The sequence below is a fragment of the Ruegeria sp. AP12 genome (genome assembly GCF_056540025.1).
Window position 1 is genome coordinate 1,008,305 of sequence record NZ_JBQFVZ010000001.1, and the last position, 115,343, is coordinate 1,123,647.

102 protein-coding genes, 1 tRNA gene and 1 pseudogene (1 of these 104 cut by a window edge) are annotated in these 115,343 nt (G+C 59.5%); 56 read left to right on the forward strand and 48 right to left on the reverse strand.

Annotated elements, in window-relative coordinates; all coding sequences use genetic code 11:
* Positions 1-295 precede the first annotated feature (295 nt).
* Both ACR0E6_RS05105 and ACR0E6_RS05110 read right to left on the reverse strand, forming a co-directional pair.
* On the reverse strand, positions 296-1,525 hold the full coding sequence (locus tag ACR0E6_RS05105; RefSeq protein WP_480581381.1) for a sigma-54-dependent transcriptional regulator: 1,230 nt from the start codon (positions 1,523-1,525) through the stop codon (positions 296-298).
* Positions 1,522-3,255 carry a sensor histidine kinase gene (locus ACR0E6_RS05110; RefSeq protein ID WP_480581383.1) on the reverse strand — a complete coding sequence of 578 codons (1,734 nt, stop codon included), beginning with the start codon at positions 3,253-3,255 and terminating at the stop codon, positions 1,522-1,524. Before ACR0E6_RS05110 ends, ACR0E6_RS05105 begins: the two co-directional genes overlap by 4 nt.
* A 47-nt stretch (positions 3,256-3,302) precedes the next feature.
* Between ACR0E6_RS05110 and ACR0E6_RS05115 the strand changes: the two genes are divergently transcribed.
* Positions 3,303-4,484: a cytochrome P450 gene (locus ACR0E6_RS05115; RefSeq protein ID WP_480581385.1), complete on the forward strand. Its 1,182-nt coding sequence runs from the start codon at positions 3,303-3,305 to the stop codon at positions 4,482-4,484.
* Between the two features lie 148 nt (positions 4,485-4,632).
* Here the strand turns inward: ACR0E6_RS05115 and ACR0E6_RS05120 are convergent, their stop codons facing one another.
* Positions 4,633-5,112, reverse strand: coding sequence for an Lrp/AsnC family transcriptional regulator (locus tag ACR0E6_RS05120; protein ID WP_170518306.1), 480 nt, complete (start codon positions 5,110-5,112; stop codon positions 4,633-4,635).
* Between the two features lie 141 nt (positions 5,113-5,253).
* On the opposite strand from ACR0E6_RS05120, the pseudogene cobA reads away from it, so the two are divergent.
* The 8 genes and pseudogenes from cobA to ACR0E6_RS05160 all read left to right on the forward strand — a co-directional run.
* A pseudogene (cobA, locus tag ACR0E6_RS05125) lies at positions 5,254-6,033 on the forward strand (uroporphyrinogen-III C-methyltransferase); the annotation flags it as partial.
* Positions 6,033-6,347, forward strand: coding sequence for a DUF2849 domain-containing protein (locus ACR0E6_RS05130; protein ID WP_170450972.1), 315 nt, complete (start codon positions 6,033-6,035; stop codon positions 6,345-6,347). The pseudogene cobA and the gene ACR0E6_RS05130, both read left to right, overlap by 1 nt.
* A 66-nt stretch (positions 6,348-6,413) precedes the next feature.
* On the forward strand, positions 6,414-8,078 hold the full coding sequence (locus tag ACR0E6_RS05135) for a nitrite/sulfite reductase (protein WP_480581388.1): 1,665 nt from the start codon (positions 6,414-6,416) through the stop codon (positions 8,076-8,078).
* On the forward strand, positions 8,068-8,829 hold the full coding sequence (locus tag ACR0E6_RS05140) for a phosphoadenylyl-sulfate reductase (protein WP_480581390.1): 762 nt from the start codon (positions 8,068-8,070) through the stop codon (positions 8,827-8,829). The genes ACR0E6_RS05135 and ACR0E6_RS05140 overlap by 11 nt, the downstream gene beginning before the upstream one ends.
* On the forward strand, positions 8,826-9,233 hold the full coding sequence (locus ACR0E6_RS05145; RefSeq protein ID WP_170734651.1) for a DUF934 domain-containing protein: 408 nt from the start codon (positions 8,826-8,828) through the stop codon (positions 9,231-9,233). The genes ACR0E6_RS05140 and ACR0E6_RS05145 overlap by 4 nt, the downstream gene beginning before the upstream one ends.
* 106 nt (positions 9,234-9,339) lie before the next feature.
* Positions 9,340-10,191 carry a ferredoxin--NADP reductase gene (locus ACR0E6_RS05150; protein WP_170450982.1) on the forward strand — a complete coding sequence of 284 codons (852 nt, stop codon included), beginning with the start codon at positions 9,340-9,342 and terminating at the stop codon, positions 10,189-10,191.
* A 245-nt stretch (positions 10,192-10,436) separates the two neighbouring features.
* Positions 10,437-10,898, forward strand: a complete 462-nt coding sequence (gene infC, locus ACR0E6_RS05155; protein WP_480582217.1) for a translation initiation factor IF-3 — start codon at positions 10,437-10,439, stop codon at positions 10,896-10,898.
* Between the two features lie 242 nt (positions 10,899-11,140).
* Positions 11,141-12,250 (forward strand): aromatic ring-hydroxylating oxygenase subunit alpha, encoded by a 1,110-nt coding sequence (locus tag ACR0E6_RS05160; RefSeq protein ID WP_480581392.1) that lies wholly within the window; start codon positions 11,141-11,143, stop codon positions 12,248-12,250.
* An 8-nt stretch (positions 12,251-12,258) separates the two neighbouring features.
* Here ACR0E6_RS05160 and ACR0E6_RS05165 read toward each other — a convergent pair whose 3' ends face one another.
* Positions 12,259-13,581 carry an aspartate aminotransferase family protein gene (locus ACR0E6_RS05165; RefSeq protein WP_480581394.1) on the reverse strand — a complete coding sequence of 441 codons (1,323 nt, stop codon included), beginning with the start codon at positions 13,579-13,581 and terminating at the stop codon, positions 12,259-12,261.
* Positions 13,578-14,339, reverse strand: a complete 762-nt coding sequence (locus ACR0E6_RS05170) for a beta-keto acid cleavage family enzyme (protein ID WP_480581397.1) — start codon at positions 14,337-14,339, stop codon at positions 13,578-13,580. Before ACR0E6_RS05170 ends, ACR0E6_RS05165 begins: the two co-directional genes overlap by 4 nt.
* An 89-nt stretch (positions 14,340-14,428) precedes the next feature.
* Between ACR0E6_RS05170 and ACR0E6_RS05175 the strand changes: the two genes are divergently transcribed.
* Entirely contained in the window at positions 14,429-15,328 is a 900-nt protein-coding gene (locus ACR0E6_RS05175; RefSeq protein ID WP_480581399.1) for a MurR/RpiR family transcriptional regulator, read from the forward strand.
* A gap of 47 nt (positions 15,329-15,375) precedes the next feature.
* On the opposite strand, the gene ACR0E6_RS05180 is transcribed toward ACR0E6_RS05175, so the two are convergent.
* From ACR0E6_RS05180 to ACR0E6_RS05200, 5 genes are all read right to left on the reverse strand, one after another.
* Positions 15,376-16,167, reverse strand: coding sequence for an FAD binding domain-containing protein (locus tag ACR0E6_RS05180; protein WP_480581401.1), 792 nt, complete (start codon positions 16,165-16,167; stop codon positions 15,376-15,378).
* Positions 16,168-16,261: 94 nt separating this feature from the next.
* Entirely contained in the window at positions 16,262-18,622 is a 2,361-nt protein-coding gene (locus ACR0E6_RS05185) for a xanthine dehydrogenase family protein molybdopterin-binding subunit (RefSeq protein ID WP_480581403.1), read from the reverse strand.
* A gap of 79 nt (positions 18,623-18,701) precedes the next feature.
* Positions 18,702-19,187: a (2Fe-2S)-binding protein gene (locus ACR0E6_RS05190; RefSeq protein WP_170450996.1), complete on the reverse strand. Its 486-nt coding sequence runs from the start codon at positions 19,185-19,187 to the stop codon at positions 18,702-18,704.
* A gap of 153 nt (positions 19,188-19,340) precedes the next feature.
* Positions 19,341-20,342, reverse strand: coding sequence for a molybdopterin-binding protein (locus ACR0E6_RS05195; RefSeq protein WP_480581405.1), 1,002 nt, complete (start codon positions 20,340-20,342; stop codon positions 19,341-19,343).
* Positions 20,339-21,307 carry an XdhC family protein gene (locus ACR0E6_RS05200; RefSeq protein ID WP_170621726.1) on the reverse strand — a complete coding sequence of 323 codons (969 nt, stop codon included), beginning with the start codon at positions 21,305-21,307 and terminating at the stop codon, positions 20,339-20,341. Before ACR0E6_RS05200 ends, ACR0E6_RS05195 begins: the two co-directional genes overlap by 4 nt.
* Before the next feature lie 218 nt (positions 21,308-21,525).
* Between ACR0E6_RS05200 and ACR0E6_RS05205 the strand changes: the two genes are divergently transcribed.
* Complete coding sequence (locus ACR0E6_RS05205) at positions 21,526-22,026, forward strand: hypothetical protein (protein ID WP_480581407.1); 501 nt, start codon at positions 21,526-21,528, stop codon at positions 22,024-22,026.
* 3 nt (positions 22,027-22,029) lie between these two features.
* Here the strand turns inward: ACR0E6_RS05205 and ACR0E6_RS05210 are convergent, their stop codons facing one another.
* Positions 22,030-23,286, reverse strand: a complete 1,257-nt coding sequence (locus ACR0E6_RS05210; RefSeq protein ID WP_480581409.1) for a vWA domain-containing protein — start codon at positions 23,284-23,286, stop codon at positions 22,030-22,032.
* A gap of 58 nt (positions 23,287-23,344) precedes the next feature.
* Positions 23,345-24,253: an AAA family ATPase gene (locus tag ACR0E6_RS05215; RefSeq protein ID WP_170621723.1), complete on the reverse strand. Its 909-nt coding sequence runs from the start codon at positions 24,251-24,253 to the stop codon at positions 23,345-23,347.
* 133 nt (positions 24,254-24,386) lie between these two features.
* On the opposite strand from ACR0E6_RS05215, the gene pyrC reads away from it, so the two are divergent.
* Positions 24,387-25,424, forward strand: coding sequence for a dihydroorotase (gene pyrC / locus ACR0E6_RS05220; RefSeq protein ID WP_480581411.1), 1,038 nt, complete (start codon positions 24,387-24,389; stop codon positions 25,422-25,424).
* Here the strand turns inward: pyrC and ACR0E6_RS05225 are convergent.
* Both ACR0E6_RS05225 and ACR0E6_RS05230 read right to left on the reverse strand, forming a co-directional pair.
* Entirely contained in the window at positions 25,421-26,716 is a 1,296-nt protein-coding gene (locus ACR0E6_RS05225) for an MmgE/PrpD family protein (RefSeq protein ID WP_480581413.1), read from the reverse strand. The genes pyrC and ACR0E6_RS05225 overlap by 4 nt on opposite strands.
* Positions 26,717-26,754: 38 nt before the next feature.
* Positions 26,755-27,201: a type II toxin-antitoxin system RatA family toxin gene (locus tag ACR0E6_RS05230; protein WP_170451128.1), complete on the reverse strand. Its 447-nt coding sequence runs from the start codon at positions 27,199-27,201 to the stop codon at positions 26,755-26,757.
* A 73-nt stretch (positions 27,202-27,274) separates the two neighbouring features.
* On the opposite strand from ACR0E6_RS05230, the gene hpt reads away from it, so the two are divergent.
* On the forward strand, positions 27,275-27,820 hold the full coding sequence (gene hpt / locus ACR0E6_RS05235; RefSeq protein ID WP_480581414.1) for a hypoxanthine phosphoribosyltransferase: 546 nt from the start codon (positions 27,275-27,277) through the stop codon (positions 27,818-27,820).
* Positions 27,821-27,829: 9 nt separating this feature from the next.
* Here the strand turns inward: hpt and ACR0E6_RS05240 are convergent, their stop codons facing one another.
* Together ACR0E6_RS05240 and lipA are read right to left on the reverse strand one after the other, a co-directional pair.
* Positions 27,830-28,972, reverse strand: coding sequence for an amidohydrolase (locus ACR0E6_RS05240; RefSeq protein WP_480581416.1), 1,143 nt, complete (start codon positions 28,970-28,972; stop codon positions 27,830-27,832).
* Positions 28,969-29,919 (reverse strand): lipoyl synthase, encoded by a 951-nt coding sequence (lipA, locus tag ACR0E6_RS05245; protein ID WP_480581418.1) that lies wholly within the window; start codon positions 29,917-29,919, stop codon positions 28,969-28,971. Before lipA ends, ACR0E6_RS05240 begins: the two co-directional genes overlap by 4 nt.
* Positions 29,920-30,180: 261 nt before the next feature.
* Here lipA and ACR0E6_RS05250 point away from each other — a divergent pair, with 261 nt between their 5' ends.
* Complete coding sequence (locus tag ACR0E6_RS05250; protein WP_480581420.1) at positions 30,181-30,729, forward strand: redoxin family protein; 549 nt, start codon at positions 30,181-30,183, stop codon at positions 30,727-30,729.
* 48 nt (positions 30,730-30,777) lie between these two features.
* Here the strand turns inward: ACR0E6_RS05250 and ACR0E6_RS05255 are convergent, their stop codons facing one another.
* Both ACR0E6_RS05255 and ACR0E6_RS05260 read right to left on the reverse strand, forming a co-directional pair.
* On the reverse strand, positions 30,778-31,701 hold the full coding sequence (locus ACR0E6_RS05255) for a LysR substrate-binding domain-containing protein (RefSeq protein ID WP_170734635.1): 924 nt from the start codon (positions 31,699-31,701) through the stop codon (positions 30,778-30,780).
* A gap of 50 nt (positions 31,702-31,751) precedes the next feature.
* Positions 31,752-32,822 carry a DUF6456 domain-containing protein gene (locus ACR0E6_RS05260; RefSeq protein ID WP_480582219.1) on the reverse strand — a complete coding sequence of 357 codons (1,071 nt, stop codon included), beginning with the start codon at positions 32,820-32,822 and terminating at the stop codon, positions 31,752-31,754.
* Between the two features lie 240 nt (positions 32,823-33,062).
* On the opposite strand from ACR0E6_RS05260, the gene ACR0E6_RS05265 reads away from it, so the two are divergent.
* Positions 33,063-33,362 (forward strand): DUF6477 family protein, encoded by a 300-nt coding sequence (locus tag ACR0E6_RS05265; protein ID WP_170451141.1) that lies wholly within the window; start codon positions 33,063-33,065, stop codon positions 33,360-33,362.
* Here ACR0E6_RS05265 and ACR0E6_RS05270 read toward each other — a convergent pair whose 3' ends face one another.
* Both ACR0E6_RS05270 and ACR0E6_RS05275 read right to left on the reverse strand, forming a co-directional pair.
* Positions 33,363-34,907: a trimethylamine methyltransferase family protein gene (locus tag ACR0E6_RS05270; RefSeq protein ID WP_170518230.1), complete on the reverse strand. Its 1,545-nt coding sequence runs from the start codon at positions 34,905-34,907 to the stop codon at positions 33,363-33,365. It lies immediately after the preceding gene.
* A 133-nt stretch (positions 34,908-35,040) separates the two neighbouring features.
* Entirely contained in the window at positions 35,041-35,736 is a 696-nt protein-coding gene (locus tag ACR0E6_RS05275; protein ID WP_170518227.1) for an MgtC/SapB family protein, read from the reverse strand.
* A 157-nt stretch (positions 35,737-35,893) separates the two neighbouring features.
* Between ACR0E6_RS05275 and guaA the strand changes: the two genes are divergently transcribed.
* From guaA to ACR0E6_RS05320, 9 genes are all read left to right on the forward strand, one after another.
* Positions 35,894-37,453 (forward strand): glutamine-hydrolyzing GMP synthase, encoded by a 1,560-nt coding sequence (guaA, locus tag ACR0E6_RS05280; protein ID WP_480581423.1) that lies wholly within the window; start codon positions 35,894-35,896, stop codon positions 37,451-37,453.
* A gap of 264 nt (positions 37,454-37,717) precedes the next feature.
* Complete coding sequence (locus ACR0E6_RS05285; RefSeq protein WP_480582221.1) at positions 37,718-38,578, forward strand: DMT family transporter; 861 nt, start codon at positions 37,718-37,720, stop codon at positions 38,576-38,578.
* Positions 38,579-38,711: 133 nt separating this feature from the next.
* Positions 38,712-39,842: an OmpP1/FadL family transporter gene (locus ACR0E6_RS05290; RefSeq protein WP_480581426.1), complete on the forward strand. Its 1,131-nt coding sequence runs from the start codon at positions 38,712-38,714 to the stop codon at positions 39,840-39,842.
* A 102-nt stretch (positions 39,843-39,944) separates the two neighbouring features.
* Positions 39,945-40,841: a DMT family transporter gene (locus tag ACR0E6_RS05295; protein ID WP_480581428.1), complete on the forward strand. Its 897-nt coding sequence runs from the start codon at positions 39,945-39,947 to the stop codon at positions 40,839-40,841.
* A gap of 50 nt (positions 40,842-40,891) precedes the next feature.
* A complete protein-coding gene (locus tag ACR0E6_RS05300; RefSeq protein WP_480581430.1) occupies positions 40,892-41,764 on the forward strand; it encodes an ATPase in 873 nt (290 codons plus the stop codon).
* 38 nt (positions 41,765-41,802) lie between these two features.
* Positions 41,803-42,720, forward strand: coding sequence for a homoserine O-acetyltransferase MetA (gene metA, locus ACR0E6_RS05305; protein WP_170451156.1), 918 nt, complete (start codon positions 41,803-41,805; stop codon positions 42,718-42,720).
* On the forward strand, positions 42,710-43,663 hold the full coding sequence (locus ACR0E6_RS05310; protein ID WP_480581432.1) for an alpha/beta fold hydrolase: 954 nt from the start codon (positions 42,710-42,712) through the stop codon (positions 43,661-43,663). Before metA ends, ACR0E6_RS05310 begins: the two co-directional genes overlap by 11 nt.
* Positions 43,664-43,712: 49 nt before the next feature.
* Positions 43,713-44,582, forward strand: a complete 870-nt coding sequence (gene ppk2 / locus ACR0E6_RS05315) for a polyphosphate kinase 2 (protein WP_170451160.1) — start codon at positions 43,713-43,715, stop codon at positions 44,580-44,582.
* A gap of 85 nt (positions 44,583-44,667) precedes the next feature.
* Positions 44,668-45,282, forward strand: a complete 615-nt coding sequence (locus tag ACR0E6_RS05320) for a TetR/AcrR family transcriptional regulator (protein WP_170451162.1) — start codon at positions 44,668-44,670, stop codon at positions 45,280-45,282.
* A gap of 6 nt (positions 45,283-45,288) precedes the next feature.
* Here the strand turns inward: ACR0E6_RS05320 and ACR0E6_RS05325 are convergent, their stop codons facing one another.
* From ACR0E6_RS05325 to pyrH, 13 genes are all read right to left on the reverse strand, one after another.
* Positions 45,289-46,347 (reverse strand): adenylate/guanylate cyclase domain-containing protein, encoded by a 1,059-nt coding sequence (locus tag ACR0E6_RS05325; RefSeq protein ID WP_170451164.1) that lies wholly within the window; start codon positions 46,345-46,347, stop codon positions 45,289-45,291.
* Positions 46,344-46,712 carry a group I truncated hemoglobin gene (locus ACR0E6_RS05330; RefSeq protein WP_170451166.1) on the reverse strand — a complete coding sequence of 123 codons (369 nt, stop codon included), beginning with the start codon at positions 46,710-46,712 and terminating at the stop codon, positions 46,344-46,346. Before ACR0E6_RS05330 ends, ACR0E6_RS05325 begins: the two co-directional genes overlap by 4 nt.
* A 145-nt stretch (positions 46,713-46,857) precedes the next feature.
* Positions 46,858-47,724: an urea carboxylase-associated family protein gene (locus tag ACR0E6_RS05335; RefSeq protein ID WP_480581436.1), complete on the reverse strand. Its 867-nt coding sequence runs from the start codon at positions 47,722-47,724 to the stop codon at positions 46,858-46,860.
* Between the two features lie 114 nt (positions 47,725-47,838).
* Positions 47,839-48,429, reverse strand: coding sequence for a YrbL family protein (locus tag ACR0E6_RS05340; protein WP_480581438.1), 591 nt, complete (start codon positions 48,427-48,429; stop codon positions 47,839-47,841).
* A 139-nt stretch (positions 48,430-48,568) separates the two neighbouring features.
* Positions 48,569-48,658 (reverse strand) — tRNA-Ser (locus tag ACR0E6_RS05345).
* Between the two features lie 113 nt (positions 48,659-48,771).
* A complete protein-coding gene (locus tag ACR0E6_RS05350; protein ID WP_170621711.1) occupies positions 48,772-51,207 on the reverse strand; it encodes a DUF3772 domain-containing protein in 2,436 nt (811 codons plus the stop codon).
* A complete protein-coding gene (locus ACR0E6_RS05355) occupies positions 51,207-52,241 on the reverse strand; it encodes a cysteine synthase A (RefSeq protein ID WP_480581440.1) in 1,035 nt (344 codons plus the stop codon). The genes ACR0E6_RS05350 and ACR0E6_RS05355 overlap by 1 nt, the downstream gene beginning before the upstream one ends.
* Before the next feature lie 68 nt (positions 52,242-52,309).
* Complete coding sequence (locus ACR0E6_RS05360; RefSeq protein WP_480581442.1) at positions 52,310-53,425, reverse strand: NUDIX domain-containing protein; 1,116 nt, start codon at positions 53,423-53,425, stop codon at positions 52,310-52,312.
* Between the two features lie 32 nt (positions 53,426-53,457).
* The gene (locus tag ACR0E6_RS05365; RefSeq protein ID WP_170518201.1) at positions 53,458-53,898 is read right to left on the reverse strand and encodes a TrgA family protein; all 441 of its coding nucleotides are present in this window, start codon (positions 53,896-53,898) and stop codon (positions 53,458-53,460) included.
* Between the two features lie 16 nt (positions 53,899-53,914).
* On the reverse strand, positions 53,915-55,123 hold the full coding sequence (locus ACR0E6_RS05370; protein WP_170734621.1) for an SAM-dependent methyltransferase: 1,209 nt from the start codon (positions 55,121-55,123) through the stop codon (positions 53,915-53,917).
* Positions 55,124-55,192: 69 nt separating this feature from the next.
* The gene (locus ACR0E6_RS05375) at positions 55,193-56,572 is read right to left on the reverse strand and encodes a cryptochrome/photolyase family protein (RefSeq protein WP_480581445.1); all 1,380 of its coding nucleotides are present in this window, start codon (positions 56,570-56,572) and stop codon (positions 55,193-55,195) included.
* Positions 56,573-56,665: 93 nt separating this feature from the next.
* Entirely contained in the window at positions 56,666-57,892 is a 1,227-nt protein-coding gene (locus ACR0E6_RS05380; protein ID WP_480581447.1) for an aminotransferase class V-fold PLP-dependent enzyme, read from the reverse strand.
* Positions 57,893-57,931: 39 nt separating this feature from the next.
* A complete protein-coding gene (gene pyrH / locus ACR0E6_RS05385) occupies positions 57,932-58,669 on the reverse strand; it encodes a UMP kinase (protein ID WP_480582223.1) in 738 nt (245 codons plus the stop codon).
* Between the two features lie 101 nt (positions 58,670-58,770).
* Between pyrH and miaA the strand changes: the two genes are divergently transcribed.
* From miaA to ACR0E6_RS05410, 5 genes are all read left to right on the forward strand, one after another.
* The gene (gene miaA, locus ACR0E6_RS05390) at positions 58,771-59,664 is read left to right on the forward strand and encodes a tRNA (adenosine(37)-N6)-dimethylallyltransferase MiaA (protein ID WP_480581449.1); all 894 of its coding nucleotides are present in this window, start codon (positions 58,771-58,773) and stop codon (positions 59,662-59,664) included.
* Positions 59,665-60,022: 358 nt separating this feature from the next.
* Positions 60,023-61,693: an ABC transporter substrate-binding protein gene (locus ACR0E6_RS05395; protein ID WP_480581451.1), complete on the forward strand. Its 1,671-nt coding sequence runs from the start codon at positions 60,023-60,025 to the stop codon at positions 61,691-61,693.
* 121 nt (positions 61,694-61,814) lie between these two features.
* Complete coding sequence (locus ACR0E6_RS05400; RefSeq protein WP_170451191.1) at positions 61,815-62,861, forward strand: ABC transporter permease; 1,047 nt, start codon at positions 61,815-61,817, stop codon at positions 62,859-62,861.
* 13 nt (positions 62,862-62,874) lie between these two features.
* Entirely contained in the window at positions 62,875-64,338 is a 1,464-nt protein-coding gene (locus ACR0E6_RS05405; RefSeq protein WP_170518182.1) for an ABC transporter permease, read from the forward strand.
* Between the two features lie 91 nt (positions 64,339-64,429).
* Entirely contained in the window at positions 64,430-66,517 is a 2,088-nt protein-coding gene (locus ACR0E6_RS05410; RefSeq protein WP_480581454.1) for a dipeptide ABC transporter ATP-binding protein, read from the forward strand.
* Positions 66,518-66,642: 125 nt separating this feature from the next.
* Here the strand turns inward: ACR0E6_RS05410 and ACR0E6_RS05415 are convergent, their stop codons facing one another.
* The 3 genes from ACR0E6_RS05415 to ACR0E6_RS05425 all read right to left on the reverse strand — a co-directional run bounded on the left by ACR0E6_RS05415 (position 66,643) and on the right by ACR0E6_RS05425 (position 69,388).
* Positions 66,643-67,623 (reverse strand): MBL fold metallo-hydrolase, encoded by a 981-nt coding sequence (locus ACR0E6_RS05415; protein WP_170451197.1) that lies wholly within the window; start codon positions 67,621-67,623, stop codon positions 66,643-66,645.
* A 126-nt stretch (positions 67,624-67,749) separates the two neighbouring features.
* Positions 67,750-68,712, reverse strand: a complete 963-nt coding sequence (locus tag ACR0E6_RS05420; RefSeq protein ID WP_170621702.1) for a LuxR C-terminal-related transcriptional regulator — start codon at positions 68,710-68,712, stop codon at positions 67,750-67,752.
* A gap of 97 nt (positions 68,713-68,809) precedes the next feature.
* Entirely contained in the window at positions 68,810-69,388 is a 579-nt protein-coding gene (locus ACR0E6_RS05425; protein ID WP_480581456.1) for a lytic transglycosylase domain-containing protein, read from the reverse strand.
* A 206-nt stretch (positions 69,389-69,594) separates the two neighbouring features.
* Here ACR0E6_RS05425 and ssb point away from each other — a divergent pair, with 206 nt between their 5' ends.
* Positions 69,595-70,104 carry a single-stranded DNA-binding protein gene (gene ssb, locus ACR0E6_RS05430; RefSeq protein WP_170451203.1) on the forward strand — a complete coding sequence of 170 codons (510 nt, stop codon included), beginning with the start codon at positions 69,595-69,597 and terminating at the stop codon, positions 70,102-70,104.
* Between the two features lie 18 nt (positions 70,105-70,122).
* Positions 70,123-71,193 carry a site-2 protease family protein gene (locus tag ACR0E6_RS05435; RefSeq protein ID WP_170518168.1) on the forward strand — a complete coding sequence of 357 codons (1,071 nt, stop codon included), beginning with the start codon at positions 70,123-70,125 and terminating at the stop codon, positions 71,191-71,193.
* A gap of 106 nt (positions 71,194-71,299) precedes the next feature.
* Here the strand turns inward: ACR0E6_RS05435 and aroB are convergent, their stop codons facing one another.
* Together aroB and ACR0E6_RS05445 are read right to left on the reverse strand one after the other, a co-directional pair.
* On the reverse strand, positions 71,300-72,412 hold the full coding sequence (aroB, locus tag ACR0E6_RS05440; RefSeq protein ID WP_480581459.1) for a 3-dehydroquinate synthase: 1,113 nt from the start codon (positions 72,410-72,412) through the stop codon (positions 71,300-71,302).
* On the reverse strand, positions 72,413-73,000 hold the full coding sequence (locus ACR0E6_RS05445; protein ID WP_170734611.1) for a shikimate kinase: 588 nt from the start codon (positions 72,998-73,000) through the stop codon (positions 72,413-72,415).
* Between the two features lie 79 nt (positions 73,001-73,079).
* Here ACR0E6_RS05445 and ACR0E6_RS05450 point away from each other — a divergent pair, with 79 nt between their 5' ends.
* The 4 genes from ACR0E6_RS05450 to ACR0E6_RS05465 all read left to right on the forward strand — a co-directional run bounded on the left by ACR0E6_RS05450 (position 73,080) and on the right by ACR0E6_RS05465 (position 77,066).
* A complete protein-coding gene (locus tag ACR0E6_RS05450; RefSeq protein WP_170451211.1) occupies positions 73,080-73,229 on the forward strand; it encodes a hypothetical protein in 150 nt (49 codons plus the stop codon).
* A complete protein-coding gene (locus tag ACR0E6_RS05455; RefSeq protein ID WP_480581461.1) occupies positions 73,219-74,736 on the forward strand; it encodes a hypothetical protein in 1,518 nt (505 codons plus the stop codon). The genes ACR0E6_RS05450 and ACR0E6_RS05455 overlap by 11 nt, the downstream gene beginning before the upstream one ends.
* Before the next feature lie 5 nt (positions 74,737-74,741).
* Positions 74,742-75,695, forward strand: a complete 954-nt coding sequence (locus tag ACR0E6_RS05460) for a site-specific tyrosine recombinase XerD (protein WP_170451215.1) — start codon at positions 74,742-74,744, stop codon at positions 75,693-75,695.
* A gap of 63 nt (positions 75,696-75,758) precedes the next feature.
* Entirely contained in the window at positions 75,759-77,066 is a 1,308-nt protein-coding gene (locus tag ACR0E6_RS05465) for an HlyC/CorC family transporter (RefSeq protein ID WP_480581463.1), read from the forward strand.
* A gap of 55 nt (positions 77,067-77,121) precedes the next feature.
* Here ACR0E6_RS05465 and ACR0E6_RS05470 read toward each other — a convergent pair whose 3' ends face one another.
* Complete coding sequence (locus ACR0E6_RS05470) at positions 77,122-78,690, reverse strand: ABC transporter substrate-binding protein (protein WP_480581465.1); 1,569 nt, start codon at positions 78,688-78,690, stop codon at positions 77,122-77,124.
* Positions 78,691-78,888: 198 nt separating this feature from the next.
* Here ACR0E6_RS05470 and ACR0E6_RS05475 point away from each other — a divergent pair, with 198 nt between their 5' ends.
* The 5 genes from ACR0E6_RS05475 (at position 78,889) to ACR0E6_RS05495 (ending at position 86,354) form a co-directional block, all read left to right on the forward strand.
* Positions 78,889-81,306: a GcvT family protein gene (locus ACR0E6_RS05475; RefSeq protein ID WP_170621695.1), complete on the forward strand. Its 2,418-nt coding sequence runs from the start codon at positions 78,889-78,891 to the stop codon at positions 81,304-81,306.
* A gap of 31 nt (positions 81,307-81,337) precedes the next feature.
* Positions 81,338-81,940, forward strand: coding sequence for a nucleotidyltransferase family protein (locus tag ACR0E6_RS05480; RefSeq protein ID WP_480581467.1), 603 nt, complete (start codon positions 81,338-81,340; stop codon positions 81,938-81,940).
* Between the two features lie 738 nt (positions 81,941-82,678).
* On the forward strand, positions 82,679-84,115 hold the full coding sequence (locus tag ACR0E6_RS05485; protein WP_480581469.1) for a Do family serine endopeptidase: 1,437 nt from the start codon (positions 82,679-82,681) through the stop codon (positions 84,113-84,115).
* A gap of 195 nt (positions 84,116-84,310) precedes the next feature.
* A complete protein-coding gene (locus ACR0E6_RS05490; protein WP_170451226.1) occupies positions 84,311-84,991 on the forward strand; it encodes a response regulator transcription factor in 681 nt (226 codons plus the stop codon).
* Complete coding sequence (locus tag ACR0E6_RS05495) at positions 84,984-86,354, forward strand: ATP-binding protein (protein ID WP_480581471.1); 1,371 nt, start codon at positions 84,984-84,986, stop codon at positions 86,352-86,354. Before ACR0E6_RS05490 ends, ACR0E6_RS05495 begins: the two co-directional genes overlap by 8 nt.
* On the opposite strand, the gene ACR0E6_RS05500 is transcribed toward ACR0E6_RS05495, so the two are convergent.
* Genes ACR0E6_RS05500 through ACR0E6_RS05510 form a run of 3 tightly spaced genes read right to left on the reverse strand, consistent with a single transcriptional unit; the run spans position 86,351 to position 89,094 of the window.
* Entirely contained in the window at positions 86,351-86,818 is a 468-nt protein-coding gene (locus tag ACR0E6_RS05500; RefSeq protein ID WP_480581473.1) for a CYTH domain-containing protein, read from the reverse strand. The two genes, ACR0E6_RS05495 and ACR0E6_RS05500, sit on opposite strands and share 4 nt — an antisense overlap.
* On the reverse strand, positions 86,815-87,570 hold the full coding sequence (locus tag ACR0E6_RS05505; protein WP_480581475.1) for a ParA family protein: 756 nt from the start codon (positions 87,568-87,570) through the stop codon (positions 86,815-86,817). Before ACR0E6_RS05505 ends, ACR0E6_RS05500 begins: the two co-directional genes overlap by 4 nt.
* Before the next feature lie 3 nt (positions 87,571-87,573).
* Positions 87,574-89,094 carry a CHAD domain-containing protein gene (locus ACR0E6_RS05510; RefSeq protein ID WP_480581477.1) on the reverse strand — a complete coding sequence of 507 codons (1,521 nt, stop codon included), beginning with the start codon at positions 89,092-89,094 and terminating at the stop codon, positions 87,574-87,576.
* A gap of 302 nt (positions 89,095-89,396) precedes the next feature.
* Between ACR0E6_RS05510 and ACR0E6_RS05515 the strand changes: the two genes are divergently transcribed.
* Positions 89,397-89,744, forward strand: a complete 348-nt coding sequence (locus tag ACR0E6_RS05515) for a TfoX/Sxy family protein (protein ID WP_480581479.1) — start codon at positions 89,397-89,399, stop codon at positions 89,742-89,744.
* 55 nt (positions 89,745-89,799) lie between these two features.
* Here the strand turns inward: ACR0E6_RS05515 and ndk are convergent, their stop codons facing one another.
* Complete coding sequence (gene ndk, locus ACR0E6_RS05520) at positions 89,800-90,222, reverse strand: nucleoside-diphosphate kinase (protein ID WP_170352964.1); 423 nt, start codon at positions 90,220-90,222, stop codon at positions 89,800-89,802.
* 103 nt (positions 90,223-90,325) lie between these two features.
* Positions 90,326-91,528, reverse strand: coding sequence for a multidrug effflux MFS transporter (locus ACR0E6_RS05525; RefSeq protein ID WP_480581481.1), 1,203 nt, complete (start codon positions 91,526-91,528; stop codon positions 90,326-90,328).
* A 101-nt stretch (positions 91,529-91,629) separates the two neighbouring features.
* On the opposite strand from ACR0E6_RS05525, the gene ACR0E6_RS05530 reads away from it, so the two are divergent.
* The 11 genes from ACR0E6_RS05530 (at position 91,630) to ACR0E6_RS05580 (ending at position 105,924) form a co-directional block, all read left to right on the forward strand.
* On the forward strand, positions 91,630-93,483 hold the full coding sequence (locus ACR0E6_RS05530) for an ABC-F family ATP-binding cassette domain-containing protein (protein ID WP_480581483.1): 1,854 nt from the start codon (positions 91,630-91,632) through the stop codon (positions 93,481-93,483).
* Positions 93,480-94,100, forward strand: coding sequence for a MarC family protein (locus ACR0E6_RS05535; RefSeq protein ID WP_480581485.1), 621 nt, complete (start codon positions 93,480-93,482; stop codon positions 94,098-94,100). The genes ACR0E6_RS05530 and ACR0E6_RS05535 overlap by 4 nt, the downstream gene beginning before the upstream one ends.
* Positions 94,101-94,142: 42 nt before the next feature.
* Entirely contained in the window at positions 94,143-94,724 is a 582-nt protein-coding gene (locus ACR0E6_RS05540) for a retropepsin-like aspartic protease family protein (RefSeq protein ID WP_480581487.1), read from the forward strand.
* Positions 94,725-94,771: 47 nt separating this feature from the next.
* The gene (locus tag ACR0E6_RS05545) at positions 94,772-95,392 is read left to right on the forward strand and encodes an ImuA family protein (RefSeq protein WP_480581489.1); all 621 of its coding nucleotides are present in this window, start codon (positions 94,772-94,774) and stop codon (positions 95,390-95,392) included.
* Between the two features lie 62 nt (positions 95,393-95,454).
* Positions 95,455-96,669 (forward strand): MFS transporter, encoded by a 1,215-nt coding sequence (locus ACR0E6_RS05550; protein WP_480581491.1) that lies wholly within the window; start codon positions 95,455-95,457, stop codon positions 96,667-96,669.
* Positions 96,666-97,259 carry a YceI family protein gene (locus ACR0E6_RS05555; protein ID WP_480581493.1) on the forward strand — a complete coding sequence of 198 codons (594 nt, stop codon included), beginning with the start codon at positions 96,666-96,668 and terminating at the stop codon, positions 97,257-97,259. Before ACR0E6_RS05550 ends, ACR0E6_RS05555 begins: the two co-directional genes overlap by 4 nt.
* Before the next feature lie 83 nt (positions 97,260-97,342).
* Entirely contained in the window at positions 97,343-98,563 is a 1,221-nt protein-coding gene (locus ACR0E6_RS05560) for an MFS transporter (RefSeq protein ID WP_480581495.1), read from the forward strand.
* A gap of 226 nt (positions 98,564-98,789) precedes the next feature.
* A complete protein-coding gene (locus ACR0E6_RS05565) occupies positions 98,790-99,479 on the forward strand; it encodes a sterol desaturase family protein (RefSeq protein ID WP_480581497.1) in 690 nt (229 codons plus the stop codon).
* A 124-nt stretch (positions 99,480-99,603) separates the two neighbouring features.
* Positions 99,604-101,322, forward strand: coding sequence for a methionine--tRNA ligase (gene metG / locus ACR0E6_RS05570; protein WP_480581499.1), 1,719 nt, complete (start codon positions 99,604-99,606; stop codon positions 101,320-101,322).
* Between the two features lie 282 nt (positions 101,323-101,604).
* Positions 101,605-102,783, forward strand: a complete 1,179-nt coding sequence (locus ACR0E6_RS05575; RefSeq protein ID WP_170451259.1) for an efflux RND transporter periplasmic adaptor subunit — start codon at positions 101,605-101,607, stop codon at positions 102,781-102,783.
* 3 nt (positions 102,784-102,786) lie between these two features.
* On the forward strand, positions 102,787-105,924 hold the full coding sequence (locus ACR0E6_RS05580; RefSeq protein WP_480581501.1) for an efflux RND transporter permease subunit: 3,138 nt from the start codon (positions 102,787-102,789) through the stop codon (positions 105,922-105,924).
* A 60-nt stretch (positions 105,925-105,984) separates the two neighbouring features.
* On the opposite strand, the gene ACR0E6_RS05585 is transcribed toward ACR0E6_RS05580, so the two are convergent.
* Both ACR0E6_RS05585 and glpD read right to left on the reverse strand, forming a co-directional pair.
* Positions 105,985-106,536, reverse strand: coding sequence for a DUF2087 domain-containing protein (locus ACR0E6_RS05585; protein WP_480581503.1), 552 nt, complete (start codon positions 106,534-106,536; stop codon positions 105,985-105,987).
* Positions 106,537-106,722: 186 nt separating this feature from the next.
* Positions 106,723-108,309 (reverse strand): glycerol-3-phosphate dehydrogenase, encoded by a 1,587-nt coding sequence (gene glpD, locus ACR0E6_RS05590; protein ID WP_480581505.1) that lies wholly within the window; start codon positions 108,307-108,309, stop codon positions 106,723-106,725.
* Positions 108,310-108,487: 178 nt separating this feature from the next.
* Here glpD and ACR0E6_RS05595 point away from each other — a divergent pair, with 178 nt between their 5' ends.
* The 4 genes from ACR0E6_RS05595 to ACR0E6_RS05610 all read left to right on the forward strand — a co-directional run bounded on the left by ACR0E6_RS05595 (position 108,488) and on the right by ACR0E6_RS05610 (position 112,441).
* A complete protein-coding gene (locus ACR0E6_RS05595; RefSeq protein WP_480581507.1) occupies positions 108,488-109,249 on the forward strand; it encodes a DeoR/GlpR family DNA-binding transcription regulator in 762 nt (253 codons plus the stop codon).
* A 94-nt stretch (positions 109,250-109,343) separates the two neighbouring features.
* Complete coding sequence (locus ACR0E6_RS05600) at positions 109,344-109,700, forward strand: DUF3302 domain-containing protein (protein WP_170518099.1); 357 nt, start codon at positions 109,344-109,346, stop codon at positions 109,698-109,700.
* A 21-nt stretch (positions 109,701-109,721) separates the two neighbouring features.
* Positions 109,722-110,867 (forward strand): HlyD family secretion protein, encoded by a 1,146-nt coding sequence (locus ACR0E6_RS05605; protein WP_170621679.1) that lies wholly within the window; start codon positions 109,722-109,724, stop codon positions 110,865-110,867.
* A gap of 11 nt (positions 110,868-110,878) precedes the next feature.
* Positions 110,879-112,441, forward strand: coding sequence for an efflux transporter outer membrane subunit (locus ACR0E6_RS05610; RefSeq protein WP_170451273.1), 1,563 nt, complete (start codon positions 110,879-110,881; stop codon positions 112,439-112,441).
* Positions 112,442-112,444: 3 nt separating this feature from the next.
* On the opposite strand, the gene mprF is transcribed toward ACR0E6_RS05610, so the two are convergent.
* Positions 112,445-115,054 (reverse strand): bifunctional lysylphosphatidylglycerol flippase/synthetase MprF, encoded by a 2,610-nt coding sequence (mprF, locus tag ACR0E6_RS05615; protein ID WP_480581509.1) that lies wholly within the window; start codon positions 115,052-115,054, stop codon positions 112,445-112,447.
* Between the two features lie 127 nt (positions 115,055-115,181).
* Positions 115,182-115,343 carry the 3' portion of an Lrp/AsnC family transcriptional regulator gene (locus ACR0E6_RS05620; RefSeq protein WP_480581511.1) on the reverse strand. 267 nt of this gene lie beyond the right edge of the window, so the window shows 162 of its 429 coding nt (coding positions 268-429); its start codon lies off the right edge, out of view — the gene reads right to left on this strand; its stop codon occupies positions 115,182-115,184.

The following is a 115,343-nucleotide window of genomic DNA, read 5'->3' on the forward strand; positions in this document are numbered from 1 at the left end:
TCAAATCTTACCGCACAACGTTTTGATTCCGGGGATGAAGGGTCGTTATTTATATAATAATAACCGATACTTAAATTATACCTTTCAGGCACGTATTTTATCACCCAGCCAAGGGTGTGCGGAAATCCGCACAGCGGAAAACCAAGATGTGCGGAAATCCGCACGGTTTTCGAATCACCGGTCCAGAATCAATCCCATTGCCCCATCACACCCACCGCAGCCCGCGCCAGCGGGCTGCCCGGCCCAACAGCTTTGACCGGATGAAAATGCGGGCAAAGCTGGCGGGAGTGTCTGCTTATCTGCGATAATCCTCGGGGCGGATCTGATACCGCGCCAGCTTGTCATAGAACGTCTTGCGCGGCAGTTTCAGTGCCTTTGCCGCGTCCGAGGCTTTGCCATTGTGCCGCCCCAAAGCCGCAATCAACAACGACCGTTCGACCCGCGCCATCTGATCGCTCAACCCAAGTTCCGCGGCCTGAGCGACATCCTCGGGCATGCCCAACACAAATCGCATCGCTGCAGACATCAACGACCGTGCATTCCCCGGCCAATCGCGCGCCATCAACGACGCCAGATGGTCCGAGGTGATCTCGGGCTCGGGGATACCGGCCTGTTCGGCGGCTTGCGCCACATAGTGACGAAAGATGACCGGGATATCCTCGGGCCGCTCGGCCAGAGACGGAATGCGCACCTGCATCACGTCCAGACGATAGAACAGATCGGCGTTGAAACGCCCCTCGTCCGACAGCGCGGCCAGATCCGCCGTTGTCCCTGCAAGGATCCGGGCATCCGTGCCCTGTTCAATCCGTTCCAGAGCCGCATATTGCGTGGCCTGCGGCATTGCCGAGATCTCATCCAGAAACAAGGATCCGCCCGCAGCATCCTCGCACCCTTGCAGTAGCTCCTCAGTAGTCAACGCGGATCCCGCGCGCTTCACAAAGGGGCCCTGCGCGACAGGAGACATCAGATGCACAACTTCGGCCACCTTGGACACCCCGCTGCCCGGCGGTCCGGTCACCAAAACCTCGGCCCCGGTCGGGGCGACGCTTCGCACCCGCTCGCGCAACGCCTCGGCCTGTGATGACAGGCCGAACAACAGACGCGCTGCGGGATCGCCGCGCTCAAGCTCGGACTTCAGCGCACGCTTTTCCATGACCTGCGACCGCTGCGCAAAAGCGCGTTCCAGCACCGCCAGCAGATCCGAGGCCGCGCAGGGCTTTTCCAGAAAATCAAACGCCCCTTGCCCCATGGCCTGCACCGCCATCGGGATATCCCCCTCACCGGTCAACAAAATCACCGGCAGTTCGGGGTCCACATCGCGCGCATAGGTCAGAAGATGAAAACCGTCACGCCCCGGCATCCGAATGTCCGAGACGATGACACCGGGAAAATCCGCCCGGATATGATCCTTTGCCGCAACAAAGGATCCTGCCGGAACCGGCGTGAATTCGGCCAATTCCAGAGTTTGCGCCAGCGCTTCGCGAACGGCGGCGTCGTCATCGACCAGAAGGACCCTGCGCGTCATGCAACCTCTTCCTCCCTGAAATACTCAAGCTCGACAGTGAATACCGCACCGTTTTCGGCGTTCGCACCGCGAATATTGCCGCCAAAACTCTGCACCAGCCCGTAAGAAATCGACAGGCCCAGCCCCATGCCTTCGGACGAGCCGACGGATTTGGTGGTATAAAATGGCTCAAACAGCTTGTCGGGGTCTTCGATACCTGGCCCGCTGTCGCGTATCGCCACAACAACGCGATCTCCGGTTTCAATCTCGATCACGATACGCTTGTCTTCCTGCCCGCTCATCGCGTCGATGGCGTTGTTGATCAGGTTCACAAAGACCTGCGCCAAACGAACTTCACCGCCCCACGCATTCACCGGATGGGTCGGTGGGGTCCAGTCCAACGTCACCCCTTCTTCACGCAATCTTGCCTCTGTCAGTTCAATCGCCGATTGGATCACCTGAACTAGATCGACCTTGCCCATAGGCTCGCTTTCATTTCGCGCAAAGGCCCTCAGGTTCTTGATGATCCGCGCCATGCGCGCGGCCATTTCCGAGATACGGCCCAAGTTTTTACCGGCCTTTTCACCCTGCCCCCGCTCCATGAAGGCTGCACCATTGTCGGCGAACTGTTGAATGGCCATCAAGGGCTGGTTCAATTCGTGACTGATGCCCGCCGACATCTGACCCAATGCGCTTAGCTTACCGGCCTGCACCAAATCCGCCTGAGCTTGCTTCAAGGCGGCTTCCGCCTCCTGCCGCTCGGCCACTTCGCGCCGCAGGGCCGTGTTGGCTGTCGTCAGGTCTCGCGTTCGCTTTGCCACGCGGCCTTCAAGCACGGCATTGGCTTCGGCCAAGGTCCGCCGCCGCTCGGTGGCCAGAAACAGCAAGGCGCCAAAGGCCAGACAGATCGCGGCCACCGCCGCCGCCTGCAACCCGGCCAACCGCCGCGCCGGGGCCACATCCACCAGCACCTCGGCGGTCATGTCGATCACCGGCAGATCAAGCGTCAGATGCAGCGCGTGCTGCGGCAGGTAACGGCCCCAGTTCAACCGCCATAACTCGTGCCCGCCAACCCAGGACGAAGCAAAATCGACCGGCGCGCCCTCGGGCGGCGTCAACCCCCGCTGCCCGTCGGCGCGGTACCAGAACAACAGATCGGACCGGTTCGAGATAAAGACGACGCCGTTGTGATCAACAAAGAAAACCGCTTCGGTACTTCCACGCCAGGTCTGTTCGACATCCTGAACATCGGCGAACACCATCAAGGCCCCTACGACTTGCCCGGCCGGGCCAAAAGCCGGGGCCGCGTAGGAATAGATCCTGTTTCCGCTTTCGGTTTCGACACCATGCGCACTGCCCATCGCGCCTTGCAATGCACGCTCAAACGCCGGATGCCCCGCCATGCTGCGCTGCGCAACCGGCTGGGCCGAAGCCAGAACGCGGCCATCTCGATCCAGATACATCATGTTGACCGCAGCCGTCTTGTCGGCCACATCCAAAAGCACTTTGCGCGCCTCCTGCTGCTGCTGGGACGTTTCCAGCGCGGCCAGCGTTGGATGCCCCGCCATCAGAACCGCAAGCTCCTGATAGACCTGCATCTGAGTGCTCAACCTGTCGGCGGCCAGCTCCAAATCGGCTTCGGCCTTTTCGCTCAGCTGCGACAGCGCCTGCCGATACCCGTAGGACCAGACGCTCGCCGACAATAAACCGACCGCGATCAGGAAACCGCAAATGACCCAAAACCTTTGCATGACATAGGGTCTTGCATTCACGCCGCCCGATGGCAAGTCTGCGCCGCATGAAGACCGTCTCTCAATCTCCGACCGATCCGGGTTTCGTTCAGAACCCCTATCCGTTCTATGATACAGCCCGCGCGCATGGAGATTTGGTTTATTGGAGCGACTACAACATGGTCGCCGCCGTTTCGCACAAGGCGGTCCACGCGCTGTTGCGCGACCGCCGGTTTGGTCGCGAAATCCCGGCTGAGCTTGCAAAACCCGGCCCGGATCACCTGGCCCCGTGGCTTGCGGTCGAGGCTCATTCGCTGCTTGAGGCTGAACCACCCCGCCACACGCGGCTGAGGGCTTTGGTCACACGGGCCTTCACCTCGCGCGCCATTGCCGCCTTGGCCCCGTCGATCGAAACCCTGTGCCATGACCTTGTTGATCAGTTTCCGGACCGGCCATTCGACTTGCTGGATGCCTATTGCACGCAAGTCCCTGTCATAACGATCTGCCGCCTGCTGGGGGTGCCCGAAAGCATGTCCCCCGACCTGCTCAGATGGTCCCACGACATGGTCGCGATGTATCAGGCAAGCCGCACGTCAGAGACTGAACAGAACGCAGCGCAATCCGCACAGGATTTCACCGCCTTTCTGAACGGTTACATCCAACAACGACGATCCAACCCGCGTGACGATCTGATCACGCGTCTGATTGCGGCAGAAGAAGAAGGCGACAGGCTGTCAACCGATGAACTGATCGCCACCTGCATCCTGCTGCTCAATGCAGGGCATGAGGCGACGGTCCACTCACTTGGGAATGGTGTAAAAACCCTTCTTCAATGCGGTCTGGGTAGCAGTGTCCTTGGGCCGGATGCAATCGATGGCACTGTGGAGGAGATCCTGCGCTTCGATCCTCCCCTGCATATGTTCACCCGCTATGCCTATGAAGAGGTTGAGGTTTTTGGCCATTCCTTCAAACGCGGCGATCAGGTTGCGCTGTTGCTGGGTGCCGCCAACCGGGACCCCGAGGCATGGCCGGACCCGCATATCTTCAATCCAAAGCGTCCGGTCAAAACAAACTCAAGCTTTGGCGGCGGCCTGCACTTTTGCGTTGGCGCGCCCCTGGCCCGGCTCGAGATGCGCATCGCTCTGCCCATCCTGTTCGACAGATGCCCCAATCTGCACCTGACCGAGCCGCCAACATACTCGGACAGCTACCATTTTCACGGCCTTGAACACCTAATGGTTCTGGCCTGAAGCCTAAAATCAAATCGCGCGTTCCGTGCGATGCCTCCGGCGGGGATATTTTTAGCCAGATGAAGTCTGGATCCCCTGTTCATCTGGCTGGAAATATCCCGGGGGAGTCGCCCCGACAGGGGCGGCGGGGGCAGCGCCCCCAACCCCCTTAGGTGCTGGCCAAGGCGTTCAAGGGAAGCATGGTCGTGGACTTGATCTCTTCCATTGACAGCAATGCGGTGACGTTGTGGACACGAACCTCTGATATCAGAGACTGGTAAAACTGATCATAGGCGCGGGCATTTTTAACCCGTACTTTCAGAATATAGTCGATGTCCCCTGCCAGCCGGTGTGCCTCTTGCACTTCGGGTTGATCCCGAAGGGCTTTCAGGAACTTACGCTGCCAGTCGGCTTCGTGCTCGGATGTGCGGATCAGAACAAAAAAAGTGGCCTCGAACCCCAGCGCTTCGGCGTCCAGCAATACCGTTTGCTGACCAATGATTCCGGCGCTTTTGAGCTTGCGGATTCGATTCCAAACCGGGGTCTTGGAACTGCCGACCCGGGCTGCTATTTCGTCCAGCGACTGGCTGGCATCGCGCTGCAGCTCAGCCAGAATTTTCCGATCCGTATCGTCTATCCGCACCGACATTCCATTTTTCCTTCAGTTTCGAAACGCTCGTCCCAAACAGGTCATTAGAAAAGACGCACGTTCTTATTTATTCCGCGATATGGCGGTTTGGTGGGAATATTTCCTATATTGCAGGGCAAGTCAAACCAAGCTCTGGACGATCTGATGCAGCTTACGAACGAAACAGGACGCACAGGACATGTCGACTTTGTCGGCGCTGGTCCTGGTGATCCGGAATTGCTGACGCTCAAGGCCCTGAAAGCCTTTAAGCGCGCGGATGTCGTTCTGCATGACCGTCTCATCGGCGAAGACGTCCTGACCCTTGCCGGGCAAAGCGCGCATTTGGTCGACGTTGGTAAGGCCGGGTTCGGCCCGTCGTGGAAACAGGCCGATATTGATGCGCTGCTGGTCGACTATGCTCTGAAAGGCAACCGCGTCGTGCGTCTGAAATCCGGCGACCCGACTGTCTTTGGGCGGCTGGACGAGGAAATCGAAGCTGTTGAAACCGCAGGTATCTCGTGGCGCATCGTTCCCGGCATCACGGCGGCGTCTGCAGCCGTTGCGGGCATCGGTCAAAGCCTGACCCGGCGCGGGCGCAATTCATCGGTTCGGTTCCTGACCGGACACGACATGAAGGGTTTTGCCGATCACGACTGGACCGCTCTGGCGCGCGAGGGATCGGTTGCCGCGATTTACATGGGCAAAAAATCCGCCCGTTTCATCCAGGGTCGCCTGATCATGCACGGCGCGGACCGCGCCACACCTGTAACACTGATCGAAAATGCCTCGCGCCCGGATCAGCGCGTTGTGGCAAGCACGCTCGATCAACTGCCCACCGACCTGAGTGCCGCCGAAATGGACGGCCCGGTTCTGACATTCTATGGCCTTGCCCCGCGCCAAGCGGCCGAGGCCCTGACCGAATTCAATAAGGAGCTTGCCTGATGGCCCGCGCTTTTACCCCTAAAGTTGTCACTGCAAATGACCTGCTGGAAGGCGACGTGATCTACCAGACCGAGGATGACCGCTGGTCGCGCGATCTGTCCGAGGCCGAGCTGATCACTGATGAAGCCCACGCGCAGGTCCGTCTGCTGGACGCCGCCCGCCAAGCCAACAAGATCGTTGGTGCCTATCTTGCCGATGCAGCCGCTGGCGCAAACGGCCCCGAACCCACCCATTTCCGCGAGGAGTTCCGCCGCACCGGGCCCTCGAACTATGCCCATGGCAAGCAGGAAACTGAAACGCAGCCCCGGGCCTGACTTCCGGCCCCTCTTCCTCTCCCCAAAGGCCCCAAAGTTCGGGGCTGCAACTAAGGACAGCTAGATATGTATCGCTACTCCGAGTTCGACACAGCATTCCTGGCAGAGCGCAACAAACAGTTCCGCGCGCAGGTCGAGCGTCGTATTGACGGCTCGCTGACCGAAGATGAATTCAAACCCCTGCGCCTGATGAACGGCCTGTATCTGCAACTGCACGCCTATATGCTGCGGGTCGCCATTCCCTATGGAACGCTGAACAGCGCGCAGATGCGCCAACTGGCCCTGCTGGCCGAGAAGTGGGACAAGGGCTATGGCCATTTCACCACCCGTCAGAACATCCAGTATAACTGGCCGAAACTGAACGACGTGCCGGATATGCTGGACGCGCTGGCCGAGGTTGGGATGCACGCCATCCAGACCTCGGGCAACACCATCCGAAACGTGACCGCCGACCATTTCGCCGGTGCTGCCGCGGACGAGATCGCCGACCCGCGCCCCTATGCCGAACTGCTGCGCCAGTGGTCCACCGACCACCCCGAGTTCCAGTTCATGCCGCGCAAGTTCAAGATCGCCATCACCGGCAGCGAAAATGACCGCGCCGTGATCAAGGCGCATGACATCGGCCTGCAACTGGTCGAGCGTGACGGCATTCTGGGTGCCCGCGTTATCGTGGGCGGCGGCTTGGGCCGGACCCCGATGATCGGCAAGGAACTGTCCGAATTTGTCGCCTTTGACGACCTGCTGGCTTACCTTGAGGCCACCGTATCCGTCTGGAACCAGATCGGCCGCCGCGACAACAAGTACAAGGCGCGTATCAAGATCACCGTGCATGAACACGGCATCGACGCCATCCGCGCCAAGGTCAATGAACGCTTCCTGCAAGTCCGCCCGCAGTTCAAAGGCGCCGACATGAACCTGCTGGACGAGATCAAGGGCCACTTTGCGGCACCTGCCTTCCGCGAAGGTTCGGTTGCGTCGTTTGAAAGCGCCTATACCAACGATCCGGTTTTCCGCTCGTGGGTCGATACCAACATCGCACCGCACAAGAATGCCGACCACGCGATTGTCACGATCTCGATCAAAAAACACGGCCAGACGCCGGGTGATGCGACGGCTGAGCAGATGCGTGTGATGGCCGATCTGGCCGAAGAGTTCGCCTATGACGAGCTGCGTATCAGCCATGAGCAGAACGTGATCCTGCCGCATGTCCACAAATCGGACCTGCCCGCGATCCATGCCAAGCTTAAAGAATACGAACTGGCCACAGCCAATATCGGCCTGATCAGCGACATCATCGCCTGCCCCGGCATGGATTACTGCGCGCTGGCGACGGCCCGCTCGATCCCGGTTGCGCAGGAAATCGCGACCCGGTTTGACGAGCTGAAGCTGGAGCATGATATCGGTCACCTGAAGATCAAGATCTCGGGCTGCATCAACGCATGTGGCCACCACCATGTGGGCCATATCGGCATCCTGGGTCTGGATCGCGCAGGCGTCGAAAACTACCAGATCACGCTGGGCGGCGACGCGACCGAAACAGCCGCCGTTGGCGACCGCACCGGTCCGGGCTTTGCCTATGACGAGATCGTGCCAGCCGTCGAACGCATCGTGGACACCTACCTGAACCAGCGTGAGAGCGCCGAAGAAACCTTCCTGGAAACATATCGCCGCGTCGGTATGGCTCCGTTCAAGGCGGCCCTCTACCCCGAGGCTCAGGCGAATGCCGCTTGACCTTATCCAGACGGAACTGGGTGCAGACAGGCGCGAACTGACCGACAAGGTTGACGCGCTGAACAACCGGTTCCGCCACCACAGCGCCCATGACGTCATGCATGGCGCAATCGAAGAGATCGACGAGCTTGCTCTGGTCTCAAGCTTTGGGGCGGAATCGGTGGTGTTGCTGCATATGGCGGCGGTGGTCGACAAGATGACCCCGGTGCTGTTTGTGGACACGCAGATGCTGTTCACCGAAACGCTGGAATACCAGCAGGAGGTCAGCGAGCGTCTGGGCCTGAAAAACGTTCATATCATCCGCGCGGATGATCAGGACATTCAGCGGGAAGACCCCTATGTCGCGCTGCGCCTGCGGGATACGGATGCGTGCTGCAACCTGCGCAAGACCTTCCCGCTGCAACAGGCATTGACCGGGTATTGCGGCTGGATTACCGGGCGCAAGAGATTCCAGTCCGGCACCCGCGCCGCGCTTGACTTCTTCGAGGTCGAGGACGGAACGGGCCGGATCAAGGTGAACCCGCTGGCCCATTGGGCGCCCGAAGATGTGCGCGCCTATATGGAAGAAAACAATCTGCCCCGGCATCCGCTGGTGGCCAAAGGATACCCATCGATCGGCTGTGCGCCCTGCACCTCGCCGGTCAAAGAGGGCGAAGACCCCCGCGCCGGGCGCTGGCGCGACCAGAACAAGGAAGAATGCGGCATCCATTTTGTCGATGGCAAGATGGTGCGCGCCGGAGAGAAAACATGAACGTAATCGTAACGGATGAGGGGTTCGCCCCCGATGACTGGACCGACGGCTTTGTGACCCTGGAAGACGCCGCGAATGATGTTGTGGCGCTGGATGTGGCCTCGGACACCGACCCGGATGAGCTGATTGACCGTCTGGGCAGCGCAAAAATGGTACGCGTGGACTTTCCGTCCTCGGCGGATGGGCGCGGGTTCACCATCGCGCGCGTGCTGCGCCTGAAAGGCTTTACCGGCCGTCTGCGCGCCAAGGGGCACGTTCTGGCCGACCAATACGCCATGGCCCGCCGCAGCGGGTTTGACGAGGTTGAAATCGACAACACCCTGGCGACCCGTCAACCCGAAGATCAGTGGCTGGCCCGCGCCGACTGGAAAGAGAACAACTACCAGGCCCGCCTGCGCGGCTAAGGCCGCCATCGCCAGCTTGTGAAGGAAGGGGGCAAACTGTCCCCTTTTCCTGACTTGGATCAAAGATTAAACGGAGATGTCGGTTTACCTCACCGGCAGTGAAACGATGACAGAGATGAAACCCGTGAGTGAAGCAACCGCCGTAAAGGCCCCCGTACTGCCCGACGCGCAGACTGTGACCGATGTGAAGCATTGGACCGACAGCCTGTTCTCGTTCAAAGTGTCGCGCCCTGCGACGCTGCGGTTCCGCTCGGGCGAGTTTGTGATGATCGGCCTGATGGGCGACCCCGACCCCAAAACCGGGCGTCAGAAACCTCTGCTGCGGGCCTATTCGATTGCTTCGCCCTCGTGGGATGAAGAGTTGGAATTCTACTCGATCAAGGTGCAGGACGGCCCGCTGACCTCGAAGCTGCAGCATATCAAACCCGGCGATCAGATCATCCTGCGGCCCAAGCCCGTCGGCACTCTGGTCCATGATGCCCTGCTGCCCGGCAAACGTCTGTGGTTCTTTGCCACCGGCACCGGCTTTGCGCCATTTGCCTCGCTGCTGCGTGAGCCGCAGACCTATGAAGACTATGATGAGGTCATCATCACCCACACCTGCCGCGAAGTGGCCGAGTTGGAATATGGCCGCCAGCTGATTGAAAGCATCCGTCAGGATGAATTGCTGGCCGAACTGATGGGCGAAGGCTTTGCCGACAAGATCCGCTACTACCCGACGACAACGCGGGAAGAGAGCCCCAAGATGGGCCGCATTACGGAACTGCTGAAAGACGGCACAGTATTTGCCGATCTGGGCATCGAAGGTGGCATCAAGCCCGAAACCGACCGCGCGATGGTCTGCGGCTCGCTGGCCTTCAACCTGGACATCAAGGAAATCCTGGAAGAGTTCGGCCTGCGCGAGGGCGCAAACTCGGAACCCAAGGAATTCGTGATCGAAAAGGCATTTGTCGGCTGATCGACACGGCTGGCCGGGCCTTTCTTGACCCGGCCAGCCGATTCCCGCGACAATTCACGGGAATTTCCGACTTACAGGCGTTTATGCTGCTTGAAACGCTGCCCGGCCCGGTCTAAATTCCGGGCTCGAAATTCTGCAATCATCAAAGGAATGAACCCATAGCTCGCAGACCCCACAACGCGCCGCCGCAGAGAGATACCGGACCGCGCGTCAACGACAAAATCCGTGCCCCCGAAATCCGCCTGATTGGTGCTGAAGGTGAAAATGTCGGGGTGGTTCATCCCGCCAAAGCCATGCAACTTGCCGCCGATGCCGGCCTCGATCTGGTCGAGATCTCGCCCAACGCGAATCCGCCGGTCTGCAAGATCATGGACTTTGGCAAGTACAAGTACGAAACGCAGAAGCGCGAAGCCGAGGCCCGCAAGAAACAAAAGATCATCGAGGTGAAAGAGGTCAAGTTCCGGCCCAACACCGACACGCATGATTATGACGTCAAGATGAAGAACGTCTTCAAATTTCTGGAAAAGGGCGACAAGGTCAAAGTCACCCTGCGTTTCCGCGGTCGTGAGATGGCGCACCAGAACCTGGGGCGCGAACTGCTGGAACGCGTAGCCGAAGACATCAAGGATATCGGCAAGGTCGAGAACATGCCGAAGATGGAAGGCCGTCAGATGATCATGATGATCGGCCCGCTGCCGCAGAAATAGTCCCTGCAAGCAATCCCAATTCGAACCCTGTCAGAGACGATCTGGCAGGGTTTTTTTGTTCACCTGAACGTCATTGAACGCGATTTGCATCCCATCGAGATAATCCGCACATCCTGAAAGCCGGAAAGCGACAACAGGTCGATTTCAGACGCTCTGATTTCGACGCCGCCTTGGCGCAATCCGGAAAGATGTGGATCGGGGTTTGGATCAATCCGAATGCCACGGATCCTTGGGAGGCTACGATGGGTGAAATGTCTTTTGCCGGCGGCGTTTATCAGTCGCTTCCGTCGCAGGCCTATTGCGACGAGGCCGTGTTTGCCACCGAACGCAGCCGCATATTCAGACGCGCGTGGCAACTGGTTGGCCATGTAACCGACCTGCCCAACCTCGGAGACTATGTTGTCGAGGATATCAGCGGCATCTCGGTGATTGTGATCCGGGGTCAGAATGGTGAAATCCGCGCTTTCTACAATGTCTGCGTGCATCGCGGGCATGAGCTGCTGAATGGCAAGGGCTGCGCCAAAAAGATGACCTGCCCCTATCACGCCTGGACCTATGACACGACCGGTCAGCTGCGCGCCGCCCCAAATGCCACTGCCTTTCCCGGGTTCGACAAAAGCCAGTACAAACTGCGCCCGGTGCGGATTGAGGTCTTTTTTGGGTTGATCCTGGTCAATCTGGATGCGGATGCTCGCCCGATGGCCGAACTGGCACAGGAAGCGCTTGGCGAGATTTCGGACTATGCCCCCAACCTGCCCACCTACCAGCGCGCCGATCGCACGGAACGCTTGGCCAGTGCAAACTGGAAGGTCGTGGCCGAGAATTTCAACGAATGCTACCACTGCGCCGTGGTGCACAAGACCCTGACCACAGGCGTTGTCGACCCGGATCAATACCAGACGCGCGGTCACGATTACGGAATTCGCCACGCAAGCCCGGCTCGGCCGGATTCCCAGAAATCCTATGAATACGTGGCAGACCCCGCCGCGCGCACGGACAAATTCCTGACCTGGTGGTTCTTTCCCCTGTTCGCGCTGCAGGTCTATCCCGGTGGCATCGTGAACACCTATCGCTGGAAACCGCTGAGCGTGAACTCCACCAAGATTGAGGTCGACTGGTGGCTGCCCGACGCCACCCCCAACACAGTCGAGCGCGAGATCATCCTGCAACACCGCACCACCACCTTTGCCGAGGACGGCCCGATTGTGGATTCGGTGCAGCGCGGATTGGAAAGCGGTGCCATTGGTCATGGTGCGCTGGTGGTGGACAATGCCTGCTCGTCCCAGTCAGAGCATCCGATCATGGCATTCAACGCGCATTATCAGAAGGCCATGCAGAACACGGCCCTCTGACCCCTTTTTCAGACCGGAAGCGTCGCATCGATGGCTTTCGCCAGTTTTGAAACCAACTCGTCAATCTGCGGCTCTTCGATGATGAAGGGCGGTGCCAGCAGGATGTGATCGCCGTTCTTGCCGTCGCGGGTTCCCGACATCGGGTAGCAGATCAGCCCCTCGGCCATTGCCGCCTTCTTGATCTTTCCGGCCACACCATGCGCCGGATCGAACGGGGTCTTGCTGTCCCGATCCGCAACCAGTTCGATCCCCCGGAACAGGCCACGCCCGCGAATATCGCCCACATTCGGGTGCTGGCCAAAGGCAGCTTCCAGCGCCGATTGCAGTTTTTCACCCATCACACCGGCGCGCGCGGGAAGATCTCGCCCGGTCAGTTCGCTAACAACCGCCAAAGCCGCCGCCGTGGCCACCGGATGGCCGATATAGGTATGCCCGTGCTGAAAGAAGCCAGAGCCGTTCTGAATGGCCTCATAGATCCTGCCCGTGCACAACATTGCGCCAATCGGTTGATAGCCAGCCCCTAACCCTTTGGCGATGCACAGAATATCCGGAGCGATCCCGTCACGGTCGCAGGCAAACAGATGCCCGGTCCGCCCCATGCCGCACATGACTTCATCCAGGATCAACAGCACGCCGTACTGATCGCAGATTTCGCGAATCCGCTTGAAATACCCGTCCACCGCCGGAACAGCGCCCAGCGTCGCCCCGACAACCGGCTCGGCCATGAACGCCATGACCGTCTCGGGACCAAGCCGCAGAATTTCGGCCTCCAACTCATTGGCGACACGTTGGCCGTAGTCAAAACTGCTCTCACCCTCGGGCTTCTCGGCATATTCATAGCAGGGCGCGATATGGGTCATTTCGATCAGCATCGGCGCAAATTGCGCGCGCCGCCAGGCATTGCCGCCCGCCGACAAGGCCCCCAGCGTGTTGCCGTGATAGCTTTGCCGCCGTGCGATTACATGGCGGCGCTCGGGCTGGCCGATCTCAAGGTAATACTGCCGCGCCAGCTTGATCGCGGCCTCGGTCGCCTCGGACCCGCCCGAGACAAAATACACCCGATCCAGATCACCCGGAGCATGCTCGATCAGCAAATCCGCCAGCGCCTCGGCAGGTTCCGAGGTCATGAACCCGCTATGAGCAAAAGCGATCTGTTCGACCTGCTTTTGAACCGCTTCGATAACGGCAGGATTGGAATGCCCCAGACAGGACACCGCCGCATCGCCACAATCCAGATATCGTTTACCGTCGGCATCGATCAGGTAACACCCCTCGCCCCCGGCGGCGACGGGCAAAGCAGCCTTGGTGTGGCGCGGAAAAACATGGCTCATTTCGAAACTCCCTTGATCAAAGACACCAGCGCCGCAACCGACGCCGCATTGTCAGCCCATGGCTGTCCGTCAGAATTCGTCAGACTGTTTTCGAACCCGACCCGCAGATCACCGCCGCGCTGCGCGGCCTTGTACAAGCACGCATGTTCACGCGGCCCAAAGGCGCACACCATCCAAGGTGAGCGATCCTGCGGGAACTGATCCAGATCCTCGGGCGACGAAACCTGACCGGTCGAATAGCGTCCCAGAACCAACAGGCGATCCTCCTGCCCCTCTCGGACAGTGCCTGCGCGCTGCCATTCGGTCAGCAATGCGGCATCCTCGGCATCATACAGAATATGCTGAACGCGCGTCCCCTGATCTTGACACAGCCCATAGACACGATCCGCCATCTCTGGCGCCCGCGCGATCTCGCGCACCGAGACCGATGCCCAACCGGGCCGCACCTGTCGCAAACACCCATACTGGGCATCAACGCCATAAATGCCCGCGGCCTCGGTCGTGATTTGAATGTCCAGATCGGGCACCTGCTTTTTCAGTTCCACGACGGCTTCGAGATACCGCCCTGCATCCAGCGAATGCTGCCCGTGCGCATCCCGAATATGAAGATGCAAGCCATCTGCCCCAGCCTCACGACATGCCCGCGCGGTTTGGACCGTCTCTTCCATGGTAACTGGCAAGTGCGGGTGATCCACATGTCCGCGCCGTGCGCCATTGGGTGCGACAAGGATGTAAGGTTGCTTTAGCAGGTCGGTCATCGGTTGCTCCGTCAAACACATAGCCGATCTATCCATGCCCCGGACGTTTTCAATTGGATAATTTAAAAACATATGTTTTCTTTCACACCATGACCGACACCCTCAACCAGTTGACCAACGCTCTCAGACACGAGATCGACCACATGCCGGCGCAATTGCAGGCGGCGGCCAAATACGTGATCGACCATCCCGGCGACTTTGGCCTCGACCCGATCCGCATCACAGCCGAGAAGATCGGCGTCAGTTCAAACGTCCTTGTGCGCCTTGCCCAGCGTATGGGGTTTGACGGTTACGACGCCTTCCGCCACCCGTTCCGGCAAGCTCTGGTCACGGACGGAGAGGATCGCCTGCATCAGGACTGGCTGTCACGCCAAGGGACAGACGGGCCGTTCAGCGCAGCCCAGGCCGATTTCGCCCGCAACGAGTTGAATGTGGTTACAAGATCACTGCGGTTGATGGACCCCGGCGACGTCAGGGACGCGACCAACCTTATTCTGAACGCGCAGCGCTGTTTCATCACCGCGACGCGGGCCAGCTATGCCCTGGCTTACTATTTCCACTACGCAGGCCGCATGGCGTATCCCGGCCTGCAACTGGTGCCACGGCACATGGGCTCTGCCACCGACGACCTGTTGGACGCGGACAGCAACGATTGCCTGCTGGCCATAACGGTGCGGCCCTATTCGGCAGAAACCATCCGCACCATGCGCTTTGCCGCGGACAAAGGGGTCCGGATCATCCTGATCTCGGACAGCGACGTGATCGCGCCGGGATTGCGACCCGATGTCAGCTTACAGATCAGCACGCGGTCCATGCACCATTTCTCCAGCTTTTCCGGGGCCATGGCCGTGCTGGAATGCCTTCTAAGCCATCTCTTCACTGCAGGTGGCGAGGACGCCCAGCGCCGGGTCGAAGCCTATGAAAAGGCTCGCGAGGATACAGGCGCCTATTGGCAGGCCCCGAAACTGCCCAGAATACGCAGCACATAAAAAGCCCCGGCGCACAGGCCGGGGCTTTCCAGAAAAATCTGCCCGCTTCACACACAGGCTTCAACGGCCCGCTTGGTCATCACCCCAACCAGATGCGCCCGGTATTCCTTGCTGCCATGCAGATCGGCAATCATGTTCATCGGGTTGACCTTCAGATCCATCAACGCATCCGGACGGAACGCAGTTTTCAGCGCCGCCTCGGCCTCGGACCACCGGAACACGCCATCCTCGCTGGCCCCCGTCACGGCAACACGTGCACCATCCGAGAACCGCGCCACAAACACACCGACCAGAGCAAAGCGCGAGGCAGGTTGCAGGAACTTCTGATAACTCGCCGCCTGCGGCACCGGGAACCGGACCGATGTGATGATCTCGCCCACATCCAGCGCCGTGCTGAACATGCCGTCAAAGAAATCATCCGCCGCGATCTGGCGCGTATTGGTCACAACCGTCGCGCCCGATCCCAACACACCAGCCGGATAACACGCCGCCGGATCGTTATTGGCGATGGACCCGCCAAGGGTGCCGCGATTGCGCACCGCCGGATCACCGATCTGACCCGCCAGCGCCGCCAACGCCGGATAGTTGCCCGCAGCCTCGCGCGCTACCATCGCATGCGTCGTCGCCCCGCCAATCGCGACCGAGCCGTCATCCTCGATGCAAACCCCCTGCATCTCGGCAATCCCGCTCATCGACACCAGTTTCGACGGCGCAGCCAACCGCTGTTTGAGGGTTGGAATCAGCGTCTGTCCACCCCCCAGCGCCTGCGCATCCTCGGACCCTAACGCAGCCACCGCATCAGCGATGGTCGAGGGCTTCTCAAACTCGAAATTGTACATTTCGTCTTCCTTTCCGAAAGGCGCGGATCCGCCCTTCATCTGGCTATAAATATCCCGGGGAGCGCGAGGGGCTGGCCCCTCGCACCCCAACCTCTCAGCTGTTCATCGCCGCCCAAACGCGCGACGGGCTCACGGGCATGTCGATGTGATCGACCGCCTTGCCGCCCGAATTCAGCGCGTCCAACACAGCATTGACCACCGCAGGCGGAGAGCCAATCGCCCCGGCCTCACCACAGCCTTTCACCCCCAGTGGGTTATGCGTGCACGGCGTCTGGCTGGAATGATCCACGCCATAGAACGGCACGTCATCGGCGCGGGGCATGGCGTAATCCATGAAAGACGCGCTCAGCAGTTGCCCGTTTTCGTCATAGGCGCAGTTCTCTAGCAGGGCCTGACCGATCCCCTGCCCGATCCCGCCATGAACCTGACCATCAACGATCATAGGGTTGATGATGTTGCCGAAGTCATCCGCAGCAGTGAACTTTTCGATGCTGACCTGACCGGTTTCAGGATCGACCTCAACCTCACACGCATAGGCCCCCGCCGGGAAGGTGAAGTTGGCCGGATCGTAGAACGCAGTCTCTTCCAGCCCGGGCTCCACCTCCAGTGGGTAGTTATGCGGCACGTAGGCGGTCAGGGTCACATCGCCCCAGGCCACCGACTTGTCGGTGCCTACCACGCTGAATTGACCATCCTTCAGCTCGATATCAGCCTCGGACGCTTCCAGCAGATGGGCGGCGATCTTCTTGGCCTTCTCGATCACCTTCTCTGTCGCCTTGACCATGGCCGAGCCACAGACCGCCAGAGACCGAGACCCATAGGTCCCCATCCCAAACGGGATCTTCGAGGTGTCACCATGCACAATCTCAACCATCGACTCGTCGATGCCGATCATGTCGGCCACAACCTGCGGGAAAGCGGTTTCGTGCCCCTGCCCGTGGCTATGTGCGCCGACCATGACGCTGATCGAACCGGTGGCATTCACCCGCACCGTCGCCGCGTCATAAAGACCCGCGCGGGCCCCCAGCATGCCAACGATGTTCGAGGGAGCAATCCCGCACGCCTCGATATAGCAGTTGATGCCAAGACCCCGAAGCTTGCCATTGGCTTCACTGGCCGAACGGCGGGCGGCAAAGCCTGCCAGATCGGCGGCGGCCTCCAACTTGTCCATCGTCCCGTTGTAGTTGCCGGTGTCATAAGTCAGCGCCACCGGCGTGTCATAGGGGAACTCGGTGACGAAGTTCTGACGGCGCAGGGCAATCGGATCGACGCCCAATTCGCGCGCGGCCTTGTCCACCACGCGTTCCAACTGGAACGTCGCCTCGGGCCGACCCGCACCGCGATAAGCATCCACCGGAACAGTGTTCGTAAACATCGCCTTAACGTTCACCTGAATGACCGGCGTCTTGTAGTTGCCCGCCATCAACGTGCCGTGCAGCCATGTAGGCACTGAACTCGAGAAGGTCGACAGATACGCCCCAAGATTCGCGAAGGTATTCGTGCGCAGACCGATGAAGTTATTATCGGCATCCAGCGCCAGTTCGATGGTACTGACATGATCGCGACCATGAGCATCCGACATGAACGCCTCGGACCGGCTGGACGACCATTTGACCGGACGGCCGCAAGCTTTGGCGGCAAAGGTCACGAACGCCTCTTCCGCATAGTGGAAGATCTTGGTGCCGAAACCACCGCCCACATCCGGCGCGACCACACGGACCTTGTGTTCGGGCAGGCCCAGAACAAAGGCGCACATCAGCAGGCGGATCACATGTGGGTTTTGCGAGGTGGTATAAAGTGTATATTCCTCGGTCGCACGAGCGAACTCGGCCACGGCCACACGCGGCTCCATCGGGTTTGCGACCAGACGGTTGTTCACCAGATCCAGAGTGGTCACATGCGCCGCGTTGGCAAACACCTCATTGACCTTGGCATCGTCGGCCTCGCCCAGCTGCCAGTCATAGCAGATGTTGTTTTTCAGATCGTCATGGACCAGTGTCGCGCCATCCTGTGCGGCGGCCTTCATGTCGATCACGGCAGGCAGTTCTTCGATATCGACCTCAATCGCCTCGGCGGCGTCGCGGGCCTGTTCCAGATTGTCGGCCACAACGGCGGCAATCGGATCGCCCACATGGCGCACCTTGCCCTGGGCCAGAATCGGATGCGGAGGTTCCTGCATGGGCACGCCGTGCTTGTCGGTCACTTCCCAGCCGCAGGGCATCCCGCCCACGCCTTCGAAATCCTTGCCGGTGAAAACCTTGACCACGCCCGGCATCCCCTCGGCCGCCGAAGTATCGACAGATTTGATCCGCCCATGCGCGATGTCGGACCGCAGGAAATGCACATAGGCCTGGTTATGTACGTTGATGTCGTCGGTGTAATTGCCTGCTCCGGTCAGAAAGCGCACGTCCTCGCGGCGCTTGGAACTGGCTCCGATGCCACTGTCTTTGGGCATTGCTTGTTCTCCTCCCATAAACGGATGCTGATGCATCCTCTGTCATCCCACGGGCGTCTCCCTTACGCCCGCAGTGGCATCATTCGGCAGCGATGCTGCTGGCGTCCTGACCCGAAGCGGCCATGATCGCCTTGACGATGTTGTGGTATCCGGTGCAGCGGCACAGGTTGCCTTCCAGATACTTGCGTATTTCGGCCTCGGTCGGGCGCGGATTGTCTTTCAGCAGCGCCGCGGCACTCATCACCATACCCGGCGTGCAGAACCCGCATTGCAGCCCGTGGTGATCCTGAAATGCCTGCTGAATGACGTTCAGCGACCCGTCCGGATTGGCCTGACCTTCGATGGTACCCACGTCGGCCCCATCAGCCTCAAGCGCCAGCATGTTGCAGGATTTGACCGCCTCACCATTCACATGCACCACACAGGCGCCGCATTGGGCCGTGTCGCAGCCTACATGTGTGCCCGTCAGCGACAGGTGGTCGCGCAGAAAGCTGGACAGCAGGGTCCGGCCTTCGACGTCACCGCTAACGGATTTACCGTTCACGGTCATTGAGACCTGTGTCATGAGTTCCTCCCAGTTTTGATTTTCTCCCTTGCGACCGAGTTAAACACGGGAATTTTCGTTTGAGAACAAAAATCTTGTCGCGTTCAACGCCCCGAGCGTCGCTTAACACTCATAACCTAAAGTGGCGGGGATAGAGGTCAAAATGCCGTAGCGTCACGGCCTGCGCTGGGCGCGCGGCTGAGGTCGTGTCGGGATTTCCTTGAGCAATCCGCCCACACCCATGGCCGCAATATCCGCGCCTGTGGTCTCAACACCGCAGGCAACGCGGGACAGAACCCAATCCGCGCCGTTCAAAGCAGGCGAGCGTGCGCAACCCGGCAGGCCAATCACGGGCCGATCCCCCATCGCACCCAGAAACAGCAGATTACCGGGATCGACCGGCATGCCGAACCGATCGACCGCCCCACCTGCCGCGCGCACAGCCGAAGGTGCCACATCATCCACATCCGAGGTGGCCGAAGCGGTCAGAATCATCAGAACGTCGCCCTGCGTTCCGGCAATGGCCTTCGCAAGGGGATCGGTGTCATGCGCGACGATCTGCACATCGCACAACTCCATCCCCAACAGTTCGACCCGCCCCCGCATGGCCGCGATGCCTTTTTCGTTCGGTGGTCCACCGGGAATATCCGTCACGATCAGACCAGCGGTTTTGTGAACCGGCGCAATCAGTTGAACTGAGCTTTGCGCAAGGCTTGCTGCGCGCTGAACGTCCACCTCGGGCACGGCGTAGGAAATCACCTTGATCGTCGCGACCATTCCGCCGTCACTCATCTGCTGATGCTGCGGAACTGTGGCGACGGTGATCATTGGGTTGACCTGATTGAACTGCTCCAGCGCGGCCACGTCCAGCGCCACGACGCCCGGCCCGTTGGCCAGCAAGTTGACGCGCCCCGTAAATGCTTCGGTCACGCGCAGGTTCGCCGCCGACGGGTCAGGTACCAAAGCCTTGGCCAACAGCGTAGCCGCCTCGTCCTCATGACAGTCGCCGGGTTCCAGACGGGCCACGACAATTTCGGTCAAACCGGCCTGTGTCAGTTGTGTGATGTGATCTTCGGTCAGTCTCAGACCCTTGCGCAGTTTGCGACGCGCCGCCATGACCGAATGCGCCAGAATCGCCCCGCTTGCATCAGCTACGGGCACCGGGCCAAACTTCATGCCTTGCCTCGCAGAACAGCCGTCATCTGAGCCAGGATCGCAACGGCAATTTCCGACGGGTCAGTGGCCCCGATGTCCAGACCAATTGGCCCGTGTATTCTGCCGATCTGCGCGTCGGTAAACCCGGCAGCTATCATACGCTCGACCCGTTTGGCATGGGTTCGCTTTGACCCCAGCGCGCCGATGTAGAACACGTCCGCCTCCAACGCAGCTTGCAGCGCAGGGTCGTCCAACTTGGGGTCATGGGTCAGCAGAACAACCGCTGTGCGCGTGTCCAGTCCCAGTTTCAAAACGGCTTCGTCCGGCCAATCGGTGAGAATCTTTTCACCGGGAAAACGCGCATCTGACGCAAAGGCATCGCGCGGGTCCACAATGGCCGGGTCATATCCCGCAATCCGCGCCATAGGCACCAAAGCCTGCGCGATGTGAACCGCACCGACGACGATCAGGCGCAAGGGCGGGTTATGGACGGCGACAAAGGTCTCTCCATCCTCTTCAAACCCTGACCGGTCCATGCGCAGTCGGTCGGGGTATTTGTTGCGCCTCAGGGCGCGGTGGCCGCTGTTGATATTGACCTCATAAGCCAGCGGCTCGCGCGCCGCCCGCGCGGCGACCAGTTCGGCCAGCATCGATTCAGGCAGGACGCGGCCAACCGGTTCAACCAAAACCCGAATTGTTCCACCACAGGCCAGACCCACGGCAAAGGCGTCTTCGTCGCTGACACCAAACTCCAGCAATCGCGCCTCGCCCTCATCAATGGCTTCCAGCGCCTCGACGATCACCGCGCCTTCGACGCACCCGCCGGACACGGACCCTTCGATCCGCCCCTCACCGCCAATCACCAACTGAGCGCCCACCCGGCGCGGTGCACTGCCCCAGGTCTCGACCACCGTCGCCAGGGCCGCACCGCGTCCTTTGCGGTGCCAGTCCAAAGCGGTTTCCGGGCTGTTGTCGAATCGCTCCATCGAAGCCTCCTGAGGTCATCGGACTCAACATAGTCAGGAAAAGCGGGAAGAAAAGCATGTGGGGCGGTCCCCGCTCAGGGACGAGCTTGCTTGGGGGCAAAGGTTCCTTCGTATTCACATAAGCAAAGCATTGATTGTCTGCGCCCGTGCTTTTAGCCTGCAGCTACCTTCGGGGCCAATCCCGGACGTGCCCCCATTTTCAAAACGGAGACAGAGAGTTGAAACGCATTCTTACACTCGGCGCAGCCTTTGGGCTGTTGGCGTCAACCGCAGCCTGGGCTGATACATTTGAACGCTATGGCGAGGTCGAAGGCTGGAAGGTCTTCATCGACAATGAAAAGAAATCCTGCCTGATCGAAGCGATCGATGACTCGGAAAACGTGGTTCAAATGGGCCTGACCGAGGATCGCGCCGTGGGCTATGTCGGCGTCTTTACCAAAGCCGAAACGGACATCAGGCGCGGTGAGAAAGAAGCCGTGGCGATCATTCTGGGCGACAACCTGTATCTGGGTGAGGCCACGGGCATGAAGGGAAACATCACCAAGGGGTATTCAGGCGGCTACGTGCTGTCGGACGATCCGCAATTTGCGGAAGATCTGGCCAAACAGAAGGTCATGATCGTGTTCCCGGAAAAATCCTTTGGATTCACCGTCGATCTGACCGGCACTTACAAAGCCATCGAAATGGCGCGCGAGTGCAATGAAAAACAGCTGGGCTGACGCTTAGCCGGAAAGCGCGGAGATCAGCCGCGCTTTCTCGCCCACATCCTGTGGTTCCGAAATGACGGTCGCCAGATCTTCGAGCGATGCAATCGAGTGACCGGCGCGGAAGCTGTCCACATGCGGCAGCATGGCAGCCACGCCCTGCGCCTTGGGCGCGAACCCATCCCATCGCAGCAACGGATTGAGCCAGATCAGACGGCGCGCCGACAGGTGCAGACGTTCGGTTTCCTTCGCCAAGGCGTCCGGGTCGCCACGATCCAGCCCGTCCGAGATCAGCAGAACAACGGCACCCTGCCCCATCACGCGCCGCGACCAGTCACGATTGAACGCGTGCAGACAGTCCCCGATCCGTGTGCCGCCCTCCCAATCCTGCGCCTCGGCCCCAGCAGCGGCCAAAGCGGCATCCACATCGCGTTGATGCAGATGGCGAGTAATGTTGGTCAGTCGTGTGCCGAAGGTGAAAGCGTGGACCTTGGCCCATCCGGCGCCCTTGGCGTTCGAGACGGTGTGCAGGAAATGCAGGATCAGGCGGCTGTATTGGCTCATTGAACCCGAGATGTCGCAAAGAACCACAAGATTGGGCCAGCGTGGCCTAGGTTTTTGCAGCGCAATGTCCCGTATCTCACCACCCTGACGCATGGCTGCGCGCAGGGTTTTGGCGCGGTCGATGCGGTGGCCCAGAGGATTGGCCTGCGCCCGCCTGCTGGCAATCGAATGAACCGGCAAGGTAAGACGCGCCAGAAGGCGTTTGGCCTGTGCGATTTCATCCGTGCTCATCTGCTCAAAATCCAGACTGCGCAGGCGTTCTTCGGAAGACGCGGTTTGCGAGGCGTCAATGTCGAGCTCGGTCTCGCCTTCATCTTCCGCAGGCTCGGGCAGATCACGTTCAACCCCGTCCAGCAGCGCCTCGGCTGCGCGCTTTTCGGCAGCGTCTGCTTTACGTTCTTCCTGCACGCCCCGAATGGCGGGCAGCATCATGGACATCATGTGTTCCAGATAACGCGGGTCGCGCCAGTAGAGGCGGAAAACCTGTGCAAAGACGGTGCGATGTTCAGGTCGGTTCACGAAACAGGCGTGCAGGGTCCAGTAGAAATCCTGCCTTTGCGTGAAACCCGCCGCCTGCACGGCGCGTATGGCATCCACCACCCGACCTGTCCCGATGGGCAGTCCCGCCTTGCGCAGCGCGCGGGCGAAATGGGTGATGTTTTGCGCCAGTTTCGGATCTGCGGGGGTGTCGAGCGTAAGGTGTTCGGCCATTACCTTTCATGGGGGCTCTGCCCCCATACCCCCGAGGTATTTTTGAACAGAAGAAGCATCAGGCGGGTTCGAGGTCGGCTTTTGCCTCATCCAGAATGCGTTTGGCTTCAGAGCCTTGCAGTTTCTGGATGTCGTCCTGGTATTTCAGGATCGCGCCGAGCGTGTCGCCGATGACCTCGGGGCTGAGGTTGATAACGTCCAGCGCCAGCAGGCATTTGGCCCAGTCGATGGTTTCGGCCACGCCGGGCTTTTTGAACAGGTCTTCTGTGCGCAGGCGTTGAACAAAGGCGACAACCTCGCGGCTGAGTGTCTCGGCGGCTTCGGGGGCGCGGGCGTGCAGGATTTCGATCTCGCGGTTGAAATCGGGGTAGTCGACCCAGTGGTAGAGGCAGCGGCGTTTGAGGGCGTCATGCACCTCGCGCGTGCGGTTCGAGGTGACGATGACGATGGGTGGCTCGGGCGCATGGACGGTGCCGAGTTCCGGGATTGTGACCTGAAAATCGCTGAGCGCTTCCAGCAGGAACGCCTCAAAAGGTTCATCGGTGCGGTCGAGTTCGTCAATGAGCAGCACCGGCGCGCCGTGCTCATCAGGTCGCATGGCTTGCAGCAAAGGGCGTTCGATCAGGTAATCGTCCGAGAACAGCTCGGTTTGCAGGGCTGTTCGGTCCGCACCGCCAGCGGCCTCAGCCGTGCGGATGGCAACCATTTGCGCCGGGAAGTTCCATTCATAGACGGCTGAGGAGGCATCCAGCCCTTCATAACACTGCAGGCGGATCAGGCGGCGCCCCAAACCCGCGGCCAGTGCCTTTGCGATTTCGGTCTTTCCAACGCCTGCCTCACCTTCCAGAAACAGCGGGCGGCCCAGCTTGAGCGCCAGAAAAACCACCGTCGCCAATGCCCGGCCGCACACGTAACCTTGCGCGCCCAGTGTTTGCTGAACGGCATCAATGGAACTTGGTTGGGTCATGCATGTTCTCCTTGCGGCCTAACAGGTCATGGGCCGGGGTCTTCGTCAAGCCTGCGGTGGGGGAAGAGGTACGGCGATCCTGCGCGCTGACAAGGTCTTTTCCGGCGGCGGGGTCTGTGCTAGCGGGTGCGTCATGACCGATAGCATCACGATCCGCCGCCCCGACGACTGGCACCTGCATCTGCGCGATGGCGCGATGCTGCAGGCCGTTCTGCCCGAAACCGCACGCCATTTTGGCCGTGCGATCATCATGCCCAATCTGGTGCCCCCGGTGGTGACCGGTGCCCATGCCGCCGCCTATCGCGAGCGCATCATGGCCGCGCTGCCCGAGGGGATATCCTTTGAACCACTGATGACCCTGTACCTGACCGAGGATACGGACCCGGACGATCTGGCCGCCGCCCATGCAAGCGGGCTGGTCAAGGCGGTCAAGTTGTATCCGGCGGGTGCCACGACGAATTCGCATTCCGGCGTGCGGAATTTCGACAATGTGCGTCCTGTGCTGGAACGCATGGCCGAGATTGGCCTGCCCCTGTGTGTTCATGGCGAAGTGACAGATGCCGAGATCGACATTTTCGACCGCGAGGCGGTGTTCATCGACCGCGTTCTGGACCCGATCCGCAAGGCCACGCCGGGCCTGCGGGTAGTGATGGAGCACATTACGACCCGTGACGGTGTTCAGTATGTCAAAGCCAATGACACCGATCTGGGCGCGACCATCACGGCACATCACCTGATCATCAACCGCAACCATATTCTGGTCGGTGGGATCAAGCCGCATTACTATTGCCTACCCGTCGCCAAGCGCGAAGAACATCGGTTGGAGTTGCTGAAGGCCGCGACCTCGGGTGATCCGCGCTATTTCCTGGGCACCGACAGCGCGCCGCACACGGATGACAACAAGGAAATGGCCTGTGGTTGCGCAGGTTGTTTCACCGCGACCAACACCATATCCTTGGTGGCCGAGATGTTCGACCGCGAAGGGGCGTTGGACAAGCTGGAAGGGTTCGTTTCCCTGAACGGGCCTGCCTTCTATGGCCTGCCTGTGAACGAAGGTTCGATCACGCTGACCAAAGGCGAACCGGTCGAATACCCCGACAAGATCGAAACCGGAGATGGCCCGGTAACCGTGTTCGACCCCGGTTTTCCCCTGCACTGGCGCGTGGACTAACCCGCCAGTTTTGCAGCCAGATCGCGGGCGCGACCACCGGTGCGCAGCATCGACCAGATCGCGTCCGCCTCAACCCCTCCGATCAGTTTCGAGGCTTTGGCACGTACCCGGTCTTCCCGGTCGGACAGAGACATTGGGGTCATGAGGTCATAGGTTGCCTCGCGCCGCGCCCCGTCGCGCCGCAGCAAGGTCAGGCGAGCCTCAGTTTCGGAAAGGGAGTCATCCGCTTCGACAGTGATACGATCTTGCAGCGACCGGATGCGCAGGTCGGCGCAGACCTTCTCAGAGTAGCTGCCCGGCAAGGCGGTGTCATATCCCAACGCCTGCATCGCAATCACCGTGCGATACGAGAATTTCGCCCCCAGTCCGGTGGTCGGAGACATCTGGTTACACACGCTCATCCAGCGCGGGTGGGTTATTACCTTGATCTCGGCTACTTCGGGTTCGGCGATATCCAAAGAAAGCGCCGCCTCTAGCGCCGCGTGGAGCCCATGACAGCAGGCGTGGAACTTGTGGCTGACGGATTCGAACAGCCATTCGTCGCCCAACCCATCCAGAGCGGCCGCAGCATCCGCAGCCCCCTGATGCGTCGCGCCAAAGCCATAGGGCCCTTCCAACGCTTCGGCATTGGGTTCAAATCCACGCTTGACCAGCAGCGCCGCCTCAACCCCATTCGAGGCTGCCAAACCCGCGTTGTAAGGCTTGCCCATCGTGCCGAACTGCGCCTTCAGACCCGCCGAGCGGGTCGCTGTTAGACCCAGCACCTGACGCATCTGATCGGCGTCGAACTGCAACAGACGCCCCACCGCCACCGCCGCCCCAAAGGCCCCGGCCGTTGCCGTTTGGTGAAACCCGGCCTGATAGTGGCCGCGCCCCAGCCACAGGCCGATGCGGATCGAGACCTCCATCCCGATCAGGGCCGCTTCGAGGAAGTCCACAAGAATACGATCATCCCATTCCGACGCCGCCAGCGCAGCGGGCAAAACGGCGACCGAAGGGTGGCCGATATGGGCGAAATGGGTGTCGTCATAATCCAATGCATGGGACACGGTGCCATTGACCAAAGCCGCCGCACGGAGGGGCGCGCGCGCCCCACCGAACATATGCGCCTGATCGGCGCCGCCCTCCTCCAACACCATATTCCGAACGGTATTGGACACGGGTTCATCCGCCCCGACGCGGCCAACGGCGACCCAATCCAAAACAGATAGCGACGTGACAATCCGTGCCTGCGCGGTGGTCGAGATCGGGCCCGCGGCAAAAGCCGCCAATGCTGATGTGAAATCTGACATGAGGCGCAGTCTAACGTGCGCCGTTCGTTGGTAAAGCCTTAGCTGTAAAGCTCGGCGGCACGAGCCTCGAACGCGCGAACGATGCGCTGCATGGCCTCGTTGAAGACCACGCCAATGATGCCCTGCAGGATGGCGTTCTTGAATTCGAAATCCACATGGAACGACACGTTGCAGCCCCCGTCCGGCGCGTCTTCGAACTGCCAGTCGGATTTCATGTATTTGAACGGACCGTCCAGATATTCGGTGTCGATCTTCTTCTGATCCGCAAACAGCGTCACCCGACTGCCGAACCGCTCGCGAAACACTTTGAACGAGATGACCAGATCGGCCTCCATCACCTCGGCCTCGCCTGCCGCATAGGTCTTGCGGATACGGGCCGCTGCGCACCAGGGCAGAAACTGCGGGTATTTCGCCACATCCGCGACCAGATCATACATCTGCTGGGCGGTGTATGGCAGGTGGCGGGTTTCCGAGTGGATGGGCATGGCATTCAGGCATTTAAAGGTGACAATGGCGCGTCATGTCGTATGTTGCGCGCCAAAGATCAAGGGGGCTGCGATGACTGACCGCGCTTATGTGATAGATGAGATAATCTCGGCCAAGGCCATCGCGGCGCGGATTGAGGAGCTTTGCCGCAAGATTTCCGAGGAGTTCGGCAATACCGACAAGCTGGTTGTGGTGGGCCTGTTGCGAGGCAGTTTCGTCTTCATCGCCGATCTGGTGCGCGAGCTGGACCTGCCCATCGAGGTCGATTTTCTTGAGGCGTCGTCTTACGGCGATTCGATGGAAAGTAGCCGGGAAGTGCGCATTCTCAAAGACTTGCGCGGCGCAATTGAAGGGCGCGACGTGCTGGTGGTCGAGGATATTGTCGACACCGGTCACACGCTGAACCACGTAACCAACCTGCTGCACAGCCGCAATCCGAAGCGTTTGAAATCCATCGCCCTGCTGGACAAACCCAGCCGACGCGAGGTTGATTTCCGCTCGGACTGGATCGGGTTTGAGATCCCGGATGAGTTTGTTGTCGGTTACGGAATTGATTACGCACAGCGCAATCGCAATTTGCCCTTTATTGGCAAGGTGCGCTTTACCGAAGACACGTAAGCGGCTGGCTTAACCCAAAACCTGACGGACCGCATTCAGAAAGATTCCGGTTCCGATCGGGATCAACACATCGGGAAAATCGTAATCCGGGTTGTGCAACTGCGGATGATCGCGCCCGGCCCCAAGCCAGAACATCGCGGTCTTCGCGCCTTTGCTGAATTGGCCGAAATCCTCGGAAAACCGTTGCGGTGTGTTGGTCCGTTTGCACGCAACGTTTTGGGCGGCGCAGGCTTGGGCCAAAATCTCTACCGCATCCGAATGATTGGTGCAGGCGTCGAAAACGTCTTCGTAAGTTATCGTGGCACCCAGCCCATCGGACTGCGAGACCTGCTGCACCAGGGTCTCGGCATCCGCAATCAGTTTAGACATCCAGTCGTCGGATACCGTTCGCAGCGTTACCCAAAGCTCGGCCTGTCCGGGGGCGACGCCGAATGTTTGCTCTCCCAAGCTGGCATGGGTGATCGTGGTCAGCGCGTAATCCGCGTTCAGCACGCCACCGCCACCAAGCGCTGTCAAAGCCGGGATCAAAGCCGCCAATGCGCCGGCCGGAGATACGCCGTCCTGAGGCGCCGCTGCGTGCGAAGTTTTGCCGGTCAGCGCAATACGCATCCCGCGTGACGCGCAATTGGCGGGGCCTTTACACAGCTCGACCGCGCCAAGCTGCAAACCCGGAAGATTATGCAGCGAAAACACGAAATCAGGCGCGATTTCAGCAAATTGCGGATCAACCCGGAAGGCTTCGGCCCCCTGCCCGGTTTCTTCGGCAGGCTGGAAGATCAGAACAACGCGACCGCGTTCGGGGCGCTGTTCCTGCAACGCCAGCGCCACGCCCAACACCATCGACATATGGCCGTCATGCCCGCACAGATGCCCCCGGCCCGGTCTCTGCGAGACGTAAGGCACAACCGAGAGTTCCTGAATCGGCAACCCATCCAGCTCACACCGAATACCAACGCATGGCCCGTCCCGACCGCCGTCGAACACAGCGGCGACGCCGTGCCCACCAAGCCCGGTCAATACGCTATCCGCGCCGATGCCGCGCAACTCATCCGCAATCCGGGCGGCGGTCTCGTGCTCGGCTCCGGACAGTTCGGGCTGTTTGTGCAAGTCGTGGCGCAGCCGGATCAGCCGCGCCAGCGTGTCAGGTGTCACGCCTGCCCCAGCTTCTCTTGCCGGGCGGCGCGCAGGCGGGCGAAATCATCGCCTGCGTGATAGGACGACCGGGTCAGCGGCGTGGCCGAGACCATCAGGAACCCTTTGCCATAGGCCGCTTTTTCGTACGACTCGAACTCTTCAGGCGTGACAAACCGATCTACCGCGTGGTGCTTGGGCGTCGGTTGCAGATACTGCCCGATGGTCAGGAAATCGATATCGGCTGCGCGCATGTCGTCCATCACCTGACCGACCGATTGTTTATCTTCACCCAGACCTACCATGATGCCGGATTTGGTGAAGATCGACGGGTCCAGTTCTTTCACGCGCTGCAACAGGCGCAGCGAGTGGAAATACCGTGCGCCGGGGCGGACCGCGGGATAAAGGCCCGGTACGGTCTCAAGATTGTGGTTGAACACGTCCGGTTTCGCTTCGACCACGGTTTCGAGCACTTCGGGCGCGCATTTCAGGAAATCCGGCGTCAGAATCTCAATCGTCGTTTTGGGCGAGCGATGACGGACCGCGCGGATGGTCTGCGCAAAATGCTCGGCCCCGCCATCGGTCAGGTCATCGCGATCCACCGAGGTAATCACCACGTGGTTCAGACCCAGTTTTTCAACCGCATGTGCCACGCGGCCGGGCTCGAACACGTCCAGCGCATCGGGGCGCCCGGTGGCGATGTTGCAGAAGGTGCAGCCGCGCGTACAGATCTCGCCCATGATCATCATGGTGGCGTGGCCCTGGCTCCAGCATTCGCCTACATTCGGGCACCCGGCCTCTTCGCAGACGGTGACCAGATTGTTTTCACGCATTATCTTATGGGTGTCGGCATAGCCTTTCCCACCGGGGGCCTTGACCCGGATCCATTTCGGTTTCTTGGGCTGTGCATTGTCCGGGCGATGCGCCTTTTCGGGGTGACGTTGCTCGGGGATTTTCAGATCTCGCACGGGCTGTTTTCCTGACTTTGGGTCAACTTTCTGTTCTCATAACATAAAGCAGTCATAGGTGTTACGCCAGCGACGCATAGCCGCCATGCAAGCCATCCCAATAGTGCAATTTAGTTTAACCTTAAACTACATCTTTGCCATACATTTCAATAGACAAACCCAAACGCGACGCTTTGCGCCCGCAGCATTTCTTGGATTGAAGGCAGTTTAGACCTGTTTTAAATCACGCCCGGATCACATGTGAATCACAGGAGCTTGAACGTGAAAACCGGAACCAAACTGCCGCAGGTTACCTTCCACACCCGCGTCCGCGACGAGGCTGTCGAAGGCCCCAACCCCTATCGCTGGCAGGACATGACAACCGCAGATTACTTTGCGGGCAAGCGGGTCATCCTGTTCTCGCTTCCTGGCGCGTTCACGCCGACCTGCTCGACCTATCAACTGCCCGGTTTCGAAAAAGGTCACGCAGATTTCGTCGCCAAGGGCGTGGACGAGATTTACTGCATGTCGGTCAATGACAGCTTTGTCATGAACAAATGGGCGCAGGATCAGGGCCTGAAAAACGTCAAGGTCATCCCGGACGGATCCGGCGAGTTCACCCGCAAGATGGGCATGCTGGTCGACAAGGACAATCTGGGCTTTGGAATGCGCTCGTGGCGCTATGCTGCAATCATCAATGACGGCGTGGTCGAGGCATGGTTCGAAGAGCCCGGCCTGATGGATAACTGCCCTGAAGATCCCTATGGCGTGTCCTCGCCGGAAAACCTGATGCAGCACCTGCAACAGGTGGCTGAGCCTGAACTGGCCTGAGGCACGATCCGTCTTTATCGGATTGGCCCGCCCCTTCGGCGGGCCTTTTCAGTTTCGGGTGGCGGACACGATGGATTCTCCGACCTCGCGGATAACCTCGGCCAGCCGGTCAGACCAGTCTTCATCCCCGCTGGACGCACGGCGGACCAGACCCACAGTGCGGGCCGGTTGTGGCGCGCCAAAGCGGAGCAGTTTCAGGCCGGGAACCGCCTCACCCTCGGCCCGTGCGGCAAGTTCCGGGATCAGGGTCAGGCCAAACCCTTCGGCCACCAAGCGCGACAGGGTCGCCAGCGAGGATGCGCCCATGTTGATCTGGCCGCTGCCCCGATCCTGACCACATACCTCAAGCGCCTGATCCGTCAGGCAATGACCGTCTTCCAACAGCATCAATTGCGCAGATTGCAGGTCCAGCGGGCGCAGCATGTCCGGGGTTGCGGATACTTTTTCCAACCGCGCGGCGCTGCCTGCCAACAGGAACTGATCCTGAAACAGGGGCGTCTCCCTGAACTCCGACCCCGCGACAGGCAGGGCCAGAACAGCGGCGTCAATCTCTCCGGTACGCAGCAGGGTCAGCAGGTGTTCGGTTCTGGCCTCGCGGATCTGCACCCGCAGCGAGACATCGCCGGCCCTTAACCCGGCCAGAACGCCGGGCAGCAGATACGGCGCAATGGTCGGGATGATCCCGATCGACAGCGACCGATGCCCGCCTGAATGATCGCGCGCAAATTGATCCAAACGGTCTGCGGCACCAAGGATCAGCCGCGCGCGGTCCAGAACATCCCGGCCAAGCGGTGTCAGAAGTATATCGCGCGCCTGCCGTTCGAACAGCACACCGCCCATGGTTTCCTCAAGCGCTTTGATCTGAACGGACAAAGCAGGCTGCGATACGTTACAGACCTGCGCCGCGCGCCCAAAGTTGCGCTGCTCGGCCACGGCCTGAAAATATTGCAGCTGTCTGAGTGTGAAATTCATAACCCCTGCTTATCACCACCCAAGTGATCTGCAAGGGTTATGTATGACTTCTAACCGATCATCCGATCCCGTTCAGCCTGATCTTCATAGTGTCGTTTCAGGCGCTGCAAAGCGATGCGCAGGACGATTTTACCGGACCGCGCCGACCATCCCATACGCTTTTCCGCCAATTCCAGCCCTTCCAGATAGCAGCAACACCGCAAGGCAACATCGCTGAGACCCGGACCCAGATCAGACAAGGCCCGCGCCACCCGGTCGCGCGCATCAGAGGACCCGCGTCCGCCATGCGACTCGCTGCCGAAACTGCCCCGGCCACCGCTTGTAAGAAACCGGTCCCAATTCTGCGCCAACTGAGGGCCGATCTGCGCCAGTTCAAAATCTTCGCGCAGGCGCTCCCCTGCACTGACAAGGGTCTCGTCCAGAAAGGGTTTACCGTCCCGATCCCGACGCCGCGCCAGCGCGATCAGCGGGCTTTCTGCAGCGCTATAGCGGATGCGCCGCGCCCGGTCGCCTTGGTCCGAGGCGGCTTTGGCCTGAAACGGTGTTTGCGCTTCGGCCATACCAAATTCATTGCGCGCGCGGGCTTTGTTCTCAGCCTCGGCTACAAGACGGCTCAGCGCGGTGCGACCTGATGCCGATATCCGGTAACGCGAAATCCGCCCGGGATTGTCGCAGGTGATCCAGTCCTGCAAGGCCAGCGCCTGTGCAATCCTGCACTCGACCACGGCGGTTCGGGTCGCACCGGCCTCGCCCGTATCCCGAACCACAACTGCCTTGTCCATATCTTCGGCCACGGCAAGCACCGACCCGGTTTCGCACAAACGGCGCAGAACGCGCATGGCTTCCTGATCGAAAACGTCCTCTTCCCCGTCGTCCGGCATGACACGGTGGTTTTCGGAAATCGAAAAATGGGTTTCGGCCAGCGATTGCAGGGCTGCATCCACAAGCGGATCGTCACGGCGCATTTCAATGCGTCTGATCTGCCGAAGAATGGTCGACGCATGGCACCCTGCCGATCGCGCGATATCCCGTATCGATCGGCCGGTCTCGGTATGAGCAAGGTATCTTTGCGCCCCTTCGGGCACCCATGCCGGGATGGTGAAAGCCACGTTGTTTTCCATATTCATTTGCCCTCGTCGACAAAACAGACTGCCACTTTTCGCCCTCGGAATTTGAGTTAACCAAATCTAACTAGAGGTGCTTTCGTTACTCGTTCGTTAACCCCAACGGCCTGGAACCAGATTTGATTCAAAAAGATAAACAGTCGTGAAACCATCGTTCGGGGGGAGCCGAACTAAGGCAACACCCGCTTAGGTTGTGTGACAAACAGGCCGTCAAAGCTCGTACAAGGGAACACGAACATGCAGGACCTGATGACCATGATCACAACGCTTCGCCGCCCCCGACTGCTGGCACGGGCGGCCAAACACGGGGCGCAGGATTACAATCGGGACCGGCACCTGCAACGCATTCTGGGATATGGTTCGCTGCCCGGCACAGGCGCGGCCCTGATGCGGTTGTTAGAGCTTGAGAGAGAGGTAAATGAACAACGAAAAGAAGAAGATGCCGCCTATTCACTTGTCCGGCATCTGGATCTTCTGATTGCCCTGTTGGGCGAGGCGCAGCTGTATCAGGCAAGCCGCGCCTCGTACCCTACTTGATCAGATGAAAGCGTCCGGCATGGAGGCTTTCTTTTCCGCTACATAAGCCTCAAGCGCGGCGGCTTTGTCCGGGTCCATCTGCGGCTGCTGATAGTTTGCCAGCAGATGCTCGACCCGCGCAGTTGCCAGGGCGCGTGTGTCGCGGGCGCCTTCTTCCTGCCAGGTCTCGAACGGCTTGTAGTCCAGCATTTCGGTTTTCCAGAACGCGTCCTTGAAATTGGCCTGCGTATGCGCGCAACCCAGATAGTGACCGCCCGGCCCGACTTCGCGGATCGCGTCCATGGCCAGCGCGTTTTCGTCATAGGTCACGCCTTTGGCCAAGCCGTGCAGAATGCCCAGTTGATCGGCATCCATGACGAATTTCTCGAAATCAGCGACCAGACCGCCTTCAAGCCAGCCGCAGGCATGCAGCATGAAGTTCACACCCGACAGCAGACCCATGTTCAACGAGTTGGCTGTTTCATACGCCGCCTGCGCGTCCGGCAGTTTCGACCCGCAGAACGAGCCGGCCGAACGGTAAGGCAGGTTCAGACGCCGCGCCAATTGGCCCGCGCCATAGGTGATGTGCGAAGCCTCGGGCGTTCCGAATGTCGGCGCGCCCGAGTTCATGTCGATCGAGGTCACCATCGCGCCAAAGATCGCAGGCGCGCCGGGGCGAATGATCTGGCTATAGGCGACACCGGCCAGAACCTCGGCCAGAACCTGCGTCAGCGTCCCGGCAACCGACACCGGAGCCATCGCTCCACCGACGATGAACGGAGAGATGATGCAAGCCTGATTGTTGCGTGCATAGACCTCCAGGGAGCCCATCATCACATCGTCGAATGTCATCGGCGAGTTGATGTTGGTCAACGAGGTCATCACCGTGTTTTCCTGCACGAACTCTTTGCCGAACAGAATCTCGCACATCTCAACCGAATCCTGCGCGCGGCTGGGGTCGGTCACGGATCCCATAAAGGGTTTGTCCGACAGGGTCATATGCGCCAAGAGCATATCCAGGTGACGCTTGTTCACCGGAATATCGGTCGGTTCGCACACTGTCCCGCCCGAGTGGTGCAGCCACTTGGACATATAGGCCAGTTTCACGAATTTGTTGAAGTCATCCATGGTCGCATAGCGGCGACCGCCCTGCGCGTCACGCACGAATGGCGGGCCATAGACCGGAGCAAGCACCAGATTGCGGCCGCCAATTTCGACCGATTTCTCGGGGTCGCGGGCGTGTTGCGTGAATTGGCTGGGGGCGGTCTTGATCAACTCACGCGCCAGACCGCGCGGGATGCGCACACGCTCACCATCGATATCCGCGCCCGCATCGCGCCAGCGTTCCAGCGCCGCCGGGTTGTCGACAAAGTTGACGCCGATCTCTTCCAGCACGGTTTCCGCGTTGTATTCGATGATCTCCAACGCTTCTTCGTTGAGAACTTCGAAATTCGGAATGTTGCGTTCGATATACTTTGCAGTTTCGATGCGAACCGCGGTGCGCTCGGCCCGGCGGGCAGCGCCACCGCCGCCTCTCGCCCTGCGCCGGGTGTTTGCCTCTGCCATGAGAAAATCCCGTCTGAATGGTTAGATTGACCGTTTAGTTACAGGATTGAGCGTCATTGAGCATATGGTTTACGGCGCTCTGGGGGGAAAAGCGACATTGGACCTCACGTTGGCGTAGATCTTCACCGTCGCGTTACGCTTCGGACACCGTATCCCATTCAATGCTGTCGATGCTCGGCTCAAGCATCAGAGGAGCGACAACCTTGTGCTGCAGTTCCTCGGGGTGATCTTCCATCGAGACCAGAACAGCGATTGTTCGTTTGCCTTCCACCGCATCGCCCTTTTCAAAGCCAACGATTCGAACATCGTTTTGCGCCAACGCCTTGAGAACAGCGACACGCGCATCTGCCTGCGCTTCTTCCGAGCATTGAAGAAGGATCTTGAACTCTTGCGTCAGCGGCACCCCGGCACGTGTGGTGCGCTTGAGCCATTTCACCAACGGCCTGAGCCCGAGATTCACAAAAATCACGAAACCCGTCATCATGACGGCAAACACCCAGGCCCCTGCCCCCGCCATCATTCCGACAGCAGCCGAGCACCACAGGGTAGCAGCCGTATTCAGGCCATGAATGGTGAATCCGTGCCGGAAAATGATACCGGCCCCCAGAAAGCCGATTCCCGAAACGACCTGCGCCGCAACGCGCGTCGGGCTCACCTCATCCGGAAACAGCGCCGAGAATACAACAAACGCAGCGGCACTCAGCGCGACCAGCGCATTTGTCCGCAGCCCGGCCATTCTTTGGCGGACCTGACGCTCGGACCCGATTAGCGCGCCGCAAAACAGCGCCAAAGCCAGATTCAGTGCGGCAATCTCGATGGAAATCGGCAATTTCGGTCCCTTGTTCTATTTGTATATACATCGATCCAGCCGAGTTGTCATATTTTCGTTACAAAACTTTTACAATTCCTTTTTTTGAATCGCTGAACCCCTTTCAGAATCAGAGGTTGCTCTTGCGAAACAGGTGCGCTTGGCCTAAGGCGCGGATATGACCCAAGACACCCATGACCGCCTTCTGATCATCGACTTCGGCAGCCAGGTGACGCAGCTGATTGCCCGTCGCCTGCGTGAACTGAACGTCTATTGCGAAATCCACCCCTACCAAAATGTCACGATGGATGTGGTGCGCCAGATGGCGCCGCGCGCCGTGATCTTTTCAGGCGGCCCGGACAGCGTCACGCGCGAGGGATCGCCCCGCGCCCCGCAAGAGATTTTCGACTACGGCGTGCCGATCCTTGGCATTTGCTACGGTCAGCAGGTGATGATGCACCAGCTTGGCGGCAAGGTCGAAAGCGGCCATGGCACTGCCGAGTTCGGTCGTGCCTTTGTTACACCAGAAAGCAAGCTAGACATTCTGGACGGCTGGTTCGCTGACGGCGACGAACAGGTCTGGATGAGCCACGGCGACCATGTCAGCGAAATCGCCCCGGGTTTTGAGGTCTACGGCACCTCGCCCAACGCGCCCTACGCAATCACGGCAGACCCCGCGCGCCACTTCTATGCGGTCCAGTTCCACCCCGAGGTGCACCACACGCCCAAAGGCGCGAAGCTATACGAGAACTTTGTCAAGCTGGCCGGGTTCAAGGGCGATTGGACCATGGGTGCCTATCGCGAAGAGATGATCCGCAAGATCCGCGAACAGGTTGGCGACAAAAAGGTCATCTGCGGTCTGTCCGGCGGCGTCGACAGCTCGGTCGCGGCGATCCTGATCCACGAGGCCATCGGCGACCAACTGACCTGCGTCTTTGTCGATCACGGCCTGCTGCGTAAGAACGAAGCCGCCGAGGTCGTGGGCATGTTCCGCGACAACTATAATATTCAACTGATCCACGCAGATGAAAGCGAGCTGTTCCTTGGCGAGTTGGACGGTCAGAGCGACCCGGAAACCAAACGCAAGATCATCGGCAAGCTATTCATCGACGTGTTCCAGAAACACGCCGACACCATCAATGGGGCCGAGTTCCTGGCGCAAGGAACGCTGTATCCCGACGTGATCGAATCCGTCTCGTTCTCGGGCGGGCCTTCGGTGACGATCAAGTCGCACCACAATGTTGGCGGCCTGCCGGAAAAGATGGGACTGAAACTGGTCGAACCTCTGCGCGAATTGTTCAAGGACGAAGTCCGGGCATTGGGCCGCGAACTGGGCCTGCCAGACAGCTTCATCGGCCGCCACCCCTTCCCCGGACCGGGGCTGGCCATTCGCTGCCCGGGCGAGATCACCCTCGAAAAGCTGGAGATCCTGCGCGAGGCCGATGCCATCTACATCGACCAGATCCGCAAACACGGCCTTTACGACGATATCTGGCAGGCCTTCGTTGCCATTCTGCCCGTGCGCACGGTTGGCGTTATGGGTGACGGCCGCACCTATGACTATGCCTGTGCCTTGCGCGCTGTGACCTCGGTCGATGGTATGACCGCCGATTACTATCCGTTCAGCCACGAATTCCTGGGCGAAACCGCCACGCGAATCATCAACGAGGTCAAGGGCATCAACCGCTGCACCTATGACATCACATCCAAGCCCCCCGGAACGATCGAGTGGGAATGATAAAGCATCGCAAAAGCCGGGATTGGTGATCACCATCCCGGCTTTTTTTGTTTACTGGCGCGGCTTCTGCGCCGACCTAGGGTTTTGAGGACCCTGCTGAACTCAGGCGTGAGCCATTGCGCGATGCCGCGCTGACCCGACAAAACCGGATTCAGGGTGCCCGATCCGCCCGAATCCGTTTAAGCCCTGTAAGACACAGGAACAAAGCGCGGAGGGTGCGGGGTGGAGAAAGGATCGGTCCAGGTCTTCAAGGCCGGTTTCTGGATGATCGGCGCGATCCTGTCGTTTTCCTCGATGGCTGTCGCCGGGCGCGAACTGAGCCTGCATCACGACACGTTCGAAATCATGATGTATCGCAGCATCGTGGGCATCATTGTCGTCGCGACTGTGCTAAGCGCAATTCGCGGGTGGCATCAGGTCACCACCGAACGCCTGAGCCTTCATGCGATCCGAAACGCGCTGCATTTCACCGGACAGAATCTGTGGTTCTACGCAGTCGGGGTGATTCCTTTGGCACAGGTCTTCGCCCTGGAATTCACACAGCCGCTGTGGGTCATCCTTTTATCGCCGTTGTTTTTGAATGAGCGTCTGACAACACTCAAGGTCACTGCGGCCCTGATCGGTTTTGCAGGGATCCTCATCGTAACGCGCCCCGGCACCGCCCCACTAAGCCCCGGTCTGATGATGGCTGCCGCCTCGGCGATTTTCTTCGCGTTTACAACGATAACCACCAAAAAGCTGACGCGGTTTGCAAGCATCGGATGCATCATGTTCTGGCTGGCCGTTATGCAGGCCGTTTTGGGGGCCGCAGCAGCGGGTCTGGACGGTCAGATCGCCCTTCCCACCCTGCAAACAGCGCCCTACTTGCTGTTGGTCGGGCTGGCCGGATTGCTGGCACATTTCTGTATTACCAACGCGTTAGCCATCGCTCCGGCCACTGTGGTCATCCCCTTTGACTTCGCGCGTCTCCCCACAATCGCCGTGGTCGGAATGCTTCTTTACAACGAGCCCATCGATCAATGGACAATGCTGGGGGCCGCCGTGATCTTCTCGGGGATTTTCCTGAACGTGTGGTCCGAGAATCGTAACAGTTTGGCAACAGTCCGCGACTCTAGTCGTAACTAGTAACGCACGGTCACGACTTGACCTTAAACTAACCGGAAAGAAAGTATCGGGCACATTTTTGCAGGTTGGTACGCAACTCACACTCAACGCGTAGCCGAAAGCACCTGCGAGGGACTGTAAAGGGAGGTTCAAAATGAAAAAAGCGCTACTGACGACATGTGCGCTTTGCTTTGGGGCGACAGCTGGTCATGCAGGTGGCCTGGATCGAAGCGGGCAAGGCATCAACCTGATCTTTGAGGAGGGATCGGTAGTTCAGTTTCGCCTTGGGTACACCAACCCAAGTGTATCGGGAACAATGCCTGCGTTAATCGGGCCAAATGCTGGTCAACCTGTCGATTCGGGCAACGTTGCAAATGACTTTTTTACACCGCACCTGGGGTACAAGACTGCTCTGACTGAACAGTTGGACTTTGCGATCATGTATGATCAACCTTTCGGCGCGGACATTGAATATGCCGATGATTACCCGCTGTCGATCAACCCAAACCCTGCTGGACGCCAGGATACTCTGAATGCAACCGCAGACACAGATGCTGTGACCGCGCTTTTGCGTTACAAATTTGACAACGGGTTCAGCGCACTGGGTGGCGTACGCGCGCAGCGCGTAAAGGCATCGGTTAGCGTACCACTTGTAGCCGGGTATGAAGTCAATACGGACGCGGACATTTCGTTCGGATATGTTGTCGGAGTCGCTTGGGAAAAACCGGAAATTGCTGCTCGTGTCGCACTGACTTATAACTCAAAGATCAGCCATAACCTCTCGCAAACCGAGGCACTTGATTCCACCGGTACACTCAACTCAGGAACCGAGATCGAAACACCGCAATCGGTCAATCTGGATTTTCAGACTGGCGTCGCCCCGAAGACCCTGCTTTTCGGATCTATTCGTTGGGTTGACTGGCCTCAGCTCAACTTTTCGCCGCCGAATTATCCATTTAACCCACTTGTCGACTACGACAACGCCACCTATACCTATTCGCTCGGTCTTGGTTATCAGTTTTCCGACGAATTCTCTGGTGCGGTAACACTTGGCTATGAAACCGACGAGGGTGAACCAGTATCGAACCTTGGTCCGACCGACGGTTTCTGGAGCATCGGTGTCGGTGGAACATATTCGTTGGAAAAAGCCAAAATCTCGGGAGGCATCCGCTATACCGACATCGGCGATGCGACCGTGGACGGCGCAGGCCCCAACGCGCGCGCCGACTTCTCAGGCAACAGCGCCTGGAGTGTTGGTTTCCAGATCACCTACGCTTTGGACTGATCTGACCGATCACGCAAACACAAGGCCCCGCCCATTCGGCGGGGTCTTTTTTGTCGCATGTTTCGGGTCGCTTCGGCGTTCGCGTGGTGACAGGTTGGCCCTATGGAACCTCAGAAACATCTCTCATCCCGCGCCTGGGCCGAACTGTTGCTTCTTGGCCTGATCTGGGGCGCGTCCTTTGTGTCGATTCGCATTGCGCTGGATACGATCCCGGTGATGACTTCGGTCCTGCACCGCACGTTCTGGGCCATGGCCGCGCTGTGGCTGGTCGTTTGGATCAAGCGCCTTGAGCTGCCCACGGACCCACGAACCTGGCTGGCCTTCTTGATCATGGGTCTTTTGAACAATGCCGTTCCCTTCTCGCTGATGGCGTGGGGACAGTTGCACATCGACACCGGGCTTGTGGCTATTTTGAATGCGGCAACGGCGATCTTTGGCGTGCTGGTTGCGGCCTTATTCTTCGTGGATGAACGGCTGACAAAATCGCGCCTGACTGGAGTCGTTCTTGGGTTTGCGGGCGTCTCGGTCGCCATTGGCCTTGGCAACTTTGCAGGTTTCAACCTGCAAAGCCTGGCTCAGCTCGCCGTTTTGGCGGGCACGGTGTCTTATGCCTTCGCCAGCGTGTGGGGCCGAAAACACCTGTCCGGCATGTCCCCTGTCGTCGCAGCGGCGGGTATGCTGACCGGCGCGATGCTCTTGATCCTGCCGATCACGCTGATGGTTGATGGCGTGCCAACCCTGCGCCTTCCGGCGGCAACATGGGCGGCCATTGGATACTATGCCATCATTGCAACGGCGGGGGCCTATCTTCTGTATTACCGGGTGCTGGCAATGGCTGGCAGCGGCAACCTGATGCTGGTCACTTTGGTCATCCCGCCCGTCGCCATTGTCCTTGGCGCGGGGCTAAGGGACGAAGCGCTGCCGCCCAATGCCTATGTCGGTTTTGCAATCCTTGCCTTTGGGCTGGTAATCCTGAACCGCTCGGGCAAGCGCGATTGACGCGGTCCCCTGCCCGTTCTAGCAAAGGCAAAACTAAGGGACAGCGGAACATGATCTACGGCTCGGCAAAGGATTGGCGCAGCGCTGCGCGGAAGAAAGTGCTGTTTTTCGGCATGTCGGGCCTGGGCAAAACCTATGTGTCGAACATCCTGCGGGATTCGGGCGATTGGTTCCATTACTCGATCGATTACAGGATCGGCACGCGCTACATGGGCGAATACATCACCGACAATGCCAAGGCCGAGGCGATGAAGGTGCCGTTTCTGCGCGACCTGCTTTTGTCGGATTCGATCTATATCGGCTCAAACATCTCATTCGAGAACCTGACACCTGTCGCCGCCTATCTGGGCAAGCCCGGCGATCCAGCCAAAGGCGGGCTTGAGATGCCCGAATACCACCGCCGTCAGGAACAGTTCCGACTGGCCGAGATTCATGCCTTGCTGGATACCGAGTATTTCATCGACAGGGCGCAGCGTCTGTATCATTACCCGCATTTCATCTGCGACACCGGCGGGTCGATCTGCGAATGGGTCGATCCGCATGATCCGTCTGATCAGGTGATGACCGAACTGTCCAAGCACACGCTGATGATCTGGCTGAAAGGGGACGAGGATCACACGGCAGAACTTGTCCGCCGCTTCGACAAAGCTCCGAAACCGATGTCCTATCAGGCCGAATTCCTGACCCGCGTGTGGACCGACTATCTGGACCAGCACGGCTGCGCCGAGGCCGAGGTCGATCCGAATGCCTTCATCCGCTGGACCTATGCGCAGGCGCTGGCCCATCGTCAGCCCAGATATGCGGCCATGGCCAAAAACTGGGGCATCACCATCACCGCCGATGAGATAGGCAAGGTGCGCGACGCGGCCGATTTCGATGAGTTGATCGAACGCGCCCTTGAGACCCAACCCAAGAACGCCTAACTACAAGCTTCTGTAAAAACCCAAAAAAGCCTGAACCGATGCCGATCAAGATCCCCTCAGACCTGCCCGCCTTTGACGTCCTGACCAAGGAAGGCGTCATGGTCATGGCCGAGGATCAGGCAATGCGTCAGGATATCCGCCCCCTGAAGATCGGGTTGCTGAATCTGATGCCCAAGAAGATTCAGACGGAAAATCAGTTCGCACGTCTGATCGGTGCAACGCCGCTGCAAATCGATCTGTCCCTGATCCGCATGACCGAGCATCGGACTAAGAACACCGCAGCCGAACATATGGCCGAGTTCTATCGCCCCTTTCAGGAGGTCAAGGACCAGAAGTTCGATGGCCTGATCATCACCGGCGCTCCGATTGAACATCTGGAATTTCCGGACGTTACCTATTGGGACGAGATCAGCGAAGTTTTCGAGTGGACCCAGACCAACGTGCATTCCACCTTCGGCGTCTGTTGGGGCGGGATGGCGATGATCAACCATTTCCACGGCGTCAAAAAGCACATGCTGGATGCCAAAGCGTTTGGCTGTTTCCGACACCGGAACCTGAACGCGGCGTCTCCGTTCCTGCGCGGCTTCTCGGATGATTGCGTCATTCCGGTCAGCCGCTGGACCGAAATGAAACAGGCCGAGATTGACGGCGCACCGGGGCTGAACACCCTGCTGGGCAGCGACGATGTGGGCCCCTGTCTGGTCGAGGATCCGGGGCATCGTGCGCTCTATATCTTCAACCATTTTGAGTATGACAGCGATACGTTGAAGCAGGAATATGATCGGGACGTGGCCAATGGCACGCCGATAAACGTGCCGATGAACTACTACCCCGATGACGACCCGACCCGGACGCCGCAAAACCGCTGGCGCAGCCACGCGCATCTTTTGTACGGCAACTGGATCAACGAGATTTACCAGACCACACCTTTCGACATGGACGAAATTGGCCGTTAAGCTTCTGATATCATTCGCCGTACTCGTTCTTGGCTTTGCCGCATTCACCGCGTGGCGCAGCGCCCAGATCGAAACACGGGCCGAGGCTGCCTTTCCACCGGAAGGTCAGATTTTAGATGTCGATGGGATCGCAGTCCACGCTGTCGTGATGGGCGAAGGCCCCGATGTGGTACTGATCCACGGGTCCAGCGGAAACACGCGCGACATGACCTTTGCGTTGGCGCCAATCCTTGCCCAGACCTACCGTGTCATCGTGTTTGATCGTCCGGGGCTGGGCTATTCCGCCAGTTTCAATCCTGACGGAGAAACCATCACCGAACAGGCTGACATCCTGCAGAAGGCTGCCGCTCAGCTAGGGGCTGATAAACCCATCGTCGCTGGCCAAAGCTATGGCGGATCCGTCTCGCTTGCCTGGGCCGTAACGCGGCCCGACAATATCTCGGCCCTTGTTCTGATCGCCCCCGCCGCCATCCCGTGGGAGACGCCGCTTGATGGGTTCAACCGCCTCGCCTCGACCCCGGTCGGGAACACGCTCGCACTGCCCCTGATCACCTCTTACGTGCCGGGTTGGTATGTCGAACAGGCGATGGACAAGGTCTTCGCCCCGCAGACGGCCCCCGAAGGATATGCCGCGCATTTCGGGCCGGAACTGACGATGCGCCGGGCCTCGATGCACGCCAATGCCAAACAACGCGCCAACCTGCTGGACGAAGTCGCCACGTTGCAACCCCGCTATGCCGAGATTTCGGTGCCGACGGAAATCCTGCACGGCACCGCCGACGACACCGTGGGGCTTGAGTGGCACTCGCACCGCCTGATCGAACAGATACCGGGGGCAGAGCTGATCGAACTGCCCGGCATCGGCCACATGCCGCAGGTCGTGGCTGCCGAGGAAGTGGCCGCCGCAATAGATCGGGCCGCGCAGCGTGCGGGTTTGCTTTAGGCAGGCACCTAATCCATAGTAAGAAATGGATTTTATTGCGAGGTGATGCATGGCCCGGTCCGAAAAAGGCTCCATCGATAACTACTTCCGCAAAGGCGCGCCGAAGGATGTGCGCGACCTGATCAAAAAGGCAAAAAAGGGCGAGATCCTGAACCCGACCTACCCCTATGCGGAAAAGATGAAGTCCAAGGACTATGAGGCGCAGATTGAGGCGTTGCAGATCGAACTGGTCAAAATGCAATCCTGGGTCAAAGAGACCGGTCAGCGGGTTGCAATCATCTTCGAAGGCCGCGACGCGGCGGGCAAAGGCGGCACGATCAAACGCTTTCGCGAAAACCTGAACCCGCGCGGCGCACGCAATGTGGCACTGGCCAAACCGTCCGACGCCGAACGCAGCCAGTGGTATTTCCAGCGTTATATCCAACATCTGCCCACGGCTGGGGAAATCGTGTTCTTCGACCGCAGCTGGTACAATCGCGGTGTGGTTGAAAACGTTTTTGGCTTTTGCGAGCCTGAACAACGCGAACGTTTCTTTCGTCAGGTTCTGCCGCTGGAAACCGGGCTGGTGAATGACGGTATCCACCTGTTCAAGTTCTGGCTGAATGTCGGGCGCGCCGAACAGCTGAACCGGTTCCTCGCGCGAGAAACCGACCCGCTGAAGCAATGGAAACTCAGCCCCATTGATGTGGCGGGATTGAACAAATGGGACGAATACACTCAGTCGATCTCGGAGACTTTGACCCGATCCCATACCGAGCATTGCCCCTGGACCATCGTCCGATCAGACGACAAGAAACGCGCCCGCATCGCAGCGATTCAGACGGTTCTTGGCGCGCTGGACTATGATGAAAAAGACAAGGGCGCGGTGGGCAAAATCGACCCAAAGATCTGCGGCGGGCCAGAGATTTGGGACGCGTAGGCACACAGCACCAAGTGATGGACGCTCAGACACAGGTGGACTATGTCTTTGCTTCCCAAGGAATGAAAACTGACCTGAGGCCAGGATGACGAAACGCGGTTACCACCATGGAAACCTGAAACAAGCCCTGATTGAGGCTGCGTTGTCCCTGATCGAGGAAAAAGGCCCAACGGGGTTCACTCTGTCCGAGGCGGCGAAGACGGCCGGGGTCACGCCAGCGGCTGTTTATCGGCACTACCACGGGCGTGAAGATCTGATTGCAGAAGCTGCCAAGCAAGGCTTCGAGATGTTTGCCGACCTGATGCAGTACGCCTATGACAAAGGCCAGCCCTCGGCCCTTGCCGCGTTCGAGGCGACGGGCCGCGCCTATCTGGCTTTTGCCCGCAAACATCCCGGCCACTATATCGCGATGTTCGAAAGCGGCGTGTCTCTGAACCGCACGCCCGAGCTGTCTCTGGCGGCCAATCGTGCCAAGAACGTGTTGGAAAAGGCCGCAGCCGATCTGTCGCAACATATTCCACCGGAAAAGCGCCCGCCTGCCTCGATGTTCAGCGCACATATCTGGGCGATGAGCCATGGGGTTGTCGAACTCTACGCCCGCAACACGGGCGCAACGTCGCCCTTCCCGCCCGAGGACCTGCTGGAAAGTGGTATCGGTATCTATCTGCGTGGATTGGGGTTGGTGCCGCAGGACGACTGAACCGGTTCAGACCCGCTGACTGTTTTGCGGTACGCTCAGGCCAGAGGTGACATTGATCAGGTTCATCTGCCCCATGCCCTTTATGTCGACAAGACCGATATCCGAGACCTGAAATTCGTCGATCAGGGCGTATTTCATTTCCTCCGGCGCGACGATATTCATCGGGTTTGCAAAGACTTGCAGACGCGCGGCGGTGTTCACCGCTGGACCAAAGACGTCATAGACGTATTTCTGGATACCCACGACCGACCCGACCGCAGCCCCCATGCCCAACCCGACACGTGCCTGCCATTTATGGGGGTGGCTTTCATTGCGGCGTTCGAGATAGCGCAGAAACCGCACGGCACAATGGGCCACGGCGGTTGCGTGATCCGGCGTCGCATCGGGCATGCCCGAAACGGCCAGATAGGCGTCACCGATCGTCTTGATCCTCTCGCATCCGAACTGTTCTACGATCCGGTCAAAGGCTGTGAAGATGTCGTTCAACTCGCTCAGCGTCACTGTCGGATCGGTTTTCGCGGCAAAGTCGGTGAAGCCGACAAAATCCAACATCACGACCGAGACCTGATCGTACAATTGCGGGGTCACAACACCGAAGGTCTTGAACTCTTCGTACACCGCGCGCGGCATCACATTCAGCAGCAGACGTTCGACCCGTTCCTTTTCGCGCTCCAACTCTCGGGTGTTGCGTTCCACCATAGTCGAGTAGCTGTCGATCATGCTTTCAAGTTCGCGAATGCGCGTGATGTTCTGGCATTCGATGATCAGAACCTGCTCGGAAAGGCCATTGGCCAGTGACACTGTGACCGCAAAGATCAAGGTCCGGCGCCTGGGCTTGATCTGCAACTCGACCGAGTAGCGCAGGCCAGATTGTTTAACGTCATCCAACTCTCTCAGATCAAGATCGGGCACGAGATCCATCAGCGTTTGACCGTCCTCCGGCTTGCCGAACCATTCGGCGAACGAGCCGTTGTGAAAGACAAACTCCAGATCCTCGGCCCGCACCACGGCCACGCCGACGCCAATAGCGCGCAACAATTGCTCGTTGATGGCATGGATACTCATGCAGCGTCCCGGGCGACGATGATCGACCGTTTTCCTTCAATCGCGCCAAGGGCTGTCTTGATGTCGGGCTCTGACATACCGTGCATTTCCAGCGCTTCGCCGAACAAGACGGCCATAGCGTCGAAATCCTCATGGCTGATATTGAGATGGCGGTGAACCGCCTCGATCCTGTCGTCACTGAAAGCAGCAGGCCCCCCGATCAGAGAGGAAACGAATTTGGTTTGATGGTCGATCAGGCGCGGCATATCGATATCTTCGAAATAGTCGCCGATCTCGTCGGAATCCAATGCCATTTCGTAGAAGGACATCACCACCCGGCTGATCGTTTTGAACCCACCGTATTTCTCATAAAGCGTCTGTGTCACACCAATACCCGGGCGTTACCAATTGAATAACGCCACAAGACTATAACAAATTCCGATTTTTGTTAACGTTTATCAGACTTAAGGGTCTATTCGACTGTTGTGGGGCTGTTTTTTGAACCCGGAAAGCGCCGCGAAAGGTCCAACCTCAATCCGTTCCATGGGTGCGGCTATAGGCCGAAACGGCCGGTGGTTCATGCGCAGCACGGGCTGTTTCACTGGGTTCGTAGACCTCGATCAACAACGGGTAGCAAGCGGCGGTGTCCGAGGAATGCTCGGACGAACAATCCCCGCCCGGGCAGGCCGACAGACCAACGATCAGATCAATCTCGGCGTAAAACTCAAGGTAATCTCCCGGACGCACCGGGCTGGCCTTCATGAAATACTGACCGGTGTCCCGCGTGAATCCGGTGCACATGAAAACGTTCAACACGTCATGCACGTGCATCTCGGCCTCGTGCAGCGGCAGACTGCAATGCCGGGACAAGGCGCGTGTCAGATTGGAATGGCAGCAATAGTGGTAGTCATCACCAGACAACAGACGACCGGTATACGGGTCACAGCGCGTCCCGATAACATCGTGGACCGAGCCGCCGAACTCATCGAATCCATACCAGTCCAGAGTGTCGTCAATGATGGTCGCCATCGGGCGCATGGCAGGGAAACTCGACCACATCCGGTCTCCGGTCGACAGATGCGTGCCATGCAACGCGCGGGTTTTTCCGGAATAGAACCGCTCGGCCAGATCGTGCTTGTTCCACAGGTTCAGATCGCCGACCTGAGACCCCTGCACCGACACAATGCGGAAAAACGCGCCTGCGGGGACGTCGATACACGCCGCATCCCGAGGGGCCGCAGTGACCTCGGCGGATTTGACGGCTGCGTTGCGCAGGGCACGCAGCCCGGTCAGGTCCGGCGGGTCCAGCGTGTCTGGCGGATAGCAGATGACGGGTTCAATGGCCTTGCGCTGAGACGCATCTGCAGGTGGCGTGGAGTTCGGGATTTCAAGTTTCACGGCGCACCTCTTGGCGAAAGACAATCAAATTGACGAACTCTGTAAGGGATAGAGCAAATCAGGCCGAACCGCCAAGGCCCGGAATCACAAATGCGCACCCCTTTCCGACACGCGTCAGCGCGCCATTCGCGCGCGCCGCCGGGCGATTGATTGCCGAAAGGCCCAATCGCTGAACACGGTCAACGGGAAAAGAACCCGCTCACCCAGCCCATCGATCACAACAAGCCGACCGCCGCGTTCCTGCGCGCGGACGATGTTTGCGGCCCACAGGTCGCCCACGATGATACGACCGCGCTCCAGATCGTCCAAAAGCTCCAGTAGTTCGGCCTTCAGCTTTTGCTGAACCTCGGGTTTATCCTTTGCCGCCACCATTTCAGCGTGCAGCGAGGGCGCGAGATCTCCGTCCGGCCCGGTCATTTTTTCAACCACAAGGGCCGGTCCCCGAGAGGTCGGCGCATAGCCCATGAACCGGGCCAGACGCTCAATCTCGGGACACCCACGATTCAGGGCCGCCAGGTATTCATTCGCCTCACGCGCCCATTGTCGCAGATTTCCGTACCGCCATTCGGCATAGCGCGGAATGAGATGGTTGCGCTTTGGCTCATCAACCCGAACCTTCAGCAAGGCGTTTTCCAGTTCAGGATGTTGGAATATCTCGTAATTCTGGCTTTTGCGCAGCGGCGCATTACCGTCCAGCTCAATCATTTTGTTTTTTGTCCTGTCTGCCGATATGCAGAGTTTTCCGCTTGAGGCGAATATAATCCCGTCATCAATTCGTTACAATGCAGGCAGTTGGCGCACCGGCGTTCACAGCTTGGCAATTGGACAGCAAATCGGATGAAAGTGGCGGAGAGACAGGGATTCGAACCCTGGAGACGGTTTCCCGCCTACACACTTTCCAGGCGTGCGCCTTCGACCACTCGGCCACCTCTCCGTGACGGCGATATTTGGACCAATGCCGGTGGATTTGCAAGGGCCGAATTCAGGGAAAGTGAACGGTTTCAAACAAATCCGTGACGTCGAAATCCGATGTCTTCTATGGACGGATCAAAGCTCATCCCCGGCGTCAGGATCCAGATCCGCCTCGGTCATTTGGATCGGCGCAGACGTCGCCTTTTTCGGGGCCTCGGGTTCTTTCTCAGGCGGCTCGGACGGGCCTTGAGGCGCCGGGTGCAGAACTTCGGGGTTGCGCAGCCAAAGATCACGCTGCGCAAACGGGATCTCGATCCCGGCCTCGGCAAAGCGGCGGTTGATTTCGTGGTTCATGTCGGATTTCACCGACAGCACCCAGTTCACGTCGCGCAGGATGGCCCGGATTTCGAAATCCAGCGAATCCGCGCCAAAGCCCTGGAACACCACGCTGGGCGCAGGGTTCGCCAGAACCATCGGATGGGCATTTGCGATCTCACCCAGAATCGTTTCGACTTGTTGCGTGTCTGTGCCATAGGCCACGCCTACCGGCACGATCACCCGCCCGATGGTATTGCCCCGCGTATAGTTCGTAACCACGCCGCTGATCAGGTCCGAGTTCGGAACGATCACATCTGTTCGGTCGAAGGTCTCAATCGTCGTAGACCGGACCGAGATGTCGCGCACATAGCCCATCATCCCGTTCACATCGATCCAATCCCCCTTCGAGATCGGACGCTCGACCAGCAGGATAATGCCCGAGACGAAATTCGACACGATGGTTTGCAGACCAAATCCGATCCCGACAGACAGCGCCCCGGCCACAATCGCAAGCGAGGACAGATCGAACCCGGCCACCATGATCGCGATCAGCGCAGCGATGGTGATCCCGACATAGCCGGACCCGGCCACAATCGCGTTCTGGCCGCCGGGATCAATTTTTGTTTTGGGCAACAAAGAGTTGCGCAACCCGCTTTGAACCAGCCGCGTCACCGTATAGCCGATGGCGAATACAGCCACAAAGGTCAGGAAATTGCTGGGTGAAATTGTGACCCCACCGATGTCGAAACCCAGCAGAATGCGCGTCCAGACTTCGATCAGATCAGTCTCGCGCGCGCCCCAGTAGATGGCCAGAACAGGCACCGACAGGATCGCAAGCGCAAACCCCAGCAGCACCGAAAACAACGAGTCGCGCGCGGCGTCGCCCTGCCCGGTTATCCAACCGTAAACCGTTGTCAGGAAGCGCTGTGCGATCACCAGCGCCGCAATCAGGATCAGCGTTTTGACCGCCGGAAAAACGATGGCCTCGGCTGCGTTCGTATAGCCGAACATCGCCAGAACTGGCGTCGCGATGCCAAGCAGGAACAGCACACGACGCAGCAGCTCGATCAGTTGACTCAGGCTTGCGCCCCGTGTTGAAGCGTTTGGGTCAACTTCGTCCTGTTGGACGTCATTGGTCCGGATATGGCGCACCCGCAGCAGAAGCAGCGCGGTCATGACGACAACCGGGAAGCTGACAACAGCCCGCGTCGCGTCCGAGATATTTTCGATCTGATCGAACAGAATGGCCAGTTCGTGCAAAATCAGCATGATGGCCAGCAGATCCAGATAGACCCGCAATTCCTTGATTTTATTTGCCGACAGGCGGCGGAAATTCTGCGCCTCTCCGATCAGATAGATCTGCCGACCGATCCAATCGTAGAAGAAAATGATCGCCGCCCAATACGGAACGCTTTGCAACAGAAACGTGCCGCGCAAGCCCAGCACCCCGGTCAGCGTGATCGCCTGAACGGCGGCCCAGACACCCAACCAGGGCAGAGCAATGCGGAACAGCGAGACGACAAAGGTCCAGACACCGGTGCCCCCACCGCCCAGTTTACGCAGGTAGTCCCCGCCTCTTTCCGACCAATAACGCCCAAAGATCAGCAGAACCGCCGAGGCAACCATCAACAGAAAAATGCCCAGACCGCGCTCGCGGATTTGTTCGCGGACGGAATCTGTACGCAGGTTCTTGGCGGTCTCGTTGAACAGGCTGCGGGTGGCTTCGGTCACATCCGCCCAGGCCGGCCGCCAATAGATCGGGTTGATCGGGGACGGACCACGCTGCAACAGCTCTTTTTTCTGGCGGTCCCGGATGATCCGGTCAATCTCGCTGATCAACCCGTTGGCCCTGCTATAGGCCTCTTCTGAGATGATCCGGGGGACGCGCAGGCTGTTGAGTTGTTCGTCCAGATGCGCGCGCAACATCGCCAGTTGTTCTGGTTCTTCGGCATCACCTTCCGGCTTGGGCCCCAACGCCTTAATCTGGCCTTCCAATGTCTGAATGCGGTCAGTGTTTGCCCCGCGCGCCTGATTAAAGTCCTCGCGGTAATTGTTTATTTCAGAACGTAAATTCTCTAACGCAGCGTTCGAGGCCCTGTTGGCCTCGATCACCGTTTCGGCCCGGTCCGCCGTCTTGATCCAGCCCTGATAGTATTCACTCTGCCGGTCGGTCAGTTGCGCGGTGGCCGCGCCAACAAACCCGAACAGACATAGGGCAACCAGAACAAGACACAGGCGGACCTGTTGCAGCATCATACGTCCTCGAACACGCCCGGAATGCTGCGGGGCGCTTCGGTCATCCAATCCGGTACCGGCAGTTCTTTTTCACGCAGGAATTCCGGGTTGAACAGCTTGGACTGATAGCGTGTGCCATAGTCGCACAGGATGGTCACGATGGTATGGCCGGGGCCCAGATCCTTGGCCAGACGCACCGCGCCCGCCATGTTGATCGCGGTCGAACCGCCCATGACCAGACCTTCCTCGCGCAGCAGATCGAAGATCAGGGGCAGCGCCTCGTTATCGGTCATCTGGTACGAAAAGTCGGGCGTGAAGCCTTCCAGGTTCTTTGTGATGCGCACCTGTCCGATGCCTTCGGCGATCGAGCTGCCCTCCATCGCGATCTCACCGGTGGTGTAGTAGGAGTAAAGCCCTGCCCCCATCGGATCGACCAGGCCGATCTTCACGCCCTTGGGCTGCAAAGCGTCGGCCACACCGGCCAGCGTTCCGCCTGAACCTACGGCACAGACAAAACCGTCCACCTTGCCATCGGTCTGTTCCCAAATCTCGGGGCCGGTGGTTTCCACATGGGCCTGACGGTTGGCGACATTGTCGAACTGGTTGGCCCAGATCGCGCCATTGGGTTCGGTTTGCGCCAGTTCCTCGGCCAGACGGCGCGAGTAATGCACAAAGTTGTTCGGGTTGCGATACGGGGCGGCCGGAACCTGTACCAGTTGCGCACCAGCAAGGCGCAGCATGTCTTTCTTTTCTTCCGACTGGGTTTCCGGGATCACGATCACCGTCTTGAAACCCATCGAGGCACCAACCAGCGCCAGACCGATCCCGGTATTGCCCGCCGTGCCTTCGACGATGGTGCCACCGGGCTTCAACTCGCCACGTGCGACTGCATCCCGGATGATGTAAAGCGCCGCGCGGTCTTTGACCGACTGACCCGGGTTCATGAACTCGGCCTTGCCGAGGATCTCGCATCCGGTCTCTTCACTGATGCGCTTCAGCCGGATCAGCGGTGTTTTCCCGACTGCGTCGGCAAGGTCTCGTGCAATGCGCATGGCGCCCTCTTGTCGTTTGGTATCAGGGAAGATTTACAGCCGAGCCGCCGCAACCACAAGCGCGATAGTCACTGGCGCAAACGGTCCCGGTGACGGGCCAGCCAATGGGCCAGCGACAGCAAGGGCAAATCCTTGAAGGCGTGGCTGTCCACAAGCCCGATGAATTCCGAATACGGCAGAATTCGGGTGCGAATATCCTCGCCTTCGCTGTCCAATCCGCCTGTGTCGGTCGTTTCGGTCAAAGCTCCAAGACCGACATACAGATAGACATACTCGGTCGAAGACCCGCTTGAGGAATAGGCCCCGCCCGCAAATTCTAGCGCATCGAGCGTGACCTGAGCCTCCTCCAACGCCTCGCGATGGGCCGCCTGTTCCGGTGTTTCACCAGCGTCGATCATGCCCGCCACCGGCTCCCACATCCAGGGTTCGGGGTCTTCGATCAGGAAGATCGGGGGGCGGAACTGCTCGACCAGCATCACGGTATCCTGCACCGGATCATAGGGCAGAACCACAACCGCGCTGCCCTGCATCAGGCTGTTGCGGTTCAGAACAGGACCCATCGAACCGTCGTGCAGGCGGTGCTGCAGCTGGATTTCCTCCATGCCGAAATAATCGACATAGGCGCGTGTATGGCTGTGGACGACAACATCCGTTGCCGTATCGCGCGGATCACCCGAGCGGCGCTGCCGGGCAAACAACTTGGCCTGGGCGCGGGTCTGTATTGCCGGGATGCTACGGGTCATCTTTTTGGCATCAACCTTGCCGAAATAGGCCATCTCTTCTTCGGCGGCGAGCGCGGTGACCTCGCCCAGTTTCTCGGCCCACCGCTCCAGCGACCAAAGACCCGCAGGCACCCAGGCACCGGGGGCCGGGAAAAACACCTGAGCGGTCGTCGTGCTGCCATCGGGTAAGGCTACGGCCAAGGGCTGCAAATCATAGTCGAACCCGCCCTCATAGTAAGCTAGTCGGGCAAGATCCTTCTCGGTCAGGTCGCGGGCCAAAAGGCCGCCGGCCTCAGCCCCCGGCATTGGCTGGATCATTGGAAAGTCCTCTCCGACTACCTCATGAACGGCATGATCCGGCAGAGTGGCAGGGGTCAGCGACACATCCCCGGCGGACCGGCCCAGCACACGCGCCAGCAGTGGAACGTAGCGCAGGGTGCCGTAAAAGAACAAATCAGACACGGGTGAACAGCTTTCCTGTCGGGTTGAGGGTATCAGCGCCAGCGTCGGCTGGCGATTTCCGTGGCCAGTCCGGCCAGCACCGACCCGACGGCCAGAGTGATCAGGATTTCCGGAACCAGCAGCAACCGCCCATAGTCGACCCCGATCACGAAGATCGCCTTGAGCGCCTCGAACGGGCCGTCATAGCGGTTGCGCATGGCAAGGCGGAACATCTCGTAACAGCCCTGCACAAACAGCGCCCAGAACACCAGCGAGGCCACGCCGGTCAGCCCGTTGTTGATCCCGGCAGTCCAGCCGCGCCCTGCCCGTTTGCCCATGATTTTCCAGCCACATGCCACAGCGATTACAAGGTTCACCACGGTGAAATAGCCGTAATCCTTACCCTCTTCCCCGTTATTGATAATCATGCTGGAGACCAGAAAGGCCACCACCGCAAGACAAAGGGCGGCAACTAATCGCGCGGCTGTGGGCATTTACGAATTCCGTTCCTTAACTGGGCTTTGCTATGGTGATCTGTGTCACATCGCAATTGCCCGTGTCAAAGGCCGCGCCACATGCGGTCAAATAATAATTCCACATGCGGCGGAAACGCTCATCAAATCCCATGTCAGCGATCTGATCCCACTTGGCGTTGAACGTGTCATACCAGCGGCGCAGCGTCAGGTCGTAGCTTTTGCCAAACTCTTTCGAGCGCACCAGATCAAGCCCCGCCAGATCGATCTGTTGGCGCAGGATCGTGGGCGATGGCAACATGCCGCCCGGAAAGATGTATTTCTGAATGAAATCAACGCCGTTCTTGTAAAAATCCCAGCGGTGATCGCCCACGGTGATGATCTGCAACGTGGCTTGGGCACCCGGCTTCAACCGCTCGCGCACCGTCTCGAAATAGACCGGCCAGTATTTCTGTCCAACGGCCTCGAACATCTCGATCGAGGCAATGCCGTCATACAATCCACGCTCGTCCCGATAATCCTGAAGCTTCAGCTCGACCATATCGGAAAGCCCAGCTTTTTCCATACGTTGCCGCGCAAAGTTCAACTGTTCCTGACTGATTGTCAAGCCGGTGACGCGCAAACCACGCTCTTTCGCGGCATATTCGGCAAAGCCGCCCCAGCCGCATCCGATCTCAAGCACATGATCGCCGGGTTTGACGCCCATTTCGTCAATGAGGCTGGCATATTTGGCCGTCTGCGCCTTTTCCAGGCTCTCCTGTCCGGTCTCGAACAGTGCGCTGGAATAGGTCATCGTGTCGTCAAGCCACAGGCCATAGAAGTCATTGCCCAGATCGTAGTGGTACGAGATGTTCTTCTTGGCCTGTTTCCGGTTGTTGCGATGCAGCCAGAACCGCAGCCGTTCATAGGCCTGCACTAGAAATTTGCCGGTGAACCCGTCATAAACCGTTTCCGAACCGAGATGGACAAGATCCATAAAGGATCGCAAGTCGGGCGTGCTCCAATGTCCTTCCAGATAGGCGTCCGAGAACCCAAGCTCTCCTTCCCGGATAAGACGGGCAAAAACATCCGGGTCGTGGATTTCGACCGCTGCAATCGGGCCGGGTTTGGGGCCTTCTGATCGAAACACGCGACCATCCGGCAAAGTGATATCCAGCCGCCCGGACTCCATCTTGCCCAGCATCTTGAAGACTTGCGCGAAATATCTGGGCAGGTCTGTCTGCCCCTCGGTCGACGTCAGGATCATCCGCTCTCCCCTCTGCGGTGTTTGGTTCAGGCTAGGACGGCTTTTTGTTTCTGGCAAGTTTTCAGTTCCTTACTGGGTTTTTCGGCTTTCATACGCAGACAGAGCGCGCTTGCGCCCGTCAGCCAAATCCACGGCCGGTGGCGGGTATGGCGTGGACGGGTTCATTCCCCAGGACCTCGGGATCGCGTCGAAATAGGCCAAGGCGGTAGCGCTTGGGTTTGCGCGCCCTTCCGCGATCCAACGCTGCAGGTATCGGTTGTCGGGGTCGAACTTTTCCTGCTGCGTATGCGGGTTGAAGATGCGGAAAAACGGGGCCGCATCCGGACCTGATCCCGCCACCCATTGCCAGCCCATCGCGTTCGAGGCCGGGTCCCAGTCGATCAGGCAGTCCTCAAACCAATTCATCCCGACTTTCCAATGGGTCATCACGTGCTTGGTCAGATAGCTTGCGACAATCATCCGGGCACGATTGTGCATCCGGCCGGTCACATACATCTCGCGCAGGCCCGCATCGACTACAGATATGCCGGTTCTGGCCTGTTTCCAGGCCAACACCTCGGGGTGGTCCGGGTCGGTATTCCATGGGAAGGCATCCCATTCGGGCCGCCAGTTGCCGGTCAGCAGGTGCGGCGTGTGGTACATCAGGTGATAGGCGAACTCGCGCCAGACCAACTGCCGTAAGAATCCGTCGGTCCCGGTCGTTCCCATCAACGCGGCCTGTTGCACCCGGTGCCACGCCGCCCGAGGGCCGATCTCGCCCAGCGACAGGAATTCCGAGAGGTTCGAGGTGCCATCGACATCCAGTCGGTCCCGGTCTTCGGAATAGCGCGAAACGCGCTCCAAAAAGGCGTTCAGTTGGTCATAGGCCGAGTTTTCACCGGGTCGAACATGCGGGCGAACGACCCGAGCGCCCCGGTTCATCGATTTTCCCATAACCCACTCACCCAGCGTCTCTGACACAGGCCAACGGGTGGGCGCGTTCAGGTTGGTTACTTTGGGAAACGGCTCGGGCACCTCGCGCCCCTGCACTGCGCGCCACATCGGAGTGAACACACGGAACGGCTGCCCGGTTTTCGTGGCAACGGTCCAGGGTTCGAACAGCAGATGGCCTGCAAAGGACCTGGCTTGAACGCCATCGTCGATCAGGGCCGCTTTGACTTTGGTATCCCGCGCAATCGACTCTGGATCATATGCCCGAGACCAGTAGACCTCGGTCGCGCCGGTCTCGGACACCAGTTTCAGCAACTGGTCCAACGCATCGCCGCGTCGTAGGATCAATTGGCTGCCAGCCTGACCCAGCGATTGCGCGAAGGCTTCAAGCCCCAAACCCAGACGCCATCTGGGTGCAGCGCCAAGTGCCTCGGTCAGTGGATCAAGAATGAACACCGGAATGACAGGCCGACCGGTTTGCGCGGCGGCAGACAAGGCCGGATGGTCCGACAGGCGCAAATCTCGTCGGAACCAAATAATGATTGGGGACTGAGTAGATGACATGACCGCCCTGGTGTTTTCTTCGTGATACGAAACAGGGCTTTGAGTGGATCACAAAACGCGATCAAGCGCCTCCAACAATTGATCAATTTCCTGTTGCGAGGTGTAGTGCGTGAAGCTGACCCGCAATACGCCCTGCGCCGGATCAACGCCCATGGCTTGTAACGGTCGCACCGCGTAGAAATCACTGCCACCCGCCATGATGCCATATTTGGCCAACTCGGCTGCCACAGGCTCGGCCGGTTTTCCCAAGGCCAAAGCGACCGTCGGTGCACGACGCGCCGCATCAGAAGGTCCGATCAGGCGCACGGCATTGCGCGATTTGACCGCATCCAGAACCGGTTGCAGCAACGCCTCTTCATGGGCGCGCATCAGATCATGGACAAAAGCCCCCTGCGCGGCCGCACCTGTGTCTGGTCCGCCGTGGTGCTGGCACAGCAGTTCGATGTAATCCGCCATCCCCGCACTTGCCGCGATCTGCGCGTGGTCGGGACCAGCGGGGGTAAAGCGCTTATACAGAACGTCCCCGTTGAAGTAATGCGCCTGGTTCGGCAGCAGTTCCCCAAGCGTTCGCCGAATGACCATGCAGCCCTGATGCGGGCCGTAGGTCTTGTAGGCCGAGAACAGGTAGATATCCGGCCCCAGATCCCCAACATTCGGCAACCCGTGCGGCGCATAAGACACGCCGTCAACGCAGACAAACGCCCCGGCGGCATGAGCAATGGCGGTGATTTCCGTCACCGGATTGATCTCGCCCACCACGTTCGAGCAATGCGGAAAGCAGACAAGGCGGGTTTTCTCGTCCAGCAGATTCTCAAGGTCCTGCGGGTTCAGTGCGCCTGTCTGGGGGTCGATCTGCCATTCCCGGATTTCGATCCCCGCATCTGCCAGGCGTCGCCACGGACCGGAATTTGCCTCATGATCCTGGTTGGTTACGACGATGGCTTCACCCGGATTCATCCACTGCCGCACCGCCTGCGACAGAACGTAAGTGTTTTGGGTGGTCGAGGGTCCAAAGCTCAGCTCATCGGTATCGACACCCAAAATGGCCGCCAGCCGCGCGCGGGCTTCGTCCATTTCAGCCCCTGCAAGCTGGCTGGCCTCAAACGGCGCATAAGGCTGCACCTTGCGCTGGGTGTAGAACCGCGTCAGCCGGTCAATCACCGGCTTGCACGTATAAGACCCGCCCGCATTTTCGAAAAAAGCCTGCCCTTTCAGGCTGGGCTCGGAAAAGGCCGGGAACTGAGCCCGAACGAAATCGATATCCAAAGACGTCATGGCCGGTCCCCTTCCCCAATTGCTTTCAAAAGCGCCGCGTCAGCCCTGAACCTTGGTATAGGTTCCCTCACCCGCCAGAATGCCGCGGAAGCCACCGGGCTCATCAAGGCCGAACACAATCAGCGGCAAGTTGTTGTCCCGCGCCAGCGCAATGGCCGAGGCGTCCATGACCCGCAGCCGCTTGGCCAGCACATCATCATAAGAGACGGTGTCATAGCGCACCGCATCGGCGTGTTCCTTCGGGTCTTTGTCGTACACGCCGTCAACGCCGTTCTTGCCCATGAAGATCGCCTGACAGGCCATTTCGTTGGCGCGCAGGGTCGCGGCGGTATCGGTGGTGAAATACGGGTTGCCGGTTCCGGCGGCAAAGATGCAGACCCGCTTTTTCTCCAGATGTCGCACGGCACGGCGGCGGATATACGGCTCGCACACTTCATCCATGCGAATGGCCGAGATTACGCGGGTGAAGACCCCAATCTCTTCCAGTGCCGACTGCATCCCCAGCGCGTTCATAACGGTGGCCAGCATTCCCATATAGTCGGCAGTGGTCCGCTCCATCCCCTGCGCCGATCCGCTGAGGCCGCGAAAGATGTTGCCCCCGCCGATCACCATGCAAATCTCGACCCCCAGATCATGAACCGATTTCACCTCTTGCGCGATGCGTTGCACGGTTGGCGGGTGCAGACCGAATCCCTGATCCCCCATCAGCGCCTCGCCTGAGATTTTCAGCATGACGCGGTTATACTTGGGTTTCGTTGTTTCGGGTGATGGGGTCAGGCTCATATTGCGCTCCGGGCTGGCACGGGTTTATTTGCGGCGCAAAATGAAGCAAAAGTTCCGCAGGTTCAATGCGGATGCTGAGGAAGAAAGCGACCTTGATGGCGGACCGACCCGCAACACGAATTTGGGACCGGTTGCCACCTATCGTGGATGGCAAGCCCGTGCTGATCGCGGGCCCGACCGCATCCGGCAAATCGGACCTGGCTTTGCAGATCGCCGAAACCTTTGGTGGGGTCATCGTTAACGCCGATGCCAGTCAGGTTTATGATTGCTGGCAGGTGATCTCGGCCAGACCATCGCCGCAGGACGAGGCGCGTGCACCGCACAAGCTGTATGGCCATGTCGCCTATGATCAGAGCTATTCAACCGGCCACTGGCTGCGTGAGGCTGTGCCCCTGCTGACCGCTGGGGAACGCCCGATCATCGTCGGCGGCACCGGGTTGTATTTCACCGCCTTGACCGAAGGGATGGCCGAGATCCCCGCCACCCCCACCGAAGTTCGGCAGATCGCGGATCAGATGTCCCTGCCGGATCTGATCGATGGCGTGGACAGTCAAACGCTGAGCCGATTGGACATAAACAATCGCGCCCGCGTTCAGCGCGCGTGGGAGGTTCAGACCGCGACGGGTCGCAGCCTTCAATCCTGGCAATCGGATACGCCACCACCTGCATTGAAGCTGGAGAACTGCGTTCCGATCGTCTTTGATGTGGACAAAGCGTGGCTGTTGGATCGGATCTCACTCCGATTTGATCAAATGGTGAAGACGGGAGCCTTGGACGAGGTTGCAGCCATGCGCGACCGATATGATCCGTCGCTGCCCGCCTTCAAGGCTATCGGCGTGCCCGAGCTGATGTCTTATCTGGACGGTGAAATGACACTGGACGAGGCTCGTGAACGAGCCACGATTTCGACGCGCCAATTCGCAAAACGTCAGCGCACGTGGTTTCGCGCGCGCATGAAACGCTGGGCAAATGTGGATTTCTCCAAGTAACAACATGGTAAGATTACGACGCGGGCCCCTTCCCTGAAGAAAACTTAATCCTTGTCCATGTTACGCAAGGAATCGATGCGCAATTCTCCAAAAACAGGCGGAAATACTGCGAATTTCGTGACAGACCGGTGCAACCTGTTACCGAAAACATCCCGAACACAAGACCGGCCAATGTCGTTTTTGTGCCTCGAATGACGATTTCGAACATTGACGCGTTCCAAATTCTGGTGCCGAATACGCCCATGGGGATGCAGAGAATCCAAAAAACAAATCCCGTAGATTTACCCGTCGGCGCGAAAAGCGCCGGGTAAGCTGGTTCATCAAATCAAAAAAACTGTTACTCAGGGAGATAGAGTAAATGTCAGATCGAACACCAACCGGAGCATCGGTTCATTGGGCAGCAGAGATGCACGCCCAGGAATGCCGCGACGGTAAACTCAGCCGGCGCGAGTTCATTGCCCGCGCCACGGCGCTGGGCGTTGCAGTGCCCACGGCTTATGGCCTGATCGGCTTGCAAGCACCGGCAGCCGCACAGGAACCGCCGCGTGGCGGCACCATCCGCTATCAGATGGAAGTGCGCGCGCTGAAAGATCCGCGCACCTTCGACTGGACACAGATTGCCACCTTCACCGCAGGCTGGCTGGAATATCTGGTCGAATATAACAATGACGGCTCGTTCAAGCCCATGCTGCTGGAAAGCTGGGAGGCCAATGACGACGCCACCGAATACACTCTGAACGTTCGCAAGGGTGTGAAATGGAACAACGGCGACGATTTCACAGCCGAAGATGTTGCCCGCAATATCACCGGCTGGTGCGACTCGGCGGTCGAAGGCAACTCGATGGCGTCGCGGATGGCGTCCCTGGTTGACGAAAGCACCCAGAAAGCAGCCGACGGTGCGATCACCGTGGTTGACACGCACACCGTAAAGCTGAAGTGCAACGCGCCGGACATCACCATCATTCCGGGCATGGCTGACTATCCGGCGGCCATTGTTCACAGCAGCCACGACCCCGACAACATGTTGGGCAACCCGATCGGAACCGGCTTTATGCTGCCCGAAAGCCACGAAGTCGGCGTCAAAGGCGTTCTGGTGCGCAACGAAGGCTTCGACTGGTGGGGTTATGAAGCCGGAAAAGGCGGCTATATCGACCGGATCGAGTTCATCGACTACGGCACCGACCCTGCCGCCTTCCTGGCTGCATACGAAGCCGAAGAAATCGACATGAACTGGGAATCGGTCGGTGAATTTGTCGACATCTTTGACGGCATCGGCCTGACCCGCTCGGAAATCCCGTCGGGCTTTACCATCGTCATTCGTCCGAACCAACTGGCCGAAGACGCCGATGGCAACAAGATCTACGGCGACAAACGCGTGCGTCAGGCGCTGGCGATGGCCGTGGACAACGAAGTGTGTCTGGAGCTTGGTATGTCCGGCTACGGCATCGCTGCGGACAACTGCCATGTCGGTCCGATGCACCCGGAACATGATTCAGCGGTCACTCGTATTCCCTATGATCCTGCAAAGGCCAAAGCCCTTATGGACGAGGCCGGCATGGGCGACTTCGAGCATGAAGTTCAGTCCATCGACGATGACTGGCGCCGGAACACAACCGCAGCTGTTGTTGCTCAGCTGAATGACGCCGGGATCAAGGCGAAGCACACCGTGTTGCCTGGCTCGACCTTCTGGAACGACTGGACCAAATACGCCTATTCGTCGACCAACTGGAACCATCGTCCGCTGGGAACTCAAATCCTGGCGCTGGCCTATAAGTCAGGCGTGGCATGGAACGAATCCGGTTTCGCGAACGAGGAGTTTGACGCGCTGCTTGCCGAGGCCAACTCGATTGCCGATGTAGACCGCCGTCGCGAAGTGATGGGCAAGCTGCAGGCGATTATGATCGAAGAAGGCGTTGTGATCCAACCCTACTGGCGCACGGCGATGCGTCACCATCGTGAAAACATGGTGGGTGTTGAAAAGCACATCGCGGACCTGCCGCAGATCTACAAATTCGGCATTCTGTCCTAAGCCGAAAAACCCAAGGCCGCGCCGCGCTGGCGCGGCCTTTTCGTCCTGAATGCGGCGACCATAAAAACAGCTAAGCGTGAAGCCAGACGACATTCACGCCAGCCTACCAACAGGGGCTAACATGGGACTATTCATTCTAAGGCGCGTCGGCATCATGCTATTGACAGCATTATGCCTGACGTTCCTGGTTTTCTTTCTGACCAACCTCTACCCGAACCTTGAAAAGCTTGCGAAGACGCAAGGCAACTTCCGCATGTCGGATGAACAGGTCGAGAGTTTCCTGGAAAAGAACGGCTATCTTCAGGCGACGCCGATAAAATACGGCGAATGGCTGGGCGTGTTACCCTCGTACCGGCACACCAATGAGGACGGCACCGTTCAAGGCCGCTGCATTCTGCCCGGTCAACCTGCGGAAGAAGCGCCCAATTTCTGCGGCATCCTGCAGGGATACTGGGGTTATTCGACGGTCTTCAAAGACGAGGTCTCGGCGGTTGTAGGAACCCGTCTGGCGCTGACTGGACGGCTGATGTTCTGGGTCATGCTGCTGATGGTCCCTTCGGCGCTGATCCTTGGCATTCTCGCTGGGATGAAAGAAGGCTCGGCCACGGATCGCACGTTGTCCACCTTTGCCATTACCACGACGGCAACGCCGGAATACGTCTCGGGCGTTATCTTCATCGCGATCTTCACCTCCTCTGCTGTTGGATTGAAATGGTTCAAGGGGACGGCAACACAGGCGATGGAGAACCCGACGTTTGAGAACTTCTTCCTGCCGGTTCTGACCATTGCTCTGTACGGGATGGGCTATATCGCCCGAATGACCCGCGCCTCGATGACCGAGGTGATGACGGCGCAATACATCCGAACCGCGCGCCTGAAAGGTGTCTCATTCCCGAACATCGTCATGAAACACGCGCTGCGCAACGCGCTGATCGCGCCCTTTACCGTCATCATGTTGCAGTTCCCATGGCTGCTGAACGGCGTGGTGATCGTCGAGACCCTGTTCAACTACAAGGGGTTTGGCTGGGCGCTGGTACAGGCGGCGGGCAACAACGACATTCAGCTGTTGCTGGCGATCTCGGTCGTGTCGGTCTTTGTGGTGCTGGTGACGCAGCTGATCTCGGATATCGGCTATGTCTACCTCAACCCGCGCATCCGCATCGCATAAGGAGGGATAGATCATGGAACCACTTACCTGGACCGGCTCTATCGCCTTCCTCAACCCGCTTCTGGCGCTTGCACTGGGGCTGATGTTCCTGTCGATCATTGTCTGGATGCTGGCCAGCATCGTGCTGCCCGAAGACCAGATGACCGTGAACCCGGATGGCACGCTGACCTCAAGCTCGGGACTGCGCAACATGATCCAGGGCGCGCTGCGCTACAGCTTTCTTGCAAGTGTCGGGATTGCCGTAGCCTATATCGTCCTCGGGATCGTGATGGGCACCGGCGCCGGTATCATCGGCGCGATATCGCAACAGTTCCTGCCGGTTTGGCTGTCACTGATCCTGCTTTATGCAATGTCCATCGCGTTCAAACGCAAGCTGGGTCTTTACGGCAAGCTGTTCGACAGCCCCATCGGCATGATCGGCTTTGGGCTGGTCATGTTCTGGGTGTTCACCGGGATCTTCGGAGCGCTTGATCTGATCATCACCCATGACCCGCTGGCGCAGGTCTCGGGCATGAAGAACAAGGTGCCGGGAACCCCCCTGCCGGGGTCGGAAGAAGGCGCGTATTCCTGGTATCTGCTGGGCGGCGACAACCTGGCCCGTGATGTCTTTAGCCGTATGGTCAAAGGCGCGTGGATCGTGGTTCAGATCGCGCCACTGGCGACGATGTTTGCCTTTATGGTCGGCATTACGCTGGGTCTGCCCGCAGGATATTACGGCGGTCGTCTGGACACGTTCATCTCATTCCTGGCCAACTTGATCCTGGCCTTCCCCGTGATCCTGCTGTTCTACCTGTTGGTCACACCCGAGATCGTGGCGACCGGGGTTCCGAACTACATGGCTGCCGTGCTGTTCGTGTTCCCGATCCTGTTCCTGGGCGTATTGCTGAACTCGCGCTACTACACGCGCCCCAATTTCCGCACACCGTTGCTGATCGGGGTGCTGGGGGTGACGATCTGGCTGTATCTGTCGCTGATCTCATCCGGCGGCTACATCATCGACACCGATGCCTATCGCATCTGGGGTCTGCCGACCTATCTGGACCTGTTCGACATTCCGGGCGGGATTCTGGTGGTGTTTGTCTCGGTGGTCTTCGTCAACTCACCCACGGTGTTCCGCATCGTGCGCGGGCTGGCGCTGGACATCAAGACACGCGACTATGTGGCGGCGGCGCAGACCCGTGGTGAAGGCCCGTGGTACATCATGCTCTGGGAAATCCTGCCCAACGCGCGCGGCCCGCTGATCGTCGATTTCTGTCTGCGCATTGGCTACACCACCATCCTGCTGGGGACCTTGGGTTTCTTCGGACTGGGCCTGCCGCCGGAAAGCCCGGATTGGGGGTCGACGATCAACGAGGGGCGTAAGCTTCTGTCGATCTATCTGCACCCGGCCCTGCCGCCTGCACTGGCGCTGTTGTCTCTGGTTCTTGGGTTGAACCTGCTGGCAGATGGTCTGCGCGAAGAAAGTCTGAAGGACTGATGTGATCTGTTCTGGGGGCTCTGCCCCCAGACCCCCGGGATATTTTTAGCCAGATGAAGGGGATCCCCGGACTCTCGCGAGGAGATACAAGATGAACAAACTGGCGGATTATGATGGGCCAATTCTGGAAATCGACAAACTGTCGATTTCGTTCTTTACCCGTCTGCGTGAAATTCCGGCCGTTATGGATTTCTCGGTCAGCGTACAGCCCGGCGAGGCGGTCGGGCTGGTAGGTGAATCCGGCTGCGGTAAGTCCACCGTGGCCCTTGGCGTGATGCAGGATCTTGGCAAGAACGGTCGGATCGTCGGCGGCACGATCAAGTTCAAGGGGCGCGATCTGTCCGAAATGACGTCGGACGAATTGCGCGACGTTCGCGGCAATGAGATCGCGATGATCTATCAGGAGCCGATGGCCAGCCTGAACCCGGCGATGAAGATCGGCAAGCAGTTGATGGAAGTGCCGATGATCCACGAAGGCGTCGGCGCGGAAGAGGCTTATGCCCGCGCTTTGGAAGTGGTGACGGATGTGCGCCTGCCCGACCCCGAGCGGATGCTGAACTCCTTCCCGCATCAGTTGTCGGGTGGTCAGCAGCAGCGGATCGTGATTGCGATGGCGCTGATGTCGAAACCATCGCTGTTGATCCTGGACGAGCCGACCACCGCGCTGGACGTGACGGTCGAGGCCGCCGTGGTCGAGCTGGTCAAGGATCTGGGCAAGAAATACGGCACCTCGATGCTGTTCATTTCACACAACCTCGGGCTGGTTCTGGAAACCTGCGACCGGTTGTGCGTGATGTATTCGGGCGAGGCGGTCGAGCGCGGCTCGATCAAGGATGTGTTCGACGAGATGCAGCACCCCTATACGCAGGCCTTGTTCCGGTCGATCCCCCTGCCCGGTGCTGACAAGAACGCGCGCCCGCTGGTGGCCATTCCGGGAAACTTCCCCCTGCCGCATGAACGCCCGCCGGGCTGTAACTTTGGCCCGCGCTGCGACTATTTCGAAGAGGGTCGCTGTGACGCGCAGAACATTCTGATGGAGGCTGTGCCGGGCAATGATCGCCACCACACGCGCTGTCTGAAGTTCAAGGAAATTGACTGGAACGCGCCCATTACCGTCGGCGAACAGAAAGAAAAGGCCGAGATCGGGCGCACCGTCCTGAAAATGGACAACCTCAAGAAATACTATGAGGTGGCGGCCAATGCCCTGTTCGGGGGCGGCGAAACCAAGGTTGTGAAAGCCAATGAGACGCTGAGCTTTGAGGCCCATGAATCCGAGACCCTCGCCATTGTGGGTGAATCCGGTTGCGGCAAGTCCACCTTTGCCAAGGTGTTGATGGGGCTTGAGACGGCAACGGACGGTCAGATCCTTCTGGACAACCGCAATATCGAGGCGGTGCCCATCGAAGAACGCGATGCCAAGACTGTGGGCGAGGTTCAGATGGTATTCCAGAACCCGTTTGACACGCTGAACCCGTCGATGACGGTTGGGCGACAGATCATCCGGGCGCTGGAAATCTTCGGTGTCGGCAATTCCGAGGCCGAGCGCAAGCAACGGATGCTGGAATTGCTGGATCTGGTGAAGCTGCCGCGCGCCTTCGCCGACCGGATGCCGCGGCAATTGTCTGGCGGCCAGAAGCAACGCGTCGGTATCGCACGCGCCTTTGCGGGCGATGCACGGATCGTGGTTGCGGATGAACCCGTTTCGGCTCTGGACGTTTCGGTGCAGGCGGCAGTGACCGATCTGCTGATGGAGATTCAGCGCGAACACAAGACCACCTTGCTGTTCATCAGCCACGATCTGTCGATTGTCCGATACCTCAGCGACCGGGTGATGGTGATGTATCTGGGCCATGTGGTCGAGTTGGGGACAACCGATCAGGTCTTCTCGCCCCCCTATCACCCCTATACCGAGGCCTTGCTGAGCGCGGTTCCGATTGCGGATACTTCGATCGAGAAAGAGCATATCGTTCTGGAGGGCGATATCCCCTCGGCCATGAACCCGCCGCCGGGTTGTCCGTTCCAGACCCGTTGTCGCTGGAAGTCCGAAGTTCCGGATGGGCGTTGCGAGTCGGATGTGCCGCCGGTCAAGACACTGGCTGATGGGCATCAGGTGAAGTGCCATCTGGCCGACGAGGTTCTGGCCCGTATGGAACCGGTGATCAAAATCGCAGCGGAATAAACCCTGCAACATTTGAGAAAAGGGCCGGTTCAAGGACCGGCCCTTTCTTTTGCGCCCTGAGGCGGGAAAACCGTCAGATTACCGGCGCACTTGATTTGCGAGTGGTGGTTTTGCCGGTCCTTGTATCAACCGGTCATCACGTTGTTGCCGAAATGCATGAATTCCTGAGTCATGCCGCCAATCTCTCCGGCCTCAAGCGTCAGGCTCGCGCTGTCGAGCATTTTGTAGCTGGGCTGGGCTTTCACCCAGTCATCTGCCGATTGCAGCGTGGTCAGCGTGTAAGACGTGACCTCGTTCAGATAGTGGGTCGGAATGACAACCTTCGGCTTCAGCTTTGAGACGATGTCATTGCCCTGCTGGTAGCTGAGGATATGCTCAGATCCGTCAACCGGAAGGGTCAGCACATCCACCTGCCCGATTGCATCCCAGAATTCCTGCGGCGGGTTGTGGCGGTTGTCGCCCCAGATCAGCGTGCGGATGCCGCCGGTTTCGACCAGATAGACCACCATATCCATGTGACCCACGTTGTTGGGCGGACAGGCTTCCACGCCAAACTCGGCCAGCGCATTGGTCCATTCGTACCAACCCGGTGCCACACAGGCGTGTTTGTCTGCAAAGCCGGTGATTTTGACATCGGCAAATTCGAAATGGCCGACCATCCTGTCCAAAACCATGGTCGAGCTTGGGCGCTCGATCGCGTCATGGTCAAAATGGGCGTGGGTCGACAGGGTTATGTCCACAGGGATCTGAGGGAACTCGTTTCGGAACCACAGGCCCCACGCACCCGACGGATCATCGCGCCACGGGTCGAACAGCACGGTCGCACCGTTGGGCGAGGTGATCTTGATCGCGCAATGCCCGTAATAGTCGATCCCGACCGTGCCTGTACTGGCCTGACCGGTCGAGCCTTGCAGGTCGATAACGTGGTTATTGTTGCCCGGCTGAAGCCAGGCTTGCGATTGCGCCTGGGCCGGTTTTCCGTTCAGCAGCGATGCCCCGACTCCGGCCGCGCCTGCCGCCATAAAGAAAGACCGGCGCGACAGGCCCTTGGCCAATCTGTCTTTCTGTCCGTTCAGGATTGTGGGCTTCAGATCTTTGCGATCCATCTTGTACCTCCTTGTTGGTCAGGCGCGCGTGCGGCGCACCTGATCGGAAGGGTAACAACGGGGGAACAACAGGCTCAGATCAGAAAAATCTGGGGGGAATATGGGGGCATTCCCCATATTCGATGTTCAGGAAATAGAAAGCAGATGACTGCGCAGATTCTGATCGCGCCCGTCCAAGCCCAGTTTCCGGCGAATGTTGTTGCGATGAAAATCGATGGTCGATGTCTCACGCGACAAGGCCCGCGCAATGTCTTTCGTCGTTTTCCCGGACATCACCAACTGCGCAATTTCGATCTCGGTCGGTGTCATGATCGAGAACGCATCGGACAGTTTGTCCGACAGCATCGAGGTCATATCCCTAAGGTTGCTTTCGGCCAGATCCAGATAAGCATGGGCCGCGCCGCCCTCGGGCAGATGTCCGCGCAGCTTGTCCAGATAGGGCAAGACCATCAGGCGCACCCGCTCGACAATATCCTGGTCATGGTCTTTGCGGTCATCATCGACGCTGGTCAGCAGAACGCGCAGGGCGGTGTTTGTTTCTTGCAATTCACGGGTGCGAGCCTGCACCCGGCTTTCCAGTTGCGCCAATGTTTGATTCAGCTTTTCTTCCAGCGCGCGACGCAGATAAACCTCTTGAATCAAAGCGAGATCGGATTCGACCATACGCGCGAATTGTGCCAGCCCTTCGCGAAACAACAGCGCGCGACGATTGCGGTGCCGGTCCAGAATGCAGATGGTTCCGAACACCGCCCCGTCCGGCCATTTCAGCGGCAATCCGATGTAAAAGGACATGCCGTGTTCCATGTCGTCATTACCGCTCCAGACGGGATCACAGGTGGCGTCCTCGACCACCAACTCGCTGTCCTGTTGCAACACGCCCTGACAATACAGCTTGGGATTCAACTGAAAGTTCATCCCCACGGGATACGGATTCTGAGGGTGGTCCGAGGTGATCAGGACCGTATGATCCGGCGCATCCGTTTTCATGATCAGGCTGGCAGGCACATCGGCAAGCTTGGCAACAAGGTCCACCAACCTTTGCCAATTGGCCTTTGTTTCAGCGGGGATTTCCGGTCGGTCTTGCAACATCGGCACCTGTTCGGGTCCTGAAAGATCGCCTACAGGTTAGGTCAGCGGTCATTGCCGGATCAAGGATCAGTTCATGCCGCCTTGCAGCATCACCCGATCAGCCGCCCCAGATCACTTTCACGTAGTTCTGGGTTTCCTTGTAAGGTGGGATTCCGCCGTGCTTTTCAACCGCTTTCGGGCCAGCGTTATACGCCGCCAGCGCCAAGGGCCAGGATTTGAACTTGCGGTATTGCCAGGACAGATAGCGCGCGCCGCCTTCAAGGTTCTGCTTGGGATCATGCGGGTTCACGCCCAGCAACTTGGCGGTCTGAGGCATCAACTGCGCCAGACCCAACGCCCCCTTGTGAGATTTGGCATGCGGGTTCCAGCCGCTTTCCTGCTGCACCAGCCGCAGGAACAGGTCTTCGGGGATGTTGTGCAACCGGGCCGCATCGCGTGCGAGGCTCAGGTATTCGCCCCGGTAACTGCCGGTATAGCGCTTGTTTACCTTGGCGCGATCAGTCTTTGGCTTAAGGCGTTCGGACCCGCGATATTGCGTCGCTGCGCGGTTATCCAAAACCTTGGATTGCTTCAAAAAAATGTCCATCCGGCTTTTCGTGGACAACGTGTCCGCCTGCACAGATCCAGACAGCAGCACAACGCCCAGAACCGTTAACCCAACACACACAGAACGCATGAAAGCCTATCCCGCTCGCTCAAAAATCAGTCGGAGTATAGGTATTCCAGTCAAAAATGAAAGCTTGGTAAAGGCGGTCGAAAGATTTCCTGATCAGATGTGATCTCGATGAACGATGTTTTAACCATGACGCAGGCCGTATAGGGTCGCAAAGACATCCGGCGTCAGATTCGGCGCACTCAGATCAATACAGAACGGGGAAATACATGGCGGGTTCAGTCAACAAGGTCATTCTGGTCGGCAATCTTGGCCGCGATCCCGAGGTTCGGTCATTTCAGAACGGCGGCAAAGTGTGCAACCTGCGCATCGCCACATCCGAGAACTGGAAAGACCGTAACACCGGTGAACGCCGGGAACGGACGGAATGGCACTCGGTTGCCATCTTCTCGGAACCGCTGGCCCGTATTGCCGAGCAGTATCTGCGCAAAGGCAGCAAGGTCTATATCGAAGGCCAGCTGGAAACGCGCAAATGGCAGGATCAATCGGGGCAGGATCGCTATTCGACCGAGGTTGTCCTGCGTCCCTATCGCGGTGAACTGACACTGCTGGACAGCCGCGGCGGTGAAGGCGGCGGCGGTGGCGGCTATGGCGGAGGTCAATCGGGCGGCTATGGCGGCGGTCAGGCCGGTGGCGGCTATGGCGACCCCTATGGTGGCCAATCCAGCGCCCCTGCCCCCGCATCCGGCGGAATCGACGACGACGAGATTCCGTTCTAAGCGAAACGGAGTAAACACATGACATGGTCCTTCGCCCTCGGCCGGTTCCTCGGGTCCGAACTGAGGGTCCATGTCACCTTCTTCCTTTTGTTGGCCTGGGTCGGCTTTGCCGCCTATTCCAACGGTGGCTGGCCTGCGGTCATCGACAATCTGCTGTTTGTGCTGGCCCTGTTTGCCTGCGTCGTGGCGCATGAGTTCGGTCATGCCCTGATGGCCCGGCGCTTTGGCATCAAAACCCCCGATATCACGCTGCTGCCCATCGGCGGTCTGGCCCGTCTAGAACGGATGCCGGAAAAACCGATGCAAGAGGTCTGGGTGGCGCTGGCCGGGCCTGCGGTGAATATCGTCATTTGGTTGGTGTTGATTCTGCTGGGCGCGGGCATATCGCCCGGTTCAGTCACTGATCTGGACTCGGCCAGTTTCGGGATCTTGCAACGGTTGGCCTATGTCAATCTGCTGCTGGCGGCCTTCAACATGATCCCGGCCTTCCCCATGGATGGGGGGCGCGTGGTCCGCGCCCTGTTGTGCCTCAGGATGGACCGGGTTCAGGCCACCCGCATTGCCGCATTCAGCGGGCAGATCGTTGCCATTGGGCTTGGGTTCTGGGGCCTGAGCTCGGGCAATCCGATCCTTGTTCTGATTGCCGTTTTTGTGTTCATCGCAGCCAATGCCGAAAATCAGGACGTCGCTCTGCGATCCGTCGCGCGCCGTGTGCTGGCGCGGGACGCGATGATCACCGAGTTTCACGCGCTGTCGCCGCAGGACAGTTTGAACACCGCCGCCCAAGCCGTCATTCACACGACGCAGCACGAGTTCCCCGTCTTGGACTCCGACGGGGCCTTGCTTGGCTTTGTCACGCGGGATCGTTTGTTTGCCGCGCTGGCGGGGGATCATCCCCGGTCGGACCCTGCGACCTCGATCATGGAGGGCGACATCCCTCAGGTTGGACTGACTACGGGCCTTGAGGCGGTTCTGAAAGGGCTGCACAAGGGTGCTCCGGCGATTGCCGTCACCAGCCGCACAGGTCGTATGATCGGCTATATCACGCGGGAAAACATCGGAGAATTGATGGTGATCCGGGGGCGCTAGAGCGCGCGACCCTGAACCCGAGACACAAAGACCCTGCCTCGCCTAAGGCGCTCTCGGGCCATTCGTGTCGCATGATGCTTCAGGTTATAGATCGCACGCTCTTGTATCAGGCCGCGGCCAACGCGTCCTGCAGCACCGACATCACCGCCTCGCGCGGCACATCAGATGTGACAAAGGCCTGACCAATGCCGCGCGCCAGAATAAAGCGCAGCTGACCGTCGATCACCTTCTTGTCCTGCGCCATCAGATCGACCAAAGCTTCGGCACCCGGAAGCTCTCCGGGAATGTCGGCCAGATCGGTTTTCATGCCCATCGCTTTCAGATGCGCCCGCACGCGGCTTGGATCTTCCTGAGAACACAGACCCAGTCGGGACGATAGCTCGAACGCCAGCGCACAGCCGATGGCGACGCCTTCGCCGTGCAGCAGGCGGTCAGAATAGCCCGTCGCGGCCTCCAGCGCGTGACAGAAGGTATGGCCGAGGTTCAGCAGGGCGCGGTCGCCCTGCTCGGTCTCATCCCGCGCGACAATGTCGGCCTTCATCTGAACCGACCGGGTGACAGCCCGCACCCGTGCGGCTATATCACCGGATGAAACGTCGGGGCTGTTGGCCTCTAGCCATTCAAAGAACTCCGCGTCGCCCAGCAGACCGTATTTGACTACTTCGCCGTAACCGGACAAGAAATCCCGCTGCGCCATGGTGCCCAGTACCGAGGTATCGGCCAGCACCAGCGAGGGCTGATGAAACGCGCCAATCAGGTTCTTGCCTTGCGGTGCGTTGATCCCGGTTTTGCCGCCCACCGAACTGTCGACCTGCGCCAGCAGCGAGGTCGGGATTTGCACAAACCGCACCCCGCGCCGCAGCACGGAAGCGGCAAAGCCAGCCAGATCGCCGATCACGCCACCGCCCAAGGCAACGACCACATCGCGCCGTTCGACCTTTTCGGCCAACAGCCATTCCACCGCACGTTCGAAATGCGGCCAGCTTTTGGTCGCCTCACCTGCCGGAAGGGCCAGCGCCGACATCTCGATCCCGGCAGCGGCCAGACCGTCACGCAGCGCGTCCAGATGCAGTGCCGCTACGTTTTCATCGGTCAGAACCGCAACCTTCGGACGGTGCAGCAACGGGGCAATCCGCGCACCGGATTGCGCCAGCAGATCGGGGCCAATCTCGACATCATACGAGCGTTCGCCCAGCTCCACATGTACGGTTTGATGCATTTACTTCCGTTCCAAAACATCCGGGCGGGCCAACAGGGCCTCGACCACGCGGTCCACCATATTGTCGATCGAGGTCTCACCATCCGACTCGGCAATCAGATCAGCCTCGGCATAGACCGGCACGCGATCCTCGTACAGGGCCTTGAGCGTCGCATACGGGTCGGAAGTGCGCAGCAGCGGGCGGGTATCCTTATGGCGCACCCGGTTCCACAGCACGTTCAGATCGGCCCGCAACCAGACCGAGGCCCCCCTCTCGCTTATCATCGCGCGGTTGCCCTCTGCCATGAACGCGCCGCCGCCGGTGGACAGGATGCCGCGTTCCTCATCCAGCAGACGGCCAATAACCTGCGTTTCCTTCTGGCGAAAAAACGGCTCACCATCCCGTTCGAAGATCTCGGGGATGGTCATGTTGGCCGCCGATTCGATCTCGGCATCGCTGTCGAGAAACGGAACACCCAGCCGCGCGGCCAGGGCACGGCCCACAGCCGTCTTCCCTGCCCCCATCATGCCGACAAGAACCACGGTTTTGTGCAGATCATATCGTGATCCCGTATCCGCCGGATGCGTGTTATGCTTAATTTCGCTCATTTCACCGTGAATGACGTGATCTTGGAAAAAATGCCAGTTATAACTTGGCCAAAATCAAAAATTGAGGCAGCGTGGCGCCATGGGTCGTCTGATCAAGTTCCTGATTTACTTAATTTGCCTGAGTTTCATCGGGCTGGTGGCCTATGCCTATATCGGCCCCTATTTCGGGGCGGATTTCTCGGCCCCGCAAACTGAAATCCGTGAACCGGTCACTCTGGATGTCGACTAAGCACATTGCGGTGGCATTGCTGCTGGCCGGGGCCGCGCAGGCGCAAGAGCCGCTGTCGGCCATCGAATGGCTGACCGAACCGCCGGAAAACCTGCCCGGAACCGTCCTGTTGGAGCCGCCTGTCACCCAGAACGGGGTGCAGCCTCAGGTCGAGGTCACACCGCTTGAAGCGCTGTCGCAGCCGCTGGGTCTGGTGTCATCCACTGTCACCGGCTTGCCGGTTGATCTGTGGCAGGGCAGCGACCCGGAACGTCTGTCCGAACTGATCGCGCGGGTGCCGGTCAAGCATAACCCGGCCATGCAGCGGTTGCTGTTCACCCTGCTGCTGTCCGAAGCCCGCGCGCCCGCCGGTTCCGGCGCCGAAGAGGTTTTGCTGCTGGCGCGCCTTGATCGTTTGATGCAATTGGGGGCCGCTGATCCGGCACAATCGCTGGTGCAACTGGCTGGTCCGACAGATTCGCAGGCTCGGTTTCAACGCTGGTTCGATGCCACGCTTCTGACCGGGGACGAGGATCGCAGTTGTACTGCCCTGATCGCGCAACCGCATCTGTCGCGTGATTATGCGGCGCAGATTTTCTGCAAGGCCCGGCGGGGCGATTGGCCTTCGGCTGCGCTGACGCTGGAGGCCGCCCATGCGCTGAAAATCCTGCCACAGGATGAGTTGGACGTGCTGGACCGTTTCCTGAGCCCGGAACTTTACGAAGACGCAGCGTATCTGCCGCAGCCCGAAGACCCGACGCCGCTCAGCTTCCGCCTGTTCGAAGCGATCGGGGAACGATTGCCATCTGCCCCATTGCCCCGCGCCTTTGCCAATGCAGACCTGCGCGATGTGGCCGGGTGGAAAGCCCAGATCGAGGCCGCCGAGCGTCTGACGCGTATCGGGGCCCTGACGCCCAACCAGTTGCTGGGGCTTTATACCGAGCGGGACCCGGCTGCATCAGGCGCGGTTTGGGATCGGGTCGCGGCCATCCAGCAGTTCGAAAGCGCGTTGGATAGCGGCAATGCCGAAGCGATCGGAAAGACCCTGCCCCGCGCATGGGATCAGATGCGCAGTGTCGGGCTCGAGGTGCCATTTGCCGAGCTGTTCGCCGACCGGCTGGCCGACGTGACCCTGCCCGTTCCGGCCACGGACAACCTGCGCTGGCGTATTCTGATGTTGTCCGAGCAATACGAGCGGGCAGCGCTGACAACACCGGACAAATCAACCGAGGCTCAGTTCCTCGTGGCCCTTGCGCAAGGGGACCCCGGTCGCGCCGTATCGCCCTCGCCGCTGGCTGATGCGGTGGCGCAGGGGTTCGAATGGGCCGCGCCTGTTCCATCGGATATCGACGCCCTGCTGGAACAGGGCCAGTTGGGAGAGGCCATTCTGGAGGCCATGCAACTGTTCACCCATGGTGCACGCGGCAATCTGGTCGATCTGACAGCGGCCATTGCGGCTTTTCGTCGGGTGGGTCTGGAAGACACGGCCAGACGCGCGGCGCTGACCCTTCTGATCCTGCAGGGGTGACGGTCATGGGTGGACCAGCCTCGCAAGAATTGTGGATCTCGACCTTTTTGCAGGCGCAAGCGGCCGAGTTGGGGGCCGCTACCAACACTCTGCTGGCCTATGGGCGAGACCTGAAGGATTTCGCGTCGTGGCTGGAACATCGCAACATCACCTTCGAACAGGCTGATCGCGACCAGATTGAAGGGTATCTCATCGATTGCGATGCACAGGGGTTGTCGAAATCCACTCGGGCGCGGCGGCTTTCGGCGATCAAGCAATTGTATCGGTTCGCATTCGAGGAAGGCTGGCGCGAGGTCAATCCCGCCATTCAGATCAAAGGCCCCGGACGAACCAAGAAACTGCCCAAAACGCTGGACGTGCCCGAGGTCGACCGGCTGCTGGAAGCCGCCCGCAATACCGGGCGCACCGAAGCCGACCGCGTGCGCAATTCCTGTTTGATGGAGTTGCTCTATGCCACCGGCATGCGCGTGACCGAGCTGGTCTCGCTGCCTGTGTCATCGGCGCGGGGTGATCCGCGCATGTTGCTGGTGCTGGGCAAAGGCGGCAAGGAACGCATGGTGCCGTTGTCGCCCCCGGCCCGCGAGGCGCTTTCGGAATGGCTGAGAATGCGGGACGAAGCCGAAGACAAGACGGTCGAAAAAGGCGGGCAGCGATCCAGGTTCCTGTTCCCGTCGCGTGGCAAATCCGGCCATCTGACGCGGCACCGGTTCTTCCTGCTGGTCAAGGAACTGGCGGTTCAGGGCGGTGTATCGCCCGAAAAGGTCACGCCCCACACTCTGCGCCACGCCTTTGCCACCCATCTGCTGGCCAACGGGGCCGATCTGCGCTCGATCCAGACGCTTCTGGGCCATGCCGATGTCGCGACGACCGAGATCTACACCCATGTGCTGGACGAAAGACTTGCGGAACTGGTGTTAGAGCATCACCCGCTGGCGAAAGACCCCGGCGACAAGGGCTAAACCCTTGATCCATAGGGGCAGCATCCCCATAACGGATGCAGAAACACGAACAACCAAGGACCGATGGAACCCACATCCTCTCTGATCGACGGCGCATTCTGGTTAACCTCAGGCGCTATCCTGCTTTTGCTTTTCCTGTCTGGCTTTTTCTCCGGCTCTGAAACGGCACTTACAGCGTCATCGCGCGGTAAGTTGCGCGCGCAGGCTGACAAGGGCTCGCGCGGGGCCAAGAAGGCGCTGGAAATCACCGACGATAATGAGCGTCTGATCGGATCGGTCCTGCTGGGCAACAACCTTGTGAACATTCTGGCGGCTTCGCTGGCCACGGCCCTGTTCACGCGCCTGTTTGGGGAAAGCGGCGTGGCGCTGGCGACGCTGGTCATGACCCTGCTGGTTCTGATCTTCGCTGAGGTCTTGCCGAAAACCTACGCCATCACAAACTCGGAAAAAGCGGCCGCAGCCGTTGCCCCGATCATCAGCGTGGTGGTCACGGTGTTTTCCCCCATCGTGGCTGCGGTTCGGCTTTTGGTGCGGGCTGTTCTGCGCCTGTTCGGGGTGCAGATCGACCCCGACAGCAACATCCTTGCCGTGCGCGAGGAAATCGCTGGTGCTTTGCAACTGGGTCACTCCGAAGGTGTCGTCGAAAAGGAAGACCGCGACCGCATTCTGGGCGCGCTGGATCTGGGCGACCGGGTGGTGGAAGAAATCATGCTCCACCGTTCGAACATCGAGATGATCGATGCAGATGCAGCACCCGAGGCGATCCTGAAGCAATGTCTGGAAAGCCCCCATACCCGCCTGCCCGTCTTTCGGGATGAGCCCGAGAATATCGTCGGGGTGGTCCACGCCAAGGACCTGTTCCGCGCCATGTACGCGCAGGTCGGCGGGGCCGAAGGTGACACGGACCGTCTGAAAGCGTTCGAAATCTCAAGGGTCGCCAATGACCCGTATTTCGTGCCGGAAACGACCACTCTGGACGACCAGATGCGAGAGTTCCTGCGCATGCACAGCCATTTTGCGCTGGTTGTGGACGAATACGGCTCGCTGCGTGGTCTGATCACGCTTGAGGATATTCTGGAAGAGATCGTCGGCGAGATTGCCGATGAGTTCGACCTTGAAGAAGAGGTTCCGGTCACCCGAACCGATGATGGCCAGTATCTGGTCGAAGGGGCGATGACGATCCGCGACGTGAACCGCGCGTTGGATTGGTCCCTGCCGGACGAAGAGGCCAACACACTGGCCGGGCTTGTCATTCACGAGGCGCAGATGATCCCGGTTGTGGGTCAGGTCTTCTCGTTCCACGGCTTCCGGTTCGAGGTCACGGCCCGTGAGGGCAACCGGGTAACGGGCCTGAAAATCCGCCCGCTGTAACCAGCCGAAAGAAAAACCGGCGCCCGATCACAGGGCGCCGGTTCTGTTTAAGGGGTTATGCAAACCAGGTCCGGCTTGCGACATAACCGTCCATCAGGTCGCCATTGGCATGCGCGGCCCAGCCGGTCACCTTGTCCGAATAGCCGTCGATGAACTGGTTGAACATCGGGTTGATCAGACCGCCTTCTTCCCAAACGATCCGGGCCATCTGACCGTAGATTTCTTTGCGCTTGGTCTCATCCAGTTCGGCACGGGCTTTCAGCAGCAGCGCGTCGAATTCTTCGTTCTTGAAACGGGTGTCGTTCCAGTCGGCAGTCGACAGGTAGCCAACCGACCACATCTGATCCTGCACAGGACGCCCGCCCCAATACGAGGCACAGAACGGCTTGTTGTTCCACACTTCCGACCAGTAACCATCTGCAGGCTCACGCTGGATTTCCAGCGGAATACCGGCCTCTTGCGCCGACAGCTGGAACAGCTGCGCCGCATCGATCGCACCGGCAAAGGCACCGTCCGAGACATGCAGTACGATGGGAGAGCCATCATGGCCCGACGCCTTGTAATGCTCGGCAGCCTTGGCCAAACCGAACTGGCGTTGCTCCATCGTGCCGTCGAACAGCGGATAGGCTTCGTTGATCGGAATGTCATTGCCAACCGAGCCGTAGCCACGCAGCACCTTGTCGACCAGCTCCTCGCGGTTGATCGCGTATTTCAGCGCCAGACGCAGGTCTTTGTTGTCGAACGGCGCGGTGTCGCAATGCATGACAAAGATGTAATGCCCTCGGCCCGAGGTTGCGTTGATGGTCACACCCGGCGCGCGACCGAACAGTTTCGCGGTGCGCGGCGGCACGATGTTGATCGCGTGGACCTGACCGGCCTGCAACGCGGCCGAGCGGGCGGTGTCGTCGTTCAGAACCAGAATCTCGTGGCTGTCGAAATGGCCGACACTGTCGTCCCAATGGTTCGCGAATTTCTCGAACGCGTAGCGAATACCGGGCTCATCCGCGACCACCTTGTAGGCACCGGTCGAGATCCCCTCGGCCGGGTTGTCCATGCCACCGCCCGGCTGCATGATCAGGTGGTAGTCGGACATCAGGTAAGGAAGGTCCGCGTTGGGGGTGGTCAAGCTGATCACGACATTGTCGCCATCGACGTGAATATCCTCGATCCCGCGCATGATCCCCAGCGCACCGGACTGCGACTCTTCGTTTGAATGACGCGCAAGGGTCAGTTGCACGTCTTCGGGTGTCAGGGTCTTGCCGTTGTGGAACTCGACCCCTTTGCGAATGCGGAAGGTCCAGTCTTTGGCGTCTTCAGACGCCTCCCAGCTTTCAGCGATGCTGGGCTCAAGCCCACCATCAGCCGAGACAACGGTCAACGTGTTGCCAAAGGCCCGCAGCGCCTTGGCGGTCACATGCGAAGCCGACAGCGCCGGGTCCAGCGTGTTGGTGCTTTCGCCGCCCTTCAGGCCCAACACGAAGTGGCCGCCCTTCTTGGGGGTATCCGCCAGACCGGCCTCGGCCCAGATCAGGTTTGCCGCAGCGGCGCTCAGGCCCAATGCGCCTGCTTTTGCCATGAATTCACGGCGGCTCAGCGACAGCGGTTTGAGGTCAAACTTGCTCATCTCATTTTCCTTGTTGAGTGTTTCAGGAGGGATCCAGTCGGCGCGGCAGTTAGCTTGATTCTGTAACAGCCTTGTGACCGCTTTTGTCTGTCTTTGACCGGAATTGAGGATTTCGTCCAGCGACAATTCTTGTCGCATTTGGCGTTGCATCTGCGCGCGCGCAGATCACAGTGGAAACCAAGCAAATCGGAGGCGTTCATGAAACTTCAAACCCGTGTGGCGGTGATAGGCGGCGGCGTTGTCGGGTGTTCCGTGCTGTATCACCTGACCAAGCTTGGATGGGCTGATGTGATGCTGCTGGAACGCTCGGAACTGACCAGCGGTTCGACCTGGCACGCGGCGGGCGGGTTTCATACGCTGAACGGCGACACCAACATGGCGGCGCTGCAAGGCTATACGATCCGGCTGTATAAAGAGTTGGAAGAGATCACCGGCATGTCCTGCGGGCTGCACCATGTGGGCGGTGTGACCCTGGCCGACAATCAGGACCGCTTTGACATGCTGCTGGCCGAGCGGGCCAAGCATCGCTTCATGGGGCTTGAGACCGAGATTGTCGGCCCGGACGAGATCAAAAACATCGCCCCCATCACCAACACCGACGGCATCATCGGCGCGCTTTATGATCCGCTGGACGGGCATCTGGACCCCTCGGGCACGACACACGCCTATGCCAAAGCGGCGCGGATGGGCGGAGCCACGATCGAGACCCATTGCATGGTGCGCGAAACCAACCAGCGCGCCGACGGCACATGGGACGTGGTCACCGACAAGGGCACGATCCACGCCGAGCATGTGGTCAACGCAGGCGGCCTTTGGGCACGTGAGGTCGGCGCGATGGCGGGGGTCTATTTCCCGCTGCACCCGATGGAGCATCAGTATCTGGTAACGGACTCGATCCCTCAGATCGAGGCGATCATCGACGCGGGCGGCGAGCATCCGCATGTGATGGACCCTGCGGGCGAAAGCTATCTGAGGCAGGAAGGCCGCGGCCTGTGCATCGGGTTCTACGAACAGCCCTGCAAACCCTGGGCCGTAGACGGAACGCCATGGGAGTTCGGGCATGAACTACTGCCGGATGACTATGACAAGATCACCGACAGTATCGAGTTTGCCTATAAACGCTTTCCGGTTCTGGCCGAGGCCGGTGTGAAATCGGTGATCCACGGGCCGTTCACCTTTGCGCCGGACGGGAACCCTTTGGTCGGGCCGGTGCCGGGGATGCGCAACTATTGGTCGGCCTGCGGTGTCATGGCCGGGTTCTCTCAGGGCGGCGGCGTTGGCCTGACGCTGGCGCAATGGATGATCGAGGGCGAGCCCGAACGCGACGTCTTTGCCATGGATGTGGCCCGGTTTGGCGATTGGATCAGCCCCGGCTATACCCGCCCGAAGGTGATCGAGAACTATCAAAAACGCTTCAGCGTCGCCTACCCGAACGAGGAACTGCCCGCCGCCCGCCCCAACCGCACGACCCCGATGTATGACATCTTCAGCGATCTGGGCGCGGTGTGGGGGCAGCAATACGGGCTTGAGGTGCCGAATTACTTCGCCCAAGGGGATGAACCGGGCTACGAAACGCCGTCCTTTCGCCGCTCGGACGCGTTCGACGCCACTGGCCGCGAGGTTCGCGCCGTCCGCGACAGCGTCGGCATCAACGAGGTCCACAATTTCGGCAAATACCGCGTCACCGGCCCCAACGCCCGTGCATGGTTGGACCGGATCATGGCCGGACGCATTCCTCAGCCGGGGCGCGTGTCTTTGACGCCAATGTTGTCGCCCAAGGGCAAGCTGATCGGCGATTTCACCGTTTCCTGCCTGCGCGAGACCGAGTTCCGCCTGACGGCCGCATATGGCAGTCAGGCCTATCATATGCGCTGGTTCCAACAGAATTTGGCCGAGGGCGTGACGGTTGAAAATATCAGCGACCGTCTGAACGGCTTCCAGATTGCAGGGCCAAAGGCCACCGAAGTACTGGCGGCCTGCACACGTCAGGATGTGACAGACCTGAGGTTCCTCGACGTTTGCCCGATGACCATCGGCATGACCGACTGCATCGTCCAGCGGGTAAGCTATACCGGCGATCTGGGGTATGAGATCTACTGTGATCCAATGGCCCAAAGGCAGCTCTGGTGGACCTTGTGGCAGGGCGGGCAGCCGCACGGAATAACCCCTTTTGGTATGCGTGCCATGATGTCCCTTCGGCTGGACAAGTTCTTTGGCTCATGGATGCGAGAGTTCTCGCCCGATTACACCGCCGCCGAAACGGGGCTGGATCGCTTTATCTCATTTTCCAAGAACGCGGACTTCATCGGCCGCGCCGCTGCCGAGGCGGAGCGTGCCAATGGCACCGCCCGCAAGCTGGTCGCTTTTGAGGTCGACACCGAAGATGCCGATGTGAATGCTTACGAGCCGATCTGGCTGGACGGGTCCGTCGTCGGTTTCTGCACCTCGGGTGGGTTTTCGCATTATGCGCAGAAGTCCGTCGCCATGGGCTTTCTCCCAACAGAACGTGTAAGCGACGGGCTGGTGGTCGAAATCGAAATCCTGGGCCAGATGCGCAAGGCCCGCGTGATCTCGACCCCATTGTTTGACGCGGATGGTGCCCGGATGAGGGGATGACTTGGCGCCGCCCGGACGGCATGGTGGCGGAATGACGAGGATTCCCATCATCCTGCTGGCCGCCGGGCAATCGTCGCGGATGGGCGGTGCGGACAAGCTGTTGCAACAGGTGGACGGTGTTTCGCTGCTCAGGCGATCCGCCCAAACTGCGCTGGCCGCCGGGCCTGTGACGGTCGCCCTGCCCCAAAGGCCTCATCCCCGGTATCAGGCGCTGGACGGTCTTGATGTTCGTCGGGTGCCGATTCCGGACGCTGCGGAAGGAATGAATGCCAGCTTGCGCGGTGCGTTGGCGCATATAGGCCCGGACGCAACGGCCGTCATGGTGATGCTGGCCGATTTACCCGACCTGACATCGAACGATCTGGCAGAGGTTCTGGCAGCACACAACAACAACCCCGACTTCCTGATCTGGCGCGGTGCCACTCAAAGCGGCAAGCCGGGTCATCCCGTGGTGTTCGACCAAAGCCTGTTTGCCACGCTGGCCCAATTGACCGGTGACGAAGGCGCGCAATCCGTCGTGCGCGCAAACAAGGACCAGGTCTTCACAGTTGCCTTGCCGGGTTCACATGCATTGCTGGATCTGGACACGCCCGAGGACTGGACCGCATGGCACCAAAACCAGCCCCCAAAATGATCACGGCCCGGTCGTTGAAGACCGGGCCGCGTACCCAAACAGGACTACCACTTTTCTTCGATCTCAAAAGCGCGACCAATCTCGCCAAACAGGCTGACTGGGTTTTCCGCCGCTAAACCTAAACAAGACCCCCTCGTTAACATGCCGCTAGCGCTACTTAAGACCGAGATCACCGTTGGCACCCCCTAGTGCCGACGGTTCCCCCTCACTTGGGCAGGTTTATATTCCCCGATCCGATCCGTCGAAACAACGTAAAATTGGACAAAACTGCCCAGTTCAGCAGCAAACGAATGGCTTTTGAGCAACATTCTGCTTTCGCTCACACAACCTTCAAGTGTGCTTGGATTTTGAGGAATTCACAAATAAGGCCGTTATGCACATGCTTAATGCGCTATCTGATAACAATCTCGTGTTGTTAAACCGGTCGGCTCACAGTTTTTGAAACCGGTCCACAACTAAAGGAAGATCACTCTCTTTTTGATATTTCAGGCCACCCGATTGTCCACGAGGGAAACGAAATTCAACACTTTTGAGTGTTTGACACACGTTTCGGCAACAATCCTCCGATTCGCTCAAGGCCTTCGCCCGAATCTCTGACCCACATCGCGGCACACCGAACAGGCGGTTTGTGGCAAAATTAAGATTTCTTAACCCTCTCGCCACGTAAGCCAAAGACTGGCGGCATATCTGCCTGTTCAACGCGCGACAGCAATCGCGCGATATGAACAGGAGACACAAATGAGCATCCGTAAATCCTCGCTTCTTTTGCCGCGAAATTCCAGTTGGATCGGCGTCAGCGCACTGGGCGCTGCATTGCTGGCGACAACCGCCCTGCCCTCGATGGCAGATGAGGCACTGGCCGATCTGGTCGAAACCGTTTCCCCGTCGGTGGTGACCATCATCGCTGAGCAGGACATCGCCGCAAGCCCGGCGCAAGGTCAGGAGTTTGACTTCGAAACCCATCCCTTTGGCGAGTTCTTCAAACGCTTCGGCGGCCCCGAAGGTTTCCAAATGCCACAACGCGGCCCCGCGCAAGGTCTGGGATCGGGGTTTGTTCTGGATGAGGCCGGGTTTATCGTGACCAACCACCACGTGGTCGACAACGCCTCATCAGTCACCGTGCGCCTTAACGATGACCGCACGTTTGACGCCGAAGTGATCGGCACCGACCCGCTGACCGATATTGCCGTTCTGAAGATCGACGCAGGCGAAACCCTGCAAGCGGTCGAAATGGGCGACAGCGACGTGATCCGCGTGGGCGAGGACGTGGTGGCCATCGGCAACCCGTTCGGCCTGAGCTCGACCGTTACCACCGGGATCGTATCGGCCAAGGGCCGCAACATCTCGCAAGGGCCTTATGCCGAGTTCATTCAGACCGATGCGGCCATAAACAAAGGCAACTCGGGCGGTCCGCTGTTCAACATGGAAGGCGAAGTGGTCGGCGTGAATTCGGCCATCTATTCGCCCAGCGGCGGCTCGGTCGGCCTTGGCTTTGCGGTGACATCGAACATCGTGGAACATATCGCAGCCGATCTGCGCGATGACGGTCAGGTCAGCCGTGGTTGGCTGGGCGTGTCGATCCAGAATGTCAGTCCGGAACTGGCGGCGGCGCTTGGTATCGACAGCTCGACTGGTGCTTTGGTTTCGGACGTCGTGGCCGGTAGCCCGGCGGACGGTGTTCTGGAACAGGGCGACGTGATCCTGAGTTTCAATGACGAGACCGTGGATAACAGCAGCGACCTGCCCCTTCTGGTTGGCACCACCAAAGTTGGCACCGAAAGCACCCTGACCGTGCTGCGCGACGGCATCCGACAGGACCTGCAATTGACGATTGGCCAGCACCAGTCTGCCCAGGCCCAAGTGGACGGCCCGGTTGATGCGGAAGCCACCGGTACCCAACTGGGCGTCACCGTTGCGCCGCTGACCGAGGCCGCCCGCGCCGAGATGGGTGTGGCCGAAGGCGTTGACGGCGTGGTTGTGACCGACCTGAAGCCCGACAGCCCTGCCGCCAAGGCCGGTCTGCAGCGCGGTGATGTAATCGTCAAACTGGGTGGCCAGGACACGCTGACGCCGGATGCGCTGAAAGCTGCGCTGGACAGCGAAAAGACTGATCCGGCGCTGGTGCTGATCAACCGCAGCGGCAACCAGATCTTTGTCGCGGTTGAAATCGCCTGACCGAAGACCCGCGCGCGTCACATGATGGGGATATATGACGTGCGCTTCCTGGCGGAATTGATTTGTCCGCAATCCGCCGGGCTTGCCGGGTGCGCGAGGCCGCACCCGGCTCGATCCCTCAGATACGAACCATTCTCAAACCATGTGCTTTATCTGAAAATTGTGTTTAAATCCCGATAGAAAGGAACCCCGATCATGAGCCGACGCCTGCTGATCGTCGAAGATGACGAAGACACACGGGACTTCATCGCCAAAGGTTTCAGCGAGGAAGGCTATGTGGTCGAGGTTGCCGCGGATGGCCGCGAGGGGCTGTATCATGCCACCGACGGCGGCTTTGACGCCATTGTTCTGGACCGGATGCTGCCGGGCTTGGACGGGTTGTCCCTGATCAAATCCATGCGTGCTGCAGGGTTGAAAACCCCCGTTCTGATGCTGACCGCCATGAGCGCGGTGGATGAGCGCGTGAAAGGTCTGCGCTCGGGCGCGGATGATTATCTGGTCAAGCCGTTTTCCTTTCAGGAACTGCACGCAAGGATCGAGGCGCTTTTGCGTCGCCCGCAGGAATCCGAGGAAACGCCGACCCTGACCTGCAAGGATCTTGAGATGGATCTGCTGACTCGCAAGGTCACGCGCGACGGGCATGAGATCACGCTGACCCCGCGTGAGTTCCAGATCCTCGAATTCTTCCTGCGCCGCAAAAATCGCGTCGTATCGCGCACCATGCTGCTGGAGGGCGTTTGGGATTATCACTTCGACCCGAACACCAATGTCGTGGACGTCCATATCTCAAAACTCCGCCGCCAGTTGGACGAAGGCGGCGACGCGCCGCTGATTGAAACGGTCCGGGGTGCGGGTTACATGATGTCTGATGGATAACCTGCGGCTTTCCCTGAACAATTCACGCACACGGCTGGTTCTGGCCAGCATGGTACTCAGCACGCTTTTGACGGCGACGGTGCTGGCGTTGGTCTATGTTACGGCCAATCGCAGTATTGAATCCGAAACCCGCTCGGTCGTGTCAGCAGAACTCACGGGGCTGGCTGATGAATATGAACGCCGGGGGCTGATTGGGCTGATTGCGGCCATCGAACGCCGCCTTCCCAGCGCCTCGGAACGGGACGCGCTGTATCTTCTGACGGATCGGTTCGGCAACAAGCTGGTCGGGAACCTCAAGCAATGGCCAGAACATATCACGGCGGGCAGTGGGTGGGTCGAACTGGAACTGCGCCGCGCCGATGACGATCAACTGGTCCCCGTCTCGGCCGCGTCGATCCGCCTGCCCGGCAGGGAGCGCCTTATCGTCGGCCGCGACGCCGTCGCGCGGCAACAATTCGACCGGGTTCTGCTGCGATCCGTAGCGCTGGCCCTTGGCATCGCATTGGCGCTGAGCGTGCTGACCGGCTGGCTGTTCACCCGTCTGGTTTTTTCCCGCCTGTCCGACATCGCCAGCACTGCCGAGAACATCGTCTCGGGCGATCTGTCCCGCAGGATGCCGTTGCGCGGCACTGGCGATGAGTTCGATCAGGTGGCCGGAACACTGAACAACATGCTGGATCGGATCGAAGAACTGATCAGCAACCTGCGCACCACGTCCAACTCGATAGCCCATGACCTGCGCTCGCCCCTGTCGCGCCTGAAACAACGGGTCGAGGCGCTTTCAGATCCCGACAAAAGCGACTTGGATCGTGAGGTTGATATTGCCCGCGCCACCGGAGAGATCGACCACGTTTTGCGGGTTTTGGGGCAGTTGACGGAAATCTCACGCGCCGAGGCCGGGCTGGGTCGCGAACAGTTCGAACAGGTGGATTTGCAGCAACTCGCCCGCGACGTTGTTGAACTCTACGAACCTGTCGCCGCTGATCAGAACATCCGGCTAGAGGTTCAGGGACAGGCCGCCCCGATACAGGGCCACCGGCCCCTTCTGTCTCAGGCGCTGTCGAACCTGCTGGAAAACGCTATGCGCTATGCGCCCGAAAACACCGCCATCACAATCTCGATCGGTGAAGATGGTGACACGGCCCACCTGAGCGTGCGCGATCAGGGACCGGGCGTCCCGCCGGAGGACCTGCACCGCCTGCAACTGCCCTTCGTGACGCTTGACCCCGCCCGCACGGAACGCAATGCGGGGTTGGGGTTGGCGCTGGTCGCGGCGATCTCACACATGCATGGCGGGCGGTTCGCGGCACGGAATTGCGAACCCGGCCTGGAAACCACCCTAAATCTGGCGCGCCGGGTTTAGTCAGGCGCGCCGTCGATGGCCATGTTCCTGTTTTTATAACGCTTATCCTCGGTCACATCCACGCCGAACCAAGCGGGCGGCGCAAAACTGTGCGCCTCGTCTTCTGACGAGAACTCAACCTCGACCAGTTGCAGCGGCGCCAAATTGCCCTGAAAAATATCCAGTTCGAATACCCGCCCATCCGGCAAAGCGCCGGTGAACCGTTCTTTTTCGACCCGCCGCCCTTCGGTCTCCGGCCAGAAGGTTTCGAATTGATCGGCCGAGATTTCGGCCTCACGCTCGACCCGAACCAGCCCTCCGCTGCCTTTGAGGGTCAGGAAGTACCGGTCATTCTTCTGCCGCAACCGCAGCTCGGTCGAATCGTCAGGGGCCGTCAGATAACCCTGCCGGACAACCGCTTTCTGCGCGCCGCTCAGGTCCGGCAGACTGTTGACCAGAAACTTACGCTCGATTTCCTTGCTCATTTGGTCGAAACCACCCCGTTTTCCAATTCCTCATACAGCGCATTGTAGGCCGCCCCCGCCACGCCGCGCGGGGCGTAGGTGACCACCGGCGCGCGATATTGGCCCATCTTCTCGATATCCGAGGCAAAAGGAATGCAACTTTGCATGAACCGCTTCCGATAAGCCTTGCGCATCGTCTCCATCGTCTGCTGATGCAGGGTTTTGCGCTGCTGCACCATCGAAAAGAATGCCTTCAGCTTTTTCTTCGGCAGTTTGTGTTCGTCAAAGAACCCCACCAACTGATCGAACGTACGCTCAGACAGGGTGGTTGGGATGACCGGCACGACAATCTCATCGGTGGCCTTGAAGATATTCTCGGACAGGGTCGAAAAATTCGGCGGGCAATCGAGGATGATGACGTCATAGTCACTGCCCGCCGCCGTCAGAGCCTTTTTCAGGCGCGAGCGCTTGTTCCGCATCCGAGACAGAAACACATCAAAATCGCGGAAGGTCAGATTTGCAGGCAGAATGTCCAACCCTTCGAAGTCGCTGGCCCGAATGGCGTTGGTAAAGCGCTTCACATCCTCAAAGAACCGGGCATCCGTTAGTTTTTTCGAAGGCTTGACCCGAAAATAAAACCCCGAGGCCCCTTGTGGATCAAGATCGCACAACAGCACCAGCTTGCCCGCCGCGGCATAGGCATGGGCCAGATTGACCGAGGTTGCGGTTTTCCCGACACCGCCTTTGTTGCTGTAACAGGCAATGATCTTCATTCCTCACTCCTTGGGCTGGTGAAACAGGCTGCGGAACAGATGGCGTGTTTCGGGGGCATCGAATTGCTGGAAATTGGCGATCACCCGGTCACGCTCGGCCCTCTGACGCTGATCCAGAACGGCGATCAGCCCGCCAACAGCCAAACCGACCTGAGCATCCACACGGCCTCGGGCGTTTGATTGCTGAGACGTAAAAGCCAGCAGAGCCTCTTGCTGGACCGAGTAATCGTTGAACAGTCCAAGGTTATCCTGAAGCTTTTTCAGGGGCTTGAGGATCGATTTGAAATCCTTTGCATCGAACAGGGGCGCAAAGAACTCCATCAGATATCGCAGTTTCTTGCAGTCGATCCGAAGGCCATGCACCGTTTCATCCGGAGTTTCGGGGGAAATGCTGCGCGCGATCTTGCAGACCTTGCGATAGCGTTTCCAGATAAGCGCGCAGGCATAGTCATACGCCCCGCGCTGCGCATTCGGTCCCGGTTTTACGTTTTCCGTCCCGTCAAACAGCGCCCTGAGGTCAGACATCTGGCTCTGGTAAGCCTTGCTGCGCAATCGGCGCGTGATGCGCGAAAGTTCTTGGGCGCGTTCCTTCTGGAATTGCGCAAACATGGCGTCCAGGCCAGCATGAAGCGTACTTGGTACCAGATTGAAATACATATCCTTTTCCAGAAGATAGACGTCCAGATCCCGCATCCGCCCTGTCGGCGCCATAAGTTCCGAGAAGGTCTTTTTGAACTCGGCAGTCTGCGCCTCAGAAAACACCCCTTTGAACAGGCTGATGACCGAGCGAATTCGACGCAGCGACACGCGGTAGTCATGCAGAAACTCGGTATCTATATCCGCGATCAGGCCACTTTCGTTTTGCTGCGCAACCGTCAGATAAGTCTTGATAATATCAGCCGCGACTTGAATCGAGGGTTCGTCGGTCCCCAATGCGATCTCGGGCTTTGCACGATAACGCGCGTCGGTCGCCGATACCGCATCCACCAGTGATTCAATGTCTGGGCTTGCCCCAGCCATTGCACGGCCCGCAGCGCAGGCTTTGTCAAAGGCTTTGTCGTATCCACGCAATCGCCGAAGGCGCAGGATTGTCGCCCGACCATTGTCCGTGGACAGCGACACCACACTGCCGCGCACTTGCGTCTTTTGCAGATCGTCCAGCAGGGCCACGTCGCTTTCCTGCCTTTCGCCCGTGGCGATTTCCATCAAGGCGCGCAGTTTGGGAAAGCCGCTCAAAGCCTCACGCACAGGACCATCTGGCAGATCCTGCACAAACCGGCCCCGGCCCTTGCCTTTTTGGATCCGGCGCGCACCGTCCTTCTGCAACAGGTGCAGCGCCCCTTCCGTTTCCAACAATATCCGACCAGATGCGCGGATCGACTGATCATGGCAATCCAGCAGAATAAACGGCTTACCAGCGTTCGACCTGGTGACACGCACCGACATATCAGTCAGGGCCGACGCAAACGCAGCCTGACCAAACGCGCCAAGAACAAAGAAAAGCGCCTCGGACTCAGAATTCATGAACTGCTCTTTCGCTCTGCTTCAAGGTCGTCATTGACCAAAATCTCCGTGACCTTCTGAATGCCGTTGCTTTCTGCAATCGAACTTTTTTCAGCAATCTAAGGGGCTTTCCCTCAAGCGAATGTGGGGTGTTTTTCGCTATTCTCCACAGTTTGGCCGAAGCCTTTGGTCTTATCCATCCGGTTTTCTGCGATCGCTTGACGTTATGAATGCAAGACTCTGCATTCGTTGCAAGTAAAACCGGGTGCGACCCAACGAAATGCGCGGGTGACAGCCCTGCAACGGCTGGTTAAACCAAGGGCATGTCTGATCCCGTCTCATCCATCCGCAACCTGGGCCCCGCCTTCGAGCAAGCCTGTGCCCGCGCAGGCATCCATTCGGCGCAGAAACTGCGCGAGTTGGGGCCGGATGAGGCGTATTCCCGGCTGCTACAGGCCGGAACCAAAGCGCATTTCATCGGGTATTATGTGCTGGTGATGGGCCTGCAGGGCCGCCCTTGGAACGACTGCAAGGGTGAAGAGAAAAAGCAGCTGCGTCAGCGGTTTGACGCCATCAAGGCCAGCACCAAAGCCGCTCCGGAAAACCAGATGATCTCGGATCTGGATGCGATTGGCGTGCGTGTTGCCGCCAAGGATCTGAAACAGGTCTGAACGAAAAAGACCGCCCCAAAACGGAGCGGCCTCAAAATCCGATATAAGCCGTAGCTTAGCCGACCAGTTCGATGCCCGAGAAGAAATAGGCAATCTCGACTGCTGCGGTTTCCGGTGCGTCCGAACCGTGGACCGAGTTTTCACCGACCGATTCAGCGAACTCGGCGCGGATGGTGCCGGCGGCCGCGTCAGCGGGGTTGGTTGCGCCCATGACTTCGCGGTTCTTGGCAATGGCGCCTTCGCCTTCCAGAACCTGAACAACGACCGGAGCCGACGACATGAATTCGCACAGTTCGTCATAGAACGGACGCTCGGCGTGGACTTCGTAGAACTTGCCAGCCTGTTCCTTGGTCATGTGGATGCGCTTTTGCGCAACGATGCGCAGGCCCGCGTCTTCGAACTTGGCGTTGATCTTGCCAGTTAGGTTGCGGCGGGTTGCATCGGGTTTGATGATCGAGAATGTGCGTTCCAGTGCCATGTCGGCCTCTCCTTAACATAGGGCGCGACACTCGCGCCGAAATCCATCGCGCGCCGCGTAGCATGGTATCGGGCGTAAGAAAAGGACAATGATTGCCAGACATTCAGATCGTGTCCGGAAGCGGGTCGTGCAGATCGATCCAGCGCACATAGAGGATGGACAAAAGCCCTGCAAAGCTGCTGGCGCACATCATGCCCAACACGACAAAGGGCGCGTTCTGGGCACTGACCAGCGCGCCGGTGGCTGAGGTGAGAATAGCGCCCAACAGAACGGTGATCGCGCCGGACAATCCGGCGGCACTGCCCGCAAGCTGCGGCCTGACCGACATCAACCCGGCCGTTGCATTGGCGACTGTCAGACCGTTGCCAAAGCCCACAAAGACCGCAGACCCAAAAAACGTCCAGACCGTGCCGAACCCGCCAAGGAATGTCAGCAAGCCGATCAGCGGACCAAGCGAGGCGATTGCCCGTCCAACAAGGATCATCGTGCTTAGTTTTGTGTGGGCGGCGAGGCGTCCGGTCAGAAAGCTGCCAGCCATGAACCCCAGCGTGATAATCCCGATCCCTACCCCTAACAAAGCCGGGTTGAGATCGAACCACGCGCCCGCGACCAAAGGCGCGCCAGTGATGAAGGCATAAAAGCCCCCGATCGAAAATGCCGCGCAGAACGAATAGCCCCAGAACCGGCGAGAGCCGAACAGCTGCGGATAAAGCCGCATCTGCGCGGCGAAAGTTGCGTTGGCGTTTGTGTTGGTCTCGCCCATATCGGCCCAGACCAGCACCAACATGGCCACGCCCAACATGGCATAAAGGACAAAACCCGAGCGCCAGCCGAACAGCATTTCAAGCACGCCGCCCAGCATCGGGCCCAGCATTGGCGCAAGGGCCATCGCCATCGAGATGTAACCCAGTTTGCTGGCGGCTTCGTTGGGCTCGTACATATCGCGCACAGCAGCGCGCGACAGCACCTGCCCCGCGATGATTGCGCCCTGCAACATGCGAAAGCCAAGAAAGACCCAGATCGACTCGGCCAAGGCGCAACCGACAGATGCCGCAACAAAAATCACCATGCTGAGCAGCAGAACGGGCCGCCGCCCGAACCGGTCGGACAAGGGCCCCATGATCAGTTGCAGAACAGCGGACAGAGCCAGATAGCCCGCGACCGCCAGATTGACCAATCCATAGTCAGCCTGCAAATCCTCACCAATATGGGCCAGTGACGGCAGGAACATATTCAGCGACAGCACCGACAGCGCGGTCAGCAGAACCAGCGTGATCAGTGTCGGGTGCGATTGGGCCGCGCGCATAAGGTGTCTCCGGTGCTTGCAGAACGCGCTAACACATTGCCCGGCGGTTGAACATGCCAAGCCGCTGGCGGCGGCATCACGGCTCTGCTAAGAGCGGCCTCATGCTACGGATCGAAGACATCACCTATGCCGTTGAAGGCCGCCCCCTGTTCGACGGGGCCAGTGCAACCATTCCCGACGGGCACAAAGTCGGGCTTGTGGGCCGCAATGGCACCGGCAAGACCACCCTGTTTCGACTGATCCGGGGGGAACTGGCGCTGGAGTCCGGCAATATCTCGGTCCCGAAACGGGCGCGGATTGGTGGGGTGGCGCAAGAGGTGCCCTCGTCCGATGTGTCGCTGATCAACACGGTTCTGGCCGCCGATACCGAACGTAGCGCGCTGATGGCCGAGGCCGACAGCGCCACCGACCCCGCACGGATCGCGGAGATCCAGACCCGTTTGGCCGATATTGATGCGTGGTCGGCCGAGGCGCGCGCGGCCTCGATCCTCAAGGGTCTGGGGTTCGATGACGACGACCAGCTGAAACCCTGTTCCGATTTCTCGGGCGGCTGGCGGATGCGCGTGGCGTTGGCGGCGGTGCTGTTTTCTCAGCCTGATCTGCTGCTGCTGGACGAACCGACCAACTATCTGGACCTCGAAGGCGCCTTATGGCTGGAAAGCTATCTGGCGAAATATCCGCATACGGTCATCATCATCAGCCACGACCGCGGGCTGCTAAACCGCGCGGTGGGCTCGATCCTGCATCTGGAGGATCGAAAGCTCACCTACTACGCGGTGCCATACGACAAATTCGCCGAACGCCGGGCCGAGCGGCTGGCGCAGGCGGAATCGGAAAACGCCAAGGCCAAGGCCCGCATCGCGCATCTGCAAAGTTTCGTGGACCGGTTTCGCGCCAAGGCGTCCAAAGCCGTGCAGGCCCAATCGCGCCTGAAGATGATCGAACGCATCCAACTGGTCTCAACCCCGCAAGAGGCCGCGTTGCGCGCGTTCTCTTTCCCGGAACCCGAGGAACTGTCGCCGCCGATCATTAACCTTGAGGGCGGCGTCACGGGCTATGGCGAGACCGAAGTGCTGCGCCGTCTGAACCTGCGCATCGATCAGGACGACCGCATCGCGTTGCTGGGCAAGAACGGTCAGGGCAAATCGACCCTGTCCAAATTGCTGTCCGACCGCCTGCCCCTGATGGCGGGCAAGATGAGCCGTTCCAACAAGCTGCGCATCGGCTATTTCGCACAGCATCAGGTGGATGAGCTGTATGTGGACGAGACGCCGCTGGACCACCTGCGCCGCCTGCGCCCGGACGAGGCGCCGGGCAAGTGGCGCTCGCGTCTGGCCGGGTTCGGTCTGAACGCGGATCAGGCTGAGACCAAGGTGGGGCGTCTGTCGGGCGGTCAAAAGGCGCGGCTGTCGCTGCTGCTGGCCACCATCGACGCGCCGCATATGCTGATCCTTGATGAACCGACCAACCATCTGGACATCGAAAGCCGCGAGGCGCTGGTCGAGGCGCTGACCGCCTATTCCGGCGCGGTTGTGCTGGTCAGCCACGACATGCACCTGCTGTCGCTGGTGGCGGACCGGCTATGGCTGGTCTCGGACGGGACGGTCAAGCCGTTCGACGGCGATCTGGAGGCCTATCGTTCCCTGCTGCTGGCCCGCGACAAACCCGTGAAGGCCAAGCCGCAAACCGCCAAGCCCAAGCGCCCCTCGCGCGAGGCGATGCAGGCCCTGCGCGCCGATCTGCGCAAATGCGAGGACCGGATTGAAAAGCTGACGGACATGCATGACAAGCTGTCGGCCAAACTGGCGGACCCGGCCTTGTACGAGGATGACAAGATCAACGATCTGGAAACCTGGAACCGCAAATTCGCCGAAATCACCGAGGCGATGCAAAAGGCCGAAACCCTTTGGGTTGCCGCTGCCGAACGGTTAGAACAGGCCGAGAGTGCCGCATGATTGACGCCGCCTTCTTCATCACGGCCTTCACCACCTTGTTCGTGGTGATCGACCCGTTCGGCACTGCGCCCATTTTTGTCGCCATGACACAGGACATGGACGCGCGCGCCCGGCGGCGAACGGCTTATCGCACCTGCGTTGTGGCCTCGGGCATCCTGATTGCCTTTGCCGCCTTTGGTGAGGCCGTACTGGGTTTCGTTGGCATTTCGATGGAGGCGTTCAAGGTCGCAGGCGGCGCGCTGTTGTTCCTGACCGCGCTGGACATGCTGTTCGAACGCCGCACCAAACGGCGCGAGGATCGGGCCGAGGAAGAGGAACATAATGACCCGTCCGTCTTTCCGCTCGCCATCCCTCTGGTCGCCGGGCCAGGATCGATTGCGACCATTATTCTGCTGTCCGGGCAGCATCCGGGCATTCAGGGAATTGCTGCGGCAGTGGCCGTAATGCTGGCCGTCATGGCGGTGGTGCTGTTGTTCTTCCTGTCGGGCGGCCTGATCGCCCGCATTCTGGGCAAAACCGGTCTGAACGTGTTGACCCGGTTGTTGGGTATGCTGCTGGCCGCCCTGTCGGTGCAGTTCATTCTGGATGGCCTCAAGGCCTTTGGTTTTGCGTCCTAAATCCCCATATAGAGGGTCAGAACCAAGGATAAGGGCAGCAGCATGAATGGCGACGATATCGGGCGTTTGGTGTATCTGGTCGTGTTGGCCGCGGCCATATTGCTTTGGTTTGTCGCCCAGAACCGCCAATCTCTGAACAAGACCCTGCAACAGGTGATGGCCTGGGTGTTCATCTTTGTGGGCGTCATCGCGGTCATTGGCTTGTGGGAGGATATCCGGTCCTCGGTCGGACCTGCCCCGCAAATGGCCGTCACCGGCGACACGATCGAGGTGCCGCACGCGCAGGACGGGCATTATTACCTGCCTGTCACGGTGAACGGCGAACCCATTGTCTTCCTTGTGGACACCGGGGCCAGCCAGATCGTCCTCAGCGCGCAGGATGCGGAACGCGTGGGCATTGATCCGGATCAGCTGAACTATTTCGGGCGCGCGATTACCGCAAACGGCGAGGTCCGGACCGCGCCCGTGCGGCTGGATAGCCTGGAACTGGGGCCGATCACGGACCGCAATGTCTCGGCCTGGATCAATGAAGGTGAACTGCATCAGTCGCTGCTGGGCATGGATTACCTGCATCGGTTTTCGAACATCCAGTTCACCGATGGTCGCCTGATCCTGTCGCGCTGAACGCGCCCCCACTTGAGAACGAAATAAGAACATGATACGAACATATCATGTCTGCTCAGCTTCTTGGTCAAAAGCCCGCGCGCGTTGCGCCGGGGGTCAAACTTCATGAGGAAATCGCCCTGCAACTGGGCCGCGTGCACGAAGCCTGCGGCCCCGCCCGGCGCAGTTTTGCCATGTGGCTGGCCGGTCAGATGCAGGGGCCGGTCTTGTGGATTTCCCCCGCGTGGGAGCCCGGCCAGCTACACCCCGACGGGATGATGCCCTTTGCCGATCCCGCCCGATTCATCTTTGTCCACCCCACCCGCTCCGAGGATCTGCTGTGGTGTCTGGAAGAGGCGTTGCGCAGCGGGGCCATTCCGCTGATCGTCGGCGACCTGCCCGGCGCGCCGGGGCTGACCGCTATCCGGCGGATGCATCTGGCTGCCGAACAGGGCGGCGCGATGGCGCGCGCGCCGCTGGGTCTGCTGCTGACCCCCGGCGATGGTGGCGCGCAAGGGATCGAGACGCGCTGGCACATGGCCGCCAATCATAAGGGAGAGGCCCGCCGCTGGACCCTGACCCGCCGCCGCGCCCGCGCGCTGCCGCCGGTCACATGGCAGGCCACCATGACCGCCGCCCGCGCCGGTTTGCACCTGAAACGGGTCGAAACCGAGGATGTTCTGACCTGAGACCGCATCGATCACGCAAGATGTGACTGGTCAAACCCCGGACCGCACCCTAGCGTCACCGCATGACTCACCCGATCCACGATAGCCGCTACTCTTGGCTGCGCCTTCTTATCACCCTCGCCATCGCAACGGTGGCGAATGTGGGCATGTGGGCGGTGATCGTGGTGATGCCCGCAATCGAGGCCGAATTCGGCGCAGGGCGGGCCGAAGCCTCGTTGCCGTATGTTCTGTCCATGATCGGCTTTGCCCTGGGAAATATGTGCTTGGGGCAAATGGTTGACCGTCTGGGCGTGACCATAGCGCTGATCGGGGCCGCAATGCTGAGTGCGGTCAGCTATCTGCTGGCGACTTGGGCCCCGAATATCCTGCTGCTGTCGGCTGCGCATCTGCTGCTGGGTCTGGGCACATCGATTGGGTTTGGCCCCCTGATCGCAGATATTTCGCATTGGTTCATGAAGCGGCGCGGAATTGCCGTGGCGCTGGTGGCCAGCGGCAATTACCTGTCCGGCGCGATCTGGCCCACGCTGCTGTCCGACATTCTGGCCCGCGATGGCTGGCAACAGGTCTACCTGACCCTGGCCGCCCTGACCCTGCTGGTCGTCATTCCCTTGTCCCTTCTATTGCGCCGTCAGGTCCCGGTCGAGGCGCACAGCACAGCCGCCGCAACCGCCCAGATCAACGCCCGCAGCGTTGGCGTCTCACCCCGCGCGCTGCAATATATTCTGGGCCTTGCCGGTATCGGCTGTTGTGTGGCCATGTCCATGCCGCAGGTCCATATCGTCTCGTATTGCGTCGGACTGGGATACGGACCCGCCGTGGGGGCCGAGATGTTGTCGCTGATGCTGCTGGGTGGCGTTGTCAGCCGGATTATCTCGGGCTTGCTGGCGGACCGGTTGGGTGGCGTCATGACCCTGCTGATCGGCTCGGTCCTGCAATGTATCGCGCTGTTTCTGTTCCTGCCTTATGACGGGATGGTCTCACTTTATGTCATCAGCATGCTGTTCGGTCTGGCACAGGGCGGCATCGTCCCCAGCTATGCTCTGGTCGTGCGTGAATACATGCCCCCGCAAGAGGCCGGGGCGCGTGTCGGCTTTGTGATGATGATGACCATTCTGGGCATGGCCCTTGGCGGCTGGATGTCGGGATGGATTTACGACGTGACCGGAAACTATCAACTGGCCTTCGTGAACGGCATTCTGTGGAACGGGCTGAACATCGCTATCGTGCTGATGCTGCTCAAACGTTCCCGCCCCAGACGAGAGGGGGTCATGGCATGACCACCCTGACCCGCCGCTGTGTCCTTGCCGGGTTGGCTACCCTGCCCCTGACCCGGACGGCGCAAGCCGCTTTGCAACCCTATGTTCTGTCGGCTCGGGACACCCGCGTCGGTTTCAGTTTCGATCTGTCGGGCGTTTCCCAGACCGGGTCGATGCCGATCCGGTCGGCGGATGTGCAGATCGACACGCGCCGTTTGCAGAACAGCCGGGTCGACGTGATGCTGGATGTCAGAAAGGCGCGCACGCGGCTGCCCTTTGCCCGGATGCCGATGCTGGGGCAGACCGTGCTGAACGCAAAAAGCCATCCGACCATTCGCTTTGTCTCGACCGACGTTCAACTTGGCCCGTCGGGTCGCATCTCGGACGGGGCGCGGATTACCGGCGATCTGACGGTGCGGGGCGTCACCCGTCCGGTGACCCTGGATGCGAGCCTTTATCGTCGCCCCGGAACAGCCCCGGACGATCTGGACCAATTGTCCATCGGCCTGACGGGTGCACTGAACCGGCATGACTTTGGTGCCTCGGGCTATCCCGATCTGGTGGCAGAAACCGTCGGGCTGGACATCCACGCCGAAATCTCACGCGCCTGAAATCGGCCAAAGGTCAAAAAACGACCCCCTCGCGTCGAATAGGCGCGCGCATCTGCCTGTCAGAGCGTCAGTGTAACCCCATTATGCGCACGATCATTTCCTTCGCCGCCCTGTTTCTTTCCGTCATTCTGTTGCAACTGTCGACAGGCGGCGTCGGGCCTTTGGACGCCATCTCGGGCATCACGCTTGAGTTCACGACCGAGCAGATCGGTCTGCTGGGATCGGCACATTTCATCGGGTTCTTTGTCGGCTGCTGGTGGGCCCCGCGTTTGATGGGGACTGTGGGCCATTCCCGCGCCTTCGCGGTCTGCACCGCCTTGGGTGCGATGGGGCTAATCGGGCATACGCTGACGGAAAACCCCTATATCTGGGCCGCGCTGAGGATCGCATCGGGCACCTGTGTCGCCGGGTGCTATACGGTGATCGAGGCCTGGCTGAACGCAAAAGTCAACAATGAAACGCGTGGGCGCGCGATGGGCACGTACCGCATTGTCGACATGGGTGCCTCGCTGACCGCGCAGTTGATCATCGCGGTTCTGCCACCTGCCTCTTACGTGTCGTATAACCTGCTGGCCATTCTGTGCTGCGCCGCGTTGTTGCCGCTGACACTGACGCGGGCCAGTCAACCTCAGACACCTGATGCGCCTCGGTTGCGGCCAAAACTGGCCTGGCGCAGCTCACCCCTTGCCGTTGCGGGCGTGATCGTTGCCGCGCTGAGTTCCGCATCGTTTCGAATGGTTGGTCCTGTCTATGGGCAGGAGGTCGGACTGGGCGTGGACCAGATCGCGTTCTTCCTGGCCTCATTCGTGTTGGGCGGGGCATTGGCGCAATATCCGATGGGCTGGCTTGCGGATAAATATGACCGGCGCTGGGTTCTGATCTGGCTGTCCGCCGTCGCGGTCCTAAGCTGCGGGGTCACCATGGCGGCAAGCGGTACCGGAACTGTGGGTGTCATGCTGGCGGCTGGTTTCTTCGGCTTTACCACCTTCCCGATCTTTTCGGTTTCATCCGCCCACGCAAACGACTTTGCCACAACCGAACAGCGGGTCGAGCTGTCGGCGGCGCTGATGTTCTGGTATGCGCTGGGGGCCATTGCATCGCCCTACATTTCATCAACGCTGATCCAGCAATTCGGTCCCGGGGCGCTGTTTGCCTTTGTTGCGCTGGGTCACATCTTCCTGATCGGATTTGGCCTGGCCCGAATGCGGTCGCGCCCCACGCCCGAAGAGCGAACAAATTATGTCTATGCACCGCGCACCTCCTTCATCATTGGCCGATTGCTGAAACGGTCCCGGGAAGGATAGCAAAGCTGGACCACCATTGATCGCATCTGCCCCCAACGGTGCGAAACATGAGTGTTGGACCCAAAACCCCGCGAGCGGATCATGCCTGAACGACCGTCCCAAGGTGGAAACTGCGCGAGTCCCGAAAGAAACTGACCTTCAATCTGTCCAAGTTAACGTCGGGTCGCAGGCGCTTATTCCGGAAAAGCATATAGTCTGACCCCGAATACTCGGTAGGAAGACGACAATGATGACCAGAGAAGCCATGCAGGCCTTCAGGGCGAAATACCGCGCTGGCATAAGCAAAATGTACAGCGGGTATTTCCATATGCTGTCGGTGGCCATCGCTGGCCTTTTCGTCATCTGCTACAGCCTGACCTTCATCACGGACGTTACCGCGCCAGAGTTGCTGGTGATCCCGGCGACGCTTTTGTTTGTGAACTTTGCCGAATATGCCTCGCACCGCTGGCTAGGCCACGAAAAGACCAGGGTGCTCAAACTGTTCTACCAGCGCCACACCGGGGATCATCATTCCTTCTTTCTGGATACCGACATGGGATATGAAAGCCCATTTGACTGGCGTGTGGTTCTGTTTCCAATCTATCTGATTTTCCTCAGCACGATTGGCATTGCGCTGCCCGGTGGCCTTGTTCTGGGATGGATATTCAATCCAAATGTCGGCGCGTTGTTTGCCGCGTCGACCATCGCCGGATATCTGCTTTATGAGGTGTGTCACTTCAGCTATCACGTCCCGCCCGGCAGCCGGGCCGAGGCGATGTTCCAATCGGTACCCGGCTGGTGGCGTCTCAGGCATCTGCACGCCCTGCATCACAAACGCGAACGGATGCAGGAGGCGAATTTCAACATCACCTTTCCGGTCTTTGATGTCGCATTGGGGACTTTGTATTGGGAACGCCCTGAAACAAACGGTGGCTGAACCCCTGAGGTCGCTTTAGGATCGGCAACGCAGGCGCTAAAATCGCTTCTGCCCGAAAGCCGGGCTTTTGCTGGCCAGTGACTTACTGTAGACGAGCGCGCAGACAGTTACGTGGACACGCAAAATGGCTCGGATTCTCATCACCTCGGCGATCCCCTATATCAACGGGATCAAGCACCTCGGCAATCTGATCGGCTCGCAATTGCCTGCTGATCTTTACGCACGTTATCAACGTGGCCGCGGGAATGAGGTCATGTTCCTGTGCGCCACCGACGAACACGGCACCCCGGCCGAGCTGGCGGCCGCCAAGGCGGGCAAACCGGTCGCGGAATACTGCGCCGAGATGTATGGCGTGCAGGCCGATATCGCCAAGCGGTTCGGGCTCAGCTTTGACCACTTTGGCCGCTCGTCCAGCGCGCAAAACAAGGTGCTGACGCAGCATTTCGCAGGGAAGCTGGATGAAGCCGGGCTGATCCGCGAGGTCAGCGAGAAACAGGTCTATTCCAACGCCGACAAACGCTTTCTGCCCGACCGCTATATCGAGGGCACCTGCCCCAATTGTGGCTATGACCGCGCGCGCGGCGACCAATGCGAGAATTGCACCAAGCAACTGGACCCGACCGACCTGATCGAGCCGCGCAGCGCGATCAGCGGCTCGACCGATCTGGAAGTGCGCGAGACCAAGCACCTGTATCTGCGTCAATCCGCGATGAAGGACCAACTGGACGCGTGGATCGACTCCAAGAAGGATTGGCCGATCCTGACCACCTCGATTGCCAAGAAGTGGTTGCACGATGGCGACGGTTTGCAGGACCGCGGCATCACCCGCGATCTGGACTGGGGTGTGCCGGTCAAAAAAGGCGATCAGGACTGGCCGGGGATGGAAGGCAAGGTTTTTTATGTCTGGTTCGACGCCCCCATCGAATACATCGCCTGCGCCAAGGAATGGGCAGATGCGAACGGCAAGACCGACGCTGATTGGGAACGCTGGTGGCGCACCGACAAGGGCGCGGATGACGTGCGTTATATGCAGTTCATGGGCAAGGACAACGTGCCGTTCCATACGCTTTCCTTCCCCGCGACCATTCTGGGCTCGGGCGAGCCGTGGAAGATGGTCGATCACCTGAAATCCTTCAACTACCTGAACTATGACGGCGGCCAGTTCTCGACCTCGCAGGGGCGCGGCGTGTTCATGGATCAGGCGCTCGAGATTCTGCCCGCCGATTACTGGCGCTGGTGGCTGCTGAGCCATGCGCCCGAAAGCAGCGACAGCGAGTTCACGTGGGAGAACTTCCAGCAATCGGTGAACAAGGATCTGGCGGACGTGCTGGGCAACTTTGTCAGCCGCATCACCAAATTCTGCCGTTCGAAATTCGGCGAGGCTGTGCCCCAAGGTGGCACCTATGGCGAACGTGAAAACGCACTGATCGACGAACTGACCCGCCGCGTCCGCGCCTATGAAGGGCATATGGAGGCGATGGATGTGCGCAAATCGGCGCAGGAATTGCGGGCCATCTGGGTGGCGGGCAACGAATACCTGCAGGCCGCAGCCCCATGGTCGACCTTTAAGGAAGACCCCGAACAGGCCGCTGCACAGGTGCGTCTGGGCCTGAACCTGATCCGTCTTTACGCGGTGCTCAGCGCGCCGTTCATCCCCGACACCTCGGCCCGGATGCTGAGCGCGATGAACACGCTGGACACCGGCTGGCCCGAGGATGTGGCGGCAGCGCTGGCCGCCCTGCCCGCCGGTCATGAGTTCACCGTTCCCGATGTCCTGTTCGCCAAAATCACAGATGAACAGCGCGAAGACTGGCAAACCCGTTTTGCTGGCACCCGCGACTGAATTCAGACCATCGTGACAGACACGACACGGGGGCCGCTTCGGCCCCCGTATTTTTTGCCGATACATCGCGTGACGCACCCTGTCGTACCAGGGTGCTGAACCCTTGGGGCCCTAAGTCAGCCGAAGCACGAAGAAAATTCTGCGCCCAAGGCCGCACCAGTCGTATTCAAGAAGCTTGAGATAAAGTCTCAAAACGTCCATCCTGTCGAGGAATTCTATCGACTCGCGCCGGGGCCTTTGGGGTCCGGGCAGCTATTTCATATCTACTGTGAGGCACGCGCCATGTCCCTTGATTTGACGAATATCGGTTTTCCCATCTTCGGGTCAGCCAAAATGCTGGGGCGGCATCTTGCCTTACTGACCTGCCTTGGGGTGGCGCATGGGGCTGCGGCGCAAGATCAAAGCGACGCGCCGCCGCCAAAGGTTTCCATCGCTGCGGCCTATACCCAAGAGATCACGGATGAAGCCGTTTTCATCGGTCGGGCCGAAGCCATCGACAAGGTGGACATCGTCGCGCGGGTCAACGGGTTTCTTGAGTCTCAGAACGTCGAGGACGGCGCACTGGTCCAGAAAGACGATCTTCTGTTTACCATCGAGCCCGACCTCTATGAGGCCACACTTGAGGCGCGCAAGGCCGATCTGGACCGCGCCGAGGCAAATCTGGAACTGGCAAAGGTCGATCTGGCCCGGAAAGAAGAGTTGTTTCGGCGTGATGCAACCCCGGAATCCGAACGCGACATTGCGCGCGCCAACGAACTGGTTGCCGAAGCCGAAGTCAAAGCCGCAAACGCAGCCATCCAGCAAGCCCAGCTTGACCTGAGCTACACGCAAATTCAGGCCCCGTTTTCGGGCCGCATCGGGCGCGTTGCGACAAGTGTAGGTGACGTTGTTGGCCCGTCGAACCCCCCGCTGGTCAATCTGGTCAGCGAAGCGCCGATCTACGTGAACTTCTCGCTGAACGAAAAACAATTTACTTCGGTTCTTCAACAGTTTGGCGAGAATGCCAGCACTCTGGCAGAAAGTCAGAAAAGCCCAAATGTGCACGTCACCCTGCCCAACGGGACGGAATTGGGTGAAACCGGCGAAATCGTGTTTGTCGACAACCGCATCGACCCTCTGACCGGCGCGATTACCGTACGGGCCGAATTTGAAAACGCGGATCGGCTGATCATCGACGGCGCATTCCTTAACGTCCAGATCGAAGCACTGGAGCCGACTTTGCAGGTGCTTGTACCTCAGGCCGCGCTACAACGGGATCAACGGGGCGAGTTTGTTCTGGTCGTCAATGACCAGCAGATGGTCGAACAGCGTTATATCACGACCGGTGACACGGTGGACACCGCCATCATCGTCACCGATGGGCTTCGCGAAGGCGAGAGCGTGATCGTCGAGGGCCTGCAAAGGGTGCGTCCAGGCGTGGCCGTGGATGCGGTCGTGGCCTCTGAGCAGCCGGGAGAATAACGGATGTTCTCAGCCCTGTTCATCAGCCGGCCCAAGCTGGCGCTTGTCATTTCGCTTGTCCTGACGATCATGGGCGGCATCGGCTATATGGTTCTGCCGGTCGCCCAGTTCCCGGACATCACACCGCCCGTGGTCAGCGTGACGACCACCTATACCGGCGCAAACGCCGAGACCGTGGAAAACACCGTTGCCGCCCCGATTGAGGCGCAGGTGAACGGTGTGGACGACATGATCTACATGACGTCAACCTCGTCCGATAACGGTTCGTATTCGCTGAATATTACCTTCGAGGTGGGCACGGACCCGGATATCGCATCGGTCAACGTGCAGAACCGGGTGGCGCAGGCCATGTCATCCCTGCCGTCCGAGGTGACTTCCTCGGGCGTCGTGACGCAAAAGGCGTCAACCAACATGCTGCTGCTGGTGACGTTGACCTCGCCCAACGGGACCTATGACAGTGTGTTTCTGTCCAACTATGCCTCGATCAACCTGAAAGACGCGCTGGCGCGGGTTCAGGGTGTGGGCAAGGCGGATGTTCTGACAAATCTGGAATACGCCATGCGGATCTGGATGGACCCGGACAAGATGGCCGCCCTTTCGATCACCCCCGGTGACGTGATCAATGCGATCCGCGAACAGAATATCGAAGTCTCGGCAGGCTCGATCGGGTCTCCGCCCGTGCCTGAAGGCCAGACATTCCAATACACGATCAAAACCAAAGGACGCCTGACCTCAGCCGCCGAATTTGGCGAAATTGTTATACGCACTGGCGATGCCGGGTCCATCGTGCGCGTGCGCGACATTGCGCGAGTGGAGCTTGGGGCGCAGTTCTATTCGGCTTCGGGCTATTTCCAGGCGGTTCCTGCCACAGTGATCGGCATCTATCAGGCCCCCGGCGCCAACGCGCTTGCGGTGTCTGAACGGGTACAGGCCGAGTTGGAACGCTTGTCCCGCTCTTTCCCGACGGATGTCGAATACGAAGTGCCGTTCAATACCACCGACTTTGTCGAGGCGTCGCTGAACGATGTGGTTTCGACCCTGATCCTGACCTTCATTCTGGTGATCTCGGTCGTGTTCATATTCCTGGGGAATTGGCGAGCGACCATCATCCCGGCGGTGGCAATTCCGGTATCCTTGATAGGAACGTTTGCCTTCCTGCTGGCCTTTGGCATGTCGCTGAACACGATCTCGCTGTTCGCTCTGGTTCTGGCTATCGGGATCGTGGTTGATGACGCCATCGTGGTGGTGGAAAACGTCGAACGGATCATCGCGGATGAAGGGCTGCCCCCTGCCGAGGCGACCCGCAAGGCGATGGGCCAGATCACCGGTCCCGTGATCGCGACAACGCTGGTTCTGTTGGCCGTGTTTGTGCCCGTGACCTTCATGCCCGGCATCTCCGGACGGCTGTATTCGCAGTTTGCGGTGACGATCTCGACCGCTGTTGTGATCTCATCGATCAACGCGTTGACCTTGTCGCCCGCTCTGTGTGGCCTGGTTCTGCGTGCCCGTTCCGGCCCGCCCAAGGGGCTTCTGGCCCTGTTCGAAGGGTTCATCGGAACGGTGCGCAGCGGCTATGTCGCGATTGTGCGCAAGCTGCTGATCCTGCCCGTCGTCGCGCTGGGTGTCATTGTGGCGCTGGGGATGGGAACGGGGACGATCATGTCCAACACCTCCAGCGGCTTTATCCCGCTTGAGGACAACGGCTATCTGTTCGTGGACATCCAACTGCCCGACGCGGCCACTTTGGAACGGACCGAAACGGTCTCGGCCCGCGTGGACGACCAGATCCGCGAAATCCCGGGTGTCGCCAGTACCGTGTTGGTCAACGGCTTCTCGCTGCTGAATGGTACAACCACAAACGGCGCCGCTATCTTCGTGAACCTGACCAATTGGGATGAGCGTCAGGACGATGACCTGAGCGCCAATGCCATTTTGGCCAAGGTTCTGGCCATTGCCAACGGCGAATCCGCGGCCTCGATCGTGGCCTTCAACCCGCCGCCCATTCAGGGCCTGGGCATGTCTGCAGGGGTCGAGATGGAGGTGCAGCAGACCGGCGGCGGTACACCGCAGGATCTGGCCTCGGCCGTGGGGTCCTTTGTTTACGCGGCGAACCAACGCCCCGAGATCGGACAATCCTACACGACCTTCCGTGCAAACGTGCCACAGCTGTTTGTCGATCTGGACCGCGAGAAAGCCAAAACCCTACAAGTCTCGGTTGCCGAGATCTTCCAGACCATGCAGGCGCAGTTGGGGTCGTACTATGTGAACGATTTCAACCTGTTTGGCCGTGTCTACCGCGTCATGATACAGGCGGATGGGACATACAGGGACAATGTCGAGGATATCTCGAACCTCTACGTCCGCTCGCAACAAGGTGAGATGGTTCCACTGGGCACGCTCATCGACGTTGAGAACGTGCTGGGCCCGGTTTTGTTGAAGCGGCATAACCTGTTCCGCTCGGCCACTGTCACGGCGGTGCCTGCCCCGGGTTTGTCCACCGGTGATGCCATCAATGTAATGACCGAGGAATCCGCGACCGCCCTGCCCCCCGGCTATGCGTTCGAATGGACCGGAACGGCGCAGCAGCAGTTGGCTTCGGGCAGTCTGGTGATCGTGATCCTTGGGCTGGCGATCCTGTTTGGCTACCTGTTCCTTGTCGGTCAGTACGAAAGCTGGTCAATGCCTGTCTCGATCCTGTTATCGGTGGTTGTCGCCCTGTTCGGCGCGGTGGCGGCGGTGGCCATCGTGGGCAGCGACATCAACCTGTATACGCAGATCGGGATGATCATGCTGGTCGGGTTGGCCTCGAAAAACGGGATTCTGATTGTGGAATTCGCGATGGAACAACGCGCCAACGGTTTGTCGATCAAGGATGCCGCAGCCGAAGCCGCCTATCAGCGTTTCCGCGCGGTGATGATGACGGCTCTGTCCTTCCTGCTTGGGGTTGTTCCCCTGCTGGCGGCAAACGGCGCGGGTGCGGCAAGCCAGAAAGCCATTGGTGTGGCCGTGTTTGGCGGGATGCTGGCCGCAACGCTTGTCGGCGTGATCCTGGTGCCGGTGCTTTACGCCCTGATGCAAAGCCTGCGCGAATGGCTGAAGGGCGGCAAGAAAGACCCGGATCCAACGGGCGAAGCAACCTGACCCCGTCAATGATGCAGAAAAAGCCCCGTGCAGGTCACGGGGCTTTTTTGATTCAGAACATTACGCAGCCACTACCCGGCTGCGACGCCGGGCGGTGACGGCGCTAATGACGGCTTGCGCCTCTGCCGGTGGGGCCTGTTCGACACGTCGATAATCGCTGCAATCGCTTTGCCGGGTCAGCATTCCGCAGCCAATCATCGTGCGCCGCAATGTGGCCGGGTCGTGAAACAGATGCTCGCGCCCCAGCATGTCGTTGATTTCTTTCTCGCTCAGACTGGTGCCTGCGGGAAGGCTGGCCCACAAAGCCCACAACGCAAGGGTTTGCACCGCGCGTCGGGACGGCCATTGGCGCAAGCGGCCATGTGCATCGAATTGAAACAGAGCCCGCTCGACAATGCGCATATCGACGGGCACAAGGTCAGGCCCGGCCTCGATTCGCCGTTTCGCAGCACTTGCAGCCCGCATATGTTGCAGGTTCTGGAACCCGGCAGCGCGGGACAGCATGTTCATCAGGGTCAGATGGGACGGGCTGCCCTCACCCAATTGGCGACTTAAGCTGCGGGCAAATCCGGTCAGGTCATCCACGTGTAAAGGGACAGGTGTTTTGGTCATCGTGCATCCATATCGGGCGTTTCGCACGCTCGTCGGTCGCTGACTTGACGAAACAACGCCCCTTTTGGTTTGCGATGCCGTCTCAAACTGAATGGCAGGTTTAGCTCTCTGATGTCAGAGCAGCGACGCCTCGGTGTCTGCCGACCGTTCCCGATGGCTAACACGAACCGGCGGGTCAGCCAAGGGTCAGGCGACCTGCGCCTGAATGCGCTGCCCCATCCACTGATCGATCCGCGCGATCTGATCGGCGTTCAGACGCAGCCCCAGCTTGTTGCGCCGCCAGACCACGTCCTCGGCCGACCGGGCATATTCCTTGTCCATCAGCCACGCGACCTCGCGCGCCGTCAGGGTCGCGCCGAAATCCTCGCCCAGATCAGAGGCTTCCTTTGCGTCGCCCAGCATCACCGCCGCCTCGGTGCCATAGGCGCGGATCAGGCGCGCGGCCCAAGCGGCATTAAGGAATGGATAGTCTGCGCGCAGCGCGTCGGTAAGGGCCTGCACCCCATCAACTGGGAAGTCCCCGCCCGGCAAGGCCACTCCTGCTGTCCATGGTCCCGGCAAATCCGGGAAATGCTCGGCCACTTTCTCAAGCGCGCTTTCGGCCAGACGGCGATAGGTGGTGATCTTGCCGCCAAACACGTTCAGCACAGGTGCCCCGCCATTTGCGTTCACCTTCAGCGTATAATCCCGCGTCGCCGCTGTCGCGCTGCTGGCACCGTCATCATACAGAGGGCGGACGCCGGAATAGGTCCAGACGATGTCGTCCCGCGTCACGGGCTGCGCGAAGTATTTCGAGGCAAAGGCGCACAAATAGTCCTTCTCGGCATCGGTACAGACGGGATGTTCGGACGGTTCCGCGTGGTCCTGATCCGTTGTTCCGATCAGGGTGAAATCCTGCTCGTAGGGAATGGCAAAGATGATGCGACCGTCTTCGCCTTGGAAGAAATAACACTTGTCGTGATCGAACAGCCTGCGTGTCACGATATGGCTGCCGCGAACCAAGCGCACCCCTTCGCGCGAATTCACGTGGATTTTGGATTGGATGATGTCCCCAACCCACGGTCCCCCGGCATTGATCAGCATTTTGGCACGGATTACCCGCGTTTCATCGCTGTCGCGATCCCTGACCGTAACCTCCCACAGATCGTCGACCCGATGGGCCGAAATCACCTCGGTCCGCACCATGATCCGGGCCCCGCGCGCCTCGGCGTCGCGGGCGTTCAGGACCACCAGCCGGGCGTCTTCGATCCAGCAGTCGGAATACTCATAGGCCGTTTCGAACCTGTCCTGCAACGGAGCACCTTCGGGCCCGCTGCGCAGGTTCAAAGAGCTGGTCCCCGGCAGGATCTTACGCCCACCAAGGTTGTCATACAGGAACAGGCCCAACCGGATCAGCCACGCCGGTCGCCGCCCGCGCATCCATGGCATCACGGTGCTGAGCAGCTTTGATGTCGGCGTTTCGGAATCGAACCGCATATCCTTGTGATAGGGCAGCACAAAACGCATCGGCCAACTGATGTGGGGCATGGCACGCAGCAGCGTCTCACGTTCGATCAGCGCCTCGCGCACCAGCCGGATTTCGAAATACTCAAGATACCGCAGACCGCCGTGAAACAGCTTGGTCGAGGCGGAAGACGTAGCCGACGCCAGATCGTTCATCTCCGCCAATGTGACAGACAATCCCCGCCCTGCCGCATCCCGCGCGATGCCGCATCCGTTGATACCGCCGCCGATGATGAACAGGTCGGTGATCTGATCGTCCGTCGATGTCATAGCTTTTGATTCCCAATCAAACCCATCTGCGCGCATTAATCAGAAGGGTATTCGCATTATCAACCTTTATGTTCGTTTATTTTCGTTTTGCAACACTGATATGAATTTCACGCATTGCAACTTGCCAATTCGGCCAGAAAGAACAAAAACGAAAGAACTCTGACTATTTGGAACTGCTATGTCCCTTTCCTTCCGCCAAGCCGACATTCTTGAGATCGCAAGCACCGAAGGCCGCGTCACGGTAGAAGGGCTGGCAGAGCGGTTCGGGGTCACCGTCCAAACCATCCGGCGCGACCTGACCGAGCTGGCCGATGCCGGCAAACTCGACAGGGTGCATGGTGGTGCGGTTCTGCGCTCTGGCGTGTCCAATATCGGGTATGAGGATCGCCGCACCCTGAACGCGGATGCCAAGACCCTGATGGCGCAGGCCTGCGCACAGGATATTCCCGAAGGTGCCTCGATCTTTCTGAATATCGGCACCTCGACCGAAGCCGTCGCGCGTCAATTGCTGAACCACAAGACCCTGATGGTGGTTACCAACAATATGAATGTTGCAAACATACTGGTCGAAAACCCGGGCTGCGAGATTGTTGTGGCTGGCGGCGTGTTGCGGCGCTCGGACGGTGGTCTGATCGGCAACCAGACCGTCAACACGATCCGACAGTTCAAATTCGACTATGCGGTAATCGGATGCTCGGCGTTGGATACCGAGGGCGACTTGCTGGATTTCGACTTTCAGGAAGTGCATGTCAGCCAGACAATCATCGCACAGGCGCGGCGTACGTTTCTGGTGGCCGATCATTCAAAGTTTCAACGCTCTGCCCCGGCGCGTATCGCCTCTCTGGCCGAGATCGATACGGTTTACACAGATCAGACCCTGCCCACGGACCTGTCCGAGAAATGCGCCACCTGGGACACGACCGTTCGCCTCTGCACCTGAGCCGGATTTGCGACGGCTATCCACCATAAATTGATTGACGAACCGGGCGCTTACACCTGAGGATGGGACAACCGTCCAGAAAGGAGGCGCGAGCATGGGACTTCTGGGACAGCCTCTGGGCTATTACGACTACCTGACCTTCGTTGCATTGATCCTGCTGCTGGCCGCAGTGATGGCGCTGTTTCTGTTTATCATGGGGCTGCCCGGTCGTATCGCGATCAAACGCAACCATCCGCACGCCGAAGCCGTCAAGATCATGGGATGGATGGGGTTTCTGGCCGTTGTGCCATGGGTTCATGCCTTCATGTGGGCATTTCACGATGGCATAACCGTCGATATGCGCCGCGGCCCCGACGAAGAAAAAGAAGCCATCCGCAAAGACATTGAACGCTTAGGCGGGACCGTCAAAGAAGAGTATCAGGCCGCGTCGGACGAGACGCAGAAAAGCTAAGGCCAAAGGAAACATCCGCACATGTTCGTCGCCCTGGGCATCACGCTTTTCTACATCATTTTCGTCTGGTTCATCTTCTTCAAGATGGAGTGGCTGAAGTTCAACATCGCCTGGGGGATTGTATCCTTCTGGGTCGGCGCGCATCTGTTGCTGATCTTCTTGGTCGCACTGCGGTTCTTCCAGCCTTTCTCGGTCGACAGTCACGTCGTACGGTCGACCATTCAGATCGTACCCAAGCTAACACAGCCGACGATCCTGACCGAAGTTCTGGTGGAACCGAACACTCCCGTCACCAAGGGCGATCCGCTCTATCGCTTCGACGACACGGTGTTTTCGCTGGCGGTGGACAATGCGCAGGCGCAGTTGGTGGCTGCCCAGCAGAACGCGAAAATTCTGGAACAGGATGTCATCGCCTCGACCGAAGCGGTTGAGCGGGCCATTGCACAACTGGATTATGCCTTCACCCAGCAGGCGCGATACGAGAACCTCGTTCCTGCCGGAGGTGCACGACAGGATGAGCTGGATCGCTGGAACGAACAAGTGACCGAGGATCAGGCGGCGGTGAAACAAGCCGAAGCCAATTTGCAAAAATCCATTCTCGCGCAGGAATCCCAGATCGACGGTGTGAATACCGGCATTCTGCAAGCGCAGGCGCAATTGGCCGAGGCCGAGTATTTCTTAAACAACACAACGATCTATGCCCCGGAAAACGGCATGATCGTCTCACAACAGGCCCGCCCCGGTCTTGTGGTCGGTGACATTCGACTGGGCGCAATCGCCAGCTTCGTGACCGAGGACAACCCCTATCTTCTGGCAACGTTCCGGCAGCAAAACCTGAAATTCGTCGAGGTCGGACAAGAGGTTGAGGTCGCCCTTGATCTATATCCCGGCGAAATCCTACCCGGCAAGGTCGAGGCGATCTGGTGGGCGACGCGACAGGGTCAGTATCTACCCTCGGGCCGCCTGCCCGGTTTCGAATTGCCGAAACTGCCCGGTCGGATCGCGGTTCAGATCACGGTCGATCTGCCCGAAGACCATATTCTTCCCGCCGGCGGTCACGCTGCCGTCGCCATCTATACCGGTCAGGGCAAAAGCTTTGAGTTTCTGAGGCGCATCAATATCCGCCTCTACTCCTTCGCCAATTTCATCCGACCGCTGGACATTTGAGGACGCAGAGCATGACACGGGCCAAACCCTTTCGATACCTGATGGGAACGGCCCTGTGCGCAGCGATGCTGACCGCCTGCACGCCGGTTGGCCCGGATTTCGTGCGCCCGAACTCTCCGGTCGTGAAAGAGTGGATCGAGGTCAACAGCCCCAGCACAGGGCCAAGCGGCCTGACCTCGCGCAGCGCGCCGGTGGTGAAGTGGTGGGAGACGTTCAATGACCCCACCCTCAACAAGCTGGTGGCCGAGGCTTATGCCCAGAACTTAACGCTGCAGGTTGCCGGAGCCCGCGTATTACAGGCCCGCGCGCAATTGGGGATCGCCTTTGGCGAGCTTTACCCTCAGTCGCAGGCAATTGGTGGATCTCTGGAACGGCGACAGATCAGCGATAACCTTGGGCCGATCTCGGATATCAACCGTATCATCCCGCTGGATACCGAGTTTTCGACCTCGCAAGTAGGCTTTGATGCGCAATGGGAGCTGGATGTCTGGGGCGCGCAACGACGGGGTGTTCAGGCTGCACGGTCGAACCTTGCCCTTCAGGTTGCCAATTACGATGACGCGCTGGTGACGCTGACCGGGGATGTGGCGGCACTGTATGTCAATATCCGTGCCTTGCAGGAATCTTTGGCTGTTGCCCGCGAAAACATCACCCTTCAACAAGAGTCGCTGGACCTGACCCAGCTACGTTTCAACAACGGCGTCACAACCGAACTGGACGTTCAGGAATCCACCGCCCTGTTGAACAATACCAAAGCCTTGGTGCCCGAGTTAGAGAGCGACCTGCAACAAACCAAGAATGCGCTGGCCGTCTTGCTTGGCGCAACGCCCTCACGGATGACCAGCCTTTTGGGCAACTTCGGGCGCATCCCTTCGGCCCGGTCCAATGTCGCCGTGGGTGTTCCGGCAGAATTACTGCGTCGCCGTCCGGATGTGCGCGCGGCGGAACTGGCGGCCGCCACGCAATCGGCGCAGGTGGGTATCGCCATGGCGGACCTGTATCCACAATTCGTGTTGTCCGGCTCGATCGGCTTGCAGGCCTCGGGCGGGCGCGATCTGTTCAGCTCGAACAGCACGACGGGTCTGGCCAGCGCGGGCGTGGTCTGGAACGTGCTGAACTATGGGCGCATCAAGAACAATGTCCGCGCACAGGACGCGGCCTATCAGGCGCTGATCGCCAATTACCAGAACACCGTCCTGACCGCCTATTCCGAGGTCGAAAGCGCCATGGTCGCCTATGCGCAGGCCCGCAAGCAGGTCGGGCTGTACCAGCAAAGCGTCGATGCCTCGCGCAAGGCCGCGGATATTGCGGTCAGCCAATATCGTGACGGGATCGCTGACTATTCGCGTGTTCTGAATACGCAAACCGCGCTCTTGCGGTCTCAGGCTAATTTGATCGAGGCACGGCAACAGGTCTCAAGCAATTTGGTCGCCGTTTACAAAGGCCTCGGTGGCGGATGGCAAATTCGTCAGAACCAGGAGTTCCTGCCGGAAACGGTTCTGGCCGAGATGGCGTATCGCACCGATTGGGGCGACCTATTGCAACAGGACCCCACCGGGGCGAGTCTAAACTAGGCGTTACTTTGTCAGCCCGCGCAGCCCGCCTGAAATCAGGATATTCACCTCATACAAAATGCGCGGCGCGGCCAGTCCGCCGGGGCTGGCCAGATAGTTCGGGCTCCATTCCGGGTCGAACTTCTGTTTGAACGCGCGCAGCCCTTCGAAGTGGTAGAACTGCTCGCCATGTTCATAGACAAACCCGCCGATCCGGTTCCAGAGCGAGGCCAACTGGCGGTTTTCAATGCCTGAAAACGGGGCCGCGCCCAGCGAGAACCAGTGAAACCCCTGCTCGGATCCCCAGACCATCATCTCAGCAAACAGCGCATCCATGACAAAACTGGGGCTGTCGGGTTCATACCGCATCAGATCCAGTGACAGTTCCGACTTGTTGCCGCCTTGAAACAGGTTGGCAAAGGCCATGATCTGCCCGGTCTCACCATTTCGCAGCACCGCATGATCGAAATAGGACAGGTAGTCGTCGTCGAATCCGCCCAGGGCAAAGCCTTTTTCAGCCCCTGCTTTCTGCGCCAGCCAGTCATCCGAGATTTTCCGCAGCTCCGGCAATATCGGCGCGAGGTTTTCTTTCGGAATGATCTCGAACACATACCCTTCCCGCTCGGCCCGGTTCTTGGCCTGCCGGAACCGTTTGCGGGATTTTCCATCCAGCGAGAAATCTTGCAGCGGCACGCGCGCGACCTCACCGATTTTCAGGATCGACAGGCCCAGATCCAGAAAAGTCGGCAGATACTTGGTCGAAACGCTGTAAAACGCACACAGCTTGCCTTCACGATCCGCCATCTCTCGCAACTGCCAGACCAATTGTTGCCCGGCCTTTTCATCCCCTACCGGCTCGCCCTTGGAAATGATGGCGTTGCCGGTGTCGGCATAGGCAATGAATGCTGTCTCATCCGGAGCGATGAGGAATTGTTTGTCCCCGGTCAGGGAGATTTGGGATTCGGTGTCCTCACTCTCCATCACCAACCGTTCGACGACCTCTGGGATTTCGGTGCGGACCGGTGCCGGTATCTCGCGCCCGAACAACGAGGTCACGGCAACGATGCCCACGATTACCGCCACCACAAGGCTGGATCGCAGGAAGCGTGAGGCGTCGCCGTTCCACGCGAATTCCCACCAAAGGGCGTTCTGGTATTCGACATGGGAATAGGCAAAGAGGCCGATCCAGAAGATCACCGCCAACAGGACAACAACGCTGATCAGCCACGGGACGTTCAGCCGGAAAATCGACGCCCCGCTGACCCGGTAAAACGCGCCTCGGAACAGCGCCAGCACGGCAATTGTGACCAACAGGCCAATGGCTTCATGCGTGTCCAACCCCTTGGCGAGCGAGGCGGCAAAGCCCGCCACCATCAGCAGCATCGCCACGACCCACGCCCGGTAGAGTTTGCGGAACAGACCCCGCGAAACCAGCAGCAGCAAAACCCCCACCGCACTGCCTGCCAGATGCGACGCCTCGACAAAGGACAAGGGCAGCACGTCACGCAAGACACTCAGGTTCTGGGAATTCGACGGCAACGCGCCCGAGACCAACAGGATGATACCGGCGGTTGCGGTCACACCCGCTGCGACCATCGGCACAATCGGGCGGATGGCCCGGTACACCCATACCGCTGCCCCGCCAATCCGGTGGCGCTGTGTCAGGGCCGAGGCGACTGCGATTGACAGGCTTGCGATTGCAAAGGGAACAAAGGTGTAGACGACCCGATACAACAGCAACGCAGCGATCACATCCGACCGGCCCGAAGCACCCAGCCCTGCGATCAAGGTGGCTTCGAACACGCCGATCCCTCCGGGCGCGTGGCTGAGGATACCGACCGCAATGGCGGCTACGTAGATCGTGAAGAAATAGGGAAACCCAACGCCCAGATCGTCGGGCATGAGCACGTACAGAACCATCGACGCGCCCAGAAGATCGCCCAAGGCCGCAAGAGTCAGAAGACTGGCCAGCTTTCCCCCCGGCAGATTGAACTCAAACCCGGCGAACGAGAACCTGCGCCCGCCGCTGGCCAGCCAGAAGAACACTGTGACCAATCCAGTCAGCAGACACAGGCCAATGATCGTCTCGACGGCTCCACTGATCGGCAAGACATTCGAAATCCCGTCCGGATGCAGCGTCAGCAACACGCCAAGGATCAGAACCAACCCCATCCAGAATGCGACCCAGGACGTGGCGATCACCCCGGCCACACGTCCCAGATCAAGGCCAAGCGAGGCGTAGATCCGATACCGGATCGCGGTACCGGTGATATAGGAAAACCCCAGGCAGTTTGACACCGCATAACCGCTGGCCCCCGCCAAGCCCGCAATCGGCAAGGGCACCTTGCCACCACCCACGCTTTGCACCGCAAAGACATCGTATAGAGATAAAGAAAAATAGCTGGCGCCGGCCCAGAACAGGGCAATCAACAGCAAAGTCCAAGGCGTCGCGGCAATGTCGGATTGCACATCCGCCCATTTCACATGCGACGACAGCTCGTGCAGAACCGTCAAGGCAATTGCTGTGACCAGAACCGGAATGGCGATACGCACCCAGGGTTTTTCCAGCATCCTGGTCAGCTTTTCAGCCCATTGCATGGCCTTGGACTCGTCGCTGTGGTCCTGTGCTGTCATGCTGCGCGTCCCTGCCGTTTTTATCAACCGCGTGCTATATCAAGCCGCCAGGCTGATGCGCCCCTTTTGGGCTGCACGCTGTGAAACTCTGTCACAATTTCCTTCCGCGTCAAAGCGCTATGCCCTGTCAGAACCGACCCTTGCGAGTAGACAGCAGCAGGTTCGTCTCGGATCGAGTGATCCCCTCCATCCTGCGGATCTGAAAAATCACCTCGTCCAATTCGACCAGCGTTTCGGTTCCGATCTCGGCAATCAGATCCCAGCTGCCGTTGGTGGAATGCACGGCCCG

What these genes read in the sequence shown, in the direction of transcription:
- ACR0E6_RS05105 (WP_480581381.1), bottom strand. Translation starts at nt 1,525, where the DNA reads ATGACGCGCAGGGTCCTTCTGGTCGATGACGACGCCGCCGTTCGCGAA.
- ACR0E6_RS05110 (WP_480581383.1), bottom strand. Translation starts at nt 3,255, where the DNA reads ATGCAAAGGTTTTGGGTCATTTGCGGTTTCCTGATCGCGGTCGGTTTA.
- ACR0E6_RS05115 (WP_480581385.1), top strand. Translation starts at nt 3,303, where the DNA reads ATGAAGACCGTCTCTCAATCTCCGACCGATCCGGGTTTCGTTCAGAAC.
- ACR0E6_RS05120 (WP_170518306.1), bottom strand. Translation starts at nt 5,112, where the DNA reads ATGTCGGTGCGGATAGACGATACGGATCGGAAAATTCTGGCTGAGCTG.
- ACR0E6_RS05130 (WP_170450972.1), top strand. Translation starts at nt 6,033, where the DNA reads ATGGCCCGCGCTTTTACCCCTAAAGTTGTCACTGCAAATGACCTGCTG.
- ACR0E6_RS05135 (WP_480581388.1), top strand. Translation starts at nt 6,414, where the DNA reads ATGTATCGCTACTCCGAGTTCGACACAGCATTCCTGGCAGAGCGCAAC.
- ACR0E6_RS05140 (WP_480581390.1), top strand. Translation starts at nt 8,068, where the DNA reads ATGCCGCTTGACCTTATCCAGACGGAACTGGGTGCAGACAGGCGCGAA.
- ACR0E6_RS05145 (WP_170734651.1), top strand. Translation starts at nt 8,826, where the DNA reads ATGAACGTAATCGTAACGGATGAGGGGTTCGCCCCCGATGACTGGACC.
- ACR0E6_RS05150 (WP_170450982.1), top strand. Translation starts at nt 9,340, where the DNA reads ATGACAGAGATGAAACCCGTGAGTGAAGCAACCGCCGTAAAGGCCCCC.
- ACR0E6_RS05160 (WP_480581392.1), top strand. Translation starts at nt 11,141, where the DNA reads ATGGGTGAAATGTCTTTTGCCGGCGGCGTTTATCAGTCGCTTCCGTCG.
- ACR0E6_RS05165 (WP_480581394.1), bottom strand. Translation starts at nt 13,581, where the DNA reads ATGAGCCATGTTTTTCCGCGCCACACCAAGGCTGCTTTGCCCGTCGCC.
- ACR0E6_RS05170 (WP_480581397.1), bottom strand. Translation starts at nt 14,339, where the DNA reads ATGACCGACCTGCTAAAGCAACCTTACATCCTTGTCGCACCCAATGGC.
- ACR0E6_RS05175 (WP_480581399.1), top strand. Translation starts at nt 14,429, where the DNA reads ATGACCGACACCCTCAACCAGTTGACCAACGCTCTCAGACACGAGATC.
- ACR0E6_RS05180 (WP_480581401.1), bottom strand. Translation starts at nt 16,167, where the DNA reads ATGTACAATTTCGAGTTTGAGAAGCCCTCGACCATCGCTGATGCGGTG.
- ACR0E6_RS05185 (WP_480581403.1), bottom strand. Translation starts at nt 18,622, where the DNA reads ATGCCCAAAGACAGTGGCATCGGAGCCAGTTCCAAGCGCCGCGAGGAC.
- ACR0E6_RS05190 (WP_170450996.1), bottom strand. Translation starts at nt 19,187, where the DNA reads ATGACACAGGTCTCAATGACCGTGAACGGTAAATCCGTTAGCGGTGAC.
- ACR0E6_RS05195 (WP_480581405.1), bottom strand. Translation starts at nt 20,342, where the DNA reads ATGAAGTTTGGCCCGGTGCCCGTAGCTGATGCAAGCGGGGCGATTCTG.
- ACR0E6_RS05200 (WP_170621726.1), bottom strand. Translation starts at nt 21,307, where the DNA reads ATGGAGCGATTCGACAACAGCCCGGAAACCGCTTTGGACTGGCACCGC.
- ACR0E6_RS05210 (WP_480581409.1), bottom strand. Translation starts at nt 23,286, where the DNA reads ATGGCCGAACACCTTACGCTCGACACCCCCGCAGATCCGAAACTGGCG.
- ACR0E6_RS05215 (WP_170621723.1), bottom strand. Translation starts at nt 24,253, where the DNA reads ATGACCCAACCAAGTTCCATTGATGCCGTTCAGCAAACACTGGGCGCG.
- pyrC (WP_480581411.1), top strand. Translation starts at nt 24,387, where the DNA reads ATGACCGATAGCATCACGATCCGCCGCCCCGACGACTGGCACCTGCAT.
- ACR0E6_RS05225 (WP_480581413.1), bottom strand. Translation starts at nt 26,716, where the DNA reads ATGTCAGATTTCACATCAGCATTGGCGGCTTTTGCCGCGGGCCCGATC.
- ACR0E6_RS05230 (WP_170451128.1), bottom strand. Translation starts at nt 27,201, where the DNA reads ATGCCCATCCACTCGGAAACCCGCCACCTGCCATACACCGCCCAGCAG.
- hpt (WP_480581414.1), top strand. Translation starts at nt 27,275, where the DNA reads ATGACTGACCGCGCTTATGTGATAGATGAGATAATCTCGGCCAAGGCC.
- ACR0E6_RS05255 (WP_170734635.1), bottom strand. Translation starts at nt 31,701, where the DNA reads ATGAATTTCACACTCAGACAGCTGCAATATTTTCAGGCCGTGGCCGAG.
- ACR0E6_RS05260 (WP_480582219.1), bottom strand. Translation starts at nt 32,822, where the DNA reads ATGGAAAACAACGTGGCTTTCACCATCCCGGCATGGGTGCCCGAAGGG.
- ACR0E6_RS05265 (WP_170451141.1), top strand. Translation starts at nt 33,063, where the DNA reads ATGCAGGACCTGATGACCATGATCACAACGCTTCGCCGCCCCCGACTG.
- ACR0E6_RS05270 (WP_170518230.1), bottom strand. Translation starts at nt 34,907, where the DNA reads ATGGCAGAGGCAAACACCCGGCGCAGGGCGAGAGGCGGCGGTGGCGCT.
- guaA (WP_480581423.1), top strand. Translation starts at nt 35,894, where the DNA reads ATGACCCAAGACACCCATGACCGCCTTCTGATCATCGACTTCGGCAGC.
- ACR0E6_RS05285 (WP_480582221.1), top strand. Translation starts at nt 37,718, where the DNA reads ATGATCGGCGCGATCCTGTCGTTTTCCTCGATGGCTGTCGCCGGGCGC.
- ACR0E6_RS05290 (WP_480581426.1), top strand. Translation starts at nt 38,712, where the DNA reads ATGAAAAAAGCGCTACTGACGACATGTGCGCTTTGCTTTGGGGCGACA.
- ACR0E6_RS05295 (WP_480581428.1), top strand. Translation starts at nt 39,945, where the DNA reads ATGGAACCTCAGAAACATCTCTCATCCCGCGCCTGGGCCGAACTGTTG.
- ACR0E6_RS05300 (WP_480581430.1), top strand. Translation starts at nt 40,892, where the DNA reads ATGATCTACGGCTCGGCAAAGGATTGGCGCAGCGCTGCGCGGAAGAAA.
- metA (WP_170451156.1), top strand. Translation starts at nt 41,803, where the DNA reads ATGCCGATCAAGATCCCCTCAGACCTGCCCGCCTTTGACGTCCTGACC.
- ppk2 (WP_170451160.1), top strand. Translation starts at nt 43,713, where the DNA reads ATGGCCCGGTCCGAAAAAGGCTCCATCGATAACTACTTCCGCAAAGGC.
- ACR0E6_RS05320 (WP_170451162.1), top strand. Translation starts at nt 44,668, where the DNA reads ATGACGAAACGCGGTTACCACCATGGAAACCTGAAACAAGCCCTGATT.
- ACR0E6_RS05325 (WP_170451164.1), bottom strand. Translation starts at nt 46,347, where the DNA reads ATGAGTATCCATGCCATCAACGAGCAATTGTTGCGCGCTATTGGCGTC.
- ACR0E6_RS05340 (WP_480581438.1), bottom strand. Translation starts at nt 48,429, where the DNA reads ATGATTGAGCTGGACGGTAATGCGCCGCTGCGCAAAAGCCAGAATTAC.
- ACR0E6_RS05350 (WP_170621711.1), bottom strand. Translation starts at nt 51,207, where the DNA reads ATGCTGCAACAGGTCCGCCTGTGTCTTGTTCTGGTTGCCCTATGTCTG.
- ACR0E6_RS05355 (WP_480581440.1), bottom strand. Translation starts at nt 52,241, where the DNA reads ATGCGCATTGCACGAGACCTTGCCGACGCAGTCGGGAAAACACCGCTG.
- ACR0E6_RS05365 (WP_170518201.1), bottom strand. Translation starts at nt 53,898, where the DNA reads ATGCCCACAGCCGCGCGATTAGTTGCCGCCCTTTGTCTTGCGGTGGTG.
- ACR0E6_RS05370 (WP_170734621.1), bottom strand. Translation starts at nt 55,123, where the DNA reads ATGATCCTGACGTCGACCGAGGGGCAGACAGACCTGCCCAGATATTTC.
- ACR0E6_RS05380 (WP_480581447.1), bottom strand. Translation starts at nt 57,892, where the DNA reads ATGACGTCTTTGGATATCGATTTCGTTCGGGCTCAGTTCCCGGCCTTT.
- miaA (WP_480581449.1), top strand. Translation starts at nt 58,771, where the DNA reads ATGGCGGACCGACCCGCAACACGAATTTGGGACCGGTTGCCACCTATC.
- ACR0E6_RS05395 (WP_480581451.1), top strand. Translation starts at nt 60,023, where the DNA reads ATGTCAGATCGAACACCAACCGGAGCATCGGTTCATTGGGCAGCAGAG.
- ACR0E6_RS05400 (WP_170451191.1), top strand. Translation starts at nt 61,815, where the DNA reads ATGGGACTATTCATTCTAAGGCGCGTCGGCATCATGCTATTGACAGCA.
- ACR0E6_RS05405 (WP_170518182.1), top strand. Translation starts at nt 62,875, where the DNA reads ATGGAACCACTTACCTGGACCGGCTCTATCGCCTTCCTCAACCCGCTT.
- ACR0E6_RS05410 (WP_480581454.1), top strand. Translation starts at nt 64,430, where the DNA reads ATGAACAAACTGGCGGATTATGATGGGCCAATTCTGGAAATCGACAAA.
- ACR0E6_RS05415 (WP_170451197.1), bottom strand. Translation starts at nt 67,623, where the DNA reads ATGGATCGCAAAGATCTGAAGCCCACAATCCTGAACGGACAGAAAGAC.
- ACR0E6_RS05420 (WP_170621702.1), bottom strand. Translation starts at nt 68,712, where the DNA reads ATGTTGCAAGACCGACCGGAAATCCCCGCTGAAACAAAGGCCAATTGG.
- ACR0E6_RS05425 (WP_480581456.1), bottom strand. Translation starts at nt 69,388, where the DNA reads ATGCGTTCTGTGTGTGTTGGGTTAACGGTTCTGGGCGTTGTGCTGCTG.
- ssb (WP_170451203.1), top strand. Translation starts at nt 69,595, where the DNA reads ATGGCGGGTTCAGTCAACAAGGTCATTCTGGTCGGCAATCTTGGCCGC.
- ACR0E6_RS05435 (WP_170518168.1), top strand. Translation starts at nt 70,123, where the DNA reads ATGACATGGTCCTTCGCCCTCGGCCGGTTCCTCGGGTCCGAACTGAGG.
- aroB (WP_480581459.1), bottom strand. Translation starts at nt 72,412, where the DNA reads ATGCATCAAACCGTACATGTGGAGCTGGGCGAACGCTCGTATGATGTC.
- ACR0E6_RS05445 (WP_170734611.1), bottom strand. Translation starts at nt 73,000, where the DNA reads ATGAGCGAAATTAAGCATAACACGCATCCGGCGGATACGGGATCACGA.
- ACR0E6_RS05450 (WP_170451211.1), top strand. Translation starts at nt 73,080, where the DNA reads ATGGGTCGTCTGATCAAGTTCCTGATTTACTTAATTTGCCTGAGTTTC.
- ACR0E6_RS05455 (WP_480581461.1), top strand. Translation starts at nt 73,219, where the DNA reads ATGTCGACTAAGCACATTGCGGTGGCATTGCTGCTGGCCGGGGCCGCG.
- ACR0E6_RS05460 (WP_170451215.1), top strand. Translation starts at nt 74,742, where the DNA reads ATGGGTGGACCAGCCTCGCAAGAATTGTGGATCTCGACCTTTTTGCAG.
- ACR0E6_RS05465 (WP_480581463.1), top strand. Translation starts at nt 75,759, where the DNA reads ATGGAACCCACATCCTCTCTGATCGACGGCGCATTCTGGTTAACCTCA.
- ACR0E6_RS05470 (WP_480581465.1), bottom strand. Translation starts at nt 78,690, where the DNA reads ATGAGCAAGTTTGACCTCAAACCGCTGTCGCTGAGCCGCCGTGAATTC.
- ACR0E6_RS05475 (WP_170621695.1), top strand. Translation starts at nt 78,889, where the DNA reads ATGAAACTTCAAACCCGTGTGGCGGTGATAGGCGGCGGCGTTGTCGGG.
- ACR0E6_RS05480 (WP_480581467.1), top strand. Translation starts at nt 81,338, where the DNA reads ATGACGAGGATTCCCATCATCCTGCTGGCCGCCGGGCAATCGTCGCGG.
- ACR0E6_RS05485 (WP_480581469.1), top strand. Translation starts at nt 82,679, where the DNA reads ATGAGCATCCGTAAATCCTCGCTTCTTTTGCCGCGAAATTCCAGTTGG.
- ACR0E6_RS05490 (WP_170451226.1), top strand. Translation starts at nt 84,311, where the DNA reads ATGAGCCGACGCCTGCTGATCGTCGAAGATGACGAAGACACACGGGAC.
- ACR0E6_RS05495 (WP_480581471.1), top strand. Translation starts at nt 84,984, where the DNA reads ATGGATAACCTGCGGCTTTCCCTGAACAATTCACGCACACGGCTGGTT.
- ACR0E6_RS05500 (WP_480581473.1), bottom strand. Translation starts at nt 86,818, where the DNA reads ATGAGCAAGGAAATCGAGCGTAAGTTTCTGGTCAACAGTCTGCCGGAC.
- ACR0E6_RS05505 (WP_480581475.1), bottom strand. Translation starts at nt 87,570, where the DNA reads ATGAAGATCATTGCCTGTTACAGCAACAAAGGCGGTGTCGGGAAAACC.
- ACR0E6_RS05510 (WP_480581477.1), bottom strand. Translation starts at nt 89,094, where the DNA reads ATGAATTCTGAGTCCGAGGCGCTTTTCTTTGTTCTTGGCGCGTTTGGT.
- ACR0E6_RS05515 (WP_480581479.1), top strand. Translation starts at nt 89,397, where the DNA reads ATGTCTGATCCCGTCTCATCCATCCGCAACCTGGGCCCCGCCTTCGAG.
- ndk (WP_170352964.1), bottom strand. Translation starts at nt 90,222, where the DNA reads ATGGCACTGGAACGCACATTCTCGATCATCAAACCCGATGCAACCCGC.
- ACR0E6_RS05525 (WP_480581481.1), bottom strand. Translation starts at nt 91,528, where the DNA reads ATGCGCGCGGCCCAATCGCACCCGACACTGATCACGCTGGTTCTGCTG.
- ACR0E6_RS05530 (WP_480581483.1), top strand. Translation starts at nt 91,630, where the DNA reads ATGCTACGGATCGAAGACATCACCTATGCCGTTGAAGGCCGCCCCCTG.
- ACR0E6_RS05535 (WP_480581485.1), top strand. Translation starts at nt 93,480, where the DNA reads ATGATTGACGCCGCCTTCTTCATCACGGCCTTCACCACCTTGTTCGTG.
- ACR0E6_RS05540 (WP_480581487.1), top strand. Translation starts at nt 94,143, where the DNA reads ATGAATGGCGACGATATCGGGCGTTTGGTGTATCTGGTCGTGTTGGCC.
- ACR0E6_RS05545 (WP_480581489.1), top strand. Translation starts at nt 94,772, where the DNA reads ATGTCTGCTCAGCTTCTTGGTCAAAAGCCCGCGCGCGTTGCGCCGGGG.
- ACR0E6_RS05550 (WP_480581491.1), top strand. Translation starts at nt 95,455, where the DNA reads ATGACTCACCCGATCCACGATAGCCGCTACTCTTGGCTGCGCCTTCTT.
- ACR0E6_RS05555 (WP_480581493.1), top strand. Translation starts at nt 96,666, where the DNA reads ATGACCACCCTGACCCGCCGCTGTGTCCTTGCCGGGTTGGCTACCCTG.
- ACR0E6_RS05560 (WP_480581495.1), top strand. Translation starts at nt 97,343, where the DNA reads ATGCGCACGATCATTTCCTTCGCCGCCCTGTTTCTTTCCGTCATTCTG.
- ACR0E6_RS05565 (WP_480581497.1), top strand. Translation starts at nt 98,790, where the DNA reads ATGATGACCAGAGAAGCCATGCAGGCCTTCAGGGCGAAATACCGCGCT.
- metG (WP_480581499.1), top strand. Translation starts at nt 99,604, where the DNA reads ATGGCTCGGATTCTCATCACCTCGGCGATCCCCTATATCAACGGGATC.
- ACR0E6_RS05575 (WP_170451259.1), top strand. Translation starts at nt 101,605, where the DNA reads ATGTCCCTTGATTTGACGAATATCGGTTTTCCCATCTTCGGGTCAGCC.
- ACR0E6_RS05580 (WP_480581501.1), top strand. Translation starts at nt 102,787, where the DNA reads ATGTTCTCAGCCCTGTTCATCAGCCGGCCCAAGCTGGCGCTTGTCATT.
- ACR0E6_RS05585 (WP_480581503.1), bottom strand. Translation starts at nt 106,536, where the DNA reads ATGACCAAAACACCTGTCCCTTTACACGTGGATGACCTGACCGGATTT.
- glpD (WP_480581505.1), bottom strand. Translation starts at nt 108,309, where the DNA reads ATGACATCGACGGACGATCAGATCACCGACCTGTTCATCATCGGCGGC.
- ACR0E6_RS05595 (WP_480581507.1), top strand. Translation starts at nt 108,488, where the DNA reads ATGTCCCTTTCCTTCCGCCAAGCCGACATTCTTGAGATCGCAAGCACC.
- ACR0E6_RS05600 (WP_170518099.1), top strand. Translation starts at nt 109,344, where the DNA reads ATGGGACTTCTGGGACAGCCTCTGGGCTATTACGACTACCTGACCTTC.
- ACR0E6_RS05605 (WP_170621679.1), top strand. Translation starts at nt 109,722, where the DNA reads ATGTTCGTCGCCCTGGGCATCACGCTTTTCTACATCATTTTCGTCTGG.
- ACR0E6_RS05610 (WP_170451273.1), top strand. Translation starts at nt 110,879, where the DNA reads ATGACACGGGCCAAACCCTTTCGATACCTGATGGGAACGGCCCTGTGC.
- mprF (WP_480581509.1), bottom strand. Translation starts at nt 115,054, where the DNA reads ATGACAGCACAGGACCACAGCGACGAGTCCAAGGCCATGCAATGGGCT.